Annotated in this window: 102 protein-coding genes and 1 pseudogene (2 of these 103 running past the window's edge); 45 read left to right on the forward strand and 58 right to left on the reverse strand. The window is 74.0% G+C overall.

From position 1 onward, the window contains the following. The 5 genes in view from cobO to cobC are tightly spaced (at most 28 nt apart) and all read left to right on the forward strand, a layout consistent with a single transcriptional unit that may run on beyond the window. Positions 1–579: the 3' portion of a cob(I)yrinic acid a,c-diamide adenosyltransferase gene (gene cobO / locus MUU72_RS02110; RefSeq protein ID WP_248011345.1), read on the forward strand. It extends 21 nt beyond the left edge of the window; the window shows 579 of its 600 coding nt (coding positions 22–600); its start codon lies off the left edge, out of view; it ends in the stop codon at positions 577–579. Between the two features lie 16 nt (positions 580–595). Next, on the forward strand, positions 596–1990 hold the full coding sequence (locus MUU72_RS02115) for a cobyrinic acid a,c-diamide synthase CobB (protein WP_248011346.1): 1395 nt from the start codon (positions 596–598) through the stop codon (positions 1988–1990). A 28-nt stretch (positions 1991–2018) separates the two neighbouring features. Next, a complete protein-coding gene (locus tag MUU72_RS02120) occupies positions 2019–2570 on the forward strand; it encodes a cobalamin biosynthesis protein (RefSeq protein ID WP_372502941.1) in 552 nt (183 codons plus the stop codon). A 24-nt stretch (positions 2571–2594) separates the two neighbouring features. After that, positions 2595–3413 (forward strand): sirohydrochlorin chelatase, encoded by an 819-nt coding sequence (locus MUU72_RS02125; RefSeq protein ID WP_372502942.1) that lies wholly within the window; start codon positions 2595–2597, stop codon positions 3411–3413. Positions 3414–3436: 23 nt separating this feature from the next. After that, positions 3437–4495 (forward strand): Rv2231c family histidinol phosphate aminotransferase CobC, encoded by a 1059-nt coding sequence (gene cobC, locus MUU72_RS02130; protein ID WP_372502944.1) that lies wholly within the window; start codon positions 3437–3439, stop codon positions 4493–4495. 66 nt (positions 4496–4561) lie between these two features. On the opposite strand, the gene MUU72_RS02135 is transcribed toward cobC, so the two are convergent. The 3 genes from MUU72_RS02135 to MUU72_RS02145 form a co-directional block, all read right to left on the reverse strand. Further along, positions 4562–5554: an SCO1860 family LAETG-anchored protein gene (locus MUU72_RS02135; protein ID WP_248011347.1), complete on the reverse strand. Its 993-nt coding sequence runs from the start codon at positions 5552–5554 to the stop codon at positions 4562–4564. 238 nt (positions 5555–5792) lie between these two features. Next, positions 5793–6539 (reverse strand): SDR family NAD(P)-dependent oxidoreductase, encoded by a 747-nt coding sequence (locus MUU72_RS02140; protein WP_248011348.1) that lies wholly within the window; start codon positions 6537–6539, stop codon positions 5793–5795. Positions 6540–6632: 93 nt separating this feature from the next. After that, a complete protein-coding gene (locus MUU72_RS02145; protein WP_248011565.1) occupies positions 6633–7724 on the reverse strand; it encodes an amidohydrolase family protein in 1092 nt (363 codons plus the stop codon). A gap of 506 nt (positions 7725–8230) precedes the next feature. On the opposite strand from MUU72_RS02145, the gene ectA reads away from it, so the two are divergent. The 4 genes from ectA to thpD all read left to right on the forward strand — a co-directional run bounded on the left by ectA (position 8231) and on the right by thpD (position 11592). Beyond that, complete coding sequence (gene ectA / locus MUU72_RS02150) at positions 8231–8797, forward strand: diaminobutyrate acetyltransferase (protein ID WP_248011349.1); 567 nt, start codon at positions 8231–8233, stop codon at positions 8795–8797. 70 nt (positions 8798–8867) lie between these two features. Then, complete coding sequence (gene ectB / locus MUU72_RS02155; protein ID WP_248011350.1) at positions 8868–10136, forward strand: diaminobutyrate--2-oxoglutarate transaminase; 1269 nt, start codon at positions 8868–8870, stop codon at positions 10134–10136. Positions 10137–10189: 53 nt separating this feature from the next. After that, positions 10190–10618, forward strand: coding sequence for an ectoine synthase (locus MUU72_RS02160; protein ID WP_248011351.1), 429 nt, complete (start codon positions 10190–10192; stop codon positions 10616–10618). Between the two features lie 71 nt (positions 10619–10689). After that, entirely contained in the window at positions 10690–11592 is a 903-nt protein-coding gene (gene thpD, locus MUU72_RS02165; RefSeq protein WP_248011352.1) for an ectoine hydroxylase, read from the forward strand. 104 nt (positions 11593–11696) lie between these two features. Here the strand turns inward: thpD and MUU72_RS02170 are convergent, their stop codons facing one another. From MUU72_RS02170 to MUU72_RS02180, 3 genes are all read right to left on the reverse strand, one after another. After that, entirely contained in the window at positions 11697–12764 is a 1068-nt protein-coding gene (locus tag MUU72_RS02170; RefSeq protein ID WP_248011353.1) for an alkene reductase, read from the reverse strand. A gap of 162 nt (positions 12765–12926) precedes the next feature. Continuing rightward, a complete protein-coding gene (locus tag MUU72_RS02175; RefSeq protein ID WP_248011354.1) occupies positions 12927–13991 on the reverse strand; it encodes an aminotransferase class V-fold PLP-dependent enzyme in 1065 nt (354 codons plus the stop codon). Positions 13992–14058: 67 nt separating this feature from the next. Beyond that, positions 14059–14754 carry a DsbA family oxidoreductase gene (locus MUU72_RS02180; protein WP_248011355.1) on the reverse strand — a complete coding sequence of 232 codons (696 nt, stop codon included), beginning with the start codon at positions 14752–14754 and terminating at the stop codon, positions 14059–14061. 156 nt (positions 14755–14910) lie between these two features. On the opposite strand from MUU72_RS02180, the gene MUU72_RS02185 reads away from it, so the two are divergent. Continuing rightward, positions 14911–15588: a class I SAM-dependent methyltransferase gene (locus MUU72_RS02185; RefSeq protein ID WP_248011356.1), complete on the forward strand. Its 678-nt coding sequence runs from the start codon at positions 14911–14913 to the stop codon at positions 15586–15588. On the opposite strand, the gene MUU72_RS35550 is transcribed toward MUU72_RS02185, so the two are convergent. Further along, positions 15548–16078, reverse strand: a complete 531-nt coding sequence (locus tag MUU72_RS35550) for a GNAT family N-acetyltransferase (protein ID WP_248011357.1) — start codon at positions 16076–16078, stop codon at positions 15548–15550. The two genes, MUU72_RS02185 and MUU72_RS35550, sit on opposite strands and share 41 nt — an antisense overlap. Positions 16079–16340: 262 nt before the next feature. Between MUU72_RS35550 and MUU72_RS02195 the strand changes: the two genes are divergently transcribed. The 9 genes and pseudogenes from MUU72_RS02195 to MUU72_RS35990 all read left to right on the forward strand — a co-directional run. Next, positions 16341–17111: an IclR family transcriptional regulator gene (locus MUU72_RS02195; protein ID WP_248011358.1), complete on the forward strand. Its 771-nt coding sequence runs from the start codon at positions 16341–16343 to the stop codon at positions 17109–17111. 108 nt (positions 17112–17219) lie between these two features. Next, entirely contained in the window at positions 17220–18290 is a 1071-nt protein-coding gene (locus tag MUU72_RS02200; protein WP_248011359.1) for a hypothetical protein, read from the forward strand. Further along, on the forward strand, positions 18287–19525 hold the full coding sequence (locus tag MUU72_RS02205; protein WP_248011566.1) for a histidine kinase: 1239 nt from the start codon (positions 18287–18289) through the stop codon (positions 19523–19525). Before MUU72_RS02200 ends, MUU72_RS02205 begins: the two co-directional genes overlap by 4 nt. Next, positions 19522–20178 (forward strand): response regulator transcription factor, encoded by a 657-nt coding sequence (locus MUU72_RS02210; protein ID WP_308403768.1) that lies wholly within the window; start codon positions 19522–19524, stop codon positions 20176–20178. Before MUU72_RS02205 ends, MUU72_RS02210 begins: the two co-directional genes overlap by 4 nt. A gap of 165 nt (positions 20179–20343) precedes the next feature. Beyond that, positions 20344–21009 carry a GVDTG sorting domain-containing protein gene (locus tag MUU72_RS02215; RefSeq protein ID WP_248011360.1) on the forward strand — a complete coding sequence of 222 codons (666 nt, stop codon included), beginning with the start codon at positions 20344–20346 and terminating at the stop codon, positions 21007–21009. After that, complete coding sequence (locus MUU72_RS02220) at positions 21006–21803, forward strand: class F sortase (protein ID WP_372502960.1); 798 nt, start codon at positions 21006–21008, stop codon at positions 21801–21803. The genes MUU72_RS02215 and MUU72_RS02220 overlap by 4 nt, the downstream gene beginning before the upstream one ends. 335 nt (positions 21804–22138) lie before the next feature. After that, the gene (locus MUU72_RS02225) at positions 22139–22411 is read left to right on the forward strand and encodes a GlsB/YeaQ/YmgE family stress response membrane protein (protein WP_248011361.1); all 273 of its coding nucleotides are present in this window, start codon (positions 22139–22141) and stop codon (positions 22409–22411) included. A 102-nt stretch (positions 22412–22513) separates the two neighbouring features. Continuing rightward, positions 22514–23740: a TerD family protein gene (locus MUU72_RS02230; RefSeq protein WP_248011362.1), complete on the forward strand. Its 1227-nt coding sequence runs from the start codon at positions 22514–22516 to the stop codon at positions 23738–23740. Positions 23741–23803: 63 nt separating this feature from the next. Further along, positions 23804–23968: pseudogene (locus MUU72_RS35990) on the forward strand (IS982 family transposase); the annotation flags it as partial. A 34-nt stretch (positions 23969–24002) separates the two neighbouring features. Here MUU72_RS35990 and MUU72_RS02240 read toward each other — a convergent pair. Then, positions 24003–25379 carry an amidase gene (locus MUU72_RS02240; protein WP_248011363.1) on the reverse strand — a complete coding sequence of 459 codons (1377 nt, stop codon included), beginning with the start codon at positions 25377–25379 and terminating at the stop codon, positions 24003–24005. A 395-nt stretch (positions 25380–25774) separates the two neighbouring features. Continuing rightward, complete coding sequence (locus MUU72_RS02245) at positions 25775–26608, reverse strand: LLM class flavin-dependent oxidoreductase (RefSeq protein WP_248011364.1); 834 nt, start codon at positions 26606–26608, stop codon at positions 25775–25777. Positions 26609–26834: 226 nt separating this feature from the next. On the opposite strand from MUU72_RS02245, the gene MUU72_RS02250 reads away from it, so the two are divergent. Further along, positions 26835–27731 (forward strand): class I SAM-dependent methyltransferase, encoded by an 897-nt coding sequence (locus tag MUU72_RS02250; RefSeq protein ID WP_248011365.1) that lies wholly within the window; start codon positions 26835–26837, stop codon positions 27729–27731. 46 nt (positions 27732–27777) lie between these two features. On the opposite strand, the gene MUU72_RS02255 is transcribed toward MUU72_RS02250, so the two are convergent. After that, positions 27778–29268, reverse strand: a complete 1491-nt coding sequence (locus MUU72_RS02255) for a hypothetical protein (protein ID WP_248011366.1) — start codon at positions 29266–29268, stop codon at positions 27778–27780. Positions 29269–29502: 234 nt separating this feature from the next. Here MUU72_RS02255 and MUU72_RS02260 point away from each other — a divergent pair, with 234 nt between their 5' ends. After that, positions 29503–31338, forward strand: a complete 1836-nt coding sequence (locus tag MUU72_RS02260) for a DUF8508 domain-containing protein (RefSeq protein WP_248011367.1) — start codon at positions 29503–29505, stop codon at positions 31336–31338. Between the two features lie 137 nt (positions 31339–31475). Further along, positions 31476–31616: a hypothetical protein gene (locus MUU72_RS02265; protein ID WP_248011368.1), complete on the forward strand. Its 141-nt coding sequence runs from the start codon at positions 31476–31478 to the stop codon at positions 31614–31616. A 96-nt stretch (positions 31617–31712) separates the two neighbouring features. On the opposite strand, the gene MUU72_RS02270 is transcribed toward MUU72_RS02265, so the two are convergent. The 11 genes from MUU72_RS02270 to MUU72_RS02320 all read right to left on the reverse strand — a co-directional run bounded on the left by MUU72_RS02270 (position 31713) and on the right by MUU72_RS02320 (position 41119). Continuing rightward, on the reverse strand, positions 31713–32531 hold the full coding sequence (locus MUU72_RS02270; protein WP_248011369.1) for an EI24 domain-containing protein: 819 nt from the start codon (positions 32529–32531) through the stop codon (positions 31713–31715). Between the two features lie 75 nt (positions 32532–32606). Next, the gene (gene dapD / locus MUU72_RS02275) at positions 32607–33596 is read right to left on the reverse strand and encodes a 2,3,4,5-tetrahydropyridine-2,6-dicarboxylate N-succinyltransferase (protein WP_248011370.1); all 990 of its coding nucleotides are present in this window, start codon (positions 33594–33596) and stop codon (positions 32607–32609) included. A 152-nt stretch (positions 33597–33748) separates the two neighbouring features. Next, positions 33749–34297 carry a TetR/AcrR family transcriptional regulator gene (locus tag MUU72_RS02280; RefSeq protein ID WP_248011569.1) on the reverse strand — a complete coding sequence of 183 codons (549 nt, stop codon included), beginning with the start codon at positions 34295–34297 and terminating at the stop codon, positions 33749–33751. Positions 34298–34448: 151 nt separating this feature from the next. Then, positions 34449–34784 (reverse strand): metal-sulfur cluster assembly factor, encoded by a 336-nt coding sequence (locus MUU72_RS02285; protein ID WP_248011371.1) that lies wholly within the window; start codon positions 34782–34784, stop codon positions 34449–34451. After that, a complete protein-coding gene (sufU, locus tag MUU72_RS02290; protein WP_248011372.1) occupies positions 34781–35239 on the reverse strand; it encodes a Fe-S cluster assembly sulfur transfer protein SufU in 459 nt (152 codons plus the stop codon). Before sufU ends, MUU72_RS02285 begins: the two co-directional genes overlap by 4 nt. 37 nt (positions 35240–35276) lie before the next feature. After that, positions 35277–36533, reverse strand: coding sequence for a cysteine desulfurase (locus tag MUU72_RS02295; protein WP_248011373.1), 1257 nt, complete (start codon positions 36531–36533; stop codon positions 35277–35279). Next, positions 36530–37294 carry a Fe-S cluster assembly ATPase SufC gene (sufC, locus tag MUU72_RS02300; RefSeq protein WP_248011374.1) on the reverse strand — a complete coding sequence of 255 codons (765 nt, stop codon included), beginning with the start codon at positions 37292–37294 and terminating at the stop codon, positions 36530–36532. The genes MUU72_RS02295 and sufC overlap by 4 nt, the downstream gene beginning before the upstream one ends. Positions 37295–37301: 7 nt before the next feature. Beyond that, positions 37302–37631 carry a non-heme iron oxygenase ferredoxin subunit gene (locus MUU72_RS02305; protein ID WP_248011375.1) on the reverse strand — a complete coding sequence of 110 codons (330 nt, stop codon included), beginning with the start codon at positions 37629–37631 and terminating at the stop codon, positions 37302–37304. Next, on the reverse strand, positions 37628–38824 hold the full coding sequence (gene sufD / locus MUU72_RS02310; RefSeq protein WP_248011376.1) for a Fe-S cluster assembly protein SufD: 1197 nt from the start codon (positions 38822–38824) through the stop codon (positions 37628–37630). The genes MUU72_RS02305 and sufD overlap by 4 nt, the downstream gene beginning before the upstream one ends. Positions 38825–38882: 58 nt before the next feature. After that, on the reverse strand, positions 38883–40304 hold the full coding sequence (gene sufB, locus MUU72_RS02315) for a Fe-S cluster assembly protein SufB (protein WP_248011377.1): 1422 nt from the start codon (positions 40302–40304) through the stop codon (positions 38883–38885). Further along, entirely contained in the window at positions 40301–41119 is an 819-nt protein-coding gene (locus MUU72_RS02320; RefSeq protein WP_248011378.1) for a helix-turn-helix transcriptional regulator, read from the reverse strand. The genes sufB and MUU72_RS02320 overlap by 4 nt, the downstream gene beginning before the upstream one ends. 203 nt (positions 41120–41322) lie before the next feature. Here MUU72_RS02320 and MUU72_RS02325 point away from each other — a divergent pair, with 203 nt between their 5' ends. The 3 genes from MUU72_RS02325 (at position 41323) to MUU72_RS02335 (ending at position 44136) form a co-directional block, all read left to right on the forward strand. Beyond that, positions 41323–42285, forward strand: a complete 963-nt coding sequence (locus MUU72_RS02325) for an ABC transporter ATP-binding protein (RefSeq protein WP_248011379.1) — start codon at positions 41323–41325, stop codon at positions 42283–42285. Beyond that, on the forward strand, positions 42282–43061 hold the full coding sequence (locus MUU72_RS02330; RefSeq protein WP_248011380.1) for an ABC transporter permease: 780 nt from the start codon (positions 42282–42284) through the stop codon (positions 43059–43061). Before MUU72_RS02325 ends, MUU72_RS02330 begins: the two co-directional genes overlap by 4 nt. A 79-nt stretch (positions 43062–43140) precedes the next feature. Further along, the gene (locus tag MUU72_RS02335) at positions 43141–44136 is read left to right on the forward strand and encodes a COX15/CtaA family protein (protein WP_248011381.1); all 996 of its coding nucleotides are present in this window, start codon (positions 43141–43143) and stop codon (positions 44134–44136) included. On the opposite strand, the gene MUU72_RS02340 is transcribed toward MUU72_RS02335, so the two are convergent. The 3 genes from MUU72_RS02340 to MUU72_RS02350 form a co-directional block, all read right to left on the reverse strand. Further along, positions 44109–45155 (reverse strand): amidohydrolase, encoded by a 1047-nt coding sequence (locus MUU72_RS02340; protein WP_248011382.1) that lies wholly within the window; start codon positions 45153–45155, stop codon positions 44109–44111. The genes MUU72_RS02335 and MUU72_RS02340 overlap by 28 nt on opposite strands. A 132-nt stretch (positions 45156–45287) precedes the next feature. Continuing rightward, on the reverse strand, positions 45288–45677 hold the full coding sequence (locus MUU72_RS02345; protein WP_248011383.1) for a type 1 periplasmic-binding domain-containing protein: 390 nt from the start codon (positions 45675–45677) through the stop codon (positions 45288–45290). 115 nt (positions 45678–45792) lie between these two features. Next, complete coding sequence (locus MUU72_RS02350) at positions 45793–46743, reverse strand: heme o synthase (protein WP_248011384.1); 951 nt, start codon at positions 46741–46743, stop codon at positions 45793–45795. Between the two features lie 473 nt (positions 46744–47216). On the opposite strand from MUU72_RS02350, the gene tkt reads away from it, so the two are divergent. The 5 genes from tkt to pgl are packed head-to-tail and all read left to right on the forward strand — an operon-like array spanning position 47217 to position 53898. Next, complete coding sequence (gene tkt, locus MUU72_RS02355) at positions 47217–49319, forward strand: transketolase (RefSeq protein WP_248011385.1); 2103 nt, start codon at positions 47217–47219, stop codon at positions 49317–49319. Positions 49320–49354: 35 nt separating this feature from the next. Then, on the forward strand, positions 49355–50473 hold the full coding sequence (gene tal, locus MUU72_RS02360; protein WP_248011386.1) for a transaldolase: 1119 nt from the start codon (positions 49355–49357) through the stop codon (positions 50471–50473). A gap of 4 nt (positions 50474–50477) precedes the next feature. Next, entirely contained in the window at positions 50478–52010 is a 1533-nt protein-coding gene (gene zwf, locus MUU72_RS02365) for a glucose-6-phosphate dehydrogenase (RefSeq protein WP_248011387.1), read from the forward strand. Further along, positions 52007–53095, forward strand: a complete 1089-nt coding sequence (opcA, locus tag MUU72_RS02370; RefSeq protein WP_248011388.1) for a glucose-6-phosphate dehydrogenase assembly protein OpcA — start codon at positions 52007–52009, stop codon at positions 53093–53095. Before zwf ends, opcA begins: the two co-directional genes overlap by 4 nt. Then, positions 53092–53898 (forward strand): 6-phosphogluconolactonase, encoded by an 807-nt coding sequence (gene pgl, locus MUU72_RS02375; protein ID WP_248011389.1) that lies wholly within the window; start codon positions 53092–53094, stop codon positions 53896–53898. The genes opcA and pgl overlap by 4 nt, the downstream gene beginning before the upstream one ends. Before the next feature lie 76 nt (positions 53899–53974). Here the strand turns inward: pgl and pgi are convergent, their stop codons facing one another. The 13 genes from pgi to MUU72_RS02440 form a co-directional block, all read right to left on the reverse strand. Beyond that, positions 53975–55627 carry a glucose-6-phosphate isomerase gene (pgi, locus tag MUU72_RS02380; protein WP_248011390.1) on the reverse strand — a complete coding sequence of 551 codons (1653 nt, stop codon included), beginning with the start codon at positions 55625–55627 and terminating at the stop codon, positions 53975–53977. A gap of 56 nt (positions 55628–55683) precedes the next feature. Then, positions 55684–56997 (reverse strand): MFS transporter, encoded by a 1314-nt coding sequence (locus tag MUU72_RS02385; RefSeq protein ID WP_248011391.1) that lies wholly within the window; start codon positions 56995–56997, stop codon positions 55684–55686. A 220-nt stretch (positions 56998–57217) separates the two neighbouring features. Further along, positions 57218–57553 (reverse strand): RNA polymerase-binding protein RbpA, encoded by a 336-nt coding sequence (locus MUU72_RS02390; protein ID WP_016578660.1) that lies wholly within the window; start codon positions 57551–57553, stop codon positions 57218–57220. A 154-nt stretch (positions 57554–57707) separates the two neighbouring features. Continuing rightward, positions 57708–57944: a preprotein translocase subunit SecG gene (secG, locus tag MUU72_RS02395; protein ID WP_066973461.1), complete on the reverse strand. Its 237-nt coding sequence runs from the start codon at positions 57942–57944 to the stop codon at positions 57708–57710. A 141-nt stretch (positions 57945–58085) separates the two neighbouring features. Further along, a complete protein-coding gene (gene tpiA / locus MUU72_RS02400; protein ID WP_248011392.1) occupies positions 58086–58862 on the reverse strand; it encodes a triose-phosphate isomerase in 777 nt (258 codons plus the stop codon). 6 nt (positions 58863–58868) lie between these two features. Then, positions 58869–60080 (reverse strand): phosphoglycerate kinase, encoded by a 1212-nt coding sequence (locus MUU72_RS02405; RefSeq protein WP_248011393.1) that lies wholly within the window; start codon positions 60078–60080, stop codon positions 58869–58871. 128 nt (positions 60081–60208) lie between these two features. Further along, on the reverse strand, positions 60209–61213 hold the full coding sequence (gap, locus tag MUU72_RS02410) for a type I glyceraldehyde-3-phosphate dehydrogenase (protein ID WP_248011394.1): 1005 nt from the start codon (positions 61211–61213) through the stop codon (positions 60209–60211). Between the two features lie 265 nt (positions 61214–61478). Then, positions 61479–62468, reverse strand: a complete 990-nt coding sequence (gene whiA / locus MUU72_RS02415; protein WP_248011395.1) for a DNA-binding protein WhiA — start codon at positions 62466–62468, stop codon at positions 61479–61481. Next, positions 62459–63520 carry a gluconeogenesis factor YvcK family protein gene (locus tag MUU72_RS02420; protein WP_248011396.1) on the reverse strand — a complete coding sequence of 354 codons (1062 nt, stop codon included), beginning with the start codon at positions 63518–63520 and terminating at the stop codon, positions 62459–62461. The genes whiA and MUU72_RS02420 overlap by 10 nt, the downstream gene beginning before the upstream one ends. Then, the gene (gene rapZ / locus MUU72_RS02425; protein ID WP_248011397.1) at positions 63517–64470 is read right to left on the reverse strand and encodes an RNase adapter RapZ; all 954 of its coding nucleotides are present in this window, start codon (positions 64468–64470) and stop codon (positions 63517–63519) included. The genes MUU72_RS02420 and rapZ overlap by 4 nt, the downstream gene beginning before the upstream one ends. Next, entirely contained in the window at positions 64467–66569 is a 2103-nt protein-coding gene (gene uvrC / locus MUU72_RS02430; protein ID WP_248011398.1) for an excinuclease ABC subunit UvrC, read from the reverse strand. The genes rapZ and uvrC overlap by 4 nt, the downstream gene beginning before the upstream one ends. A 110-nt stretch (positions 66570–66679) precedes the next feature. Then, the gene (locus MUU72_RS02435) at positions 66680–67549 is read right to left on the reverse strand and encodes a hypothetical protein (protein WP_248011399.1); all 870 of its coding nucleotides are present in this window, start codon (positions 67547–67549) and stop codon (positions 66680–66682) included. A gap of 4 nt (positions 67550–67553) precedes the next feature. Further along, positions 67554–68144, reverse strand: a complete 591-nt coding sequence (locus MUU72_RS02440; protein WP_248011400.1) for a papain-like cysteine protease family protein — start codon at positions 68142–68144, stop codon at positions 67554–67556. 239 nt (positions 68145–68383) lie between these two features. Here MUU72_RS02440 and MUU72_RS02445 point away from each other — a divergent pair, with 239 nt between their 5' ends. Further along, positions 68384–69343, forward strand: a complete 960-nt coding sequence (locus MUU72_RS02445; RefSeq protein WP_248011401.1) for a hypothetical protein — start codon at positions 68384–68386, stop codon at positions 69341–69343. Positions 69344–69418: 75 nt separating this feature from the next. Here the strand turns inward: MUU72_RS02445 and MUU72_RS02450 are convergent, their stop codons facing one another. The 3 genes from MUU72_RS02450 to MUU72_RS02460 are packed head-to-tail and all read right to left on the reverse strand — an operon-like array spanning position 69419 to position 72274. Next, positions 69419–69832 carry a Rieske (2Fe-2S) protein gene (locus tag MUU72_RS02450; RefSeq protein WP_248011402.1) on the reverse strand — a complete coding sequence of 138 codons (414 nt, stop codon included), beginning with the start codon at positions 69830–69832 and terminating at the stop codon, positions 69419–69421. Between the two features lie 13 nt (positions 69833–69845). Further along, complete coding sequence (locus MUU72_RS02455) at positions 69846–71261, reverse strand: sugar porter family MFS transporter (protein WP_248011403.1); 1416 nt, start codon at positions 71259–71261, stop codon at positions 69846–69848. A 5-nt stretch (positions 71262–71266) separates the two neighbouring features. After that, positions 71267–72274 (reverse strand): zinc-dependent alcohol dehydrogenase family protein, encoded by a 1008-nt coding sequence (locus MUU72_RS02460; RefSeq protein ID WP_248011404.1) that lies wholly within the window; start codon positions 72272–72274, stop codon positions 71267–71269. 198 nt (positions 72275–72472) lie between these two features. Between MUU72_RS02460 and MUU72_RS02465 the strand changes: the two genes are divergently transcribed. Next, positions 72473–73552, forward strand: a complete 1080-nt coding sequence (locus tag MUU72_RS02465) for a LacI family DNA-binding transcriptional regulator (protein WP_248011405.1) — start codon at positions 72473–72475, stop codon at positions 73550–73552. Continuing rightward, positions 73549–74505, forward strand: coding sequence for a carbohydrate kinase family protein (locus MUU72_RS02470; RefSeq protein WP_248011406.1), 957 nt, complete (start codon positions 73549–73551; stop codon positions 74503–74505). Before MUU72_RS02465 ends, MUU72_RS02470 begins: the two co-directional genes overlap by 4 nt. A gap of 174 nt (positions 74506–74679) precedes the next feature. Here the strand turns inward: MUU72_RS02470 and uvrA are convergent, their stop codons facing one another. After that, positions 74680–77778: an excinuclease ABC subunit UvrA gene (uvrA, locus tag MUU72_RS02475; protein WP_248011407.1), complete on the reverse strand. Its 3099-nt coding sequence runs from the start codon at positions 77776–77778 to the stop codon at positions 74680–74682. 242 nt (positions 77779–78020) lie between these two features. Beyond that, on the reverse strand, positions 78021–78767 hold the full coding sequence (locus MUU72_RS02480; protein ID WP_372502948.1) for a TetR/AcrR family transcriptional regulator: 747 nt from the start codon (positions 78765–78767) through the stop codon (positions 78021–78023). A gap of 80 nt (positions 78768–78847) precedes the next feature. Between MUU72_RS02480 and MUU72_RS02485 the strand changes: the two genes are divergently transcribed. From MUU72_RS02485 to MUU72_RS02495, 3 genes are all read left to right on the forward strand, one after another. Beyond that, entirely contained in the window at positions 78848–80419 is a 1572-nt protein-coding gene (locus MUU72_RS02485; protein ID WP_248011408.1) for an FAD-dependent oxidoreductase, read from the forward strand. Positions 80420–80637: 218 nt separating this feature from the next. Beyond that, positions 80638–81378, forward strand: a complete 741-nt coding sequence (locus MUU72_RS02490; protein ID WP_248011409.1) for a maleylpyruvate isomerase family mycothiol-dependent enzyme — start codon at positions 80638–80640, stop codon at positions 81376–81378. A 10-nt stretch (positions 81379–81388) separates the two neighbouring features. Further along, complete coding sequence (locus tag MUU72_RS02495; protein ID WP_248011410.1) at positions 81389–82045, forward strand: MBL fold metallo-hydrolase; 657 nt, start codon at positions 81389–81391, stop codon at positions 82043–82045. An 89-nt stretch (positions 82046–82134) separates the two neighbouring features. On the opposite strand, the gene MUU72_RS02500 is transcribed toward MUU72_RS02495, so the two are convergent. Together MUU72_RS02500 and uvrB are read right to left on the reverse strand one after the other, a co-directional pair. Next, complete coding sequence (locus tag MUU72_RS02500; RefSeq protein WP_248011411.1) at positions 82135–83166, reverse strand: TerC family protein; 1032 nt, start codon at positions 83164–83166, stop codon at positions 82135–82137. 163 nt (positions 83167–83329) lie between these two features. Beyond that, complete coding sequence (gene uvrB, locus MUU72_RS02505; protein ID WP_248011412.1) at positions 83330–85477, reverse strand: excinuclease ABC subunit UvrB; 2148 nt, start codon at positions 85475–85477, stop codon at positions 83330–83332. Between the two features lie 499 nt (positions 85478–85976). Between uvrB and MUU72_RS02510 the strand changes: the two genes are divergently transcribed. The 3 genes from MUU72_RS02510 (at position 85977) to MUU72_RS02520 (ending at position 88203) form a co-directional block, all read left to right on the forward strand. Continuing rightward, positions 85977–86858 carry a glycerophosphodiester phosphodiesterase gene (locus MUU72_RS02510; protein ID WP_248011413.1) on the forward strand — a complete coding sequence of 294 codons (882 nt, stop codon included), beginning with the start codon at positions 85977–85979 and terminating at the stop codon, positions 86856–86858. Between the two features lie 90 nt (positions 86859–86948). Further along, positions 86949–87560, forward strand: a complete 612-nt coding sequence (locus tag MUU72_RS02515; RefSeq protein WP_248011414.1) for a methylated-DNA--[protein]-cysteine S-methyltransferase — start codon at positions 86949–86951, stop codon at positions 87558–87560. A 100-nt stretch (positions 87561–87660) separates the two neighbouring features. Further along, positions 87661–88203, forward strand: coding sequence for a DUF1697 domain-containing protein (locus tag MUU72_RS02520; protein ID WP_248011415.1), 543 nt, complete (start codon positions 87661–87663; stop codon positions 88201–88203). Between the two features lie 52 nt (positions 88204–88255). Here MUU72_RS02520 and MUU72_RS02525 read toward each other — a convergent pair whose 3' ends face one another. From MUU72_RS02525 to MUU72_RS02545, 5 genes are all read right to left on the reverse strand, one after another. Then, on the reverse strand, positions 88256–88717 hold the full coding sequence (locus MUU72_RS02525; RefSeq protein WP_248011416.1) for a type II toxin-antitoxin system PemK/MazF family toxin: 462 nt from the start codon (positions 88715–88717) through the stop codon (positions 88256–88258). A 107-nt stretch (positions 88718–88824) separates the two neighbouring features. Continuing rightward, positions 88825–89466, reverse strand: coding sequence for a nucleoside/nucleotide kinase family protein (locus tag MUU72_RS02530; RefSeq protein WP_248011417.1), 642 nt, complete (start codon positions 89464–89466; stop codon positions 88825–88827). A gap of 41 nt (positions 89467–89507) precedes the next feature. Beyond that, positions 89508–89951, reverse strand: coding sequence for a hypothetical protein (locus tag MUU72_RS02535; protein WP_248011418.1), 444 nt, complete (start codon positions 89949–89951; stop codon positions 89508–89510). A 103-nt stretch (positions 89952–90054) separates the two neighbouring features. Beyond that, complete coding sequence (locus tag MUU72_RS02540) at positions 90055–90939, reverse strand: IclR family transcriptional regulator domain-containing protein (protein WP_248011419.1); 885 nt, start codon at positions 90937–90939, stop codon at positions 90055–90057. Between the two features lie 87 nt (positions 90940–91026). Further along, complete coding sequence (locus MUU72_RS02545; protein ID WP_248011420.1) at positions 91027–91971, reverse strand: quinone oxidoreductase family protein; 945 nt, start codon at positions 91969–91971, stop codon at positions 91027–91029. 722 nt (positions 91972–92693) lie between these two features. Between MUU72_RS02545 and MUU72_RS02550 the strand changes: the two genes are divergently transcribed. After that, the gene (locus MUU72_RS02550) at positions 92694–94325 is read left to right on the forward strand and encodes an FAD-dependent oxidoreductase (RefSeq protein WP_248011421.1); all 1632 of its coding nucleotides are present in this window, start codon (positions 92694–92696) and stop codon (positions 94323–94325) included. A gap of 295 nt (positions 94326–94620) precedes the next feature. Beyond that, positions 94621–96339, forward strand: coding sequence for a CDP-glycerol glycerophosphotransferase family protein (locus MUU72_RS02555; protein WP_248011422.1), 1719 nt, complete (start codon positions 94621–94623; stop codon positions 96337–96339). A gap of 113 nt (positions 96340–96452) precedes the next feature. On the opposite strand, the gene MUU72_RS02560 is transcribed toward MUU72_RS02555, so the two are convergent. The 4 genes from MUU72_RS02560 to MUU72_RS02575 all read right to left on the reverse strand — a co-directional run bounded on the left by MUU72_RS02560 (position 96453) and on the right by MUU72_RS02575 (position 105816). Beyond that, entirely contained in the window at positions 96453–98612 is a 2160-nt protein-coding gene (locus tag MUU72_RS02560) for an NB-ARC domain-containing protein (protein WP_248011423.1), read from the reverse strand. A 513-nt stretch (positions 98613–99125) separates the two neighbouring features. Further along, positions 99126–101063 (reverse strand): helicase-associated domain-containing protein, encoded by a 1938-nt coding sequence (locus MUU72_RS02565; RefSeq protein WP_248011424.1) that lies wholly within the window; start codon positions 101061–101063, stop codon positions 99126–99128. 14 nt (positions 101064–101077) lie between these two features. Then, positions 101078–102808, reverse strand: a complete 1731-nt coding sequence (locus MUU72_RS02570) for an SWIM zinc finger family protein (protein WP_248011425.1) — start codon at positions 102806–102808, stop codon at positions 101078–101080. Next, complete coding sequence (locus MUU72_RS02575; RefSeq protein WP_248011426.1) at positions 102805–105816, reverse strand: SCO1167/SCO6262 family helicase; 3012 nt, start codon at positions 105814–105816, stop codon at positions 102805–102807. The genes MUU72_RS02570 and MUU72_RS02575 overlap by 4 nt, the downstream gene beginning before the upstream one ends. A gap of 420 nt (positions 105817–106236) precedes the next feature. On the opposite strand from MUU72_RS02575, the gene MUU72_RS02580 reads away from it, so the two are divergent. Both MUU72_RS02580 and MUU72_RS02585 read left to right on the forward strand, forming a co-directional pair. Next, on the forward strand, positions 106237–107778 hold the full coding sequence (locus tag MUU72_RS02580) for a UvrD-helicase domain-containing protein (protein ID WP_248011427.1): 1542 nt from the start codon (positions 106237–106239) through the stop codon (positions 107776–107778). A gap of 66 nt (positions 107779–107844) precedes the next feature. Beyond that, complete coding sequence (locus tag MUU72_RS02585) at positions 107845–108150, forward strand: DUF6343 family protein (RefSeq protein ID WP_248011428.1); 306 nt, start codon at positions 107845–107847, stop codon at positions 108148–108150. Positions 108151–108217: 67 nt separating this feature from the next. Here MUU72_RS02585 and MUU72_RS02590 read toward each other — a convergent pair whose 3' ends face one another. The 5 genes from MUU72_RS02590 to rpsA form a co-directional block, all read right to left on the reverse strand. Then, positions 108218–108628 (reverse strand): tetratricopeptide repeat protein, encoded by a 411-nt coding sequence (locus MUU72_RS02590; RefSeq protein ID WP_248011429.1) that lies wholly within the window; start codon positions 108626–108628, stop codon positions 108218–108220. A 233-nt stretch (positions 108629–108861) separates the two neighbouring features. Next, positions 108862–109311, reverse strand: a complete 450-nt coding sequence (locus MUU72_RS02595; protein WP_248011430.1) for a cupin domain-containing protein — start codon at positions 109309–109311, stop codon at positions 108862–108864. Between the two features lie 23 nt (positions 109312–109334). After that, positions 109335–109925, reverse strand: a complete 591-nt coding sequence (gene coaE / locus MUU72_RS02600; RefSeq protein ID WP_248011431.1) for a dephospho-CoA kinase — start codon at positions 109923–109925, stop codon at positions 109335–109337. Between the two features lie 113 nt (positions 109926–110038). Then, positions 110039–110992: a PAC2 family protein gene (locus MUU72_RS02605; RefSeq protein ID WP_248011432.1), complete on the reverse strand. Its 954-nt coding sequence runs from the start codon at positions 110990–110992 to the stop codon at positions 110039–110041. A gap of 381 nt (positions 110993–111373) precedes the next feature. Then, the gene (gene rpsA / locus MUU72_RS02610) at positions 111374–112879 is read right to left on the reverse strand and encodes a 30S ribosomal protein S1 (protein ID WP_066973384.1); all 1506 of its coding nucleotides are present in this window, start codon (positions 112877–112879) and stop codon (positions 111374–111376) included. A 370-nt stretch (positions 112880–113249) separates the two neighbouring features. Here rpsA and MUU72_RS02615 point away from each other — a divergent pair, with 370 nt between their 5' ends. Then, positions 113250–114083 carry a class I SAM-dependent methyltransferase gene (locus MUU72_RS02615; RefSeq protein WP_248011433.1) on the forward strand — a complete coding sequence of 278 codons (834 nt, stop codon included), beginning with the start codon at positions 113250–113252 and terminating at the stop codon, positions 114081–114083. A gap of 67 nt (positions 114084–114150) precedes the next feature. Next, positions 114151–114370 carry the start of an ATP-dependent helicase HrpB gene (gene hrpB, locus MUU72_RS02620; RefSeq protein ID WP_248011434.1) on the forward strand. The gene runs 2420 nt beyond the window's last position, so the window shows 220 of its 2640 coding nt (coding positions 1–220); it begins with the start codon at positions 114151–114153; its stop codon lies beyond the right edge, outside the window.

Below are 114370 nucleotides of genomic sequence, written 5' to 3' on the forward strand. Positions count from 1 at the left end.
GCCGTACCGGACGACGGACTCACCACCCGCCAGCGCCGCAACCGCCCGCTGGTGCTGGTGCACACCGGCGAGGGCAAGGGCAAGTCGACCGCCGCCTTCGGACTGGCGCTGCGCGCCTGGAACCAGGGCTGGCCGGTCGGGGTGTTCCAGTTCGTCAAGTCGGCGAAGTGGAAGGTCGGCGAGGAGCGGGCGCTGAAGGTGCTGGGCGCCTCCGGGGAGGGCGGCACGGTCGCCTGGCACAAGATGGGCGAGGGCTGGTCCTGGGTGCAGCGCGACTCCCAGTTCAGCAACGAGGAGGCGGCCCGGGAGGGCTGGGAGCAGGTCAAGCGGGACCTGGCCGCCGAGACCTACAAGCTGCTGGTGCTGGACGAGTTCGCGTACCCGCTGAAGTGGGGCTGGGTGGACGCCGAGGAGGTCGTCGCGGTGCTGCGGGACCGCCCCGGGGCGCAGCACGTGGTCATCACCGGGCGGGGCGCGCCGCAGCCGCTGCTGGACTTCGCGGACCTGGTGACCGACATGACGAAGGTCAAGCACCCCATGGACGCGGGCCAGAAGGGCCAGCGGGGCATCGAGTGGTGAACGGGAAGAACGCACGATGAGCACGGGTGGGGTGCCCCGGCTGGTGATCGCCGCGCCGTCGTCCGGCGCGGGGAAGACCACGGTGGCGACCGGCCTGATGGCGGCGTTCGCCGAGGCCGGTCTGACGGTGTCGCCGCACAAGGTGGGGCCGGACTACATCGACCCCGGGTACCACGCGCTGGCCACCGGCCGGCCGGGCCGCAATCTGGACGCCTTCCTGTGCGGTCCGGAGCGGATCGCGCCGCTGTTCCTGCACGGGGCGGCGGGCGCGGACCTGGCGCTGGTCGAGGGCGTGATGGGGCTGTTCGACGGGGCCTTCGGGCGCGGAGAGCTGGCGTCCACCGCGCAGGTGGCGAAGCTGCTGCGGGCGCCGGTGGTGCTGGTGGTGGACGCCTCCTCGCAGTCCCGGTCGGTGGCGGCGCTGGTGCACGGCTTCGCGTCGTGGGACCCGGAGGTGCGGCTGGCCGGGGTGATCCTCAACAAGGTCGGCTCGGACCGGCACGAGGAGCTGCTGCGGGACGCCATGGAGTCCTCCGGGGTGCCGGTGCTCGGGGCGCTGCGCCGTGCCGAGGCGGCCCGTACGCCGTCCCGGCACCTGGGCCTGGTGCCGGTCGCCGAACGCCGCGCCGAGGCGGTGGAGTCCGTACGGGCGCTGGCCGCGCGGGTGCGCGAGGGCTGCGATCTGACCGCGCTGCTGGCGCTGGCGCGCGGGGTGCCGGAGCTGCCGGACCGGCCGTGGGACCCGGCGGCCGCGGTGGCCCCGGCGGCCGCGGACGGCGGGCGGCCGGTGGTGGCAGTGGCCGGCGGGCCGGCGTTCACCTTCACGTACGCCGAGCACGCCGAGCTGCTGGCCGCGGCGGGCGCCGAGGTGGTGCCGTTCGATCCGCTGCGGGACGAGCGGCTGCCGGCCGGGACGCGGGGGCTGGTGATCGGCGGCGGCTTCCCGGAGGTGTACGCGCCGGAGCTGTCGGCGAACGCGCCGCTGCGGGCCGAGGTGGCCCGGCTGGCGGCCTCCGGGGCGCCGGTGGCCGCCGAGTGCGCCGGGCTGCTGTACCTCTCCCGTTCGCTGGACGGGCGGCCGATGTGCGGGGTGCTGCCCGCCGACGGCCGGATGACGGAGCGGCTGACGCTGGGCTACCGGGAGGCAGTGGCGCTGGCCGACAACGCGCTGGCGGCGGCCGGGACCCGGGTGCGCGGCCACGAATTCCACCGCACCGTGCTGGAGCCGGGCGCCGGCCCGTCCCTGGCGTGGGGGGTGACGCACCCCCGGCGGGCGGTGGAGGGCTTCGTCTCCGGCGGGGTGCACGCCTCGTACCTGCATCTGCACTGGGCGGCGGTCCCGTCCGCGGCGGCCCGGCTGGTGGCCGGCGCGGCCCGGCGGGCGGTGCCGGCGGCGGACGGTGCGCGGTGAGCCGGCCGGCCCGGTGAGGCCGGCGGCGGTGCTGGTCGCGGGGGTGGGGGCGCGCCGCGGGGTGCCGGCGGCCGAGGTGGTGGAACTGGTCGCGGCCGCGCTGGCGGCGGCGGGCCGGGCCCCGGAGGCGCTGGCCGGGCTGGCCACGGTCGCCGCGAAGGCCGGCGAGCCCGGACTGCGGGGCGCCGCGCGGCGGTTGGGGGTGCCGCTGTGGGCGTACCCGGCCGGTGCGCTGGCGGCCGTGCGGGTCCCGGCGCCGTCCGCCGCCGCCCGGGCCGCGGTGGGCACCCCGAGCGTCGCCGAGGCGGCCGCGCTGCTGGCGGCCGGGCCCGGCGCCCGCCTGGTGGCCGGGAAGCGGGTCTCCGCACCGGCCGGGCGGCCGGGCGCGGCGACATGTGCCCTGGCGGCCCCCGCGGACCGGGACAGGTGGGGCGCCACGGCCCTTACCTCCGGTACGGCGGGCGCGCCCGGACTCCCCGCGGCGGGTGCCGCTATCGTCGTGCCCTCCCCCGGGCCCGCCGCGCTCCGGCGCGGCCCCGCGGCGGGCGGCGGAGGCCGGCGGCCCGGCCGCCGGCCGTGACACCACCGTTCCTCAGGAGACATCGTGACCTCCCCTCCCGCACTGCTCATCGCCGGTCACGGCACCCGCCACGAAGGGGCCGCGGACGCGGTGCGCGCGCTGGTGCGCCGGCTCGCCGACCGGCACCCCGACGTGCCCGTCGCCGGCGGCTTCTTCGGCACCGCGCAGTCGCCGCTGCCGCTGGCCGGCGCGGTCGCCGAACTGGCCGCGCGGGGCGCGGACCGGCTGGTCGCGGTGGGGCTGCTGCTCGCGCCGACCGGGCCGATACCGCAGCCCCTGCCGGACGCGCTGGCCGCGGCGGCCGCGGCGCACCCGGGACTGACCGCGGTCTGCGCGCCCGAACCGGGCCCGGACCCGCGGCTGCTGGCGGTGCTGGAGCGGCGGCTGGACGAGGCGCTGGGCGGGGGTGCCCGGCGGCCCGGGGACCGGGCGCGGACCACCGTGCTGCTGACCGGCCGGGGTGCGGCCGACCCGTACGCGAACGCCGAAGTGGCCCGGGCGGCGCGGCTGTTGTGGGAGGGGCGTGGCTTCGCCGGGGTGGAGACCGCGTTCGTGACGCTGGCGGCGCCGGACGTGCCGGCCGGGCTGGACCGGTGCCGGGTGCTGGCCGCCGCGGCACCCGGTGCGGCGGGGCCGGTCCGGACGGTGGTGCTGCCGTACTTCTTCTTCGCCGGCGATCTGCTGGACCGGCTGCGGATGCAGGCCGAGGGCTGGGCGGCGGCGCACCCGGATGCCGAGGTGCTGGTCGCGGAGCCGGTCGGGGCGGCGCCGGAGCTGGCCGAGGTGGTCTGGGAGCGCTACCGGTCGGTGGCGGAGCCCGTGGCGGCCGGGGGGCGGGCGTGAGCGGGGCGGGCACGGTGTCGCGGGTGCCGGAGCCGGACCTGCGGCACCACGGGGACGCCGAGGTGCGCGACGCGGATCCGGCGGAGCTGACGGACCTGGCGGTCAACGTCCGGGCGGGGACGCCCCCGGCCTGGCTCAAGGCCGAGATCGCCGCGTCGCTGGACGGGCTCGCCGCGTATCCGGACGGCCGGGCGGCGCGCCGGGCGGTGGCCGTCCGGCACGGGCTGCCGGCCGGGCGGGTGCTGCTGACGGCGGGCGCGGCCGAGGCGTTCGTGCTGCTGGCGCGGGCGGTCCGGGCCCGGCGGCCGGTGGTGGTGCACCCGCAGTTCACCGAGCCGGAGGCGGCGCTGCGGGACGCCGGGTACGCGGTCGGGCGGGTGCTGCTGGACGCGCGGGACGGCTTCCGGCTGGATCCGGCGGCGGTGCCGGACGACGCGGATCTGGTGGTCGTCGGCAACCCCACCAACCCCACCTCGGTGCTGCATCCGTCGGGTGCGGTGGCGGCGCTGGCGCGGCCGGGCCGCACGCTGGTGGTGGACGAGGCGTTCATGGACGCGGTGCCCGGGGAACGGGAGTCGCTGGCCGGGCGGGCCGGTGAGCTGCCGGGGCTGGTGGTGCTGCGCAGCCTGACCAAGACGTGGGGGCTGGCCGGGCTGCGGATCGGCTATGTGCTGGCCGGGGAGGAGACGATCGCGGCGCTGGAGCGGGCGCAGCCGCTGTGGCCGGTCTCCAGTCCGGCGCTGGCCGCCGCACAGGCGTGCTGCACGCCGGCGGCGCTGGCCGAGGCGGCCGCCGCGGCGGAGGAGATCGCCGCCGACCGGGCCCACCTGCTGGCCCGGCTGGAGGCCCTCCCGCAGGTGGCGGTGGCCGGTCCGGCGGCGGGCCCGTTCGTGCTGGTGCGGCTGCCCGGGGCCGCGGCGGTGCGGTCCGGGCTGCGGGCCCGGGGCTTCGCGGTGCGCCGCGGCGACACCTTCCCCGGTCTGGGCCCGGACTGGCTCCGGCTGGCGGTGCGGGACCGGGCGACCACCGACCGGTTCGCGGCCGCCCTGGCGGAGGTGCTGGCCGGGGCGGGCACCCCCTAGCCCGCGTGGGCCCGGGGTGTGCCGTGCGGTCCGCGCGGCACACCCCGGGCCGGAGCGGTGGGACCGTCAGCCGCGTCCGCCGCCCGCGGCGTTGCGGCGGTGGCGGGCGTAGCCCAGGGCGCCGGCGCCGCCGGCGACCAGCAGGGCGGCGCCGCCCGCGAGGTACGGCGTGGCGGAGCTGCCGCCGGTCTCGGCGAGGTGCTGCTCGGTGGCCGGGCGGGGGCCGCCGCCGTGGTCGTTCACCTGGGTGCCGCCGGTCTGCCCGCCGGTGCCGGGCCGGTGCGACGGGGCGGGCGTGCCCGGCGCCGGGGTGCCGCCGTGCGGTGCGGTGCAGGTGGCCTGGACGAGCGTGACCTCGCCGTGCACCTCCGCGACGTTGAGCTTGAGCGGGTTGACCGAGACCCGGAGGCGGAGGGCGGTGGCGGCGGCGCTCGCGGCGCTGGTGCTGTGCTGCGAGAGGTCGAGCCGGACGTCGCCCACACCGGGGACCTTGACCTCGGTGGTGCCGCCCGCGCGCAGCGCGACGCGCCGGCCCAGCACCACCACGTCGCCGAGCACCTGGGCCTCGGCGTGCGGCCGCTGTCCTGGGGTGCACACGGCCCGGGCGGTGGCCTGCTGGACGTGCGCCAGGGGCGTGCCCGGGAGGCCGGGCAGCCCGACCGTGGCCCGGACGAGGTTGGCGTAGCCCTCGGTGGTGTGCGCGTCGGCGGTGGCGCGGGCGGTGGCGGCGTCGGCGCGCAGCAGGCTGACCGGGCGACCGCCGTCGATGCCGTCCAGCCGGACGGTGAGCGCGGTCCGCTGCGCGGAGGCCGGGGCGTGGACCTCGTTGAGGACGGCCCGGACGGGGACGTCCAGGGTCTTGTCGAGCAGGCCGACGTCCAGGGCGGTGCGCAGCACCACCGCTCCCGAAGTGCCGTGCGGCCGGCCGTCGTTGCCGGTGGCGTACGCGGCGGGTGCGGCGGCGAGGGCGACGGCGGGACCGGCCGTCAGGACGGCGGCGGCCAGGGCGGCGCCGATCCGTCCGGTCATGCCGGTGGTGCCGGCGGAACTGGTGGACACGTGTGTGGAACCCCCACGGATGAGATGGCGCCGCCGACCCGCGCCGATGGGGGACATCACGCGGGCCGACGGCATCGACCCGCACATCGTGTCCGCACAACGGGTGAACGGGCAGCCACGCGAGGTGAGTTCACCCCAAAGGGTGGTTTCCGGGCCTTTATTCGATTGATTCCGACTCGCGCGTCACAGGGTTCCTTTTCCGCCACACCTGCCGCCGGGCCCGGCCCCCGCCGGCCCCTCAGCGCATCAGCGCGCCGCCGTTGACGTCGTAGGTGGCGCCGGTGACGAACGACTCGGCGGAGGCCAGGAAGAGGGCGACCCGGACGACCTCCTCCGGGGTGGCGATCCGGCCCATCGGCACCTGGGCGGTGAGCGCGGCCAGCGCCTCCGGGCCGACGGAGCGGACCATCGGCGTGTCGGTCATCGCGGGCGCGACCGCGTTCACCGTCACGCCGTACGCGGCGAGTTCGGCGGCGAAGACCCGGGTGAGCGCGATCAGCCCGGCCTTGCTGCTGCCGTAGGCGGCGCCGGTGGGGCGGGGCGTCTGGCCGGCCACCGACGCCATGTTGACGATCCGTCCGAAGCCGCGCTCGCGCATCCCGGCGGCGACCGCGCGGGTCAGCAGGAAGACCGCCCGCAGGTTGATTGCGAAGACCTCGTCCCACTCCTCGGCGGTGATCTCCCACAGGGAACGGGCCAGGGGCCGGGCGGCGTTGTTGAACAGCACGTCGACCGGCCGCCAGGCGCTGACCTCGTCGTGCGCGGCGGCGATCGCGGCGGGGTCGGAGAGGTCGGCGCGCACCGGCCGGATCCGTGCGCCGCCGGGGTCGGCCCGCTCGGCCAGGGCGCGGTTGGCGGCCTCGTCGATGTCCAGCGCGGCGACGAAGGCGCCCTCGGCGAGGCAGGCGCGGACCAGGGCGGCGCCGATGCCGTGGGCGCTGCCGGTGACCAGGACGGTGCGGCCCGCGAGTCCGGTGTCGAGCACGGTGGTTTCCCTTCGGGAGGCGGCCGGGACCGGGAGCCGCCGGGGTGCGGGGCCCGCGCCCCGGCGGCCCCCGCCCCCCGGCGGTGCGGAGGGTCAGCCGACGACCCGCCCGCGCAGCACCACCAGGCGCGGCGCCGCCAGCACCCGGACGTCCGCGCGCGGATCCGCCTCGTAGACGACCAGGTCGGCCGGGGCGCCCTCGGTGAGGCCGGGGCGGCCGAGCCACTCGCGGGCGCCCCAGGTCGTCGCGGACAGCGCCGCCTCGGCGGGCAGCCCGGCCTTCATCAGCTCGGCGACCTCGTCGGCGACCAGCCCGTGCGGCAGCGAACCGCCGGCGTCGGTGCCCGCGTAGATCGGGACACCGGCGTCGTAGGCGGCCCGGACGGTGTCGTAGCGGCGGGCGTGCAGCCGGCGCATGTGGTCCGCCCAGCGCGGGAACTTCTCCTCGCCGCCGGCCGCGAGGTCCGGGAACGTCGCGATGTTGACGAGCGTGGGGACGATGGCCACCTGCCGCTCGGCGAAGAGCGGGATGGTGTCCTCGGTCAGCCCGGTGGCGTGCTCGATGCAGTCGATCCCGGCCTCGACCAGCGGGGCGAGGGTCTCCTCGGCGAAGCAGTGGGCGGTGACCCGGGCGCCGAGCCGGTGCGCCTCGGCGATCGCGGCGGCCACCTCGCCGGGCGGCCAGCAGGCGGCCAGGTCCCCGGCGGAGCGGTCGATCCAGTCGCCGACGAGCTTGACCCAGCCGTCGCCGCGGCGGGCCTCCTGCGCGACGTAGGCGACCAGGTCCGCCGGCTCGATCTCGTGCGCGTAGTTGCGGATGTAGCGCCTGGTGCGGGCGATGTGGCGGCCGGCCCGGATGATCTTCGGCAGGTCGGGGCGGTCGTCGATCCAGCGGGTGTCCGAGGGGGAGCCGGCGTCCCGGATCAGCAGGGTGCCGGCGTCGCGGTCGGTGAGCGCCTGCTTCTCGCTGGTCACGGCGTCCACGGGGCCGTGCGCGTCCAGGCCGACGTGGCAGTGGGCGTCGACCAGGCCCGGCAGGACCCAGCCGGCGACCGTCCTGGCATCGCGTGCCAGGGCGGGGCGCTCGAAGGTGACCCGGCCGCCGATGACCCACAGCTCGTCGCGGACGTCGTCCGGTCCGACGAGGACCCTCCCCTTGAGGTGCAGCACCGCACCTTCGCTCATGGACGTCATGCACGCACTGTATGCGGGCGGCGCGGGCGGCGGCCACGGGTACCCGGGGCGCGCGTGCGGTGCTTCCGGGCGGTTGGGCACAGCGTCCGCGGCGCATGCCCTTGCGGGACTTCCGATATCTCTCACGGGGCGTTCGGCGGCGCTTGTCCGGAAGTTTGCGCGAGGTTTTAGCGGGACCGCTCCGGCCGCCTTCCACCGGCGAATTCCCTATTCCTCAGAAGCGCAGCTTCCCGTATTCTTATGCCCGCTTTCCCGCAGCTCAAACGCCAAGATTTCGCTAGCGCCAAGTCTCATTATTCAGGCGCTTCACAAGAGCGTTATCCATCTGTGACCGACTACACAACGTGTCCGTTTCATCCCGAACTTCCCGGTCAAATCGGGATCTTTTGCCGTCGATTCGCGCGCCCGCGCACCCCCGCGTGATAACACAAAACTTCTTCTCACGTAACCCCTGCCCGCGATGCAATTTGCTTTTCGCCTCGGTAAATTTAATTTCCATGACCGCCGCACAAGCAGCCCATGCAGGTGCCCGAAGCGATATCAGACAATTGCCGGAGGGCTTCAAGCTCGATACCCCCCGAGTGGAGGACGGGTCCGCGATCTGGCGCATCGCCCGCGACTCCAAGGCCCTGGACCTGAACTCCTCCTACAGCTACCTCCTGTGGTGCCGCGACTTCGCCGCCACCTCCGCCGTGGCCCGCGACGGCTCCGGTGAGCCGGCCGCCTTCGTCACCGGCTACGTCCGCCCCGACCGCCCGGACACCCTCGTCGTCTGGCAGATCGCCGTCGACGAGCGGCACCGCGGACGGGGCCTGGCCGCCGCCCTGCTGGACGGACTGACCGCCCGCGTCCGGGACGAACTGGGCATATGTCGCGTGGAGACCACCATCACGCCCGGCAACGCCGCCTCCAACCGGCTGTTCGCGTCCTTCGCCGAGCGGCACTCCGTGCCGGTCACGCACGAGGTCCTCTTCGACGCGGGGCTCTTCCCCGAGCAGGGCCACGAGCCGGAGGTCCTGCACCTGATAGGCCCGTTCGCCCCGCCGCCCACCGCCGGGCGCTGACCGGGACCACGCCGACGGTCCCCGGCCCCCAGACTTCTCCCTCCTCGCACTCATCTCCCAGGAGCATGCTGTGACCATCACCCAGCCCGATCTGAGCGTCTTCGAAACCGTCGAGTCGGAGGTGCGCAGCTACTGCCGTGGCTGGCCCACCGTCTTCGACCGCGCGCAGGGCAGCCGTCTGACCGACGAGGACGGCCACACCTACCTGGACTTCTTCGCCGGCGCCGGGTCGCTCAACTACGGCCACAACAACCCGGTCCTCAAACGCGCCCTGCTCGACTACATCGAGCGGGACGGCATCACCCACGGCCTGGACATGTCCACCACGGCCAAGCGGGCCTTCCTGGAGTCGTTCCAGAACATCATCCTGCGGCCCCGCGACCTGCCCTACAAGGTCATGTTCCCGGGCCCGACCGGCGCCAACTCGGTCGAGGCCGCGCTGAAGCTGGCCCGGAAGGTCAAGGGCCGGGAGTCGATCGTCTCCTTCACCAACGCCTTCCACGGCATGTCGCTGGGCGCGCTGGCGGTCACCGGCAACTCCATGAAGCGGGCCGGCGCCGGCATCCCGCTGGTGCACGGCACCCCGATGCCGTTCGACAACTACCTCGACGGCCAGGTCCCGGACTTCCTGTGGTTCGAGCGGCTGCTGGAGGACCAGGGCTCGGGTCTGAACAAGCCCGCCGCGGTGATCGTGGAGACCGTCCAGGGCGAGGGCGGCATCAACGTCGCGCGCACCGAGTGGCTGCGCGCCCTGGCCGCCCTGTGCGAGCGCCAGGACATGCTGCTGATCGTCGACGACATCCAGATGGGCTGCGGCCGCACCGGCGCGTTCTTCTCCTTCGAGGAGGCCGGCATCGTGCCGGACATCGTGACGGTCTCCAAGTCCATCAGCGGCTACGGGCTGCCGATGGCGCTCACCCTGTTCAAGCCGGAGCTGGACATCTGGGAGCCGGGCGAGCACAACGGCACCTTCCGCGGCAACAACCCGGCCTTCGTCACCGCGGCCGCCGCCCTGGACACGTACTGGGCCGACGGCCAGATGGAGAAGCAGACGCTGGCCCGCGGCGAGATCGTCGAATCGCATCTGAAGGCCATCGTCGAGGAGCACCCGGGCGCCTTCGCCGAGTACCGCGGCCGCGGTCTGGTGTGGGGCCTGGAGTGCAACGACAAACCGCTCGCCGGCAAGATCGCCAAGCGCGCCTTCGAGCTGGGTCTGCTCATCGAGACCTCCGGCCCGGAGAGCGAGGTCGTCAAACTGCTGCCGGCGCTGACGACCACCCCCGAGGAGCTGGACGAGGGCCTGCGGGTCCTGGCCCGCGCGGTCCGCGACTGCGCCTGACCGCTCCCGTCGTCCGGCGTCCTCACCGTTCCACAGAAAGGCAACCCCCGCACATGATCGTCCGCTCGTTCAAGGACATCGAAGGCACCGACCGCCACGTCAAGGCCAAGACCGGCACGTGGGAGAGCAAGCGCATCGTGCTCGCCAAGGAGCGGGTCGGCTTCTCGCTCCACGAGACCATCCTCTACGCCGGCACCGAGACCTCCATGTGGTACGCCAACCACATCGAGGCCGTGGTGTGCGTCGAGGGCGTGGCGGAGCTGACCAACGACGAGACCGGCGAGAAGCACCTCATCACGCCCGGCGTGATGTACCTGCTCGACGGGCACGAGAAGCACACCATGCGGATCAAGGAGGACTTCCGCTGCCTGTGCGTCTTCAACCCGCCGGTCACCGGCCGCGAGGACCACGACGAGAACGGTGTCTACCCGCTGCTCACCGAGCCCGAGCCCGAAGCCGGGGCCGGGGCCGGGGTGAGCTGAGCGGGGGCCCGGCCCGCCGCGTCACCGCGCTGCCGTAGCAGATCCGTACGAGAGGAGAGGAAGGCACCACCATGACCACCGCACCCGAGCGCACCGCCGACCTGTACCCGACCCGTGGCACCGCCGAGGTGATCACCCCGCGGAGGGACCCGGTGGTGTGGTCGCAGCCCGGCGCGGAGGGCCCGTTCTCCGCGTCCGAGCTGAACGACTTCGACCGCGACGGCTTCTTCGCCATCCCGGAGCTGCTCACCGCGGAGGAGGTGGCGGTGTACCGCGCCGAGCTGGACCGGCTGGTGCACGACCCGGAGATGCGCGCCGACCCGCGCTCCATCGTCGAGCCGAAGTCGCAGGACGTCCGCTCGGTCTTCGAGGTGCACCGGATCAGCGACGTGTTCGCGAAGCTGGTCTCCGACCCCCGGGTGGTCGGCCGGGCCCGGCAGATCCTCGGCTCGGACGTCTACGTCCACCAGTCGCGGATCAACGTCAAGCCCGGTTTCGGTGCCTCCGGCTTCTACTGGCACTCGGACTTCGAGACCTGGCACGCGGAGGACGGCCTGCCCCGCATGCGCACGGTGTCCGTCTCGATCGCGCTGACCGAGAACTACGACACCAACGGCGGCCTGATGATCATGCCGGGGTCGCACCGCTACTTCGTCGGGTGCGAGGGCGCCACCCCGAAGGACAACTACAAGAAGTCCCTCCAGATGCAGGACGCCGGCACCCCGTCGGACGAGGCGCTGACGAAGATGGCGGACGAGCACGGCATCCGGCTGTTCACCGGCAAGGCCGGCTCGGCGACGTGGTTCGACTGCAACGCCATGCACGGCTCCGGCGACAACATCACGCCGTACCCGCGCAGCAATGTCTTCATCGTCTTCAACAGCATGGAGAACACCGCGGTGGAGCCGTTCGCGGCGCCGGTCCCGCGGCCGGAGTACATCGGCGCGCGGGCCCCGTTCGTCCCGGTCGGCTGAGGCGCGCCCCGGGGTGCGCCGACCCGCCGGCGGACCGTTCCGTACGGTGCGCGGCCGCCGCGCGTGCACCGGGCTCCCGCCGGCCTTTCCTGACGGCTCGTCAGTTATGCGTCGAGTGCCGGGTAGTCCACGTAGCCCCGGTCGTCGCCGCCGTAGAAGCTGGCCCGGTCCGGGGTGTTGAACGGGCCGCCGGCCGCCAGCCGGCGGGGCAGGTCGGGGTTGGCGATGAACAGCGCGCCGTAGGCGAGCAGATCGGCCTCGCCCTGCTCCACCAGCGCCAGCTCCTCGGGGCCGGTGGGCCGCCCGTCGGTGACCGGGTTGAGCAGGAACGTCCCGCCGAACCGCTTCCGCAGCCGGGCCAGCAGCTCCCCGTCGCGGACGTCGCAGGTGTGCAGGTAGGCCAGGCCCAGCGGGGCGACCGCGTCGACCAGCGCGCCGTAGGTGGCCTCCGGCTCGGGCTCGGCGATGTCGTTGAACGGGTTGCCGGGCGAGAGCCGCAGGCCGGTGCGGTACGCGCCGACCGCGTCCGCGACCGCGCCGACCACCTCGATCGCGAACCGGGCCCGGGCCTCGTCGGAGCCGCCCCACTCGTCGGTGCGCAGATTGGCGTTGGGCGCCAGGAACTGGTGGATCAGATAGCCGTTGGCGCCGTGGATCTCCACACCGTCGAAGCCGGCCTCGACGGCGTTGCGGGCCGCGGCCGCGAAGCCGTCGATGATCGCGCGGATCTCCTCGCCGGTCAGCTCGCGCGGGGTGACGAAGTCCGTCGGGCCGTGCTGGGTGAAGCCCTGGCCGGCCGCCCGGACCGCGGACGGGCCGACCGGCACCAGCCCGTCGGGCAGCAGCACCGGGTGGCCGATCCGCCCGCCGTGCCACAGCTGGGCGAAGATCCGGCCGCCGGCCGCGTGCACCGAGTCGGTCACCCGGCGCCAGCCGGCGATCTGGTCGGCGGTGTGCAGGCCGGGGGTGAGCGGGTAGCCGCGGCCGGCCACCTCGGTCTGGGTGGCCTCGGTGATGATCAGGCCGGCCGAGGCCCGCTGGGTGTAGTAGCGGACCATGGACGGAGTGGGGACACCGTCCTCGGTGGCGCGGTTGCGGGTCATCGGCGCCATCACCAGGCGGTTGGCGAGCGGTATGCCGGCGAGTTCTACGGGGTCGAACGCGGTGGTCACTGACGGCCTCTCGGTCGGGGTCACGGGGCGTCAACTCGGCGGCCGAGCTGCACCATTGGCCATTACATCAGCCGCCGCCGGCCCGCCCGCACCCGCCTGGCCTGCGGAAACCCCACCGCAATCGGCCCGTCACGCACGGAACGCCCGGCCCGCACCGGCCCGTCACGGGACCAGCAGCTCCAGGGCCCGCGCGACGTCCGCCCCGGAGTTGTAGAGGTGGAACGCGGCCCGGAGCAGTCCGCCCCGGACCGCGACCCGCACCCCGGCCCGGGCCAGCCGCGGTTCGGCGTCCGCCAGGCCCGGCGTGGCGACGATCGCCGACCCCGGCGCCGGCCGCGGCGCGAACCCCGCGGCCACCAGCCCGGCCCGGAACTCCTCGGCCAGCGCCACGTCATGGGCGTGCACGGCGTCCACCCCGATCTCGGCCAGCAGCTCCAGGGACCGCTCGGCGGCGACGTAGGAGTAGTGGGCGTGCGGCTCGTCGTACCGGCGGGCGGTGGCCGCCGGCCGGCCGATCACCCCGTAGTTCGACTCCCCCGGGTCCTCCCCCGCGACCCATCCCGCGTGCACCGGCTCCGGCCATCCCGGGCCCGGCCGCTCGCCGCCGAAGACCATGAACGTCGTCCCGCGCGGGCACAGCAGCCACTTGAACGCCCCGCACACCACGTAGTCGAAGCCGTCCAGGCGCACCGGCAGCCACCCCGCGGCCTGGGTGATGTCGAGGTACGTCAGCGCCCCGTGCGCCCGGGCCGCCTCCCGCACCGCGTCCAGGTCGGCGATCCGGCCGTCCAGCGCGTGCACCGCGCTCACCGCGACCAGGGCCGTGCCGGGCCGCACCGCGTCGGCCAGCGCCTCCCGGGGCACCGCCCGCACCGGGCGGCCCGGCCGGGCCGCCAGCGGGTTCACCAGCGAGCTGAAGTCGCCCTCGGCGACCAGCACTTCGCCGTCCCCGGGCAGCGAGGCGGCGACGAACGCCGACTGGACGGCGACCGAACTGCCCACCGCCACCCGCTCCTCGGGCACGCCCATCAGCCGTGCGAACGCCCGCCGCGCGCGGGCCGCGGGGCCGAAGTAGTCGCGGCCCATCGTCCCGTACGACGCCGACTCCGCCAGGGCCTCGCGCACCGCGGCGGCACTCCGGGCGGGCAAGAGCCCGCAGGACGCGGAGTTCAGGTAGACCGTCTCGGGCGCGAACTCGCCGCCGCCCAGTGCCGTGGGTCGCTGCATGCCCCCACTGTGCTCGCTCACCCGCCCGCCGTCCACGGCGCGGTCCGGCGCGGTCCGGCCCGGTCCGTCAGATCGCGCAGCCGCCGTCCCCGCAGGTGTCCGCGTCCCCGGCGGCCGGGACCGCGCCGGCGGACTCGGCGCGGGCGTGCTCCAGCGCCTGCCGGAAGACCTCGGCGGGCTGTGCGCCGGAGACCCCGTACCGGCGGTCGATCACGAAGAAGGGGACGCCGGTGGCGCCCAGCTCCGCGGCGGCCCGCTCGTCGGCCCGGACCTCGGCGGCGTACGCCTCCGGGTCGGCCAGCACCCGCGCGGCCTCCTGCGCGGGCACCCCCGCGCCGGCCGCCAGCGCGCACAGCGCGTCCGGGTCGGCGAGCGGGGCGGCCTCGGCGAAGTTGGCGCGGTAGAGGGCGGTGAGCAGGGCGTCCTGCACCCCGTGGGCGCGGGCCAGGTGCAGCAGCCGGTGCAGGTGGAAGGTGTTGCCGTGGATCCGGTCGGAGCGGTAGGCCAGGCCCTCGCCGGCGGCCGCCTCGGCCACCTTGGCCTCCATCGCCTCCGCCTGCGCGCGGCTGACCCCGTACTTGGCCGCGAGCATCTCCAGGACCGGCACCTCGGCCGCCGGCGGCGCGTCCCGGTCCAGCTCGAAGGACCGGTGGACGACCTCGACCTCCGCCCGGTGGGCGAAGGCCGCCAGCCCGGCCTCGAACCGGGCCTTGCCGATGTAACACCAGGGGCAGGCGATATCCGCCCAGATTTCGACGCGCATGGGGGGGCTGTGCTTTCCTCGGGGGCGGCCGGCCGGGTGCCGGCCGCGGTGACGGGGTGGTGCAACCGCGCGGGGCGCGCGGGTATTCCCGCCGCCGCCCCGGACGTCGTCGCGGAACGCCGCGGGCGGGGCCGCCCGCGGGGGTACCGTCCGGCTATGGGCATGCCACCACCGCAGGGGACCGACGGCTTCTGGGAGACCACCGGGGCCGCCAAGACGTTCACCCATCCGCTGGACGCGGAGCTGCTGGCGGAGTTCGTCCCGCGCAGCGCGCGGGTGCTGGACTACGGCTGCGGGTACGGGCGGCTCACCGCCGAGCTGGCCGGGCTGGGATACCGCGCGGTGCGCGGGGTGGACCGGTCGGCGGCGCTGATCGCGCGGGGGCGGCGGGAGCACCCGGAGGCGGCGCTGATGCGCTGGGCGGGGCTGCCGCTGCCGTTCGCGGACCGCAGCTTCGACGCGGCGCTGCTCTTCGCGGTGCTGACCTGCGTCCCGGAGAACGCCGGCCAGGAGGCGATCACCGGGGAGCTGGGGCGGGTGGTGCGGCCGGGCGGGGTGCTGTACCTCAGCGACGTGCCGCTCCAGGACGACGCGTTCAACCGCGCGCGGTACGGGCGGTTCGCCGAGCGGTACGGGACGTACGGGGTGTTCGAGACGGAGGACGGCGGGGTGTTCCGGCACCATCCGCCGGAGCGGCTGCGCGCGCTGGTGCGGGCGGCGGGGTTCACGGTGCTGCGGGAGCGCCGGGGGGCGGTGCGCACGCTGGACGGGCGCACCGCCGAGCGGCTCCAGCTCATGGCGCGGCGGGAGCCGGCGGATCCAGGGGCAGGGTGAGCGCCAGGTGGGTGGCGTCGGGGGCGGGGCGGCGCTCCGGGTCGGGGTGCCAGCCGAGCCGGGCGTAGAAGGCGCGGGCGCGGTGGTTGTGCCAGAGCACGTCGAGGACCGCGCGGGAGCAGCCGGCGGTGCGCCAGGCGTGCAGGCAGGCGGCGTGCAGCGCCCGGCCCGCGCCGGTGCCCCAGTGGGCCGGGTCGACGTGCAGCTGGTGGAGCTGGACGGCGGCGCGGACGCGGTGGCGGTAGGCGGCGGCGCCGATGACGGTGCCGCCGCGGACCGCGCACAGCGCGAGGGTGTCGGCGCGGTGCAGCACCCCCGTCCAGGTGTCCCGGCAGCGGGCGTGTTCGGCGGCGGTGTCGAAGGGCGCGTCCGGCACCCGGCCGCGGAGGTAGGCGGCGCGGGCGGCGGTGTGCAGGGCGGCGATCGGCTCCAGGTCGGCGGGGGTGGCGGGGCGCACCTCCGGGGCCGGGTGGCGGGCGGCGGCGGTCACCGGCCGGCCCCCGCCGGGTGCGCCGCGCCGGCTGCGTCCCGGGCCGCAACCCGCGCCCGTCGCTTCCCCGTTCGGGGTCCGGCGCTCCAGACCGGTACTGCCGCCGGTGCCGCTTCCGCCGCTGTCACCCTGCGCTCCTCCCGGGCGAGTCGGGGCCGCGCGAACCGTGCCGCCCCCGGGACGACGTTCTCTATGCTGAACGCTGTACCGGATGATGAATTCCTGGGACTCTATGGCGGTCCGAACGGAGGGGTCAAGGGCGATGTCGGCTGACGGGACGGGTGGCGCGCAGGTCAAGTCCGCGGTGCGGACGGTGGAGTTGCTGGAGTACTTCGCGGGCAGCCCCGGGATGCACAGCCTCGCCTCCGTCCAGGAAGCCGTCGGCTACCCCAAGTCCAGCCTCTACATGCTGCTGCGCACCCTGGTCGAGCTCGGCTGGGTGGAGACCGACGCCACCGGCACCCGCTACGGCATCGGCGTCCGCGCCCTGCTGGTGGGCACCGCGTACCTCGACGGAGACGAGGCGGTGGCCGCCGCCCGGCCGGCCCTGGACCGGCTCTCCGACGACACCACCGAGACCATCCACCTCGCCCGGCTCGACGGCACCGACGTCGTCTACCTCGCCACCCGCCAGTCGCAGCACTACCTGCGCCCGTTCACCCGGGTCGGGCGCCGGCTGCCCGCGCACTCCACCGCGCTGGGCAAGGCGCTGCTGGCCACGTACTCCGACGACCAGGTGCGGGCGATGCTGCCGCCCGCGCTGACCGCGCTGACCGTGCACACGCACACCGACCGCGAGCGGCTGATCGAGGAGCTGCACACGGTCCGCGAGCGGGGCTTCGCGGTGGACCGCGAGGAGAACACCCTCGGCCTGCGCTGCTTCGGCGTCGCGATCCCCTACCGCACCCCGGCGCGGGACGCGGTCAGCTGCTCGGTGCCGGCCGCCCGGCTCACCCCGGCCCACGAACAGACCATCAAGGACGCGCTGTTCGACGCCCGGGACCGGCTGGCGCTGGCCACCCGGCGGCTCTGAGCGCAGCGCGCCCCGTCCGCAAAGCGGTCCGCCCTCCGCCGCGCGGCGGAGGCGGATCGCCGGGCGGGCGGAGGCGGGCCGGGCGGCTTGCGCGCCAGGCTGGCGGACATGACGACGACGCCCCGCACCGGCCGGGCCCCCCTGTCCGCGGCGGTCCTGCGGGCCGTGACCCTCGCGGCCTGCCTGCCCTACCTCGCCCTGAAGGCCGTCTGGCTCGGCGGCGGCCACCTCGGCATCCCGGCCCGCAGTCCGCTGCGCGGGGACGGCGGCACCCTGATGGCGTTCAACGCGCTCACCGTGGTGATGGACGCCGCGGTGATCGTGCTGGCGTTCCTGCTGACCCGGGCGTGGGGGCGGCGGGTACCGGGGTGGCTGCTGGCGGTGCCGGTGTGGGCCGCGACCGGGCTGCTGGCGCCGATCGCGGTGGTCTTCCCCGTCCAGGAGCTGGCCGGGGCGTTCACCGGCGGGTCCGGGGCGGCGCGCGGCGGCGGGGACGCGGCCCTGGTCGCGCCGTGGGTGTGGACCGTCGTCTACACCGGTTTCCTCGTGCAGGCGCTGGCGCTGGGCGCGCTGTTCGTGCGGTACGCCCGGGAGCGCTGGGGGCGGCTGTGGCGCGGGCCGCTGGCCGCGCTGCCGGAGGGCCCCGCCCGGTCCGCGGGCCGGCTGGTCGCGGGCGCGGTGGCCGTGCCGGCGGTGCTGCCCGCGGTGATGCACCTGCTGTGGGCGGCCGGCGGTACGGCCGGGCTGCCCGCGGTGCGGGCGGCCGCGCGGACCCTCGACGACCGGCTGACGGCGGCCGGGTTCGCACTGTTCGCCCTGGTCACGGTGGTCGCGGTGGCGCTGCTGGGGTACGGCGGCGGGGCCCGGCGCCGGGGCGGGCGGCTGCCGCTGCTGGTGCCGCTGGCCGGGGCCTGGGTGGGCTCGGGGGCGCTGGCGGGCTGGGGCGGCTGGCTGCTGCTGACCGCGCTGGCGGCCCCGGCCGGCGACCCCTCGCTGCCCACCCCGCTGATGAACCTCACCTACGCTGTGCAGATGATCACGGGGATGCTGGTGGCCGCCGCCGGCGCGTACTTCTTCACCGCACGCGCCGCCGACACCGCCGGCCAGGAGGGCGGCGCGGTCCGCGGGGGCGCCGCGGACGGGACGTCCGGCGCGCCGGGAGCCGTGCGGTGCGGCTGACCGCGGGCCGGGTGGCCCGGCGCTGGGCCCATCTGGTGCTGGGCGGCGCGCTGTTGATGCCGTTCTACCTGCTGGTGTCGGCGGCCCTGCCGCTCCTGGTGGACGGTGCGGACCCGCTGCGCGAGGCCGGCTGGCAGTTCGCCGCGTTCGGCTGCGCGCTGCCGCTGGCCGCGCTGGCCGGGCTGGTGTTCCCGCTGCTGCGGCCGCTGGAGGCGGCGGCGGTCCGGGCGCTGTGCGCGGTGCCCGCCGACCGGCTGGCGGACGGGCCGGCCGTGTCCTGGGCCGCCCGGCGGCGCAGCGCCCTGTGGTTCACCGCGCATCTGCTGGCCGGCGGGATCGTCAGCGGGATGACGCTGAGCGCGCCGCCGGCCGCGGCCATGCTGCTGGCGGTGCCGTTCGGCGCGGAGCTGCCCGGGCTGCGGTGGCCGACCTCGCTCGCCGGGGTGCTCGCACCGCTCATCGGCGTGGCACTGCTGGCGCTGCTGCTGGGCACCGCGTGGGGCTCCGGGGCGCTGCTGGCCCGCTGGGCGCCGGCGCTGCTGGGCCCCACGCCCGCCGACCGGCTGGCCGCCGCCGAGCGCCGGGCGGCCGAACTCGCCGCCCGCAACCGGCTGGCCCGCGAACTGCACGACGCGGTGGGCCACGCGCTGAGCGCGGTCACCCTCCAGGCCGGGGCGGCCCGCCGCGTCCTGGACCGCGATCCGGAGTTCGCCCGGCAGGCGCTGGCCGCCATCGAGGACACCACCCGCGAGGCGGTCGCCGAACTCGACGCCGTACTGGGCCTGTTGCGCGAGGAGCACGAGACCGGCCCGGCCGCGCCCGCCCCCACCCTGGACGGGCTGGCGGCGCTGCTGGACCGGACCCGCGCGGCGGGCGTCGAGGTCACCGCGGAGCTGTCCGGGGACCTCGCGGCGGTGCCGCCGGTGGTCTCCCGGGAGGCGTACCGCATCGTCCAGGAAGGGCTGAGCAACGCCCTGCGGCACGCCGGGCCGGTCCCGGTGACCGTGCGCGCGGGGCTGGCGGAGGGGGAGTTGGAATTGCTGATCGTCAATGCGGTGGCCGGGGCGGGGGCCGCCCGGGCGCAACGGGCCGGCGGCGGGCGCGGGCTGCCCGGGATCGCCGAACGGGCCCGGCTGCTGGGCGGCGCGGCGTCGGCCGGCGCCGCGGACGGCCGCTGGCGGCTGACCGCCCGGCTGCCGGTGGCCGGCGCCGGGGCGGACGGGGGCGCGCGGTGATCCGGATCGTGCTCGCCGACGACGAGCGGATGGTGCGCGGCGCGCTCGGCGTCATCCTGGGCGCGGAGCCCGACATGGAGGTGGTCGGCGAGGCGTCGGACGGCGCCGAGGCGGTCCCGATGGTCCGCGCGCTGCGCCCGGACGTGGTGCTGATGGATGTCCGGATGCCCGGTATCGACGGGATCCGGGCCACCGAGCGGATCCTCGCCGGCACCCCGGACCCGCCGCGCGTCCTGGTCGTCACCACCTTCGAGAACGACTCCTACGTCTACGACGCGCTGCGCGCCGGTGCCAGCGGCTTCCTGCTCAAGCGGGCCCGGGCGGAGGAGCTGGTGCAGGCGGTGCGGCTGGTGGCGGGCACCGATTCGCTGCTGTTCCCGGCCGCGGTGCGGGCGCTGGCCGCCCGGTACGCCGGGGAGCGGGCGGCCGGCGAGGCGGCGCGGAAGCTGCGGGAGCGGCTCTCGGAGCGGGAGGGCGCGGTGCTGCGGCTGATGACGGCCGGGCTGACCAACGCCGAGATCGCCGAGCGGCTGGGCGTCGGCCCGGCCACCGTCAAGACGCATGTCGCGGGGGTGCTGGCCAAGCTCGGGGTGCGGGACCGGACCCAGGCGGTGATCGCCGCGTACGAGTGCGGGTTCGTCCGGCCGGGGTGAGGCCGGGCCCGGGCGGCGCACCGGGGCGGCGCCGCTCACCCGATCACCGTAGGCCAGCAGGACCGCCCGGCCCCCGGGCGCTTATCTCGTGGGAGGAGGCGCGGAACTCCACCGACTTCCTGTGGCGCACGTGCGCCACGTCCGCGCTTCGCGGAGGTTGTTCCCATGCGTTCCACGCGACTGCTCACCGGTGCCGTGCTGTCCACCGCCGCGCTCGGCCTGTCCGCCACCGCGGCGTACGCCGGGGACTTCGGTTCGATCGAGGTCTCGCCCGGCACGGCCGCGCCCGGCTCCACGGTGTCCCTGTCCACCACCGGCTGCGGCTTCGGGCGCACGGCGAGCGTCGACACCGGCACCCTGGGCGGGGGGAAGATCACCTTCACCCCGGACACCGCCAAGCGCTCGCTGACCGCCCGGCTGACCGTCAAACCCGGTACCAAACCCGGCAATTACGGGATCGGCGGGAAGTGCGCCGACGGCAAGGACATCACCGGCACGGTCCGGGTCGTCGCCGACAGCGCCTCCGCGTCCCCGGGGATGATGAGCCCGGGCACGAGCATGAGCCCGAGCGGCCGGAGCGGGATGGGACCGGGCATGTCGCCCTCCGCCACGCCCGGTCCGGCCATGCCGGGCAAGGAGCACCCGGGAATGTCCCACGGCTCCACCGGCCCCACCATGCCGCCCAAGGGCAGGATGAAGACCGGTGAGGGCTCCACCAGCGAGGACGGCCCGAACACCCAGCAGATCGCCGCGGGCGCCGGGGTGCTGGCCGTCGCGGTGGCGGGCGGGGTCTGGCTGGTCCGCCGGCGCCGGGCCGGCGGCCGGTACTGACCCGGGAGCGCGCCCGGCCGGCCGGTGCGCCCCGGCGGCCCCGGGAGCGCCGGGCGCGGCTGGCCGGGGCGCTGGTGGCGGCCCTGAGCGCCGCCGCGTGCGGCGCCGGGGCGTGGCTGGTCGCCCAGGGCAGCCGGGACGGCACCGCGCCACCCCAGCCGTCCGCCGCCCAGGGCTTCACCGGCCGGCCGCCGGGCGCGGGTCCGCGGGCCGCCCCGGCGGTCCCGCCGCTCCCCGGGGCGGAACCCCTGCGGGTGGTGGTGCCGTCGCTGCACATCGACGCCCCGCTGACCCGGCTGGGGCTGGCCGCGGACGGCAGCCTCGCCCCGCCCCCGGCCGGGAACCGCAATCTGGCCGGCTGGTACGCGGCGGGCACCCCGCCGGGCGCCGCCGGCACCGCGCTGGTCGCCGGGCACGTGGACACCCGCGCCGGGCCCGCGGTCTTCTACCGCCTGGGCGCCCTGAAGAGGGGCAGCACCGTGCGGATCCCGCGTGCGGACGGCCGCACCGCGGTGTTCACCGTGGACGCGGTGGAGGTCTACGAGGCGTGGGACTTCCCCGACGAGAAGGTCTACGGCGAGGCCCGCCGCCCCGAACTCCGGCTGATCACCTGCGGGGGCGGCTTCAGCCGGAGCCGCCGGGAATACCTGGGCAACGTGGTGGTCTTCGCGCACCTGACCGGCAGCCGGGAGACGGCCGCGGGACGCTCCGCGCCGGTGCCCTGGGCACGCCCGCCGGCCGACCGCTTCAGCGCCCGCAGCGCACCCCGCGCGGCACCCGGGCCAACGGGGTGAACCGCGGCCGGGGACCGGGCGGCACCCGGCGGCCCGCCCGCGGGCAGGGAGCCGGACGAACCGGACCGCGCCTCGGCCACCCCGCCCGCGGAACGGCCTTCGGGCCGTACGCCACCGCGCTGCCCGCCCCCGCGCTGCCCGCCGCCGCACAGGGCGCAGCACCCGGTCCGGCGGCCCCCGGCCGCGCCCGCCCCGGCGGAGCGTTCCGCCCCGGACGGAACCCCGCCCCCGGTCCGCGGCGTCCTTGAGGGCACACCGCCCGCCCGGCACCGGACCGCACCGGCGCACCACACCGGGGCGGGCGCGGCACACCACGCGGGAACGAGGTAACGCACATGGGTATCGTCAGCTGGCTCGTCCTGGGCCTGATCGCGGGCGTCATCGCGAAGGTCCTGCTGCCGGGCCGGGACCCGGGCGGCCTCGTCGGCACCACCCTGATCGGGATCGCCGGCTCCTTCATCGGCGGCTGGCTCTCCACCCGCTTCCTGCACCGGCCGATCCCGAAGGACTTCTACGACCCGGCGATGTGGATCGCCGCGGTGGCCGGCGCGCTGGTGCTGCTGATCGCCTACCGGCTGCTCTTCGGCAACTCCCGGGCCCGCCGCTGAGCCGCCCCTGACCGTCCGTGAGGCCCGCCCCGGCCGGGAACCGGGGCGGGCGCCGCGGGGAACCGCCTCCCCCCGTCGGCCGTTAGGCGTGTCATGACCGCAATGACTCCTGGCTCGAACCTCCCGCTCCCCGCCGCGCGGGTCGCGGTGACCGTCACCGCGCCCGTCCGGCTGGACGTGTCGGGCCTGCTGCTGACCGCCGGCGGCACGGTGCGCTCCGACGACGACTTCGTGTTCTACAACCAGCCCGCGGGCCCGGGGGTGCGCCACAGCGCGGCGGACGGCGGGGACACCATCACGGTCGACACCGCCGCGGTGCCCGCGGACATCGACAAGGTCGTGGTCACCGCGAGCCTGGACGCGCCAGGCACGACCTTCGCCGGCACCGAGCCGACCGGCACGGTCCGCGACGCGGACACCGGCGGGGTGCTGGCCACCTTCACCCCGCCGCGGCTGGGCCCGGAGACCGCGCTGGTGGTCGTGGAGCTCTACCGCCGGGGCGGCGGCTGGAAGGTCCGCGCGGTCGGCCAGGGGTACGCCAACGGCCTCGCCGGGATCGCCACCGACTTCGGCGTGACGGTGGAGGACCCGGCCCCGGCACCCGCCGCGCCCCAGGCCGCCCCGCAGCCGCCCGCGGCGCAGACACCTCCGCCGCCCCCGGCCCCGCCCGCTCCCCCGGCCCCCGTTCCGCCCGGTCAGTGGGGGCCGCCGACCGGTGCCCCGGCGCCGGTGGCCCCGCCGCCCGCCACCGGGAAGGTCAACCTCGACAAGGGCCGGGTCAGCCTCCGGAAGAACGAGACCGTCTCGCTGGTCAAGGGCGGCCGCCCGCTGCTCGGCACGGTCCGGATGGGCCTGGGCTGGGAGCCCGCCCGCCGCGGCCGCGGCATCGATCTGGACGCCTCCGTGATCGCCTACGGCCCCGACCGCAACAAGGTCGACAGCTGCTACTTCGGCAAGCTGCTGATCCTCGGCGGCGCGATCCAGCACTCCGGCGACAACCTCACCGGCGCCGGCGACGGCGACGACGAGGTGATCACCGTCCACCTCGGCGGCATCCCGCCGGAGGTCACCGGCCTGGTCTTCACGGTCAACTCCTTCTCCGGCCAGAAGTTCTCCGACGTCGCCCACGCCTACTGCCGGCTCACCGACGCGCAGACCGGCGAGGAGCTGGTCCGCTTCGACCTCACCGGCGCCGAGCCGCGCACCGGCGTGCTGATGGCCAAGCTGATCCGGCAGTACTCCGGCGAGTGGGAGATGACCGCGATGGGCGATTTCGTCGACGCCCGCACGGTCCGCGGCCTGGTCAAGCCCGCGGCCGCCGCCCTCTAGCTGATCGGTGCCAAGGGCTTGCTGGCACGCATGAGATGAAGCGAGGGAGCCCGAAGACCGGTGGTGGCGCCGGATCTGGACTCCCTCGCGACCGCACTCCGGGTGACATCCGACGACTTGCTGGAGGAGTCGCCGCATCTGGCGCCCTGGCGGCCCGAGGCCGGCATCGAGCCGCGGCTCAGCGATGCCGAACGGGTCACCCTCTCGGTGAGGCAAGCCCTGCTCGGTCCGGGACGGAACAACAGGAGAAACGATCTCTCCGTCAGAAGGCGGGTCGGCGGCCGCGGACGGGGCTGACCTCCTCCAGGCGCTCCGCGAGGTCGAGGAGGAGGGCCTCGGCCCACCATCGGCTGACCAGTTGGACGCCGAGCGGCAGGCCGTCGTCCGTGGCACCGAAGGGGAGCGCGACGGCGGGCAGACCAGTCAGGTTGAACGGTACGGTCGCGCGCATCACCGCGCGTGCCGGCAGGGAGACACCGTCCACTTCGAGGCGGCTGCGGCCATGAGGCGGCGCGGGAAAGGGCGTTACGGGGCACAGCAGGACGTCGTGCTCAGCGAACCAGGCGGCGAATCGCGTGCGCAGTTGCTCCACCTCGTGTTCGGCAGCGACGTAGTCGGCCAGCGGAACCTCGGCGGACTCCAGCGTGGCCGCGATGACCGGGTGCACTTCCGTCTCGCGGCCAGAGGTGACGGCGCGCAGGGCGGGCCGTATCTCTGCGGGAAACAACGTCGCCGACAGCAGGGTGCAGTCCCGCTCGGCGAGCCATGGAAGCTCGCTCTCCCGGACGTCGTGCCCGAACTCGGCCAGCGCCGTGGCCGCCGCGGCGACCGTAGCGGCGACCTGTTGATCGACCGCGCCGAACGCCGCGGCGGTCCAGCCGATGCGCAGCCGGCCCCTGCCGTGGGTGCGGTCTGCGGCGGGCAGCGCCACGGCGTAGGGGTCGCTGCCATCGGGCCCTTCCATGAGGGAGAGCGCCAAGCGCAGATCGCGCACGCTGCGGGCCATGGGGCCGGCGTGCCACCAGCGGCGCGGCACGGCGGGAAAGTGGCCGGTCATCGGCAACCTGCCGTGGGTGGGTTTGATCGAGGCGATCCCCGTGTCGGCGGCGGGCCCGCGCACGGAGATGGCGACGTCGCTCCCGATGCCGAGCGGCGAGAGCCCGCTCGCGATGGCCGCCGACTCACCGCCGCTGGAGCCCCCGGGAGTGCGCCGGGGGTCGTAGGGGTTCAGGGACCTGCCGGTCAGGCGGTTGTCCGTCTCGGTCCAGTAGGACATCTCCGGCAGGTTTGTCTTGGCCAGCAGGATGCCGCCGGCCCGCCGAAGGCGAGCCACCGCAGTGGCATCGGTGTCGGGCACCCGGTCGGCGAAGAGCCTCGACCCCCAGGTGGTGGGGACCCCTGCGGTGTCGAAGGAGTCCTTGACCGTGAAGGGGACTCCGCTGAGCGGGCCGCCGGCCGGTCGCGCCGCGGCGTGCAGAGCCTGCTCACCGAGCACGGTCACGAAGGCGTTCACCCGGTCCGCGACCGCCTCGATCCGGTCGAGATGAGCGGCCACCACCTCGACGGCGCTCACCGTGCCCGCTGAGACAAGACTCGCGAGGCCGACCGCGTCATACCATACGAGATCGCTCGGCTCCATCGGCTCCTGGGTTCCTTCCTCGGCAACGAACGTTCCGGGCCCGCCTGTTCGGCTCACCCTACGGGAGGCGGCCGCACACCGTTTCAGGCCACGGACGCGGGTGGACCCCGGTGGGGGCAGGGCGGGTCGGGAAGCGCCCTGTCCGGTGAGCGGTGCGTGAAGGCCGGTAGGCCACCGCATGGTGCCCCCCGGTCGAGAGGTCCGGCGGCGTCGTCATGCGGATGCTCCGCGCACACCACGAGCAGGCCGCCACCCCGGCGGGCACGTGATCGTCCCGCTACCTTGCGCCGCGGGCCAGCGGGAGAACCCCGGGGACGGCCACACCCACCTGACCCGCGTGTGAGACGCCCCGGACACCGGGTACGCCCTGGCCGCCCGTCCCCCAGGCGGGACACTCACGGTTCCCGGACTGCGGCCCACCCTCCAGGCACCGGTTCCCGCTGCCCGTCCGGCGTCAGCTCCCTGGATGGTCTGGCCCCCGCCCCGGCACCCGTACGGCCCCGGCCCCGGCCGGTCACCCGCCGGGGCAGTCCGGCCACCCGGGCCGGCCGCTCGAAGGACTCCCGCAGCGTCGCCCGGTCGTAGCTGCTGGTGGTCACCAGCACCTCGTCCGCGGCGCTCGCCCCGATCAGCTCCGCCAGCGCCGCGGCGACCTGCTCCTCCGTACCGTGGACGTGCCCGCGCAGCGCCTCCTCGCAGCACCCCCGCTCGCGCGCGGACATCCCGTCCCCGGCGGCCGCACCGTCCGCCGCCGGCCGCAGCGGCGGGAAGACCCCGTGCGTCCGCGCGTACGCCAGCGCCCGCGCCTCCGGGACGAGCAGGTGCCGCGCCGCCTCCTGCGAACCGGCCACCGCCACCGTCCCGGAGATCACCACGTACGGCCGCGGCCAGAGCGCGGACGGACGGAACGCGGCGCGGTAGCCGTCGACCGCCGCCAGCAGCTTCGCCGGGTCCCGGAAGTCGCCGATGACCAGCGCCAGCCCGACCCGCGCCGCCACCTCGGCGCCCGCCCCGGTCGCCGGCACGAACGCGGGCACCGCCAGCCCCTCGGCGGGCCGGGCGTGCACCTGCGGATGGGCCGTCCGGGTCCCCGTGAAATAGCCCAGCAGCTCCGCCGGCTGCGCCCCGAAGCCCTCGGCGGCGGCCAGCACGGTCGGCGCGGAGCCGGCGACCCCGGGCACCCCGTGGTGCTCGGAGACCCAGAAGCGGTGGTAGCCCGGCCTCCCCATGCCTTAAGGGCATGGGAGGTGCCCCCACGCGTGCCGGGCCGGCTCGACGGTGTCCCGCAGCGCCGCCGCGGGCGGGTGCCCCTCCCTGGTGCGGGAGCGGTCCAGGATCGAGAATTGAGGTGTCCGTATCTGCGAGCTCACCTCCCCTCAACGCCCGCCCGCGCCCAGGATCCCGATTCCGCCCCCTCGGCCCCCTCCCCCACGGCTCGACGACGAGGAGCGTCCGATGCCCCAGCAGCCGCCCCCGGCCGGCGGTCCCGGCCGGCCCGACCGCCCCGGCCACCCGGACGGCGCAGCCCGCCCGGACCTTCCGGAGCGGGTCGCCGCCACCTACGGCGCGGAGGACCTCGGCACCGTCCCCGCGTTCGCCGGCGGCTTCATCAACTTCGGCTACTGGGCGTGGCTGCCCGAGCCCGCGGACCGCCCGCTGACCGAGGACGACCGGATCCGCAGCGAGCAGGACCTCTACCGGCTGGTCCTGGACACCTGCGACCGCCCGCGCGGCCGCACCGCCCTGGAGGTCGGCTGCGGGCGCGGACTGGGCTGCGCGCTGGCACTGAAGGAGTTCGACTTCCGGTCGGTGATCGGGCTGGACGCGCACCCGGACCAGATCGCCCGCGCCCTGGAGGCCAACGCCGCGCTGCTGAGCGAGGGCGCCGGACCGCGCCGGCTGGAGTTCGTCCTCGGTCCGGCCCAGCGGATGCCGCTGCCGGACGGCTGCGCCGACTTCGTCTACTCGGTCGAGGCCGCCCAGCACTTCCGCGACCTGCCCGGCTTCGCCCGGGAGGCGGTCCGGGTGCTGCGCCCGGGCGGGCTGTTCGCGCTGACCACGTTCTTCGCCCGGGTCCCGGACGCGGTCCGGGTGCTGCCCGAGCTGCTGCCCCCGTACGCCGACGGGCTGGACGTCCCGCACCTGGTGGACGACGTGGCCGCCGCCTTCGGCGCGGCCGGGCTGCGGGACGTCGCGGTGACCCCGATCGGCGACGGCGTCTGGGAGTGCTACGACCGCTACATGGAACAGCGCCCCGAACTCCGCGACAAGTGGCCCCGGCAATACCTGACGGCCTATCAGACCGGGCTGCTCGACTACTACTTGATCACCGCGTCGGCCCCGGCGGACTGATCCGTCGGCCCGCCGGGCCGCCGGTGCGCCGCCGGGGCCCCCGGCCTCAGGCGGACTGCCGGGAGCGGGCCTTGAAGGCGGCCTTGCGGGCCTCCTTGGCGGCCTTCCGGTCCGGGTGCAGCCGCCCCATCGCCTCCAGCACGTCCGCGGCCGCCGGGTGGTCCACCCGCCACACCGCGTCGAAGAACCCGCTGTGCTGCGCGGTCAGGCCCTCGATCAGCTCGCGGAGTTCGGCGGCGGCCTCCTCGTCGGCGCCGCCGAGCTGGGCGGCGATGGTGTCCACGGTCAGCCAGAAGACCATCTCCTGGGACGGCTCGGGGATGCCGGGCAGCCCGCGCTCGGCGAGCCAGACCCGGGCCAGCCCGCCCAGGTGCCGGTCGTCGAGCACCTCGCGCAGGGCCGGCTCGGCCTCCGCGGCGACCAGCGACAGGGCCTGCTGGGCCGCCAGCCGGCGCAGCGGGCCGCGCGGGTCGTCGCCGCGGGCCGCCGCCAGCAGGTCCCGGGCGGCGTCGAGCGGCGCACGGGCGGCGAGCCACTGCTCGGACTCGGCCTGGGCCATCGCCTCGGGGTAGTCGGGCACCGCCTCCAGGAGGACGTCGGCGCCCTTGTCCGCGAGGTCGCCGACGGCCGGCGCGTCCACCCCGGCGTCCAGCATCCGGGTGCGGACCGCCCAGACCCCGAGCGGGGTGAGCCGGACCATGCCGTAGCGGGCCACGTCCTCGTCCGCCAGCGGCTCCGCCGGGCTGACCGTCTCCCCGTCCTCGTCCAGCTCCTCGATGAGCGCCTCGTCGACCGGCCGGTAGGCGACCAGCCCGATCGGCTCCAGCACCCGGAACTGGTCGTCGAGCCGCATCATCGCCTCGGAGACCTCTTCGAGCACGGCGTCGGTGGGCTCGTCCATGTCCTCCGGGATGATCATGGAGGCGGCCAGCGCGGGCAGCGGGACGTCCTGGCCGGGGACCTCGTTGAGGGCGCTGAGGAGGTAGAGGTTGCCGAGGATGCCGTCGAGCAGCTCGGCCTCCTCCTCGGGGTTCCAGTCCAGCGCGTCCAGATCCAGTTCGCCGCCGTCGGCGAGCTGCTCGGCGATCTCGGAGAGGTCCGGGGCGACCGCGTCGGCGAGCACCGTCTCCATCCCGCCCAGCCAGATCTCCAGGACGTCCTGCGGGCTGCCGGAGGTGAGCAGGGACAGCTCCTCGCCGGGGGTGGCGGTGCCGACCACGGCGTCGTCCGGGAGGTCCGCGCCGCCGTCGGCCGCGCCGTCCTCGGCGATCTCCACCAGTCCGGTGTCCACGGCCAGCTGCCACGCCTCGGCGGTGTAGGCGGGGCCGTCCTCGTCCGCGGCCAGGCCCAGGTGCTCGGTGGCGGCGGCCAGGGACTTCTCCACCAGCTCACCGCCGGCCCCGACCGGTACGCCGCCCTCGGCCCAGCGGGCCAGCCGGGCGGCGCGGGCCAGCAGCGGGGCGCTCAGCGCGGCGCGGGCCAGCTCCGCTTCGGGATGCAGCCGCACCGGCGGCATGGTGGGGCGGTCTGCGGACATCTGGCTCAGCTCCTCGGACGGACGGCGGCTGGGGGGCCTCCCAGCGATGGCTGGGGAGTGCGCCGCCCAAGCGTAGACGGAATTCTCCCCATCTCGGGCGGTTCACCCTCCCGTACGCTCCCGTCCACCCGGAGAACCTTGACAACTCCCTTGCGCGCACAAGAGATTGACGCGCGTAGCGAGCGCCGGTCCCGCTCCGCCACACTCCTACCCCCCTCTCCCCCGGAGGCATCGATGCCATCCCGTCGTACGCTCCGCAGGCCGGCCGTCCTCGGCACGGTGGTCTGCGCGGCACTCGCCGGCGGACTGCTCAGCGTGCAGTCCGCCTCGGCGGCCGGCACCCGGATACATGACATACAGGGCAGAACCCGGATATCCCCGCTGGCCGGAAAGCAGGTCGGCGACGTCCCCGGCACCGTCACCGCGGTCCGGGCGTTCGGCTCGTCGCGCGGCTTCTGGGTGCAGGACCCGCAGCCGGACAACGACCCGGCGACCAGCGAGGCGATCTTCGTCTTCACCGGCAAGGAGACCCCGAAGGTCGCGGTCGGCGACGCGGTCACCGTCAGCGGCACGGTCACCGAGTACTACCCGGGCGGCAAGGACGCCGGCGGCCAGTCGGTCACCGAGCTCACCGGCGCCACCTGGCGGACCACCGCGTCCGGCCGGCCGCTGCCGGCCCCGGTCAAGCTCAACCCCGCCTCGATACCGGCGCGTTACGCCCCCGACGCGGGCGGCGGCAGCATCGAGTCGCGCACCCTGGAGCCGGCCGCGTACGCCCTCGACCGCTTCGAGTCGCTGGAGGGCATGCGGGTCTCGGTCGCCGACACCCCGGTGACCGGCCCCACCAACACCCACCACGAGCTGTGGGTGACCGCCACCCCCGGCCACCACCGCACCGCCCGCGGCGGCACGTACTATGGCTCCTACGCCGACCCCAACGGCGGCCGGGTCAAGGTCCAGTCGCTGATCCCCTTCTCCCAGCGGCCGTTCCCGGTGGCCAACGTCGGCGACCGGCTCTCCGGCACCACCGCCGGCCCGCTGGACTACGACAACTTCGGCGGCTACACCCTCCAGGCCACCGAACTGGGTGCGCTCGCCGCCCACACCCCGGCCCCGGAGGTCACCCGCAAGCAGACCGCCGGCGAACTGGCGGTGGCCACCTACAACGTCGAGAACCTCGCCCCGGACAACCCGCAGGCCAAGTTCGACCGGCTGGCGAAGGGCCTGGTGCACCACCTCGCCGCCCCCGACGTGGTGGCCCTGGAGGAGGTCCAGGACGACAGCGGCGCCAAGGACGACGGCACCGTCACCGCCGGCGTCACGCTCAAGAAGCTCACCGACGCCATCGCGGCGGCCGGCGGCCCGGGGTACGCGTGGCGGTCGATCGACCCGCAGAACGACCAGGACGGCGGCCAGCCGGGCGGCAACATCCGGACGGCGTTCCTCTACAACCCGCAGCGGGTGGCGTTCACCGACGTCAAGGGCGGCGACGCGACCACGCCGGTGAAGGTCGTCGACGACCACGGCCGGGCCGGGCTGTCCGCCTCGCCGGGCCGGATCGCGCCCGCCGACCCGGCGTGGAAGTCCAGCCGCAAGCCGCTGGTCGGTGAGTTCGCGCTGAGGAGCAAGCCCGGCAGCCGGGTGTTCGTGATCGCCAACCACTTCAACTCCAAGGGCGGCGACCAGGGCCTGGACAGCCGCTTCCAGCCGCCGGCCCGGACCTCGGAGACCCAGCGCACCGCCCAGGCGAAGCTGGTCAACACCTTCGTCAAGGAGCTGCTGGCCAAGGAGCCCAAGGCCCGGGTCGTGGTGGCCGGGGACCTCAACGACTACCAGTTCTCACCCGCGCTGAAGACCCTGACCGGCGGCGGCGTGCTCACCGACCAGGTCACCAGGCTGCCCGCGGGCGAGCGCTACAGCTACGTCTACCAGGGCAACTCGCAGGTGCTGGACCACCTGCTCACCAGCAAGGCGCTGGCCGGCGCGGACTACGACATCGTGCACATCAACGCCGAGTACGCGGACCAGACCAGCGACCACGACCCGCAGGTGCTGCGGCTCAAGCCCTGACACCGCGGCTTCTCCCCTTCGCCTCACCCGAGGTGACCGCGGGGTCACTCCACCGGCCCACCCCCGGGCGCCGTTCGCGTCCGGGGGTGCGGTACTGGGCTGGTAAGCACCCATTCGGCGAGACAAAGGGAGTCATGATGCCGAAGTCGCAGAACCGTAAGTCGGGCAAGCAGGACCGGGCCGCCGAGCGGCGCTCCGACCAGCACCGGCCGCAGTCGGAGGAGTCCGCCGCGGAGCGGACCCAGGACCTGAAGCCGCGGGCGCGCAAGGCTGACTGACGCGGGCAGGGCAGTCGTTCCGCTGCCCGGGCGGCCGCCGCACCCCTGGGGTGCGGCGGCCGCCGCCGTCCGTCCGGGCGCCGCCGCCCGGCCCGGTCACCAGGCGGTGGGCACCGCCCGGCCGTCGGACCCGTCGCCGGGGCCGGCGGCGGCCGACGCGTCCGGGGCTGCGTCCGGCCCGGCCGGTACCAGGTCGCGCACCAGCAGCGTGGCGCCGGCGACCGCCCCCGGCATCAGCACCACCGACGCCAGCGGGATCAGGAACAGCAGCACCAGCGGCGTCCCGAAGCCGATCGCCAGCCCCGGCCGGCCGCGCAGCATCCGCAGCCGCTCCCGCACCGGGACCTCCCGGCGCTGCATCGCCACCGTGGTCAGCTCCACGGTGAGGAAGAAACCGGAGACGCAGAAGCCGATCGCCGGGACCACGGTCTGCCCGACGAACGGCAGGAAGCCCAGCAGGAACAGCAGCACCCCGAAACCGGCGGCGCGCAGCAGTACATGGACCATGTCCCGCAGCCCGACGGCGATCTCCCGCCACAGCGGCCGGTCCGGGCCGGCCGGGCCGCCGCCCTCGCTCTCCTCGACCTGCTCCGCCAGCGACTCGTAGAACGGGTCGCCGATCAGCAGGGTGACCGCGGTGAAGGTCAGCACCGACAGGGTCAGCCCGCCGGCCAGCAGCAGCGCCACGAACACCCCGCGCAGCAGCCCCTGCCAGGGGGAGCCCCAGCCGTCGGCGAACGGCGTCGCCCAGGCCGCGAGGTCACCGGCCCCCAGGACCAGCGCGACCAGCGCGCCCGCGTACAGCACCAGCGCGATCAGCGCGGGGATCAGTCCGAACCCCCACCACCGCCCGTGCCGTCCCGCCCACCGCACACCCCTGCCCAGATACCCCAGCCCCACCACAAGATCACGCATGCCGGCCACCCTATCGGCGAACGCCGGCGGCCCGGCGGGATTCCCACCGGGCCGCGGACGGGCGCTCCGCACGGCTCAGTTGTGGCTGTGCAGGATCTCGTTCAGGCCGCCCCAGACCGCCTTGTTCGGGCGGGCCTCGACGGTGCCGGTGGTGGAGTTGCGGCGGAAGAGGATGTTGTCGGCGCCGGACAGTTCCAGCGCCTTGACGATCTGGCCGTCCGGCAGGGTGACCCGGGTGCCCGCGGTCACGTACAGGCCGGCCTCGACCACGCACTCGTCGCCCAGCGCGATGCCGATACCGGACTCGGCGCCCAGCAGGCAGCGCTCGCCGATGGAGATGATCTGCTTGCCGCCGCCGGAGAGGGTGCCCATGGTGGAGGCGCCGCCGCCGATGTCGGAGCCGTCGCCGATCACCACACCGGCGCTGATCCGGCCCTCGATCATCGAGGTGCCCAGCGTGCCGGCGTTGAAGTTGACGAAGCCCTCGTGCATGACCGTGGTGCCGGCCGCGAGGTGCGCGCCCAGCCGTACCCGGTCGGCGTCGGCGATCCGCACGCCGGCGGGCGCCACGTAGTCGGTCATCCGCGGGAACTTGTCGACGCTGGTGACCTGGAGGTGCAGGCCCTCGGCGCGGGCGTTGAGCCGGGCGGTCTCCAGCTGGTCGACGGGGACCGGGCCCAGCGAGGTCCAGGCGACGTTGGCCAGCAGGCCGAAGATGCCGTCGAGGTTCTGGCCGTGCGGCTTGACCAGCCGGTGGCTGAGCAGGTGGAGGCGCAGGTAGGCGTCGTGCGCGTCCAACGGCTTGTCGTCCAGGGAGGCGATGACCGTGCGCACGGCCACGACCTCCACACCGCGGACCGGGTCGGGGCCGATGGCCTTGAGGGCGGCGGCACCCAGCAGCCCGGCGGCACGGTCGTCGTCCAGCCGCTCGGTGCCGGCCGGGCCGGGCTCGGCGGTCAGCTCGGGCGCGGGGAACCAGGTGTCGAGAACGGTGCCGTCGGAGGCGACGGTGGCGAGCCCGGCGGCGACGGCGCCGGTCGTACGGGGAGTTGCAGCATCGGTCATGCTGGAAACCTAACCGGAGCCGGCCCGCGGAGGCGAACCGGTCTCAGCGATCGGTCCCGGCCCGTACGGTCGCACGATCCGGGCCGCCCGCCGGGCCCGCCGGCTCGTACGTCCGCACCGGGCGCACCGGGCGCACCGGCCGCCGCGGCCGGTCAGCGGGGGGCGCCCAGCACCCCGGCCAGCCCGTCGCGCAGCGCGGCCGGCCGGAACGGGCGGCCGGTCAGCAGGTACTGGAGCAGCAGCCCGTCGAGGAAGGCCACCACGGCCCGCGCGGTGGCCAGGTCGCCGATCCGCCGGCCGAGCCGGTCGGCCATCTCGTCCAGGCACGCGGCGGCGATCGGCCGTACCGCCTCGTGCCGCAGCGCGGCGAGGTACAGCTCGTACTCCAGCGTCACCCGGGAGCGGTCCCCGGCGAGCGTCGCCGCGACCAGGCGGGCCACCTCGTCGGCGAGCGGCGCGGCCGGGTCGAGGCCGTCCACCCAGCGCGCGAAGTCCGCCAGCCAGCCCGCGTTGACCTGCCGCAGCGCGGCGACCAGCAGGTCGTCGAGGCCGGCGAAGTGGTACGTGGTGGAGCCCAGGGGTACGTCCGCGGCGGCCGCCACCGCGCGGTGGCTGAGCCCGGCGATGCCCCGCTCGCCGACCACGGTGATCGCCGCGTCGATGATCCGCTGGCGCCGCCCGGGGTCGTAGCGGCGCGGCATCAGATGCGTACGAGCGTACACAAACGATGCGTACGGGCGTACACAACGAAGGGCGAGCACGCGGCGGAGGCATGCGGACGAGAAAAGGCCGTGCCCGCCAGGAGTCGGTCCTGGCGGGCACGGCCGGTGAGCGCCCGGGGCGCCGGGTCGCTCAGACGTTGAAGCCCAGCGCGCGCAGCTGCTCGCGCCCGTCGTCGGTGATCTTGTCCGGGCCCCACGGCGGCATCCAGACCCAGTTGATCTTGAGTTCGTTGACGATGCCGTCCGTGGCGGACTTCGCCTGGTCCTCGATGACGTCGGTCAGCGGACAGGCCGCCGAGGTCAGCGTCATGTCGATGGTGGCGATGTTGGCGTCGTCGACGTGAATGCCGTAGACCAGCCCGAGGTTGACGACGTCGATGCCCAGCTCGGGGTCGACGACGTCGTACAGCGCCTCGCGGACCTCCTCCTCGGAGGCCGGCTTGGTGGTGGTCGGGGTGTCGGTCATGCGGTCTTCGCCTCCTGGGAAAGGGCCTTGGCCGTGGCGTCCTTCCAGGCCATCCAGCTGAGCAGGGCGCACTTCACACGCGCCGGGTACTTGGAGACGCCGGCGAACGCCACCGCGTCCTCCAGCACCTCCTCCATGGCGTCATCCGGCTCCACCTGGCCCTTGGACTGCATCAGCTCCAGGAACGTCTCCTGGATCTTCTGCGCCTCGCCGAGCTCCTTGCCGACCAGGAGGTCGTTGAGGACCGACGCGCTGGCCTGGCTGATGGAGCAGCCCTGGCCCTCGTACGACACGTCCTCGATCGTCGCGCCGTTCAGGCGCACGCGCAGGGTGATCTCGTCGCCACAGGTGGGGTTCACGTGGTGCACCTCGGCGTCGCCGTCCCGAAGACCGCGCCCGTGCGGGTGCTTGTAGTGGTCCAGGATGACGTCCTGGTACATGGAATCCAGCTTCACGGCTCAGTCAGTCCTCGTCCTCATCCGCGGTGCCCAATTAACCGAAAAAGTTGCGGACGTGCTCCAGGCCCTCGACGAGGGTGTCGACCTCCGCCGGGGTGGAGTACAGATAGAACGACGCTCGCGTGGTCGCGGGAATTCCGTAGCGCAGGCAGACCGGGCGCGCGCAGTGGTGACCCACCCGGACCGCGATGCCCTGCTCGTCCAGCACCTGGCCCACGTCGTGCGGGTGGATGTCGCCGAGCGTGAAGGAGATCGTCGCCCCGCGGTCCTCGGCCGTGCTCGGGCCGATGATCTTCAGGTCGGGGACCTCCAGCAGCCGCTTGACGGCGTACTCGGTGATCGCGTGCTCGTGGGCGGCGATGTTCGCCATCCCGATCGAGGAGAGGTAGTCCACCGCCGCGCCGAGGCCGACGGCCTGGGCGATCGGGGGCGTACCGGCCTCGAACTTGTGCGGCGCCGGGGCGTAGGTGGAGGAGTGCATCGAGACGGTCTCGATCATCTCGCCGCCGCCGAGGAACGGCGGGAGGTCCTCCAGCAGCTCCTGGCGGCCCCACAGCACACCGATACCGGTCGGACCGCACATCTTGTGGCCGGTGAAGGCCACGAAGTCGGCCTGGAGCGCCTGGACGTCCAGGACCATGTGCGGGGCGGCCTGGGAGGCGTCGATGCACACCAGCGCACCGACTTCCTGGGCCCGCCGGATGATCGTCTCGACCGGGTTGACGGTGCCCAGGAGGTTGGACACCAGGGTGAAGGACACCACCTTGGTGCGCTCGGTGATGACCTCCTCGATGGTCGAGAGGTCCAGCCGGCCGTCCTCGGTGAGACCGAACCACTTCAGCTTCGCGCCGGTGCGCTGCGAGAGCAGCTGCCACGGGACGATGTTGGAGTGGTGCTCCATCTCCGTGATGACGATCTCGGTGTCGCGGTCCACGCGGTAGGGCTCATCGGCCCAGCCGAGCATGTTGGCGACGAGGTTGAGCGACTCGGAGGCGTTCTTGGTGAAGATCACCTCGTCGCGGCTCGGCGCGTTGATGAAGGCGGCGACCTTGTCGCGGGCGCCTTCGTACAGCGCCGTGGCCTCCTCGGCGAGCACATGCACGCCCCGGTGGACGTTGGCGTTGTGGCGTTCGTAGTAGGCGCTCAGGGCGTCGAGGACCTGGCGCGGCTTCTGGGAGGTCGCCGCGTTGTCCAGGTACACGATCTTCTTGCCGTCGTGGACCAGGCGGTCCAGGACGGGGAAGTCCTTGCGGATCGCCTCGGTGTCGAGGAGGCCCGGCAGCTGTGTCACGCGCTCGTGCCCCCCTTCACGTACGCCTCGTAGCCCTCGGCCTCCAGCTTGTCCGCCAGCTCGGGGCCGCCGGACTCGGCGATCTTGCCGTTGGCGAAGACGTGGACGTGGTCGGGCTTGATGTAGCGGAGGATGCGCGTGTAGTGGGTGATCAGCAGGGTGCCGACCTGGCCGGTCTCGCGGACGCGGTTGACGCCCTCGGAGACGATGCGCAGCGCGTCGACGTCGAGGCCGGAGTCGGTCTCGTCCAGGATCGCGATCTTCGGCTTGAGCAGCTCCAGCTGGAGGATCTCGTGGCGCTTCTTCTCACCGCCGGAGAAGCCCTCGTTGACGTTGCGCTCGGCGAACGCCGGGTCCATCTGGAGGCGCTCCATGGCCTCCTTGACCTCCTTGACCCAGGTCCGCAGCTTGGGGGCCTCACCGCGGATGGCGGTGGCGGAGGTGCGCAGGAAGTTGGAGACCGAGACGCCGGGGACCTCGACCGGGTACTGCATGGCGAGGAAGACGCCGGCCCGGGCGCGCTCGTCGACGGACATCTCCAGGACGTCCTCGCCGTCGAGGGTGACGGTGCCGCCGGTGATCGTGTACTTGGGGTGACCCGCGAGGGAGTAGGCGAGGGTCGACTTGCCGGAGCCGTTGGGGCCCATGATGGCGTGCGTCTCGCCCTGCTTCACGGTCAGGTCGACGCCCTTCAGGATCTCGCGCGGACCGTTCTCGGCCTCGACGGAGACGTGCAGGTCGTGGATCTCAAGCGTTGCCATGGGTGACTCAGGACTCCTGGGTGACGGAGACGAGCACAGACGCATCTGGGCCGTCTCCTTCGATCTTGACGGGGTAAACGGGGACGGGGCGCGTCGCGGGGAGGCCGGACGGCTTGCCGGTGCGCAGGTCGAAACTGGAACCGTGCAGCCAGCACTCGATCGAGCAGTCCTCGACCTCGCCCTCGGACAGCGAGACGTTCGCGTGCGAGCAGATGTCGTTGATCGCGAACACCTCGCCCTCGGTACGCACCAGCGAGACCGGCGTGCCGTCGATCTCCACCCGCTTGGGGGTGTCCTCCGCCAGCTCGCTCAGCGCGGCCACGCGTACGTAGCTCATGCCGCGGCCGCTTCCAGCTCGGCCTCGACCTTGCTCATCAGGCGCTCCTCGACGTCCGGCAGCCCGATCTGCTGGACCAGCTCGGCGAAGAAGCCGCGGACCACCAGGCGGCGCGCCTCGTCGGCCGGGATGCCGCGCGCCATCAGGTAGAAGAGCTGCTCGTCGTCGAACCGGCCGGTCGCCGAGGCGTGGCCGGCGCCGACGATCTCGCCGGTCTCGATCTCCAGGTTGGGCACCGAGTCGACCCGCGCGCCGTCGGTGAGGACGAGGTTGCGGTTGAGCTCGTAGGTGTCGGTGCCGGTGGCCGCCGCCTGGATGAGCACGTCGCCGATCCAGACCGCGTGCGCGTCCTGGCCCTGTAGCGCGCCCTTGTAGGTCACGTGCGAACGGCAGTTGGGGGTGTCGTGGTCGACGAAGAGGCGGTGCTCCTGGTGCTGGCCGGCCTCGGTGAAGTACAGGCCGTACAGCTCGGCCTCACCGCCGGGGCCCGCGTAGTCGATCCGCGGGTGGAGGCGGACCAGGTCGCCGCCGAAGGTGACGACCACGGACTTGAAGGAGGCGTCCCGGCCGATCAGGGCGTTGTGCTGGCCGCAGTGGACGGCGTCGTCGTCCCAGTCCTGGACGGAGACCACGGTCAGCTTGGCGCCGTCGCCGAGGAGGTAGTCGACGTTGGCGGCGAGCACCCCGGAGCCGGTGTGGTCGATGACCACGACGGCCTCGGCGAACGCGCCCAGCTCGATCACCTGGTGGCCGAAGGCGGTGCCGCCCTCGCCGTGCACCCGGATCCGGATCGGCTCGGCCAGCACCGTCTCCTTGGGGACGGAGACCACCGACGCCTTCTCGAAGGCGCTGTACGCCTGGGCGGCGATCCGGTCCACCGGCTTGCCGGCCTTGCCGACCCGCGGGTCGGTGCGGTCGACCAGCTCGTGGGTGACGCCCTCGGGTGCGGAGATGTCGACCTTCAGGTCGGGACCGCCGGCCGCGGCGCTGCCGTCGTGCAGGCCCTTGAGCCGGGCGAGCGGCGTGAACCGCCACTCCTCCTCGCGGCCGTGCGGCACCGGGAAGTCCGCCACGTCGTAGGACGGCGGGGCGCTCATCCGGGTGGCGACGGTGGACTCCGCGGCCACCGCGACGGAACCGGCGGTCGTGGACCCCAGGGGGATGGTCGCCGGGTTGTTCTGAGCCTCAGCCATGGCTGTCGTCTAGCTCGCTTTCTGGTTCTTCAGGGAGTCGGTCGCTGCGTGGGGCCGGTCAGCCGACCGCGCCTTCCATCTGCAGCTCGATCAGCCGGTTGAGCTCCAGCGCGTACTCCATCGGCAGCTCGCGGGCGATCGGCTCGACGAAGCCGCGCACGATCATCGCCATCGCCTCGTCCTCGGACAGGCCGCGCGCCATCAGGTAGAAGAGCTGGTCCTCGCTGACCTTGGAGACCGTCGCCTCGTGGCCCATGGACACGTCGTCCTCACGGACGTCCACGTAGGGGTAGGTGTCCGAGCGGGAGATGGTGTCCACCAGCAGCGCGTCGCAGAGCACGTTGGACTTCGAGCCCGCGGCGCCCTCGCCGATCTCGACCAGACCGCGGTAGGAGGTCCGGCCGCCGCCCCGCGCCACCGACTTGGAGACGATGTTGGAGGAGGTGTTCGGCGCCATGTGGACCATCTTGGAGCCGGCGTCCTGGTGCTGGCCCTCGCCCGCGAAGGCGATGGACAGGGTCTCGCCCTTGGCGTGCTCGCCCATGAGGTACACCGCCGGGTACTTCATGGTGACCTTGGAGCCGAGGTTGCCGTCGACCCACTCCATGGTCGCGCCCTCGTAGGCGACGGCGCGCTTGGTGACCAGGTTGTAGACGTTGTTCGACCAGTTCTGGATCGTCGTGTAGCGGCAGCGGCCGCCCTTCTTGACGATGATCTCGACGACCGCGGAGTGCAGCGAGTCGGACTTGTAGATCGGCGCGGTGCAGCCCTCGACGTAGTGGACGTAGGCGTCCTCGTCGACGATGATCAGCGTCCGCTCGAACTGGCCCATGTTCTCGGTGTTGATCCGGAAGTACGCCTGGAGCGGGATGTCCACGTGGACGCCCTTGGGCACGTAGATGAACGAGCCGCCGGACCAGACCGCGGTGTTCAGCGACGCGAACTTGTTGTCACCGACGGGGATGACCGTGCCGAAGTACTCCTGGAAGAGCTCCGGGTGCTCCTTGAGCGCGGTGTCGGTGTCCAGGAAGATGACGCCCTGCTTCTCCAGGTCCTCGCGGATCTGGTGGTACACGACCTCGGACTCGTACTGCGCGGCGACACCGGCGACCAGGCGCTGCTTCTCCGCCTCGGGGATGCCCAGCTTGTCGTAGGTGTTCTTGATGTCCTCGGGCAGCTCCTCCCAGGAGGCGGCCTGCTGCTCGGTGGAGCGGACGAAGTACTTGATGTTGTCGAAGTCGATGCCCGACAGGTCCGAGCCCCAGGTGGGCATGGGCTTCTTGTCGAACAGCTTCAGCCCCTTGAGGCGCAGCTTGAGCATCCACTCCGGCTCGTTCTTCTTCGCCGAGATGTCGCGGACGACGTCCTCGGAGAGACCGCGCTTCGCCGAAGCGCCGGCCACGTCGGAGTCGGCCCAGCCGTATTCGTACTTGCCCAGGCCCTCGAGCTCAGGGTGAGCAGTCTCCGTGGGGAGCGTCATGCGGGGTTCCTCCCGGCCGTGCTTGCAGATGCTGTGGTGGTCTGTGGGGTGCGCCCACCGGTGCGGTGGGCGGCCTTGCCGGCGCCGGCCTTCGGGACGAAGGTCGTGCACACCCCGTCGCCGTGGGCGATGGTGGCAAGGCGCTGTACGTGGGTCCCGAGCAAGCGGGAGAAGACCTCGGTCTCCGCCTCGCAGAACTGCGGGTACTGCTCGGCGACGTGGACGACCGGGCAGTGGTGCTGGCAGAGCTGTTCACCGAGCTGGGGGTTGGGGGCGCTGCGCGCCGTAGCAGCGTACCCGTCCGCGGTCAACGCCTTCGCCAGGGCCTCGGTGCGGGCCTCCGGGTCGGCGCTCTCGACCGCCTCGCGGTACCCCTCGGCCTGGGCGGCGAGCCGGGCCCGGGCGAACGCGGCGACCGCCGCCTCGCCCTCGGCGCCGCCGCCCGCGCTCCGCGCGATCCAGCGCAGGGCGTCGGCGGCGAGGTCGTCGTACGCCTGGTCGAAGGCGTCGCGGCCGCAGTCGGTGAGGGCGAACGCCTTGGCCGGCCGGCCGCGCCCGCGGGCGCCGTAGACGCGCTTCTCGCGGGGCTCCACGACGCCCTCGGCGACCAGCGCGTCCAAGTGGCGGCGGACCGCGGCCTGCGTCAGCTCCAGCCGGAGCGCCAGCTCGGCCGCGGTGGACGGACCGTGGTCGAGAATGGAGCGGGCGACGCGGTTGCGGGTGCCGCGCTGCTCGTCGTGCGCAGGCGCGGAGGCGGCGGGGCCGGCGGGCTGCCGGGCCGCTGGCCTGTTCCGTTCCTCGCTCACGTTTTTCACAACGCCATTGTTGCGTAATTCGCCGGAGCGATTCAACCCTCGTCCGGATCACGGACAGGTGGCCTCGATCACTAAGGGTTACCTAATTCCGCGGTGAGTGGTGACGCTCCGGAATCGCCGCGGCCCCCGCCGCCGGCACCGTCCCGCGGACCGTCCGGTCCCCCGCTCCCGCCGCCCCCGGCCCGCTCCGTAGACTGCCCGGCATGCCCAGCACCTCCCCGGGGGACGCCCCCCGATCGCCCGGCCGTGAGCCCGCCGTCGAGGTCACCGGCCTGGTCAAGCGCTACGGGGCCAAGACCGCCGTGGACGGGCTCGACCTCACCGTCGCCCGCGGCAGCGTGACCGCCGTCCTCGGCCCCAACGGCGCCGGCAAGACCACCACCGTCGAGATCTGCGAGGGCTACCGCCGCCCGGACGCCGGACGGGTCCGCGTCCTCGGCCTGGACCCGGTCGCCGACGCCGCCGCCCTGCGGCCCCGGATCGGCGTGATGCTCCAATCGGGTGGCATCTACGCGGGCGCCCGCGCGGAGGAGATGCTGCGGCACACCGCCACCCTGCACGCCCACCCCCTGGACGTGGAGCCGCTGATCGAGCGGCTCGGCCTGGGCAGCTGCGGGCGGACGCCCTACCGGCGGCTGTCCGGCGGCCAGCAGCAGCGGCTCGCCCTGGCGATGGCCGTGGTCGGCCGTCCCGAGCTGGTCTTCCTGGACGAGCCGACCGCCGGCCTGGACCCGCAGGCCCGGCGCGCCACCTGGGACCTCGTCCGGGAGCTGCGCACCGACGGCGTCAGCGTGGTGCTGACCACCCACTTCATGGACGAGGCCGAGCAGCTCGCCGACGACGTCGCGATCATCGACGGCGGCCGGGTCGTCACCCAGGGCAGCCCCGAGGAGCTGTGCAAGGGGGGCGCCGAGAACAGCCTGCGCTTCTCCGGCCGCCCGGGCCTGGACGTCGCCTCGCTGCTGAAGGCGCTGCCCGCCGACAGCGCGGCCGCCGAGCTCACCGCCGGCACCTACCGCGTCCAGGGCCGGATCGATCCCCAGCTGCTGGCCACCGTCACCTCCTGGTGCGCCCAGAACGGCGTCATGCCCGACGCGATAGCCGTCGAACGGCACACCCTGGAGGACGTCTTCCTGGAACTGACCGGCAAGGAGCTGCGCGCATGACCACCGCGACCGGTACCGGTACGTTCACCCCGCGTCCCGGGGCGGCCCCGCTGCCCCGGATGATCCGCGCGCAGGCCGCCCTGGAGACCAGGATGCTGCTGCGCAACGGCGAGCAGCTGCTGCTCACCGTCGTCATCCCGACCCTGCTGCTGGTGCTGTTCTCCACCGTCCGGATCATCGACACCGGCGCCGGGGAACCGGTGGACTTCCTCGCGCCCGGCGTGCTGGGGCTGGCCGTGATGTCCACGGCGTTCACCGGGCAGGCCATCGCCACCGGCTTCGAGCGGCGCTACGGCGTGCTGAAGCGGCTGGCCGTCTCGCCGCTGCCGCGCTGGGGCCTGATGACCGCCAAGACGTGCGCGGTGCTGGTCACCGAGGTCCTCCAGATCGCGCTGCTCACCGTGGTCGCGCTCGCGCTGGGCTGGTCGCCGCACGGCAACCCCCTCACGGTGGCCCTGCTGCTGGTCCTGGGCACCGCCGCGTTCTCCGGGCTGGGGCTGCTGATGGCCGGCACCCTCAAGGCCGAGGCCACCCTCGCCGCCGCCAACCTGGTCTTCCTGCTGCTGCTGGTCGGCGGCGGGGTGATCGTGCCGCTGGCGAAGTTCCCGGCCGCGGCCCAGCAGGTGCTCCAGTTCCTGCCGATCTCCGCGCTGTCCGACGGGCTGCGCACGGTCCTGGCGCACGGTGCCGGGCTGCCCTGGGCGGACCTCGGCATCCTGGCCGTCTGGGCCGTCCTGGGCCTGGGCGCCGCCGCGAAGTTCTTCCGCTGGGAGTAACCCCGGGCCACCCGCGGCGCGCGGCACATCGGGCCCCCCTCGTGAAAACACGCACAAGCCGCGGCCTACGATGTCTCACGTGCCGAACACGCTGAACCCCCTTGAGCTGATCGCCCGCCGCTGGCAGCCGTCCGCGCGCTTCATCGAGCGGGCGGCGTTCGCCACCGTGGTGATGGCCGTGATCATCGTCGTGACCGGCGGCGCGGTCCGGCTGACCGAATCCGGCCTGGGCTGCTCGTCGTGGCCCCGCTGCACACCGGGCAGCCTCACCCCGACCGCCGAGATGGGCGTCCACGGCCTCATCGAGTTCGGCAACCGCCTGCTGACGTACGTCCTGTGCGCGTTCATCGGGCTGTTCATCATCGCCGCCCGGGCCCGCGCCCCCCGCCGCCGCTCGCTCACCCGGCTCGGCTGGGCGCAGTTCTGGATCGTCATGGGGAACGCGGTCTGGGGCGGCATCGTCGTGCTGACCGGCCTGAACCCCTACCTCGTCGCCGCCCACTTCCTGCTGACCACGGCCCTGCTCACGGTCTCCGTACTGGGCTGGCAGCGGGCCAAGGAGGGCGACGAGGAGCCGCGCGACGTGGTCGCCCGGCCCATCCGCCAGCTGGCCTGGCTGCTGGTCGTGGCGACCGGCGCGCTGACCGTCATCGGCACGGTCGTCACCGGCACCGGCCCGCACGCCGGCGACGCGCACGAGGTGCACCGCATCCCGCTGAACTGGCAGGAGGTCACCCAGCTCCACGTCGACTTCGTCTACATCGTGGTCGGCCTGAGCGTGGCCCTGTGGTTCGTGCTGCGCGCGGTCAAGGCCCCGGCCCTGCCGCGCCGGGCGGCGCTGGAGCTCCTCGGGTGCCTCGCCTTCCAGGGCGTCATCGGCTACATCCAGTACTTCACCGGCCTGCCGGAGGTCGTCGTCGGGCTCCACATGCTGGGCTCGACCCTGGTGTGGATCGTCGTGCTGCGGGTCAGCCTGTCGCTGCGCGACCGCGGTCCGCTCCCGGTGGACGACCCGGCCCCGGCGGACGCCGGCGAGGTGGCGGACGGTCAGCTCGCCCCGGCCGCCAGCCGGTAGACCCGGCGCGCGGTCCCCGAGCCGACCAGCTCGGTGATCCGCCGCCCGTCCGCGGCGCCGCACAGCCCCTCGGCGGTCCACTCCCCCACCACGCGCGCCAGGCCCCGGGCGAACAGCCGCGCGGCGGCCACGTACAGCTCCGGCAGGCCGCGCGCGCCCGAGGAGAACAGCAGCTTGCCGAACGGCGCCCGGGCCAGCGTCTCCTCCGGGAACGGGCCGGCGTCCGCGTAGACGTGGGCGTGCACGGCGGCGAACCGGGCGGCCCGCCGGTGGTACGGGGCCGCCGGCAGCAGTACCAGATCGCAGCCGAGCCCGGCGGTGGCCCGCAGGAAGGGCGCCAGCGGCTGCGGATCGGCGCAGTGCAGCTGCACCGGCAGGCCGGTCGCCACCGCGCTCCACAGCAGGTGCCGGACGAGCGCGGGCTCCGCGAGCCGGTCCCCGGGGCGGCGGCCGCGCAGCCAGCGGTCGGCGGCCCGCCGGACCTCGCCCGCCTCCGGGGCCCGCCCGTCGCAGAAGGCCGCGCCGGACGCGAAGGCGGTGGCGTGCTGGGCGGCGGAGTAGAGGGCCTCGGCGGTGTAGCCGAGGAAGGCCGCGACGCTGCCGGAGGTGTCGGCGACCTGCTCGGCGAGCGGTTCGAGCCGGACGATCTCGTAGGCGCGGGCCCCGGCGGCCGCGGCGAGTTCACCGGCCGAGGTCAGGGAGGCCGGGGCGCCGGCCTCCACCAGGAACGTGCCGATACCGGCGCCGCCCAGCAGCCTCCGCTGGGCGTGGAAGGCGCCCAGCTCGCGCCGCCGGGCCAGATAGCGCACCGGCGGGCAGGAGGGCTCCAGGCCGAGCAGCGGCGGGCACCAGCGGCGTATCGCCAGGCCGGTGCGGGTGTCGAAGTGGCTGGTGCCGGCCGGGGCCGGGCCGTGGGCGCCGGTCGCGGCGGCCAGCTGCGCCTCGAAGGAGCCCAGGCCCAGTTCGCCGTGGCCGGCGCCGTGGCTGTGCTGGTCGATGAGCGGGGGGAGTGTGTCCATCCGCCTCTCCTCGCCGTCGGCGCGCGGGGCGTGGCCGGGCCACCGCGCCCGGTGAGCCTAACGGGCGAGCGGGTGGTGAGGTAGCGGGCGGTGCGCCCCGGCGCACGGCACCGGGGCGGCGTCCCGGGGGGCTTACGAAGCGGCGGGGTTGGCCGGGCCGCCCACCTGGATCCCGGCCATCCGGGACCACTCGTAGGGGCCGGTGCGGACCTTGGCGGCCAGCTCGCCGTCGAAGTCGTCGCGGAGCTCGATACCGGCCCGCTCGGCGGCCTGCCGCGCGGCCGGGAGGCTGTCGGCGACGAGGGTGCCCCACTCGCCGTTGGCACCGACCAGGGCGATCCGGGTGCGGCCGCGGCCGATGTGGGCGAGCTGGCCCTCGGCGCTGCCGCCGTGCGTGCGCGCGAAGGCGCGGATCTGCCGGGCGAGCCGGTCGGCCTGCTTGCCGGCCCGCTTCTCCGCCGTCGTCGCGGTGGCCGTACCGCCGGCCGCCGCCTGCCCGTCCGCCTGCTGGGTGTCTGCCATACCAGCATGCTACCCACCGGTAGCGCCTTTGTGGGGGTGATCCCCCACACCTCCCGGCCCGGCGCCACGGCCCGGCGCCCCGGCCCGGTTCCCCGGCCGGGAGGTGGGTAGGCGGCTAGCGCAGGAAGGGGTCCACCGCGATGGCGACGAAGAGCAGCGAGACGTAGGTGATGGACCAGTGGAAGAGGCGCATCTCCTTGAGCTTGGGCCCGGTGATCCCGGCCTTGGCGCGGGACTGGAGGGCGTGCGCCTCGCGGAGCCAGAAGGCGCCGCAGGCGAGCGCGACCCCGGTGTAGAACCAGCCGGTGTAGCCCAGCGGCTGGAGCAGCAGCGAGACCGCGACCATCGCCCAGCTGTAGAGGACGATCTGCCGGGCCACGACCTTGTTGCCCGCGACGGCCGGCAGCATCGGCACGCCGACCCGCTTGTAGTCGTCGGTGACCTTCATCGACAGCGGCCAGTAATGCGGCGGCGTCCAGAAGAAGATGACGAGGAAGAGGATGAACGAGGCCCACGAGACGCGGTTGGTGACCGCGGACCAGCCGATGAAGACGGGCATGCAGCCCGCGATGCCGCCCCAGACGATGTTCTGGCTCGTCCGCCGCTTGAGGATCATCGTGTAGACGACGACGTAGAAGAGCAGCGCGCCGAGCGACAGCATCGCCGACAGCGGGTTGACGAGGTACCAGAACAGCGCGGTGGAGCCGACCGTGAGCGCGGAGGCGAAGACCAGGCACTCGCGCGGCGAGACCATGCCCGTCACCAGCGGACGCTGGGAGGTGCGGTCCATCATCGCGTCGATGTCGCGGTCGAGGTACATGTTGAAGGCGGCGGCCCCGCCGGCGGAGAGGTATCCGCCGACGCAGGTGGCCAGCACCAGCCACAGATCCGGGACCCCGCCGGCCGCCAGGAACATCACCGGCACCGTCGTCATCAGCAGAAGTTCGATGACCCGCGGCTTGGTCAGCGCCACGAACGCCTTGAGCCGGGCACCGAACGGCCGGTTACCGGGACTCCCGGGGACCTGAGAGAGCCCCCCCGCAGGACGGGTTTCGACGGCCGTCACGCACACCCCTGGAAGTAACGTCAGCGGCCGCAGCCGCGGAGATAAGGCCAGCAAGCTCCGCCGGCGGAGAACACCCGGTAAAGGCTTGCGCTTACCACGCCACTTTAGACGTTGGCCATACGGCGGCTCTCGCGGGGGTGGGGTCGTGTTGGGGGCCCGGTCCCCGGAGCACCCCGCCGCGTCCGCTCCGGCGTTCGGGAGGCGAGGGTGCCCCGGGCCCGGCAGTCTGGTCGTAGGCGCAGCCCGCCGGTGCCGGGAATGCCCGAGGTGCCGGGTTGGTTGCACTAAGCGACAAAAGCGTTTCCGCGATACCCCGCCGAGTGAGCGCGGAACCCCCCGACTGAGCACCGACTGAGCGCCGAAATCGCCGACTGAGCGTCGAAAAGGAGCGCCCTGGTACGGGGGTAGGCTCGACACCGCCTGGGCGGACATTCCGTCCGCGTTCGACATGTGGAGAGGAGCCCTGACTCAGGGTGAGCACCAAGCCGACCACCACAGATTTCGAGTGGACCGAACTGGACCAGCGGGCTGTGGATACCGTCCGCGTCCTGGCCATGGATGCCGTGCAGAAGGTCGGTAACGGCCATCCGGGTACGGCCATGAGCCTGGCACCCGCCGCCTACGTGCTGTTCCAGAAGCTGATGCGGCACGACCCGGCGGACGCGGACTGGACCGGCCGGGACCGGTTCGTCCTCTCCGCCGGACACTCCAGCCTGACGCTCTACATCCAGCTCTACCTGGCCGGCTACGGCCTGGAGCTGGACGACCTCAAGAGCTTCCGCACCTGGGGCTCGAAGACCCCGGGCCACCCGGAGTACGGCCACACCACCGGCGTGGAGACCACCACCGGCCCGCTGGGCCAGGGTGTCGCCAACGCCGTGGGCATGGCGATGGCCGCCCGCTACGAGCGCGGTCTGTTCGACCCGGACGCGGCACCGGGCACCTCTCCGTTCGACCACACCATCTGGGCCGTCGCCGGTGACGGCTGCCTCCAGGAGGGCATCGCCGCCGAGGCGTCCTCCATGGCCGGCCACCAGAAGCTGGGCAACCTCGTCCTGCTGTGGGACGACAACCACATCTCCATCGAGGGCGACACCCAGACCGCGGTCTCCGAGGACACCCTCAAGCGCTACGAGTCCTACGGCTGGCACGTCCAGCGGGTGGACCAGCTGCCCAGCGGCGACCTGGACCCGGCCGGTCTGGCCAAGGCCCTGAAGGCGGCCCAGGAGGAGACCGAGCGCCCGTCGTTCATCGCGGTCCGCTCGATCATCGCCTGGCCGGCCCCGAACGCCCAGAACACCGAGGCCGCGCACGGCTCCGCGCTGGGCGAGGAGGAGGTCGCCGCCACCAAGCGCGTGCTGGGCTTCGACCCGGAGCGCAGCTTCGAGGTCGCCGACGAGGTCCTGGCGCACACCCGTGCGGCCCTGGACCGCGGCCGTGAGGCCCGCGCCGAGTGGGACAAGGCGTTCGCCGCCTGGCGGACCGCCAACCCCGAGCGCGCCGCGCAGTTCGACCGGATCGCCGCGGGCGACCTGCCCGAGGGCTGGGAGGACCACCTGCCGGCGTTCGAGACCGGCAAGGCGGTGGCCACCCGTGCCGCCTCCGGCAAGGTGCTCCAGGCGCTGGGCGCGGTCATCCCCGAGCTGTGGGGCGGCTCCGCCGACCTGGCGGGGTCGAACAACACCACCATCGACAAGACCTCGTCGTTCCTGCCGAAGGGCAACCCGCTGCCGGGCGCCGACCCGTACGGCCGCACCGTCCACTTCGGTATCCGCGAGCACTCCATGGCCGCGGAGATGAACGGCATCGCGCTGCACGGCAACACCCGCATCTACGGCGGCACCTTCCTGGTGTTCTCCGACTACATGCGCAATGCCGTCCGGCTGTCCGCGCTGATGCACCTGCCGGTGACGTACGTGTGGACGCACGACTCCATCGGCCTGGGCGAGGACGGCCCGACCCACCAGCCGGTCGAGCACCTGGCCTCGCTGCGCGCCATCCCGGGCCTGAACGTGGTCCGCCCGGCCGACGCCAACGAGACCGCGCTCGCCTGGCGCGAGATCATGCGCCGCTGGACCAAGGAGTTCCGCGTCGGGGCCCCGCACGGTCTCGCGCTGACCCGCCAGGGCGTGCCGACCTACGACGCCGACGAGAACACCGCCAAGGGCGGCTACGTCCGCTTCGAGGCCGCCACGGCCGACGGTGCGCCCGCCGAGCCGCAGGTGGTGCTGATCGGCACCGGTTCCGAGGTGCAGCTGGCGGTGGCCGCCCGCGAGCAGCTCCAGGCCGAGGGCATCCCGACCCGCGTGGTCTCGATGCCGTGCGTGGAGTGGTTCGAGGAGCAGGACCAGGAGTACAAGGACAGCGTCCTGCCGCCGTCGGTCAAGGCCCGGGTCGCGGTCGAGGCCGGCATCGGGCTGACCTGGTACCGCTACGTCGGGGACGCCGGCCGGATCGTGTCGCTGGAGCACTTCGGCGCCTCCGCCGACGGCAAGCTGCTCTTCCGCGAGTTCGGCTTCACCCCGGAAGCGGTCGCCACCGCCGCCCGCGCCTCGCTCGCCGCCGCCGCGCGCTGACGCCCGTACACGACTAGTAGGAGATGCTTAAACCCATGACAGACGCACTCAAGCGCCTTTCCGACGAGGGCGTGGCGATCTGGCTGGACGACCTGTCGCGCAAGCGCATCACGTCCGGCAATCTGGCCGAACTGATCGACCAGCAGCACGTCGTCGGCGTCACCACCAACCCCTCGATCTTCCAGAAGGCGATCTCCTCGGGCGACGGCTACGAGCCGCAGGTGCGCGACCTCGCGGTCCGCCGGGTCACCGTCGAGGAAGCCATCCGCATGATCACCACGGCGGACGTCCGGGACGCGGCCGACGTGCTGCGCCCGGTCTTCGACGCCACCGGCGGCCAGGACGGCCGGGTCTCCATCGAGGTCGACCCGCGGCTGGCGCACAACACCGAGGCGACCGTCGCCGAGGCCAAGCAGCTGGCGTGGCTGGTGGACCGCCCGAACACGCTGATCAAGATCCCGGCCACCGAGGCGGGCCTGCCGGCCATCACCGAGGTGATCGGCCTGGGCATCAGCGTCAACGTCACGCTGATCTTCTCGCTGGAGCGCTACCGCGCGGTGATGGACGCCTACCTCGCGGGTCTGGAGAAGGCCAAGGCCGCGGGCCTGGACCTGTCCAAGATCCGTTCGGTGGCCTCGTTCTTCGTGTCCCGGGTGGACACCGAGATCGACAAGCGCCTGGAGCGGCTCGGCACCGACGAGGCCAAGGCCCTCAAGGGCAAGGCCGCACTGGCCAACGCCCGGCTCGCGTACCAGGCGTACGAGGAGGTCTTCTCCTCGGAGCGCTGGGCGGCCCTGGACAAGGCCGGCGCCCACAAGCAGCGCCCGCTGTGGGCCTCGACCGGTGTGAAGGACCCGGCGTACAAGGACACCCTGTACGTGGACGAGCTGGTCGCCCCGGGCACCGTCAACACCATGCCGGAGGCCACCCTGGAGGCCACCGCCGCCCGCGGTGAGATCACCGGTGACACGGTGCGCGGCACCTACGCCGCCGCCCAGGCCGACCTCGACGCCCTCGCCGCGCTCGGCATCTCGTACGACGAGGTCGTGCAGCTCCTGGAGGAGGAGGGCGTGGAGAAGTTCGAGGCGTCCTGGAACGACCTGCTCAAGTCGACGGAGGCGGAGCTGTCGCGCCTCGCTCCCTCGGAGGGCTGATCCCTTGACCGCTGTTCATGGAGCGAATCCGCTCCGTGACGCCGCGGACCGACGGCTCCCGCGCATCGCGGGGCCGTCGGGCCTGGTCATCTTCGGCGTCACGGGTGATTTGTCACGTAAAAAGCTGATGCCTGCCGTTTACGACCTGGCGAACCGCGGTCTGCTGCCGCCAGGTTTCTCGCTGATCGGCTTCGCCCGCCGCGAGTGGGAGAACGAGGACTTCGCGCAGGAGGTGTACGAAGCCGTCAAGCAGCACTCCCGTACGCCGTTCCGCGAGGAGGTCTGGCAGCAGCTGGTGCAGGGCTGCCGCTTCGTCCAGGGCAACTTCGACGACGACGAGGCGTTCGAGACCCTCAAGACCACCATCCACGAGCTGGACAAGGCCCAGGGCACCGGCGGCAACTTCGCCTTCTACCTGTCCGTCCCGCCGAAGTTCTTCCCCAAGGTCGTCCAGCAGCTGAAGAAGCACGGGCTGGCCGACCAGAAGGAGGGCTCCTGGCGCCGGGCGGTCATCGAGAAGCCGTTCGGCCACGACCTGGCCAGCGCCCAGGAGCTGAACCGGATCGTCCACGAGGTCTTCCCGCCCAACGAGGTCTTCCGGATCGACCACTACCTGGGCAAGGAGACCGTCCAGAACATCCTGGCGCTGCGGTTCGCCAACACCATGTTCGAGCCGCTGTGGAACCGCTCGTTCGTCGACCACGTGCAGATCACGATGGCCGAGGACATCGGCATCGGCGGCCGGGCCGGCTACTACGACGGCATCGGCGCGGCCCGCGACGTCATCCAGAACCACCTCCTCCAGCTGCTCGCGCTGACCGCCATGGAGGAGCCCGCCTCCTTCGAGGCGGACGCCCTGGTCGCGGAGAAGACCAAGGTGCTCGGTGCCGTCCGGCTGCCCAAGGACCTGGCCCGGGAGACCGTCCGGGCGCAGTACACCGAGGGCTGGCAGGGCGGCGAGAAGGCCGTCGGCTACCTTCAGGAAGAGGGCATCGACCCGGCGTCGAAGACCGACACCTACGCCGCGATCAAGCTGGGGATCGACAACCGCCGCTGGGCGGGCGTCCCCTTCTACCTGCGGACCGGCAAGCGCCTGGGCCGCCGGGTCACCGAGATCGCGGTGGTCTTCCAGCGCGCCCCGCACTCGCCGTTCGACCACACCGCCACCGAGGAGCTGGGGCAGAACGCCCTGGTCATCCGGGTGCAGCCGGACGAGGGCGTGACCGTGCGGTTCGGCTCCAAGGTCCCGGGCACCTCGATGGAGGTGCGCGACGTGTCGATGGACTTCGCGTACGGCGAGTCCTTCACGGAGTCCAGCCCCGAGGCGTACGAGCGGCTGATCCTCGACGTGCTGCTCGGCGACGCCAACCTCTTCCCGCGGCTGGAGGAGGTCGAGCTGTCCTGGAAGATCCTCGACCCGATCGAGGAGTTCTGGGACAAGCACGGCAAGCCCGCGCAGTACCCGGCGGGCACCTGGGGCCCCGACGAGGCGGACGAAATGCTCGCACGAGACGGACGGAGCTGGCGTCGGCCATGAAGATCGATCTGACGGAAACCACGGCCAGCAAGATCAACAAGGCGCTGGTGCAGGGGCGCCGCGCCGTCGGCACCCCGGCCATCGGCATGGTGCTCACCCTCGTCATCGTCACCGACGAGGAGAACGCCTACGACGCGCTGCGGGCGGCCAACGACGCCTCCCGCGAGCACCCCTCGCGCACCCTCGTCGTCATCAAGCGGGTCAGCCGGTCGCCGCGCGACCGCGCCAAGGCCCGCCTGGACGCCGAGGTGCGGGTGGGCACGGACGCCGGCACCGGCGAGACGGTGGTGCTGCGGCTGTACGGCGAGGCGATCGACCACGCCCAGTCGGTGGTGCTGCCGCTGCTGCTGCCGGACGCCCCGGTCGTCGTCTGGTGGGCCGTCAACGCCCCGCTGAACCCCGCCAAGGACCCGCTCGGTGCGCTGGCCCAGCGCCGGGTCACCGACGCCTACGCCGCCGAGCAGCCCATCGAGGAGCTGACCGGCCGCGCCGACACCTACACCCCCGGCGACACCGACCTGTCGTGGACCCGCATCACGCCCTGGCGCTCGATGCTGGCGGCGGCGCTCGACCAGGCGCCGTGCACGGTCTCCTCGGCCGTGGTCGAGGGTGAGGAGTTCAACCCCAGCTGCGAGCTGCTCGCCATGTGGCTCGCCGACCGGCTGGGCGTCCCGGTCACCCGCGCCGTCTCGGCCGGTCCCGGGCTCACCGCGGTCCGGCTGGAGTCCACTGCCGGAACGATTGTCCTGGACCGTCCGGACGGCTCGCTGGCCACGCTGTGCATGCCCGGCCAGCCGGACCGCGCGGTGGCGCTCAAGCGGCGGGAGACCTCCGAGCTCCTCGCCGAGGAGCTGCGCCGGCTCGACCCGGACGACATCTACGCCGCCGCGCTGAAGTACGGCGTGGACCGGCTCCAGCTGCCGGGTTCCGGCCCGGTCGCCGGGAGCCCCGACGGCCCGGCGGACGCCCCGTCCGCCCCGGCGGAGACCGGTGAGACGGCGCAGGCGGGTGACGGGGCCGAGGCCGGTGGCGCGGCCGCCAAGCCGGCGGCGAAGAAGGCCGGCAAGAAGGCGGCCGCCAAGTGAGCGCACCGCAGGTCGTCGTCCACCGCGACAAGGAGCTGATGGCCCGGGCCGCCGCGGCCCGGCTGATCACCCGGATCGTCGACGCCCAGTCGGCCCGCGGCTCCGCCTCCGTCGTGCTGACCGGCGGGCGCAACGGCAACGGGCTGCTCGCGGCCCTGGCCGAGGCGCCCGCCCGGGACGCGGTCGACTGGTCCCGGCTGGACCTGTGGTGGGGCGACGAGCGGTTCCTGCCGGACGGCGACCCGGAGCGCAACCACACCCAGGCCCGCGAGGTGCTGCTGGACAGCGTCCCGCTGGACCCCGCCCGGGTGCACCCGATGCCGTCCTCGGACGGCGCGTACGGCCATGACGCGGACGCCGCCGCCGAGGCGTACGCAGCCGAACTCGCCGCCGCCGCGGGGCCCGAGCACTACCGCTCGGCGGCGGCCGACGCGGGCGGCCCGGTGCCGTCCTTCGACGTGCTGCTGCTCGGCGTCGGCCCGGACACCCATGTCGCCTCGCTCTTCCCCGAACTCCCCGGAGTCCGGGAGCGGGAGCGGACGGTGGTCGGGGTGCACGGCGCGCCCAAGCCGCCGCCCACCCGGATCTCGCTGACCCTGCCGGCGATCCGCGCGGCCCGCGAGGTCTGGCTGCTGGCGGCCGGTGCCGACAAGGCCAACGCGGTGGCCATGGCGCTCTCCGGAGCCGGGGAGATCCAGGCCCCGGCGGCCGGTGCGCGCGGCCGCGGCCGCACCCTGTGGCTGCTGGACGAGGCGGCCGCGGACCAGCTGCCGCGCGGCCTCTACCCGCCGGCCTCCTCCTGACCCGGAGCCCGGCTCCCGGCCCCTACGGCGACGGCCCCGCACCTGCACCGGTGCGGGGCCGTCGCCGTAGTGCCCGTCAACGCCCGCGCAGCTCGCGGTACTTGGCGACCAGGCCGGCCGTGGAGGCGTCCAGGCCCGGCACCTCCGCGCCCTCGGTGAGGGCCGGCTCGACGCGCTTGGCCAGGACCTTGCCCAGCTCGACGCCCCACTGGTCGAAGGAGTCGATGTTCCACACCGCGCCCTGGACGAACACCTTGTGCTCGTAGAGCGCGATCAACTGGCCCAGTACGGACGGGCTCAGCTCCGCGGCCAGGATCGTGGTGGTGGGGTGGTTGCCGCGGAACGTGCGGTGCGGCACCAGCTCCTCGGCGACGCCCTCGGCGCGCACCTCGTCCGGCGTCTTGCCGAACGCCAGCGCCTGGCCCTGCGCGAAGAGGTTGGCCATCAGCAGGTCGTGCTGGGCGACCAGATGCGGCTGGAGGTCCGCCACCGGCCGGGCGAAGCCGATCAGATCCGCCGGGATCATCTTGGTGCCCTGGTGGAGCAGCTGGTAGTAGGCGTGCTGGCCGTTGGTGCCGGGAGTGCCCCAGACCACCGGGCCGGTCTGCCAGGCGACGGCGTTGCCCTGGCGGTCCACGGACTTGCCGTTGGACTCCATGTCGAGCTGCTGGAGGTAGGCGGTGAACTTGGTGAGGTAGTGGCTGTAGGGCAGGACGGCGTGCGACTGGGCGTCCCAGAAGTTGCCGTACCAGATGCCCAGCAGGCCCAGCAGGAGCGGGGCGTTCTCCTCCGGCGGGGCGGTCCGGAAGTGCTCGTCGACGAGGTGGAAGCCGGCCAGCATCTCGCGGAACCGCTCCGGGCCGATCGCGATCATCAGCGACAGGCCGATCGCCGAGTCGTACGAGTAGCGGCCGCCGACCCAGTCCCAGAACTCGAACATGTTGGCGGTGTCGATGCCGAACGCGGCGACCTTCTCGGCGTTCGTCGACAGCGCCACGAAGTGCTTGGCGATCGCCTCCGCCCCGGCGCCGAGACCGGCCAGCAGCCAGTCCCGGGCGGACGCGGCGTTGGTGAGGGTCTCGATGGTGGTGAAGGTCTTCGAGGCGATGATGAACAGCGTCTCGGCCGGGTCCAGGTCGCGGACCGCCTCGTGCAGATCGGCGCCGTCCACGTTGGAGACGAAGCGGAACTGCATGTCCCGGTGGGTGTAGGCGCGCAGCGCCTCGTACGCCATCGCGGGGCCCAGATCCGAGCCGCCGATACCGATGTTGACGACCGTTTTGATGCGCCGGCCGGTGTGGCCCTTCCACGCGCCGCCGCGGACCCGGTCGGCGAAGGCGGCCATCTTGGTGAGCACCGCGTGCACCTCGGGGACGACGTTCTCCCCGTCGGAGGTGATGACCGCCGAGGAGGGCGCGCGCAACGCGGTGTGCAGCACGGAGCGGTTCTCGGTGAGGTTGATCTTCTCACCGCGGAACATCGCGTCCCGCAGCCCGGCCACGTCGGTCGCCGCGGCCAGTTCCCGCAGCAGCCGCAGCGTCTCGTCGGTGACCAGGTGCTTGGAGTAGTCCAGATGCAGATCGCCGACCCGGAGGGTGAACCGCCCCGCGCGGCCGGGATCCTTGGCGAACAGTTCCCGCAGGTGCACCTCCCGCAGCTGCTCGCGGTGCTTGCTCAACGCGGTCCACTCGGGCATCTGGTCGAGCCTGCTGTGGCCTTCTGCGTTCATTCGGACATCAGCCTTCTTCATCTCGTAGCGGCCCCGCCGTCCTCCAACCTAATTGATCAGAACGCGGTGGGGGCACCACCCGCTCCCGCAGGGGAGTCGGGAGCGGGGGAAGGCAGCCGGCCGCTCGCGGACGGCGCGCGCTCGCCGCGGCGCAGGGCCGGTATCAGCACCAGGGTGCCGAGCCCCAGCAGGGCGGCGGCCAGCAGCGCCGGGGAGCCGGGGCCCAGGGCCACCGCGGCCGCACCGCCCAGCAGCGCGCCCAGCGGCGTCCCGGCGAGGGAGACGGTGCGGAAGGCGGCGCTCGTCCGCCCCAGCATCCCCTCGGGAGCGCGCTGCTGCACCACCGTGGTCTCCAGGACGTTCCACACCGTGCCGGCGAGGCCGAACAGGCCCAGCGCCAGGGCCGCCGGCCACAGCGCGCGCACCGTCCCGAACACCACCAGCACCACCGTCTGCGCCGCGCCGGCCAGGAGGACGGTGCGCAGCTGCCCGCCGGCCCGGGCCGCGATCCGGGCGGCCAGCAGCCCGCCGAGCACCGTGCCGGCGCCGTAGGCCGTGGTCACCGCGGCATAGCCGTGGTCCCCGGCGCCCAGCCGGTCCTTGACGATGACGACCAGTTCGGCGATCAGCGCGCCGATGCCGGTGTTGCCCAGCGCCACCGAGCAGCAGAACCAGCGCAGCACGCCGTCGCGCCACAACGCCCGCAGCCCGGCGGCCACTTCCCGCCGCAGGGTGCGCCCCGGAGCGGCCGGCGGACGGGGCGGTGCGCCGGTGCGCAGCGAGGCGACCAGCGCGGCGGCGAGCAGATACGTCGCCGCGTCCGCCGCGAAGGGCAGTGCGAGGCCCACCCCGATCAGGGCCGGCGCCAACGGCCCGCCGACGAACCGCCCGGCGACCTGCTGAGCGGTCATCAGACGGGCGTTGGCTGAGGTCAGCGCCTCCTTGGGCACCACCGCCGGCAGCAGGGCCGTGGCGGCGTTGTCGAAGAGCGTCTGGAGGGTGGTGAGCGCGAAGGCCAGCGCCAGCAGCAGCCCGATCCGGGCCGCACCGGCGGCCACCGCCAGCGCGAAACCGCCCATCAGCAGTCCGCGCAGCACATCGACCGCCCACATCGCGCGCCGCTGGTCCACGCGGTCCGCGACCGCCCCGCCCACCAGGCCGAACAGCAGCCACGGCGCGAACCCGCAGGCGGTGACCAGCGCGATCAGCAGCGGATCGGCCGTCAGGGCATGGGCGAGCAGCGGGAGGGCGGTGCCCGTCAGGGCGTCACCGAAGCGGGAGACCGCGGCCGCGCTCCACAGCCGCCCGAAGCCACCGCGCCAGGCGGCCGCGCCACCTCCCCCCGCCCCGCCCGCTTCCGCAACCGCCATGCCCGCCCCCGCCGCCGCACGTCCCACCGGACCCCCGCGCGGGATCCGCACCTGTCCGCAACGGTACGGCCGGCCACTGACAACGGGCCTGCGGCACTTTCCCCGGCCGGGTCCTCAGATGCGCCGGCCCGGTCCGGGAACGCCGCGGCCCGGCCGGAGGGGCGGTCCCCTCCGGCCGGGCCGGTGGTGCGAGGCGGCAGGAACGTCCGGTGCCGTGCCGTCAGATCTCGCCGCGGAGCTTGGCGAGCGCCTCCGCGAGGATCGCCTCGCCATCGGCGTCGCTGCGGCGCTCCCGGACGTAGGCGAGGTGCGTCTTGTACGGTTCGGTGCGCGGCGGGTCCGGCGGGCTGTCCCGGTCCTTGCCGGCCGGGAAACCACAGCGGGGGCAGTCCCAGGTGTCCGGCACCTGGGCATCACCGGCGAAGCTGGGCTGCGTCTCGTGCCCGTTGGAGCACCAGAAGGAGATGCGGATGCGCGGCGCGGACTCGCCGCGCTCGGCCTCCCCCATCGGCCCCGCCCCGACCCGACTTCCTCGGATCGCGTTGCCACTTGCCACGGTCGTAACTCCCTGCGTCATGGTGCCGCGTGCCTCTCGCAGCGACTCCTCGCTGCGGGCGCCCCAGTCTACGTAAGGCCCAACGCGCGTCCAATGACACGAGTTACCGTCCCAGGACGCCGCCCTCATGATAGGCCGCGCCCCCGACGGTATGTCAGCTGCCGAGCTTGACCAGGATGCCGAGCACGACGATGCAGGCGAACCAGAGCAGGCCCACCACGATGGTGATGCGGTCGAGGTTCCGCTCGGCGACCGAGGAGCCACCGACCGTGGACTGCATACCGCCACCGAACATGTCGGACAGGCCGCCGCCCTTCCCCTTGTGCATGAGCACCAGCATCATCAGCAGGAGGCTGAAGATGATGAGGGCGATCGAGAACCCGATGACCACGGCTGGACCAACTCTCTGAGGACTGTCGGACGGGACGCGCCGGCCTCCCGGCGGGCCGGACGGTGCGGGGCCGGGGCGGTGCGCTGGACACCGAACCCGGCCCCGACAGGGTACGACGGGCCGGGCCCGTCGTCATAGCTGCTACTGATCGCGGAAGCGGACGATCTTCACGAATTCGTCCACGTCCAGGGACGCGCCGCCGACCAGGGCGCCGTCCACGTCCGGCTGCGCCATGATCGCCGCGACGTTGCCGGACTTGACCGAGCCGCCGTACTGGATGCGGACCTTGTCGGCCACCTCCTGGCCGTAGAGCTCGGCGAGGCGGCCGCGGATGGCCGCGCACACCTCCTGCGCGTCCTCGGGGGTGGCGACCTCGCCGGTGCCGATGGCCCACACCGGCTCGTAGGCGATCACCAGGGTCCCGGCCTGCTCGGCCGGGACGTCCTTCAGGCCGCCGTCGACCTGGGCGAGGGTGTGCGCGACGTGGTTGCCGGCCTTGCGGACGTCCAGGCCCTCGCCGACGCAGAGGATCGGGGTCAGACCGTGCTTGAAGGCGGCCTTGACCTTGGCGTTGCAGATCTCCTCGTCCTCGCCGTGGTACTGGCGGCGCTCGCTGTGGCCGACGGCCACGTAGGCGCACCGGAACTTGGCCAGCATGGCGCCGGAGATCTCGCCGGTGTAGGCGCCGGAGTCGTGCGCCGAGAGGTCCTGGGCGCCGTACTTGATCTTGAGCTTGTCGCCGTCGACCAGGGTCTGCACCGAGCGCAGGTCGGTGAAGGGCGGCAGCACCGCCACCTCCACCTGGTCGTAGTCCTTGTCGCTGAGCGCGAACGCGAGCTTCTGGACGTGCGCGATGGCCTCGAGGTGGTTGAGGTTCATCTTCCAGTTGCCCGCCATGAGCGGGGTGCGGTCACTCACAGGTGTTCAGTCCTCCAGAGCGGCGAGGCCGGGGAGCGTCTTGCCTTCGAGGTATTCGAGGCTGGCGCCGCCGCCGGTCGAAATGTGGCCGAAAGCATTCTCGTCGAAGCCGAGCAGGCGCACGGCGGCGGCCGAGTCACCGCCACCCACGACGGTGAAGGCGTTCGAGTCCAGCAGGCCCTGCGCGACGGCCTTGGTGCCGTTCGCGTAGTCGGGGTGCTCGAAGACGCCCATCGGGCCGTTCCAGAAGACGGTGGCCGCGTCGGCGAGCTTGGCGGCGTACAGCTCCCGGGTCTTCGGGCCGATGTCCAGGCCCTCCTTGTCGGCCGGGATGGCGTCCGAGGCGACGGTGTCCGGGTTGGCCGGGGTCTTGCCCTTGAGGTCCGGGAACTCGGCCGAGACCAGCACGTCGACCGGGAGCACGAACTCCACACCGCGCTTCTCGGCGCGCGCGAGGTACTCCAGGCAGGCCGGGATCTGGTCCTTCTGGAGCAGCGAGATGCCGACCTCGTGGCCCTTGGCCGCCAGGAAGGTGTAGGCCATCCCGCCGCCGACCAGGATGCGGTCGGCCTTGTCGATCAGCTGGTCGATGACGGCGAGCTTGTCGGAGACCTTGGCGCCGCCGAGCACCACCACGTAGGGGCGCCGGACGTCGTGGGTGAGCTTCTTCAGGACGCCGACCTCGGTGGCGATCAGGTCGCCGGCGGCGTGCGGCAGCCGCCCGGGCAGGTCGTAGACCGAGGCGTGCTTGCGGTGCACGGCGCCGAAACCGTCGCCGACGTAGAGGTCGGCGAGGTCGGCGAGCCGGTCGGCGAAGGCGCCGCGCTCGGCGTCGTCCTTGCTGGTCTCGCCGGCGTTGAAGCGGAGGTTCTCCAGGACCGCCACCCGGCCGTCGGCCAGCTCCGCGGTCACCGCGCGGGCGGACTCCCCGACCGTGTCGGCGGCGAACGCCACCTCCTGGCCGAGGAGTTCGCCCAGCCGCCGGGCCGCGGGGGCCAGCGAGAAGGCGGGGTCCGGGGCGCCCTTGGGGCGGCCCAGGTGCGAGGCGACGATCACCTTGGCGCCGAGCCCGGTGAGCTTGGTGATCGTCGGGACGACGGCACGGATCCGGCCGTCGTCGGTGATGGTGGTGCCGTCCAGGGGGACGTTGAGGTCAGCGCGGACGAAGACCCGCTTGCCCGCAACGCCTTCCTTGGCGAGATCGTCGATCGTCTTCATGTGAAGTGACTCCGTTGTAGTCCGTCAAGGGACTGTATCCGCCATGGGACGGGGCCCGTACGGCGCGTTCCCGCGCCCTACGAGCCCCGTCCGCTACCTTCCGGTGCCGTGCCCGCCGGCGGGCAGGGTCAGAGCTGGCCGCCGACGAAGACGGTGAGGTCCACCAGGCGGTTGGAGTAGCCCCACTCGTTGTCGTACCAGCCGACGACCTTGACCTGCTTGCCCTGGACCATCGTGAGCTGCGAGTCGAAGGTGCAGGAGGCCGGCCAGTTGACGATGTCCGAGGAGACGATCGGGTCCTCGGTGTACTCCAGCACGCCCTTGAGCTGGCCCTCGGACGCCTTCTGGAAGGCGGAGTTGATCTCGTCCTTGCTGACCTCGCGGTCGAGCTCGATGACCAGGTCGGTGACCGAGCCGGTGGGGACCGGGACGCGCATCGCGATGCCGTCCAGCTTGCCCTTGAGCTGCGGGAGGACCAGGGCGGTGGCCTTGGCGGCACCCGTCGAGGTCGGGATGATGTTCTCCGCGGCGGCGCGGGCGCGGCGCAGGTCCTTGTGCGGGAAGTCCAGGATGCGCTGGTCGTTGGTGTACGCGTGGACCGTCGTCATCATGCCCTTGACGATGCCGAAGTTCTCGTCGAGGACCTTGGCCATCGGCGCCACGCAGTTGGTGGTGCAGGAGGCGTTGGAGATGACGTGGTGGTTGGCCGCGTCGTACTTGTCGTGGTTGACACCCATCACGATCGTGATGTCCTCGTCCTTGGCGGGCGCGGAGATCAGGACCTTCTTGGCGCCGGCGGCGAGGTGCTTGGCGGCGTCCTCGCGCTTGGTGAAGATGCCGGTCGACTCGATGACGATGTCGGCGCCCAGCTCGCCCCAGGGGAGGTTCGCCGGGTCGCGCTCGGCCATCGTCCTGAAGGTCTGGTTGCCGACCGTGATGGTGTCGTCGGTGTGGCTGACCTCGGCGTTGAGGCGGCCCAGGATGCTGTCGTACTTCAGCAGGTGAACCAGGGTGGCGTTGTCGGTCAGGTCGTTGACACCGACGATCTCGATGTCCGCACCCTGCTCCAGGAGCGCGCGGAAGTAGTTGCGACCAATGCGGCCGAATCCGTTGATGCCTACGCGGATCGTCACGAACCGATCTCCTCGTTGGTACGCCGGTTTTGGTTACCGGCGAGCTGTATGGGCTGTCCCCGACCGCCTCCGACCCTACCCCCTCAACGAGACGTACGTGACATTGACATCGGCGCCGAAAGATGCTCAGGTGAGCGGCTTCGAGCCCCTCTGACGCACGGGCGGTTCCGGCCCGGTCCGGCAGCTCCCGGCGGCCCGCACGCACGCGCCCCCGGCACCCTGTTCGGGCGCCGGGGGCGCGGGGAGAGCGGGGCGGGTCCCGCGGTCAGCCGACCATGCCGTCCGCGAGCTCCTCGGTGAGGTTGGACTCCGTACCGGGAATGCCCAGGTCCTGGGCCCGCTTGTCGGCCATCGCCAGCAGCCGGCGGATCCGCCCGGCGACCGCGTCCTTGGTCAGCGGCGGATCGGCCAGCGCGCCCAGCTCCTCCAGGGACGCCTGCTTGTGCTCCATGCGCAGCCGGCCGGCCGCCGCGAGGTGCTCGGGGACCTCCTCGCCGAGGATCTCCAGGGCGCGCTGCACCCGGGCGCCGGCGGCGACCGCGGCGCGGGCGGAGCGGCGGAGGTTGGCGTCGTCGAAGTTGGCGAGGCGGTTGGCGGTGGCCCGCACCTCGCGGCGCATCCGCCGCTCCTCCCAGGCGAGCACCGAGTCGTGGGCGCCGAGCCGCGTCAGCAGCGCGCCGATCGCGTCACCGTCACGGACGACCACGCGGTCCACGCTGCGCACCTCGCGGGCCTTGGCGCCGATGCCGAGCCGGCGGGCCGCGCCGACCAGGGCCAGGGCCGCCTCCGGGCCGGGGCAGGTGACCTCCAGGGAGGAGGAGCGGCCGGGCTCGGTGAGCGAGCCGTGCGCGAGGAAGGCGCCGCGCCAGGCGGCCTCGGCGTCGCAGGTCGCGCCGGAGACCACCTGCGGGGGCAGGCCGCGGATGGGGCGGCCGCGGCCGTCGACCAGACCGGTCTGCCGGGCCAGCTGGTCGCCGCCGGCCACCACGCGGACGACGTAGCGGCTGCCGCGCCGAAGGCCGCCGGGGGCCATCACGACCAGGTCGGAGGAGTGGCCGAAGATCTCCAGGATGTCCTTGCGGAGCCGGCGGGCGGCGACGCCCGTGTCGAGCTCCGCCTCGATCACGATGCGTCCGCTGACCAGGTGCAGACCACCCGCGAACCGCAGGATCGACGAGACCTCCGACTTCCGGCAGCAGGTCCGGGTGACGGGGAGCCGGGAGATCTCATCCTTCACCGCAGCCGTCATCGCCATGGGCCGATCCTTCCATGCATCCGAAAAATACGGTCGTACGCGGCTGCCAGCAGTTCCGGATCGTGCCGGTCGGGGGCTCCCCCGGCACCGGACCGGGCGTCGTCTCCGCGTCGGGCGACCGCGGCCAGTTCGACCTCGCTGCCCACCAGCTGCTTGGCGGCAACCGTCAGACCGTCGATGTCGGGCACCGCGGCCTCGTCGGCCAGCACCACGTCGAAGGCGAGTTTAGGGGCGTGTCGGGCCAAAACCTCCAAATGACGCTGCGGGGAGAAGCCGTCGGTTTCGCCCGGCTGGGGCGCGAGGTTGAGCGAGAGGACCTTGCGGGCCTGCGTCTCCTCCAGGGCCTCGCGCAGTTCGGGGACGAGCAGGTGCGGGATGACCGAGGAGAACCACGAACCGGGGCCGAGCACCACCCAGTCGGCGTCCCGCACCGCGGCGACCACCTCGGGCACGGCCGGCGGGTCCTGGGGGACGACGTGCACGGACTGCACCTCGCCGCGGGTGAGCGCGACCGTGGCCTGGCCGCGGACCGTGCTGATCCCGTCCGGGTGATCCGGGTCCAGCCCCTTGACCTGGGCCTGGAGCTCCAGCGGCACCGCGGACATGGGCAGCACCCGGCCGTGCGCGCCGAGCAGCTTGCCGACCAGGTCGAGGGCCTGGACGTGGTCGCCGAGCTGCTCCCACAGCGCGACGATCAGCAGATTGCCCACCGCGTGGTCGTGCAGTTCGCCCTCGCTGGTGAAGCGGTGCTGGATGACCCGGGCCCAGGTCTGGCCCCAGTCGTCGTCACCGCACAGCGCGGCCAGCGCCTTGCGGAGGTCGCCGGGCGGCAGCACGCCCAGCTCGTCGCGGAGCCGGCCGCTGGAGCCGCCGTCGTCGGCGACGGTGACCACGGCGGTCAGGTCGCGGGTGATCCGGCGCAGCGCGGCGAGCGAGGCGGACAGGCCCATACCGCCGCCGAGCGCCACCACCTTGGGGGTGGCGCCCTTCGTCGTACGGCCTCGGGGGACGAATCTGCGGACCCGGTGCAGCCGTGGTGCGCGGCCGCTCACTCGCGCCCCATGTCCCGGTGCACGACGACCGTTTCGACGCCGTCGGAGGTCAGCCGGCGGGCCAGCTTCTCCGACATCGCCACGCTGCGGTGCTTGCCGCCCGTGCAGCCGACGGCGATGGTCACGTAGCGCTTGCCCTCGCGGCGGTAGCCGGCCGCGACCAGGCGCAGCAGGTCGGTGTAGCCGTCCAGGAACTCCTGGGTGCCGGGCTGGTCGAAGACGTAGCGGGAGACCTCTTCGTTCAGACCGGTGAAGGGGCGCAGCTCGGGGACCCAGTGCGGGTTGGGGATGAAGCGGCAGTCGATGACCATGTCGGCGTCGACCGGGAGGCCGTACTTGAAGCCGAAGGACATGACCGTGGCGCGCAGCTCGGGCACCTCCTCGCCGGCGAACTGGGCGTCCAGCTTGGCGCGGAGTTCGTGGACGTTCAGGCTGGAGGTGTCGATGACCAGGTCGGCGTCGCCGCGCAGCTCGCGCAGCAGGTCGCGCTCGGCGGCGATGCCGTCGACGATCCGGCCGTCGCCCTGGAGGGGGTGCGGGCGGCGGACCGACTCGAAGCGGCGCACCAGGGCCTCGTCGGAGGACTCCAGGAAGACGATGCGGCGCTTGACGTTCTGCGCGTCGAGGGTGGCCAGGGACTCCTTGAGGTTGGCGAAGAAGCGGCGGCCGCGGACGTCGACGACCACGGCGATCTTGGCGACGTTGCCCTGCGAGCGGGCGCCCAGCTCGACCATCGGCGGGATCAGCTCGGGCGGGATGTTGTCCACGACGAACCAGCCGAGGTCCTCCAGGCACTTCGCGGCCGTGCTGCGGCCGGCGCCGGACATGCCGGAGATGATCACCAGCTCGGGGATCGCGGCGCTCTCGCCCTGGTCGGCTTCGCGCATCGTGCCCGTACTCACCTGTGCACCGTCTCTCTCGGGTTCCTGCGTGTCGTGCGGTGTGCTCATCGGTCCTGCCCCCGTTCTGCTGACAACGCGGCCGGCGGGGCCCCGTCATCCTCAATGATCTCTCCTGTGGCGGTGTTCACCGCGGGGGCGGGCGGGGCCGCGGCGGTCAGCGCCGCGGCGACCGTCTCGGCGGTCTTCCGGCCGACGCCGGGGACCTGGCAGATCTCCTCCACCGTGGCGGCCCGCAGCTTCTTCAGCGAGCCGAAGTGCTTCAGGAGGGCCTGGCGGCGGGTCTCGCCCAGTCCGGGCACGGCGTCCAGCGGGGACGCCGTGAGGCGCTTGCCCCGCTTGCTGCGCTGGTAGGTGATCGCGAAACGGTGCGCCTCGTCGCGGACCCGCTGGAGGAGGTAGAGCCCCTCGCTGCTGCGCGGCAGCACCACCGGGTCGTCCTCGCCGGGCAGCCAGACCTCCTCCAGGCGCTTGGCCAGACCGCAGACCGCGACGTCGTCGATGCCCAGCTCGTCCATGGCCCGGCGGGCGGCCGCCACCTGGGGGGCGCCGCCGTCGACGACCACCAGCTGGGGCGGGTAGGCGAACCGCTTGGGGCGGCCGTCCTCGTCGGTGAACCGGGCGGCGGCGTCCTCGGCGGCGGCCGGGCCGCCGGGGGCCGCGGCGCCGGCCGGGAGCACGGCGGCCGCGGGGTCCTCCGCGGGGCCCTCCGGCTCCGGTGCGGGCTCCTCGCCCCACTCCCCCGACCGCTGCTTCTCCTGGAGGTAGCGCTTGAAGCGGCGGCCGATGACCTCGTGCATGGAACGGACATCGTCCTGCCCGGCGAAACCTTTGATCTGGAAGCGGCGGTATTCGCTCTTCCGGGCGAGGCCGTCCTCGAACACCACCATGGAGGCGACCACGTCCTCGCCCTGGAGGTGCGAGATGTCGAAGCACTCGATGCGCAGCGGGACGGTGTCCAGACCGAGGGCCTGGGCGATCTCCTCCAGGGCGCGGGAGCGGGTGGTCAGGTCGGAGGCGCGCTTGGTCTTGTGCAGCGCGAGCGCCTGCTGGGCGTTGCGCGCGACGGTGGCCATCAGGTCCTTCTTGTCGCCGCGCTGCGGGATGCGCAGCGAGACCTGCGAGCCGCGGCGCTGGGTGAGCCACTGGGCGACCGGCTCGACGGGCTCGGGCAGCGCCGGGACCAGCACCTCCTTGGGGACCGCGTCGCCCTGCTCCTCGCCGTAGAGCTGCTGGAGGGCGTGCTCGACGAGATCGCCGGTGGTGACCGCCTCGACCTTGTCGGTGACCCAGCCGCGCTGGCCGCGGACCCGGCCGCCGCGGACGTGGAAGATCTGGACGGCGGCTTCGAGTTCGTCCTCGGCGAGGGCGATGAGGTCGGCGTCGGTGGCGTCGGCGAGCACCACCGCGCTCTTCTCCATGGCCCGCCGGAGGGCCGCTATGTCGTCCCGGAGGCGGGCGGCGCGCTCGTACTCCATCTCCTCGGCGGCCTCCTGCATACCGCGCTCCAGGCGGCGGAGGTGGGCGCCGGTGCGGCCGGCCATGAAGTCGCAGAATTCCGCGGCCAGTTCGCGGTGGTCCTCGGGGGAGATGCGGCCGACGCAGGGGGCGGCGCACTTGCCGATGTAACCGAGCAGGCAGGGGCGGCCGATCTGGGCGGAGCGCTTGAAGACCCCGGCGGAGCAGGTGCGCACGGGGAAGACGCGCAGCAGCAGGTCGACGGTCTCGCGGATGGCCCAGGCGTGCGCGTACGGGCCGAAGTAGCGCACGCCCTTCTTCTTGGCGCCGCGCATGACCTGGACGCGGGGGAACTCCTCGCCGAGGGTCACCGCGAGATACGGATAGGACTTGTCGTCGCGGTACTTGACGTTGAACCGCGGGTCGAACTCCTTGATCCAGCTGTATTCGAGCTGGAGGGCCTCGACCTCGGTGGAGACCACCGTCCACTCCACGGAGGCGGCGGTGGTGACCATCGTGCGGGTGCGCGGGTGGAGGCCGGCCAGGTCCTGGAAGTAGTTGGCCAGGCGCTGGCGCAGGCTCTTGGCCTTGCCGACGTAGATGACCCGGCCGTGCTCGTCGCGGAATTTATAGACCCCCGGCGAGTCGGGGATCTGTCCCGGCTTGGGTCGGTAGCTGCTGGGGTCTGCCATGCCCACCACCCTACTGACCGCCACTGACAATCACGGCCGAGGCGGGGGCGGGGGCGCGGGGCGGGGGCGGGGGCGGCACGGGTGGCCGCCCCCGCCCGTCGGGCGGCCGCTCAGCGCGTCCGGCGCCGGCGGACCGCCGCGGTGGCGGACAGGCCCAGCGCGAACACCGCGGCGGCAGCCGCCACGGCCGAGGCGGCGGTCACCGGGAAGGCGTCGCCGGCCGCCGCGTCCGCCGCCAGCGGGCGGGGCGCCGGGGCGGGTCCGGCCGGAGCGGCGGCACCGGGCCCGTAGCCGCCGGCCTCGCCGCGCCGGTCGTACGCCGAGCCCGGCAGCTTGTCGCCGTAGGCCGCGGCGACCCGCTTGCGGTACGCGGTGACGGTGGTGCCGCCGGCGCCCACCGCCTTGCGGGCGTCGGCGTCCAGGGGCTCGATGCGGTCGCCGCGCTGGACGTACCAGGCGTCGATCTGCGGCTCGTGGAAAACCGTTCCGGCACCGTGCGCGGCGGCGGCCGCGGGGTAGCGCGTCTCGTCGTCGCCGCTGGCGATGTTGACGACCTTCCAGGCACCGCCCCTGTGCACGGTCCACACGGACGCGGTGCGGCCGTCGGCGGCGACCGCCTTGCTGGCCATGAACTCCAGGCGGGCGACCGGGGCGCCGGCCGTGCCGCGGACGAAGTCGGGCGAGAGCTCGTAGACGGGGACCGCGGCGCCCTCGATGCGCGGCGCGGCAGCGGCGGAGGCAGGGGCGGCCGGGGCGGCCGCGCGGGCCCCGCCGCGGGCGGCGTCGGCGGCGAAGAAGCGGGCCAGGGTCGCCAGGGTCGCGGGGGCGGCGGCCGCGTCGTGGGCGGCGGTCAGGCTCGCGCGCGGCGGGGCGGGCGGCGCGGGCACGGCGGCGGCCAGCGCGGCGTACGGGGCGAGGCCGAGCAGGGCGGCGGCGAGCGTGCCGGTGACGGCGGCGCGGGCGGCGGTGCGCTTCGTCATGGCCTCAGGCTCCTATCCGGTAGAGGGAGTGGGTCCAGGAGAAGGAGCTGCCGTTCACGTAGTAGTCGAAGTCGCCCCAGTTGTAGCGGTTGTTGGAGGCCCAGGGATCGCCCCAGTACACCCAGTTGCGGGAGGTGTCGTAGCCGTAGAGGACGTGCATGTGGCCGCCGCCGGAGGACCACTGGATGCGGGTCTCGACGGGGCGGTTGGCGTTGATCTCGCTCTGCACGGTGCTGTAGCGGAGCCAGCCGGTCACATATGAGCCAGGATTGATCCCCATCCAGTCGAATGCGTTCTGCACATTGCCCAGCGTTGCCTGGTTGTTGGGGCAGGTGGTGCCCTGCTGGCGGTTGAAGGCCGCGTTGCAGAACTGGTTCTGGCTGTACTTCCGGCCGTACCAGGTCGCGATGGTGTTGCCGGACGCGGCCCAGCACCAGTTGGTCTTCTCCTGGGCCTGCATGCCGATGTCGAGGCGGTTGGCGGTCTGCGGGGCGGCTCCGGCGGTGCCGGGGACGGCGGTCAGCGCCACCGCGGCGAGTGCCGCGGCGGCCAGCCGTCTGCCGCGCGCACGGCGGGTGGACAGGACGCGGGTCATGGCGTTCCTCCCGGTCAGGTGAGGGGGGTGAGAGGAGCGCATCCGGATGCTGCTCAGGAGCATCGGGTGTTGTCGCAGGCAGGTCAACACGCTTCAATGCGAGGTGACATGGGGGTGTGGACGGACGGGCCCGGATGTGAACGGCCGGTGCCCGGCGTCCTGCAGGGAAGAGGCAGGGAGCGCGTGCGCCGTGCGATCCGGTTGTGAACGTTCACCGCGCGCGCCGGAGGATAGAGGCAATGGCACAGAACACTCCCGATACCGCGCAGTACCCTCCCGTTTCGGCCGAGTTGGCGCAGTTGCTGCGCACCGGGCCGTTCCATCTCGCCCTGCGCAGCGCCCTCACCGCCCGCGGACTGGCGCTCACCCGGGTCCAGCACAAGCTCGCCCAGCGCGGTATCACCATCGGGGTCACCAGCCTGAGCTACTGGCAGCAGGGCGCCCGGCGGCCGCAGCGCCCCGAGTCGCTGCGGGCGGTCCGCGCCCTGGAGGACGTGCTCGGCCTGCCCGACCGCTCCCTGCACCGGCTGCTGGTCCCCGAGGGCGGCGCCCGCCCGGAGGCGGAGCGGCCCCCGGCCCGTTCGTACCGCTCGCTGGTGGCGCCCGCCGACTGCCTCCAGCAGCTCTTCGCGGAGCTGGAGACCCCGGCCGACGGCGGGCTGCACACCGTCGGCCACCACGAGCGGGTGCGGATCGGGCCCCGGCGGGAGCTGAGCGAACGGGAGTCGCTCCAGGTGGTGCGCGCCCACCGGGACGGCGTGGACCGCTATATCGCCATCCACCGGGGCGACCCGGGCTGCGACCCGTCCCGGGTGCGGGTGCGGACCGCGGAGAACTGCCGGCTGGGGCGGGTGCGCGGGGACGCGGAGAACGGCGTGGTGGTCGCCGAGTTGCTCTTCGACACCCGGCTGCGGGCCGGTGAGACGCACGTCTTCGGCTACGCCTTCGAGGACGGCAGCGGCGGCCCCAGCGCGGAGTACGTGCGCGGTTTCAGCTTCGCGGGCGGCCAGTACGTCCTACAGGTGCGGTTCGACGGGGCGGCGCTGCCGGTGCGCTGCCGCCGCTTCACCCAGGCGTCGGCGGGCGCCCCGCGCGGCGGCCGGCAGGACCTGACGCTGAGCGGGCGGCACCACGCGGTGCACGTGGTGGAGCAGGGGGTGCGGCCGGGGATCCTGGGCATCGCCTGGGACTGGCGGTGAGCGGGGCGGGACGGGGCGTACCGGGCGGGCGGCGCCCGGTACGCCCGCGGCGGGCCCGCCGCGGGGCCCGGCCGGTCAGCCGGCGATCAGCTTGCCGCCCTTGACCGTGACCGGGACCGACTCCAGGGGGCTGCCGGCCGGGCCCTGGGCGACCTTGCCGGTGGCCACCTCGAAGTGGCTGCCGTGCAGCGGGCAGACGGCCTGCCCGTTCTCGATCTTGTTCAGGATCGCGCCCATGTGCGTGCAGACACTGCTGAAGCACTTGAACTCGCCCTTGGCGGGCTGGGAGACCAGCAGCCGGTGGGCCGGGTAGAGCTTGGCGCCGCCGACCGGCACCTCGGTGGCCGGTCCCAGCTCGACCGGCGCGTCCGAGGACGGCCGGGCGCCCGAACCCTGGCCCCCCGCGGCGCAGGCGGCGGCGCCGACGCAGGCGATACCGGCGAGCGCGGCGCCGCGCAGCACGGTCCGGCGGTCCGGGGACGCACTCATGGGGCAACTCCGATCAGTGGACGGCGTCGGCCTCTGACGATACCGGGGCGGTCCGGCCGCCCGGCCGGGGGTCCGGTCCGTCCCGCAGCAGCTCCGCCTCGATCTCCTCCAGGCTGCGGCCCTTGGTCTCGGGGAGCAGCCGCTGGACGAAGACGAACGCCAGCAGCGTGGTGGCGGCGAAGAAGAGGAAGTTGACCCCGGCGCCCCAGGCGTGCAGCAGGGACGGGAAGACCAGCGCCACGATCATGTTGAACAGCCAGTTGAACAGCACACACAGGCCGACCGCGGCGGCCCGGATCCGCATCGGGAACAGCTCCGGCAGCATCACCCACTGCACCGGCCCCCAGGAGATCGCGAACGAGGCGATGTAGAGCCCGATGCCGAGCAGCGTGAGGGTGGACAGCAGCGCACCGTAGCCGAGACCGGAGAGGTTGACGGCGGCCAGCAGCACCATCGCCGCGCACATGCCCAGCGCACCGGTCCGCAGCAGCGGTTTGCGGCCCCGGCGGTCGATCAGCCGCATCGCCGGCAGCGTCATCACCATGTTGAGCAGGCCGATGCCCACGTTGGCCAGGATGGCGCCGGCCGAGCCGAAGCCGATGTCGGTGAGCAGCGTCGGGGCGTAGTAGATGATCGTGTTGATGCCGACGAAGTTCTGGAAGAGGACGAGCAGCATCCCGACGGTGAAGACCGGCCGCAGCCGCGGGGAGAGCAGCCGGCGCAGCGTCAGCGGCTCGCTCGCCTCCCGCTCGGCGCGCTCGGTCCGTTCGATCTCGGCCAGCTCCTCCCCCGCCGCCGCGGCGTCCCCGCGCAGCCGGGTCAGCACCGTCCGGGCCTCCTCGCCGCGGCCCTTGCCGACCAGCCAGCGCGGGCTCTCCGGCTGGGTGATGATGCCCAGCGCCAGCACCGCGGCCGGGACGACGCCCAGGCCGATCATCCAGCGCCAGGCACCGGAGCCGGCGAGCAGGTAGTCGGTGACGTAGGCGACGAAGATGCCGACCGTCACCAGCAGCTGCATCAACGAGGTCAGCCCGCCGCGCAGGTGCTTGGGCGCCAGCTCGGTGAGGTACAGCGGGACGACGACGGAGGCGATCCCGACGCCCACGCCGATCACGAAGCGGAAGGCGATCAGCGCCGCCGCCCCGGTGGCCCAGGCCGCGCCGAGGGTGCCCAGGATGAAGACCCCGGAGGCGGCCAGGATCAGCCGGCGGCGGCCCCAGGAGTCGGAGAGCCGCCCGGAGAGCCCGGCCCCGAGCATCGCCCCCACCAGGAGGCCGGAGACGACCAGCCCTTCCAGGAGCGGGGTGAGCGCGATATCGCGCTTGATGAACAGCATGGCGCCGGAGATGACGCCGGTGTCGTAGCCCCACAGGATGCCCCCGAGGGCGCCGAAGACCCAGATCAGCGCGTTCTTGACGGATGCGGCCACGGCGCTCAGCCCTTCTGCGGGGCGATGTGGATCTTGCGGCCGGTGCCGGCCCGGAAGCGGGCCACCGCCTCGTCGAAACCGTCCAGCCCGTAGACGTCGGAGACCAGCGGGTCCAGATCCAGGCCGGCGGCCAGCAGGTCGATGGCGGGCTGGAAGCTGTTGTGCACCGCCATCGAGCCGATGATGTCGATCTCCTGGCTGTAGACCCGGTACGGCGAGAAGGACGCCGCGCGGGCCGGGTCGGCGACCCCGAACTGGAGGAACGTCCCGCCCCTGCGGACCCGGCCGAGTCCGTCCTCGATGGCCGCCACCGCGCCGGTCGCGTCGATCACCACCTCGAAGCCGGGCGCCCGGCCCAGGGCGGCGGCCGAGGTCACCGCCGCGTCCACGCCGAAGCTCTCGGCGAACGCCAGCCGCTCCGCGTTGAGGTCCACCACCGAGACCGAGGCCGCGCCCGCGGTGCGCACCAGCGCGGCCATCATCAGGCCCATGGTGCCGGCGCCGTAGATGAGGTAGTGCTCGCCGGGGCGGCGCGGCAGGCGGTTGAGGCCGTGCACCGCGCAGGACAGCGGCTCGACGAGCCCGGCCGCGGCCTCCGACAGGCCCTCCGGCAGGACGTAGGCGCAGCGGGCCGGGACGGCGACCAGTTCGGCGAAGCCGCCGTCCCGGGTGACGCCGACCGCGGTGTAGTGCTCGCAGAGGTTGCCGCGCCCGATCCGGCAGTAGTGGCAGGCGCCGCACGGCAGGTTGGGGTCGACCGCGACCCGCTCCCCGACCGCCCGGTCCCGGACCGCGGCGCCCACCGCGACGATCTCCCCGGTCAGTTCGTGCCCGGGCACCAGCGGATAGCGGACCACCGGGAGTTCACCGCCGAGGAGGTGCATGTCGGTGCCGCACAGTCCGCAGGAGGTGACGCGGACGAGCACCTCGTCGGGCTCCGGGCGGGGATCGGGAAGCTCGGTGACCGCGGTGGCGGCCCGGGGGCCGGGAGCGGTGACCACGAGAGCGCGCATCGGCGCCTCCTCACGACGTCGTGGGGGTTCGATGGCCGGGAGACTACAGAACAAACGCCAGCACGTAAACGCTTACGCAAGCGTTTACGCTTGGTCCTCCGCGGACGTACTGTGATGGACTGCGACGGGTGGACGGGCGCGGAGGCCGACCACCGGGACCGGGGCACGGTGCGCCGGGCGTCGGGGAGGAAAGAGCCGATGACGACGATGGTGGATGTGGCACGGCGCGCGGGCGTCTCGGTGGCCACGGTCTCGCACGTGGTGAACGACACCCGGCCGGTGCGCCCGGGCACCCGGGCCGCGGTGCTGGCCGCCATCGAGGAGCTCGGCTACACCCACAACACCCTCGCCCGCTCGCTGGTCACCGCCCGCACCCGCTCCATCGGGCTGGCGGTCTCGGCGATCAGCAACCCGTACTTCACCGAGATCCTCCAGGGCGTCGAGGCCGAGGCGCTGGCGGCCGGGTACAGCCTGCTGATCGCCGATCCGCACGACGATCCGCAGCACGAGCGCACGGTCGTCCAGCTGCTGCACGAGCGGCGGGTGGACGGGATGATCGTCGCGCCGTCCGCCGAACCGTCCGGGGTCATCGAATATGTGACGAAGCGTCAGGTCCCGGTGGTGTTCCTCGACCGGCTGGTCGGCGAGGGCTTCGACCAGGTCTGCGCGGAGAGCACCGGTCCGGTCTGCCGGCTCGTGACGCACCTGGCCGCTCTCGGGCACACCCGCATCGGCCTGGTGGCCGGGCTGCCCGGACTCAGCACCACCACCGAACGGGTCGAGGGCTACCGCGCCGGACTGCGCGCCGCCGGGCTGCCGTACGCGCCCGAGCTGCTGGCCGGCGGCAACTCCGAGGCCGAGGGCGCCCAGACCGCCACCCGGCAGCTGCTCGCCGTACCGGAACCGCCCACCGCGCTGGTCACCGCCAACAACGCGATGACCATCGGCGCCCTCCAGGCGCTGCGCGACCTCGGCCTGGAGGTCCCCCGGGACCTCGCCCTGGCCTGCTTCGACGACTTCTCCTGGGCCGATCTGTTCACCCCGCGGCTGACCGCGATCGCCCAGCCCAGCAAGGAGTTGGGGGCGGCGGCGGTCCGGTTGCTGCTGGACCGGCTCGACGCCCCCGACCGGCCGCCGCGCACCGTCCGGCTGCCCTGCACCTTCGTGCACCGCACCTCGTGCGGCTGCCCCGGGGACCGGCAGCCCCGGCCGGCCGCCGCCCGCCCCTCCCCGCCCGGCCGGGCCCCGGCCGCTCAGGAAAGGACCCCTGCCCCGTGATCGTCGTCGCCGGCGAGGCGCTGATCGACCTCGTCCCCAGCCCGCAGCCGTCCCCGGACGGCCCGTTGCCGGCGCTGCTGCCGCGGCGCGGCGGCGGACCGTACAACACGGCGCTGGCGCTGGGGCGGCTGGGCTCGCCCGCCGCGTTCTGCTCCCGGGTCTCCACCGACACCTTCGGGGAGTCGCTGCTGAGCGGGCTGCGGGACGGCGGGGTGGACACCTCGCTGGTGCAGCGCGGCGCGGAGCCGACCACCCTGGCGGTGGCGGACATCAGCCCGGACGGCTCGGCCGGCTACGGCTTCTACGTGGAGGGCACCGCGGACCGGTACTTCACGCTGCCGCCGGCGCTGCCCGGGGCGGCCCGGGCGCTGTCGCTGGGCACCTGCTCGCTGGTGCTGGAGCCGGGCGCGAGCGCGTACGAGGCGCTGCTGCGGCGGGAGGCGCGGCGCGGGGTGTTCACCGCGCTGGACCCGAACATCCGGCCCGGGCTGATCACCGATCCGGACGCCTACCGCGCGCGGTTCCGGTCCTGGCTGCCGGATCTGGCGCTGCTGAAGCTGTCCGAGGAGGACGCGCTGTGGCTGGCCGGGGCGGGCGCCGGGGCGGACCGGGCGGCGGTCACCGCGGCGGCCCGGGAGTGGCTGGCCGCCGGCCCCGCGGCGATCGTGCTGACCCGCGGCGGCGACGGGCTGACGGTGCTGACGCGGGACGGCGGGGAGGTGGCGGTGCCGGGCGAGCGGGTCACCGTGGTCGACACGATCGGCGCCGGGGACACCGTCAACGCGGCGCTGCTGCACCGTCTGGACGCCCATGGCGCGCTGTCGTACGCGGCGGTCGGGGCGCTGACCGGCGCGGACTGGGCGGACATCCTCCGCTTCGCCGCCCGCGCGGCCGCGGTGACCTGCTCCCGCGCGGGCGCCGAACCGCCGTTCGCGGCGGAGCTGGCTGCGTAGGGGGCCGAGGAGTCCCGCCGTCCGGCGGGCGGGCCCGGCCGGGCGGCGGGAGGCAGGCGGCGGGTGGGACTCGGCGGAGCCCCGGGGGCGCCGGCCGTGCGGAGCCGCGGACGCGCCGCGGGGGCGGAGCCCCGGTCCGGGGTCCCGCCCCCGCGGCGGTGGGGTGGTGCGGCGTCAGGAGGAGCTGCGGGTCCGGCTCGTCGCCTTCTTCGCGGCCGTCTTCGCCGGCGCCTTCTTCGCGGTCTTCTTGACCGCGGCGTCGGCCTTGGCGGTGGCCTTGCCGTCCGCGGCCTTCTTGACGGTCTTGCGCGCCGTGGCCGGGGCGGTCACCGCCGTCCGTGCCGTGGCGGCGGCGGCCACCGCCTTCTTCGCCGCGGTCTTCCGGGCGGCCGACTTCCGGGAGCCGCCGTTGACCGGCGCCGCGTCGCTGACCCGGTCGCCGAGGATGTCCCGCAGGAACTTGCCGGTGTGGCTGGCCGGGAGCGCCGCGACCTGCTCCGGGGTGCCCTCGGCGACGACCGTGCCGCCGCCGCTGCCGCCCTCGGGGCCCATGTCCACGACCCAGTCCGCGGTCTTGATGACGTCGAGGTTGTGCTCGATGACGATGACCGTGTTGCCCTTGTCGACCAGGCCGGAGAGCACCTTGATGAGCTTGCTGATGTCCTCGAAGTGCAGCCCGGTGGTGGGCTCGTCGAGGACGTAGACGGTGCTGCCGGTGGAGCGCTTCTGGAGCTCGCTGGCGAGCTTGACGCGCTGCGCCTCACCGCCGGAGAGGGTCGGCGCGGACTGGCCGAGCCGGACGTAGCCCAGGCCGACCTCGTTGAGCGTCTTCAGGTGGCGGGCGATGGTCGGGACCGCCTCGAAGAAGCTCAGCGCCTCCTCGATCGGCATGTCCAGTACCTCGGCGATGGACTTGCCCTTGTAGTGGACCTCCAGCGTCTCGCGGTTGTAGCGCGCGCCGTGGCAGACCTCGCACGGGACGTACACGTCCGGGAGGAAGTTCATCTCGATCTTGATGGTGCCGTCGCCGGAGCAGTTCTCGCAGCGGCCGCCCTTGACGTTGAAGGAGAAGCGCCCCGGCAGATAGCCGCGGACCTTGGCCTCCATGGTCTCCGCGAAGAGCTTGCGGATGTGGTCGAAGACGCCGGTGTAGGTGGCCGGGTTGGACCGCGGGGTGCGGCCGATCGGCGACTGGTCGACGTGCACCACCTTGTCGACGAGGTCGTCGCCGGCGACCCGGGTGTGCCGGCCGGGGACCGACTTGGCGCCGTTCAGCTCGCGCGCGAGGTGGGTGTAGAGGATGTCGTTGACCAGCGTCGACTTGCCGGAGCCGGAGACTCCGGTGACCGCGGTGAGCACCCCGAGCGGGAAGGAGACGTCGATGTCGCGGAGGTTGTTCTCCTTCGCGCCGTGGACCGTCAGCTGCCGCGACCGGTCGGTGGGGCGGCGGAGCTCCGGCGTGGGGATGGACTTCTTGCCGGCGAGGTACTGGCCGGTGAGGGAGTCCTTGTTGGCCAGCAGCTCCTTCATCGGGCCGCTGTGGACCACCTTGCCGCCGTGCTCACCGGCGCCGGGGCCGATGTCCACGACCCAGTCGGCGACCTTGATGGTGTCCTCGTCGTGCTCGACCACGATCAGGGTGTTGCCCATGTCGCGCAGCCGTACCAGGGTCTCGATCAGCCGGTGGTTGTCCCGCTGGTGCAGGCCGATGGACGGCTCGTCCAGGACGTAGAGCACGCCGACCAGGCCGGAGCCGATCTGGGTGGCCAGGCGGATGCGCTGGGCCTCGCCGCCGGAGAGGGTGCCGGCCGCGCGGTTCAGCGAGAGGTAGTCCAGGCCGACGTCGACCAGGAACTTCAGCCGCTCGTTGACCTCCTTGAGGACCCGCTCGGCGATGGTCTTCTCGCGGGCGTTGAGCGTCATGGAGCGGAGGAAGTCGGCGCAGTCGCTGATCGACATGGCCGCGACCTCGGCGATCGACTTCCCCTGGACGGTGACGGCGAGCACGATCGGCTTGAGCCGGGTGCCCTCGCAGGTCGGGCAGGGGACCTCGCGCATATAGCCCTCGAAGCGCTCCCGGCTGCTGTCGCTCTCCGCCTCGCTGTGCCGGCGCTTGACGAACGGCACCGCGCCCTCGAAGGCGGTGGTGTACGCCCGCTGGCGGCCGTAGCGGTTGCGGTAGCGGACCTCGATCTGGGTCTTGTGGCCGTACAGCAGGGCCTTCTTGGCGCGCTGCGGCAGCCCGGCCCAGGGGATGTCCGTGCGGAAGCCGAGGGCGTCGGCGAGCGCGCCGACCAGCCGGCCGAAGTAGTCCTTGGTGTGGCCGCCGGACCAGGGGTGGATGGCGCCCTCGTCGAGCGAGCGCTCCTCGTCCGGGATGATCAGCTCGGGGTCGACCTCCATCCGGGTGCCGATGCCGGTGCAGTCCGGGCAGGCGCCGAAGGGGGAGTTGAAGGAGAAGGAGCGCGGCTCCAGCTCCTCGAAGGAGAGGTCGTCGTAGGCGCAGTAGAGGTGCTCGGAGTACATCCGCTCGCGCTGCGGGTCGTCCGGCTCCAGATCGACGAAGTCGAGGATGACCATGCCGCCGGAGAGCCCGAGGGCGGTCTCGACGGAGTCGGTCAGCCGCCGCTTGGCGCTCTCCTTGACCGTGAGGCGGTCGATGACCACCTCGATGGTGTGCTTCTCCTGCTTCTTCAGCTTCGGCGGGTCGGTGAGGTGGACGGTCTCGCCGTCGACCCGGGCGCGGCTGTAGCCCTTGGTCTGGAGGTCGGCGAAGAGGTCGACGAACTCGCCCTTGCGCTCGCGCACCAGCGGGGAGAGCACCTGGAAGCGGCTGCCCTCGGGGAGCTCCAGGACCTTGTCGACGATGGCCTGCGGCGACTGCCGGGCGATCGGCCGGCCGCACTCGGGGCAGTGCGGCTTGCCGATCCGGGCGAAGAGCAGGCGGAGGTAGTCGTAGACCTCGGTGATCGTGCCGACCGTCGAGCGCGGGTTGCGCGAGGTCGACTTCTGGTCGATCGAGACCGCGGGGGACAGGCCCTCGATGAAGTCCACATCGGGCTTGTCCATCTGCCCGAGGAACTGCCGGGCGTACGAGGAGAGCGACTCGACATAGCGCCGCTGCCCCTCGGCGAAGATCGTGTCGAAGGCGAGCGAGGACTTGCCCGACCCGGAGAGCCCCGTGAAGACGATGAGGGAGTCGCGGGGGAGGTCGAGCGAGACGTTGCGGAGATTGTGCTCGCGAGCGCCACGGACGATGAGACGGTCGGCCACGCCGGTCGGCACCTTTCTTGGAGAGGGGCGGGAGCCACGGGCTGCGTCCGCCGCGCGGTGAGCGAGCAGAGGCGGCGGAGCGGAGCGGGCCCCCCGACCAAGGGTATGGGGGCCGTCGCGGCACTGTCGTTGGGATGCCACACACGAGCCTATAGCACGTGCATTCGATTTACGGACCTCGCGAGCCCTGTTCACTCGAACGTGTGGCGACCCCGCATCCTTCCCGCCCCCGTGACCTGCCGTTACGCCATCCGGCCGGCCGGGCCCTCCGGTCCGCCGCGCACCAGACCGCCGTCCGGCAGCGCCCGCTCCAGCACGTCGAACGTGTGCCGGATCACTGCTTCGTGGTCAGCGGCCACCTCGGCCGCGGGGTCACCCGCCAGCTGCCGACCCACGGCTTCCATACAGAGGGACCGCAGCCCGGCGGCGATCAGCGCCGCGGCCAGCCGGACCTCCCGACAGGGCCGCGCGGGATCCGCCCCGGACGCCTCGGCCAGCGCCCCCGCGAGCGCCCCCTCGATCTCCTCGGCCGCCTCGCGTACCCGCGCCCGCAGCGACGGCGCGTCCAGCACCGTCCGGTAGAAGTGCTCGTACCCCTCCCCCGGCCCGCCCAGCGGGTGGCGCCGGGCCAGCAGGTCCAGCACGAGCCGGCGCAGCGCGGCCAGCGGCGTCTCGTCCCGGTCCCGCTCGCGCACCGCCCGGACGAGCAGGTCGATCGCCTCCGGGATGCGGTCGAGGAAGAGGTCCTCCTTGCGCGGGAAGTAGTTGAAGACCGTCATGGTGGACACCTCGGCCGCCCGCGCCACCTCGGCGACCGTGACGTTGTCGAAGCCGCGCTCGATGAAGAGTGCGGTAGCGGCCCCGGAGATCCGCTGCCGGGTGTGCAGCTTCTTGCGCTCACGCAGGCTCAGCCCCTCCTGCTCCGCCTCCCGGGAGCCCAGCACCCCGCCGTCCTGCCGCCACTCCCCCGCCGAGCCGTTTTCGGTCACCTTCTCCGCCTTCCTTCCGGACCCCTGCACTCCGGAAAAATTTTAGCCGAGACATTTTTTTAGTGACTACACTCAAGCCCATGAAGCATGACGCAGACGTAGTGGTGGCAGGGGGTGGCCCGGTGGGGCTGATGCTCGCCTGCGAACTGGCACTGGCCCAGGTCCGGGTCGTCGTCCTGGAGCGGCTGACCGAGGTGGACACGACGATCAAGGCGGGGGCCATCAACACCCCCAGCGCCGAGGCGCTGTACCGGCGCGGGCTGCTGCCGCCGCTGGCCGAGGTGCAGCGCGCCGCCCTGGAGACGTTCGGCGCGTTCGCCCGGCAGCGGCAGTCCGCGGGCGCCTCGGTGCCGCGCCCGGTACCGCGGTTCGCCGGGCACTTCGCGGGCATCATGCTCCGCGGCGACCTGCTCGACGAGGCGGACCCGGACTTCGCCGGCAGCGGACCGGCCGGCGAGGTGGGGCTGATCCCCCAGGAGGCCCTGGAGCGGATCCTGGGCGCCCGCGCCGCCGAGCTGGGCGTCACCGTGCGCCGCGGGGTCACGCTGACCGGCTTCGACGCCGGCGACGCGGGCGTCCGCGTGCACACCTCGGACGGCACGCTGGAGGCCGGCTGGCTGGTGGGGTGCGACGGCGGCCGCAGCACGGTCCGCCGGCTCGCCGGCTTCCCGTTCCCCGGCACCGCCCCGTCGATCACCGGCCACCAGGCCCTCGTGGAGATGACCGGCGCCGACGCCCTGGGGGCCGGCTGGAACTGGACCGCCACCGGGACGTATGTGCACGGGCCGCTGCCCGGCCGGATCCTGACCGTGGAGTTCGACGGGCCGCCCGCGGACCGCGAAGCCCCGGTCACCGCCGAGGAGTTGCAGACCTCGCTGCGCCGGGTCACCGGTGTCCCGGACGTGACGGTCACCAAGGTCACCTCCGCGACCCGTTTCACCGACAACGCCCGCCAGGTCCCCGAGTACCGCCGCGGCCGGGTGCTGCTGGCCGGCGACGCGGCCCATGTGCACGCGCCGTTCGGCGGCCAGGGCCTCAACCTCGGGCTCGGCGACGCGATGAACCTCGGCTGGAAGCTGGCCGCCACGGTGCACGGCTGGGCACCGGAGGGCCTGCTCGACACGTACACCGCCGAGCGGCACCCGATCGGTGCCTGGGTGCTGGCGTGGACCCGGGCCCAAGTGGCGCTGATGCGGCCGGAGTCGCACGCCGCGGCGCTGCGCGAGGTGGTCGCCGAACTCTCCGGGACGACCGACGCCACCACCTACTTCGTCAAGAAGATCTCCGGCGTCTGGCAGCGCTACGACCTGCCCGGCAGCCATCCGCTGACCGGCCGCAGCGCCCCCGACCTGGAGCTGTCCGACGGCAGCCGGCTCGCGGACCACCTGCACACCGGCCGCGGGCTGCTGCTGGACCTCGCGGACGACCCCGCGCTGCGCGCGCGGGCCGCCGGCCGCGGCGACCGGGTGCGGGTGGTGACGGCCGGCTGCCCGGAGCGGCCCGGCCTGACCGGTCTGCTGGTCCGCCCGGACGGCTTCGTGGCCTGGGCGGCCGACGCCGGGGACGGGCCCGGAAAGGAGCTGGACGCCGCGCTGGAGCGGTGGTTCGGCGCACCGGCGGCGGTAGCGGCGCAGGCGGTGCCCGCCCCGTAGCCGCGGACGAGCCGTTCACGGCGCGCGGGCACCGCCCCGTGGACCGTGCGGGGCGGCGCCCGGGGGCGCGGGGGCGGCGGAGGTGTGGCGGCAGCGGGCGGACCGTCCGCCCCCTCCACACCCGTGCGCACCACCCGTGCCACCGGCACCACCCCTCATCCCCCCGGAACGGCTCCGTCCGCCTCCCGGAGCGGCCCGCCCGGCGCTAGCGTCGGGCCATGACCATCCCTCCTGATTTCCCGCGCGACGCCGCCGCCGTCCGCGACGCCACCGACCGGCTGCTGGTCTCCCTGGGGAAACTCGACGACGAGGCGGTCGGCGAACCGTCGCTGCTCCCCGGCTGGACCCGCGGTCACGTCCTGGCCCACCTGGCCCGTAACGCGGACGCCCTGGTCAACCTCCTGACCTGGGCGCGCACCGGCGTCCGCACCCCGATGTACACCAGCGCCGAGGCGCGCGACGGCGACATCGAGCGGGACGCCGACCGCCCGCTGGCGGCCCACCTGGACGATCTGCGGGAGAGCGCGGACCGCTTCACGGCGGCCGCGCGGGCGCTGCCGGCGGACCGCCGGGACTACCGCGTCGAGATGCGCAACGGCGTGGTCGAACGGGCCGACCGGCTGGCGCTGCGCCGGCTGGCCGAGGTCGAGCTGCACCATGTCGACCTGGGCGTCGGCTACCTCGTCGAGCAGCTGCCGCCGCCCTTCCTGGACAGCGAGCTGGGGTTCCTGTCCGAGGTGAAGTTCGCCGGGCACCCGGACCTGCCCGACCTGGAGCTGCGGACCGGCGACGGCCGCCGGTGGCGCACCGGACGCGGCGCTTCCGACGGCGCCGGCGCCGGCCCCGACGTGGTGGTCAGCGGCGCCCCGGCCGACCTGGTCGGCTGGCTGACCGGGCGCGGCGACGGCGGGCGGCTGACCGTCCAGGGCGGGCCGCTGCCGGCCGTCCCCCCGCTCTAGAGTTGGTGGCATGACCTACAGCGGAGCAGTGAAGGTCGGCGGACCGGCCGACGTGCACGAGCTGACCGACCTGATGATCTCGAAGGTCGCGGTCGGTCCCATGGACAACAACGCGTATGTGCTGCGGTGCCGTGCGACCGACGAGCAGTTGCTGATCGACGCGGCCGCCGAGCCGCACACGCTCCTCACCCTGATCGGCGACAGCGGCCTGGCGTCCGTGGTCACCACGCACCAGCACGGCGACCACTGGGGCGCGCTGCGCGAGGTCGTCGACGCGACGGGGGCCCGGACGTACGCCGGGCGGTACGACGCGGAAGGCATCCCCGTCCCGACGGACGTCCTGGTGGAGGACGGCGACACGCTCACCGTCGGCCGGGTCCGGCTGACCGCCCGCCACCTGACCGGTCACACCCCGGGCAGCATCGCGCTGGTCTACGACGACCCGCACGGCCATCCGCACGTCTTCACCGGGGACTGCCTCTTCCCCGGCGGGGTCGGCAACACCTGGGGCAGCGCCGAGCGGTTCACCAGCCTGCTCGACGACGTCCAGCACAAGCTCTTCGACCGGCTTCCGGACGAGACCTGGGTGTATCCGGGCCACGGCGCGGACACCACGCTCGGCGCGGAGCGGCCGCATCTTGCCGAGTGGCGGGAGCGCGGCTGGTAGCGGCCGGGCCGCCGCTCTCCGCGACGGGCCCGGCGGGCGCTCCTCGCCCGCCGGGCTCCGTGCTGCCGGGACCGCGCCGCCGCCCGGGGTCAGCCCCGGGCGCCCGCCTCCTCGGCGGCCGCGTCCCGCTCCCCGTCCGCCGCCGCGGCGGAACCCTCCGCGGGCTCCCCGGCCGCCGCCTGGCGCTTCGCGGCGCGCAGGCTGGTCACCGTGGTGACGGCCAGCACGGCGCAGATCACGCCCAGCGAGACGGGGATGCTGATCTCCGGGACGGCCACCCCGGACTCGTGCAGGGCGTGCAGCACCAGCTTCACGCCGATGAACCCGAGGATCACCGACAGGCCGTAGGAGAGGTGCACCAGCTTCTTCAGCAGCCCGCCGATCAGGAAGTACAGCTGCCGCAGCCCCATCAGCGCGAAGGCGTTGGCGGTGAAGACGATGTACGGGTCCTGGGTGAGGCCGAAGATCGCCGGTATGGAGTCCAGCGCGAACAGGACGTCCGTGGTGCCGATCGCCAGCATGACGATCAGCATCGGCGTCATCAACCGCCGCCCGTTCTCGACGATGAACAGCCGGGTGCCGTGGTAGCGGTCGGTGGACGGGAAGCGGCGCTCCACCGCCTTCAGGAAGCGGTTCTCCTCGAACTCCTCGTCCTGCTCGCCGGCCCGCGCCTCCCGGATGAGCTTCCACGCCGTCCAGACGAGGAACGCGCCGAAGAGGTAGAAGACCCAGGAGAAGTTGGCGATGATCGCGGCGCCCGCGCCGATGAACCCGGCCCGCAGCACCAGCGCGATCAGCACCCCGACCATCAGCACGCGCTGCTGGTAGACGGCCGGGACCGCGAACTTGCCCATGATCAGGACGAAGACGAAGAGGTTGTCGACGCTGAGCGACTTCTCGGTGATGAAGCCGGCGAAGAACTCACCGGCCGGCGCGCCGCCGCCGAACGCCAGCAGACCGAGCCCGAACAGCGCGGCGAGCCCCACCCAGACGCCGGTCCAGATACCGGCTTCCTTCAGGGACACCTCGTGGGGCTTGCGTCCGCCGATGAAGAAGTCGACGGCGATCAGGGCGGCCAGACCGAGGATGGTCAGGGCCCACAGGGTCGGGGAAACGTCCATGGCTCCTCCGGCATGGTCGTACGGCACTCACAGCGTCGTCGCTGCCGGGGGACTCCGGTGCCCCTCCATACGAGAAAGGGTAAAGGAGAACCATGAAATGGCAAAGAAAAATACAAAAGCGCTGGTGGGGCGGGGGTGAGGCCCCCCCGCGCCCTCCGGGCCGCTACTTCAGGCCGGCCTCCTTCATCTGCCGCAGCTCCTTCTTCAGCTCGCCGACCTCGTCGCGGAGCCGGGCGGCGACCTCGAACTGGAGCTCCGCCGCGGCGGCCCGCATCCGGTCCGTCATCTCCTCGATCATCTCGGCGAGCTCCGCCGCCGGGCGGTCGGTGAGGACCTCGCCGGCCTTGCCGCCCTTGCCCTTGCCCTTGGCGGCCTTGCCGCCCGCCTTCCCGCCGAGCGCCGGGACCGGTGCCTTGGCCTTGCCGTCCTTGCCCGCGGCCTTGCGGTAGCCGGTGCCGAGCAGCTCCTCGGTATCGATCTCCTCGCGGGCGAGGGTGGCGACGATGTCGCCGATCTTCTTGCGGAGCGGCTGCGGGTCGATGCCGTTGGCCTTGTTGTAGGCCAGCTGCTTGTCCCGGCGGCGGTTGGTCTCCTCGATGGCCCGCTCCATCGCCGGAGTGATCTTGTCGGCGTACATGTGCACCTGGCCGGAGACGTTGCGCGCCGCGCGGCCGATGGTCTGGATCAGCGAGGTGCCGGAGCGCAGGAAGCCCTCCTTGTCGGCGTCCAGGATCGCCACCAGGGAGACCTCGGGCAGGTCCAGGCCCTCCCGGAGGAGGTTGATGCCGACCAGCACGTCGAACTCGCCGGACCGCAGCTCGCGCAGCAGCTCCACGCGCCGCAGGGTGTCCACGTCGCTGTGCAGGTAGCGGACCTGGATGCCGAGCTCCAGGAAGTAGTCGGTGAGGTCCTCGGCCATCTTCTTGGTGAGGGTGGTGACCAGGACCCGCTCGTCCTTCTCGGTGCGCTTGCGGATCTCGTGCACCAGGTCGTCGATCTGCCCCTCGGTGGGCTTGACCACCACCTCCGGGTCGACCAGCCCGGTCGGCCGGATGATCTGCTCCACGAAGCCGTCGCCACGGGACAGCTCGTAGGGGCCTGGGGTGGCGGAGAGATAGACGGTCTGGCCGACCCGCCCCAGGAACTCCTCCCACTTCAGCGGCCGGTTGTCCAGCGCCGAGGGGAGCCGGAAACCGTGGTCGACCAGGGTGCGCTTGCGGGAGGCGTCGCCCTCGTACATGGCGCCGATCTGCGGGACGGTGACATGCGACTCGTCGATGACCAGCAGGAAGTCGTCGGGGAAGTAGTCCAGGAGGGTGTTCGGCGCGGAGCCCGGCTCACGGCCGTCCAGGTGCATCGAGTAGTTCTCGATGCCGGAGCAGGAGCCGACCTGGCGCATCATCTCGATGTCGTAGGTGGTGCGCATGCGCAGCCGCTGGGCCTCCAGCAGCTTGCCCTGCTTCTCCAGGGTGGCCAGCCGGTCCGCCAGCTCGGCCTCGATCCCGGCGATCGCCCGCTCCATCCGCTCCGGACCGGCGATGTAGTGGCTCGCGGGGAAGACGTACAGCTGCTCGTCGTCGCTGATCACCTCGCCGGTGAGCGGGTGCAGCGTGGACAGCGCCTCGATCTCGTCACCGAACATCTCGATCCGGACGGCCAGCTCCTCGTAGACCGGGAAGATCTCGATGGTGTCGCCGCGGACCCGGAAGGTGCCCCGGGTGAACGCCAGGTCGTTGCGGGCGTACTGGATCTCGACGAAGCGGCGCAGCAGCTGGTCGCGGTCGATCTCGTCACCGACCCTGAGGGGCACCATGCGGTCGACGTACTCCTGGGGTGTACCCAGGCCGTAGATGCAGGACACCGACGCGACCACGACCACGTCCCGCCGGGTGAGGAGGGAATTGGTCGCGGAATGGCGCAGCCGTTCGACCTCCTCGTTGATGGAGGAGTCCTTCTCGATGTACGTATCGGACTGCGGGACGTACGCCTCGGGCTGGTAGTAGTCGTAGTAGGAGACGAAGTACTCGACGGCGTTGTGGGGCAGGAGCTCGCGGAATTCGTTGGCGAGCTGGGCCGCGAGGGTCTTGTTGGGCGCCATGACGAGCGTCGGGCGCTGCAACCTCTCGATCATCCACGCGGTGGTCGCCGACTTGCCGGTGCCGGTCGCGCCCAGCAGGACGACGTCCTTCTCACCACCGCGGATGCGCTGCTCCAGCTCGGCGATGGCCGCCGGCTGGTCGCCGCTGGGCTGGTACGGGCTGACGACCTCGAAGGGCGCCACCGTGCGTTCGATCTGGGAAACGGGCCGCATGGGATCCACCGTACGACCCGCCACTGACAATCGATGCCGCACCGGCCCTGACCTGCGGTTTTCCGGAAGGGATCGGGCGGCGGGGCGGCGGGGGCGCCACGGGACCGGCCCACGCGGGCGGCTCGGCCGCTCACGGCGCGGCCCCGGCGCGGGGCGGGGCGCCGGGACCGGCCCGCGCCGGTGCGCCCCGGACCCGGCCGGCAAAAACGGTCAACTGCGCGACGGGTGACTCCTCGTCGGCCGAGATGCGCGGACGCCGCGCCTCCGGCAAGTTGGACGGCGTCGGGACGTACGTCTGCTGCACGGCCATTCCGGGCATCCTGCAACTGCGACGCTCCGCACGGAACACCGGCCCTCTTCCGTTCAGCGCCCGGACACCGCACGTCCGCCTCCCCCTCCCGCCCGGCTGCGACCCTTCCGTCCGTCCGCCCCGTCCACCCCCTCCACCCCGCCCCCCACCGCACCTCAGCTCACGTCCACGACGTCACGAGGAGTCCGTATGCGTATCCGCCCCGTCGCCGCCCTCGCCGGCGCGCTCCTGGGTCTGTCCGCGCTCGCCCTCCCCACCGCCGGCGCCCAGGCCGCGGCCCCCGGGCATCCCCCGGTGGTGGTCGGCCACCGCGGCGCCGCGGCGTACGCGCCCGAGAACACGCTCGCCTCCGTGGACACGGCGCACCGGCGCGGGATCACCTGGGTCGAGAACGACGTCCAGCGCACCAAGGACGGCGAGCTGGTCGTCCTGCACGACACCTCGCTGGCCAGGACGACCGACGCCAAGAAGGTCTTCCCGGACCGCTCCCCGTGGAACGTCGGCGACTTCACGCTCCGGGAGATCGAGAAGCTGGACGCGGGCAGCTGGTTCGGGGCGAAGTTCAAGGGGGAGCGCGTGCCGACCCTGGAGGACTACCTCGACGAGGTGGAGCACAACGGCCAGCGGCTCCTGATGGAGCTGAAGAACCCCGAGCTGTACCCGGGCATCGAGCGGCAGGCCCTCCGGGAGCTGCGCGAGGAGGGCTGGCTGGACAAGGGCCACCTCAAGAAGCGGCTGATCATCCAGAGCTTCAACGCCGACGCGCTCAAGAAGGTCCACCAGCTGAACCGGTCCGTCAAGACGGGCTTCCTCGGCAGCCCCTCGGTCGCCGACCTGCCCAAGTACGCCGCGTACTGCGACCAGATCAACCCGCCCCACACGGCGGTCACCCATCCGTACGTGGACGCCGTGCACGCGCTCCGGGGGCCGCACGGGCGGCGGCTGGAGCTCTACACCTGGACCGTCGACGACGCCAAGACCGCGGTCACCTCGGCCGGCCTGGGCGTCGACGGGGTCATCAGCAACAAGCCCGACGTGGTCCACCAGGCGCTGGACGACGCCGGGTACTGACCGCCCGGGGCGCGGCGGAGAGCGGGTCCGGCGGCGGCCGCCGGTTCCGTTCCCCGCCGCGTTGTCAGTGGCCGGTCCTAGGCTGGGCACGTGACCAACGCAGAGCACGTTCCCGGACCGGCCGCGGCTCCCGCCGCCGCCGAGGACGCCGCCCCTGAGGCGGGCCGCCCGGCCCGCCGCGCGTGGGGCTGGCGGCGCGTCGCGGCGCCGATCGGCCCGCTGCTGCTGGCGGCGACCCCGCAGGGCCTGGTCCAGGTGGTCTTCCACGCGGACGAGCCGGTGGTGCGGCGGGCGCTGACCCGTCTGGAGCACCTCTTCGGCGGGCCGCCGGTGCCGGGCATACCCCACCTGGAGACGGCCGCCGATGAGCTCGGCCGGTACTTCTCCGGTGCGCTGCGCGCCTTCACGGTCCCGCTGGACTGGTCGCTGTCCTCCGGCTTCAACGCCCGGGTGCTGCACGCCCTGGCCGACGGCGTTCCGTACGGCGGCGTGGTCGGCTACCAGGACCTGGCCGACCGGGTCGGGGAGCCGGGCGCGGCCCGCGCGGTGGGCGCGGCGATGGGTTCCAACCCGCTCCCCGTGGTGGTGCCCTGCCACCGGGTCGTGGCCAGCGACGGCGGGATCGGCGGCTTCGGCGGCGGCCTGGAGACCAAGCGGCTACTGCTGGCCCTGGAGGGCGTGCTGCCCGCTCCGCTGTTCTGAGGCGGCCGCCCCGCGCCACGTCCCGTCCCGTTCACCGCCCGTCCCGGCCCGTGCCGAAGGCGCCCCCGCCGGCGGCCGGCCCCGTCCCGAAGGCCCGCGCATGTCCCGTCAGATCGCCCTGCTCCGCGGTATCAACGTCGGAGGCCACAACGCCTTCCCCAAGGCCCGCCAGCTGGAGCTGGCCCGCTCCCTGGGGTTCCGGGACGTGACCGTCCTGCTCCAGACGGGCAACCTCGTCTTCGCCGACCCGGGGACGCCCCCGCAGGAGACCGCCCACCGGATCGAGGAGCGGATCCTGGCCGAGCTGGGGCTGACGGTCCCGGTGGTCGTCCGGACCCGGGACGAGCTGGCCGCCGCGGTCGCTGGCAATCCGTTCCCGCAGGCGGCACCGGAGCCGAAGACCCTGCATGTGACGTTCCTGTCCGGCGTGCCGGCCGACACCGCCCGGCTGGACGCGCTCGACGCGGACGCGTTCGCCCCCGACCGGTTCCGGCTGATCGGGCGCGAGGTGTACCTCTGGTGCCCCCAGGGCATCGGGCGCTCCCGGCTGGCCGACGCGGTCAGCCGCGCCCGCCTGGGGGTGACGGCAACCGCCCGCAACTGGAGCACCGTCACCAAACTGCTGGCCCTGGCCGACGCCTGAACCGCCGGCCCGGTCGCCCGGACCGCCGGTGGCGCGCCCCGGGGGCGGGGCGTCAGCGCCAGCCGTGGAGCTCCCGCAGCCGGTTGGCGACGAGGTTGAAGCGGCCCCGGTCCAGCGCGCACGCCTCCCGCCGCATGCCCTCCGGGTGGACCCTCAGCACCCGGTCCACCGCGACCCAGGAGTCGCGCCCGGCACGGTCCCAGGGGCCGGCGCCGATCGCCACCCAGTCCCGGTCGTCGCTGTGGCGCTTGCTCGACAGCTGCACGGCCAGCAGCGTCCCGGCGGTCTCCCGGGCGACGACGAGCACCGGCCGGTCCTTGCCGCGCCCGTCATTCTCCTCGAACGGCACCCAGGTCCAGACGATTTCGCCGGGGTCGGGGTCGCCGTCCGGGTCGGGGGCGTAGGACATCGCCACGGTGCGGACGGTGCGCGGCGGGATCTCCACCGTCGCGGTGGGCCCGTGGCTGCCGGGCAGCGGCGGGTGCGGGTCAGCTGCGTTGAACGACGTGGTCATCCCCGCACGCTACCGGCCGGGCCGAACGCCGCGGTCGGCGGCCCGGGTTCGGCCGCCGCGGGCCGATTGTCAGTGGTCGGCCGTACGGTTTTCGACAGCGGGGCGGTTCAGTCGGCCGTGCCGCTCCAGGCCGGCCGGCGGGGGTCGTCAGCCCGTACGACGACGTCCGCCGCCTCCTCGGGCCGGGTCTCCGCCTCGTAGCGGGCGAAGGCGGGCAGCGTCCAGCGCTCGTCCCGCGGGGTCCGGCGGGCGAGGGCGGCCGGTGACAGCTTCAGGTGCACGCTGAGATCGAAGGGGAACCAATGGCCGAGCAGCAGCGGACCGTGCAGCAACAGCACACCGCCGGGCGGCAGTTCCACGTAGGCGCTGCGGGTCGCCCGGTCGGTCACCGGGTCCCACAGGTCCGGCAGCACGCGCCCGGTGCCGCCGGGCTCCAGCGGCTGGAAGACCTCGCGCCACAGGGCCCGCCGGTCGAACCACTCGTCGTGGTAGGCGTCCGCGTCCTCCCTGCCGTATTCCAGCCGCAGCGAGGCGGGCCGCAGGAAGCCGTGGACGCCGGCCTTGTGGACCGCCCGCCCCCGCAGCCGGAGTGCCTCGGCGAGCCGCCCGGCCAGGTCGCCGGGGGTCGCCGCGGGAGCCCCGTCGACCGCCACCCGCAGCCAGGGGCTCCCGTCGTGCGCCGTCAGCGCGTCGATGCGCCCGGCGAGCACGTCGGTCAGCCGTTCCCAGGTGATCGCTTCGAGCCGCACCCGGCCATTCTGCCCCGGCGGCGGCCGCCGGGCGCGCGGGGTCAGCCGGGGTGCGGCCCGCCGGACTGCACGGGGCCGGAGACGAAACCGGCCTGGATCACCACACCGTGCATCTCGCTGTGGTTGTTGATGGTGTTGTGGATGTCCCGGACGGTGCCCTGGTCGCGCCGGGGCGCCACCTCGTCCAGGAGGGCGCGCAGCTCGTCCGCCGCGGCCGGGTCCTCGGCGAGCAGCCGCCGCAGCCGGGCGCCCCAGACCGCCGCCACGCCCTGCGGGACCGCCTCGTCGCCGTCCTCCCGGGCGCTCAGCACGTCGTCCCGGGCCGCGTCCAACTCCCGTTCCACCGACGCCTCGTCACCGGCGTCCCGCCGCCGGGCGAGCAGCGCCGCCACCCGGCGGCGGACCACCGCCCAGCCCTCGGTCGCCATCTGCTGGACCAGCGTGGTCGCCCCGGCCGTGGCCAGCGTCACCAGTTCGGTTTCCATCGGACCCCCTCGTGCGTGGTGCGCGCGGTGCCGCGCACGGTGTCACGGTAGAGAAGCGGGCCGCCTCCTGAACAGCCGCCCGGCCGGGTGGCGCGGTCGGCCGTCAGCCCTCCAGCGCCGGCCGGGCCGCCCCGTAGCGGCTGAGTACGGCCGCCGCCTCCTTCGTCGCCTCGATGACGCTCCCGGGCGCCGTCGGCATCACGGATTTCTGCTTGAGCAGCAGCACCGCGCCCATGATGGCCCCGTCCCACATGATCGGCGCGGCACAGGAGTTCCAGCCGGCCATGCACTCCTCGTAGCCGAGCGCGTGGCCGAGGTCGCGGACCTCGGCCAGGGAGGCCAGCAGCGCGTCGTTGTCCCGGTAGACACCGGGCCCGGCCTGTTCGGGGACGGGCTCGGCCAGCACGCGCTGCTGGAGGACCTCGGGAAGGTAGGCGAGGATGGTGCGCCCGGAGGCGCCGGTGCGCAGGGAGCGGGTCACGGAGAGCACATCGCGCGGGGTCATGCCCAGTTCGGCGAGGTCGGAGTCGCCGACGGCCATGTCGACACACTGCCGCTGCGCGCCGGAGAACGGCGCCACCATGTAGAGGAACGCCAGTCCGCTGCCGCTGGCCTCGCGCAGTTCGCGCAGGACGCTCTGGGCCCCGTCGAGGCGGTGGTCCAGGGCGGTGAAGGCGAGTTGGGCGGCCGAGGTCCGCAGGCGGTACAGGCCGCGGTCCACCCGCTCGAAGATCCGCTGGTAGATGCCGGACTGGAGGATGCGGTAGACGACGGAGTCGTCCAGGCCGGTGAAGTCGGCGATCTCACCGGGCCCGTGGGCGGAACCGCCGAGCTCGGCGAAGGCGGTCTGGACGAGGAAGACCCGCTCGGCATGGCCGGATCCGGATGTCCGGATTCCGGCGGCGGCCGTGCTCCGGGCCGCCCGGCCGGCGGGCTGCTCGGGGGCCTTGGGGGCCGTGGACGGCGACGCTGCGGTGCGATTGCCCATCGTGTGCTCTCTCCCCTGGCGGTGTTCCGCGCCCGAAGGCGCGCGGCGTGTGCGGGGCGGGGTGCCCCGCCTGCGGTGCCACCGGCGTCAGCGGGTGACGTCGAGGGCGAGTTTGCCGGTCGGGGTGCGGGCGGCGAGGTCGCGGTGGGCCCGCGCCGCCTCCCCGAGCGGGTAGGTGGTGCCGGTCAGCGGTGTGAGGCTGCCGTCGGCGACGGCGTCGAACAGCGCCCGCATGGACGTCGGCAGCGCCGTGCGGTCCGCGTAGAGCTGGGGCAGCCAGAAGCCCGAGACGGTGAGCGAGCGCTCCATCAGGTCGCGGGTGGGAACGCTCGCCAGTTCACCCCCGGCGAAGCCGTAGACCGCGAGCCGGCCGCGCGGGGCGAGGGCGGCCAGGGTCCGGGCGAAGGTGGCGCCGCCGGTCATCTCCAGGGCCGCGGGGACGGGGCCGCCGGCCGCGTCGAGGATCCGCTCGGTGAGGTCCTCGGCGGTGGAGTCGACGGCCGCGTGGGCGCCGAGGTCGAGGGCGAGCCGGCGCTTGGCCGGGGAGCCGGCCAGGGCGATGACCTTCGCACCGGCCCGCGCGGCGAGCTGGACGGCCAGCGAGCCGACGCCGCCGGCCGCGGCCGGTACGACGACGGTCTCCCCCTCGGTCAGGCGCAGCACGGAGAAGAGCAGGTGCCAGGCGCTGTTGCCCTGGAGCGCCAGCGCGACCGCCTGCGCGTCGGTGAGGGCGTCGGGTACGTCCCAGGTGACGCGGCGGTGCAGCAGCGCCCGCTGGGCGTATCCGCCGCCGCGGGTCAGGCCGACCACCCGCCGCCCGTCACCGGTGGTGCCCACGACCTCGTTGCCGGGTATGTAGGGCAGGTCGACGGGGGCGAGGTAGGTGTCGCCGCGCACGTGCACATCGGCGTAGTTGACACCGGCCAGGGTGACGTCGACCAGCGCGTGTCCGGGGCGGGGCGCCGGCTCCGGGGCGTCCTCCAGCCGGAGCACGTCCGGGCCGCCGAATTCTCGCATCACGATCGCGCGCACGACTCTCCCTCTGATTCTCCGGTGCGGTGCCCGCACAGGGTAGGCACGCCGTCCGCCGGTCCGCCGCTTCCCGATCAATTCGCGCCAATGCTCCGGACGTCCGGGGTCCAGCGGTCTCCTCCGCGCGCCGGTTTCCCGCGGGTTTTCTCGTGTCGCGAGAAAACCCCGTGCCGTTTTCCACCCATTGCGCCGTTTTGCTGTAGATCTACCCGGCGGTATACGGCGGGTGGCTCCCACACATCCCTCACCCGCGCCCGGCTACCGGAAGTGATCGACGCCGCCTACGATCCGGACGTGTGTCCGCCGTTGACGAGAGGCGGCGGCCGCGTTCCCCAGGGCAGGCACGGTGTACGAGGCAGCGGTGCCGGCCCGGTCCGTCCGGTGTTCCGGGCGGGCGGTGACGGAGGACGCGGACCGGGCCGCGGCAGGGCGGGCACGGCCTGAGGGGGAATCATGATGGGGAAATCGGGGGGCGGCAGGCCGGCGTTCGCGCCGGCCTGCCGGGACCCGCAACGTGCGCTGCCTCTGCCACCGGCGCCCTGGCGCCTCCTGCGGACCGCGTCCGCTTCCCTGCCGTCGCTGACGGCGCGGGTCACCGCCGCCACCGACGCCGTCATCGCCGCCGCGCGCCGCCACTCCCGGCCGTCCGCCGCTCCGCCCTTTCTGGACGCGGCCCGGCCCGGTCCGGGATACCCGCGCCACCGCCGAGAAAGGGACCGCCCATGAACGCGTCGAGCAGAGTGAGCAGCGCCGGTCTCCAGTTCACGCACCCGTACCTCGCCGTGGTCCTGGGCGGGGGCTTCACCGGGATGCTGGCGGCCGCGGCGCTGTCGGAGTACGCCGATGTGATCGTGGTCGAGCGGGAGCGGCTGCCGCGCACGCCCGCGCTGCCCGCGGACCTGCCGCAGCCCCGGCACGCCCATCTGCTGGCGGCGGACGGCGCCCGGGTCGTGGAGAGCCTGCTGCCCGGCACGGTCGAACGCTGGCTGGCCGAGGGCGCGCACCGGCTCGCGATGCCGTCGGAACCCACCGGTCCGCTGTTGCCCGGCCGCCCGCTCCGCCGCGCCCGCACCCGCCATGTCTTCGCCTGCTCCCGCGATCTGCTCGACCGGGTGGTCCGCGCCCAGGTGCCGGCGTTCCCCGGGGTGACGGTCCTGGACGGCACCGAGGCGGAACGGCTGACCGGCACCGCCGAACACGTCACCGGGGTGCGGGTGCGGGACACCACCAGCGGCGAAACGTACCGCCTGGACGCCGATCTCGTGGTGGACGCCACCGGCCGCTCCTCCACCACCCCGGACCGGCTGGCGGCGCTGGGGCTGCCCACCGCCCCCGAGGATGTCCGGGACTCCGGCGTCGTGTGCGCCACCCGGATCTTCCGCGCCCCGGCCGGCTACGAGAACTGCCCGGTCATCACCGCCCGTTCGGACCGGCGCCGGAGCGGGGAGGCGGGTGCCCCGGCGCCGGAGCCGCCGCCCGCGGCCGCCCGGACGGCGACACTGGTGCCGATCGAGGGCGGGCGCTGGCTGGTCACCCTGACCGGCGGCGGCACGGCCGGCGAACGGCCCACCGAACGCGCCGGCGACTTCGTGCCGTTCGTCCGCCGGATCCCGCACACGGTCATCGGCGATCTGATCGCCGGCGCCGAACCGCTCAGCGAGGTGCGGCTGTCCCGCGACACCTCCAGCCGCCGCCACCGCTACGAGCACCTGGTGCGCTGGCCCACCGGGTTCCTCGTGCTGGGCGGTGCGGTGGCCTCGGTCCGCCCGGACTGCGGCCAGGGGCTGTCCCTCGCCGCGCACGGCGCCGCGGCCCTGCGCGACGCGCTGCGGCGCCACGGCCTGGAGGATCCGGCACTGGGCCGCCGGGTGCAGCGGACGATCGGCGGGCTCGTGGACGCGCCGTGGGCGCTGGCCACCGGTGAGGAGCTGCCGCAGTCGCTGCGCTCGGGCGTGCCCCGGGCATCGCTGGCGACCCGCTTCGTGCGCGGCGCGGTGGGCGGTGTCCTGGCGCCGGAGGCGGGGCTGCCGCCGGTCTGCCGGGCCTACGTCGATGTGGTCACGCCCACCGTCCCGGCTCCCTGCCGGCCGCAGCCGCTCGACCCGCGGGCGTCCGGGGCGGCCGCACCGGCGCCGCGCCCCGCGGGCGCCGAGCCGCCGGAGGCACCGGCCGCGCTGCCGTCCCTGTTCACCTCCTCGGCCGCCGCCGCGCTCGCGGCCCGGCCCCCGGCCGTACCGGGCCCGCCGGCTCCCGAGCAGGCGCCGCGCAGGCTCCCCCGCCCCCTCGGCTTCGGTCCCACGGCGCTGCGGTTGCGGCGGTTCGGGGGCGGCAAGCGGAAGCCGGGCGGCGCCTGAGGGCGGGCCCTGGCCCTGGTGGGGCAGCGGCCCTGCTCTACGGTGGGCCGGGGGACGCCCGTCCGATCACCGGTGGAACGGCCGCCGGCGGCCGTTCCCCGCCAGGGGGTTGCGGAGAACGGTGGAGCGCGCTAACAGCAGCCTGACCGCGAACCGCGAACCGCGAACCGCGAACCGCGAACCGCGAACCGCGAACCGCGCATCGGGGGCGGTCGCGGGCACGGGAGGCCGCGGGGGCGCCCCCGCGGAAGGGTATGACCCCACCCACGGGCTGCTGCCGCCGCTGCGGGTGCCGGTGGGCGAGGACGCGGAGCGCTGGCGGACGTTCCCCGGCGCGCGCCTGGTGGTGGCGATCGCCCGCACCGTCACCTCCACCGTCCGGCTCCTGGACGTCCTGGGCCCGGTCCTGCGCGACGACCCGCGGATCGACCTGGTCTTCGCCTACGACCCCACCTCGGCCTTCAACGACGGCGTCCACGCCCTGCTCCGCTCGGTCGCTGCCCGGGTGCTGCCCTGGCCGCAGTTCGGCCGCACCCGCCCGGACCTCGTCATCACCGCGACCGAGAACGCCGACCTGGCCACCGCCGACCACGACTGCCCGGTCCTGGTCCTGCCGCACGGCGCCGGTTTCCACAAGACCGTCCCCGACTCCCGCAGCGACCGCGACCGGCTCGCCGGTCTCGTCCCGGACGCGCTGCTCCGCACCGGCCGCGTCTGGTTCACCATCTCGCACCCCGACCAGGCCGCGCAGCTCGCGGCCGCGCACCCCGCCACCGCCGGCCGCACGTTGCTGATCGGCGACCCCTGCTATGACGCCCTGCTGGACGGGCGGAATCTGCGCGACCGCTACCGGCGGGCGCTCGGCGTCAGGGACGACCGGCGGCTGATCATGCTCAGCTCCACCTGGCGCGACCACTCCCTCCTCGGCCGGGACCCCGCCCTGCCGGCCCGGCTGCTCGCCGAACTCCCCCTCGACGACTACGCCGTGGCCCTGGTCACCCACCCCAACATCACCGCCGCCCACAGCGGTTACACCCTCCGTTCGCACCTCGCGTCCGCACACGACGCCGGCCTGCTGGCCATCCCGCCGACCGCCGGCTGGCAGGCCACCCTGCTCGCCGCCGACCTGCTGATCGGCGACCACGGATCGGTCACCTTCTACGGCGCGGCGCTCGGCACGCCGCTGCTGCTCGGCGCATTCGGTGAGGACGAGGCCGTCGCCGGCACCCCCATGGCGGAGTTGGGCCGGATCGCCCCGCGACTGCGCCCGCAGGCTCCGCTGCGGCCGCAGATCGAGCGGGCCCTCGGTGACGGGCCGCCGCCCGGTGACGGCACCGCGGAACGGCTGCGCAAGGTCGGCGAAAGCGCCTTCGCCGCCCCCGGCCGCGCACTGGAACTCCTGCGCACCGCCGTCTACGACCTGCTGTGCCTCCCGGAACCGGCCGCCGCGCCGCCCCCGCGCCCGGCTCCGGAACCGCCCGTCCTCCCGGACCCTCCGGAACCGCTCACCGCCTGCCACTTCCACACCTCCCTCTCCGACGGGCCCGACGGCCCCCGGGTGGCGGTCGAGCGCACCCCGGCCACCGTGGCCGCCTTCTCGTCCGTGGCCCGGAACGACCTTCCCGGCGGGCCGTTCCGCCACCTGTCCTGCGCCGACGACGCGACGGACCGGCAGTGGCCGGAGAGCGCGTCGGTCCTCTTCCGCCGGGCCGCGGCCGACAGCGTCGTGGCCGCCGACCGGTGGATCGACGACACCCTCGCCCGCTACCCCGGCTGCCGTCTCGCCGCCACCACCGTCGCCGGCCGCGGCTGCCGGGCCGGACTCCGCGACGGCCGTACGGTCGAACTCTCCGCCACCGGCCTGCTGGACGACCCCGCCGTCCTGGCCGCCGTCGTCTACACCTGCCTGCGCGCCCGCCGCCCCCTGGAGGGCTTCGTCACCCTCGCCCTGGCCGACCGCACCGAGGACGTCGCACTCCGGCTCACAGGGCAGCGGGGCAAGCAGGCTGGTTGAGTCCGGAGCCGGGCCGGCCCTGCGGCCCGCCGAGGCCCCCGGCTTCCCCGCGTCCGGGGGCCTGGCCTCGCGCGAGCTCCGCCCCTGGCTGTGCCCTGGCGCCCCCGCTGCCGTCAGGCGCCCCCGTCCGCGGCCTCTCCTTCCGCGGGGCCCCCGTCCGCGCCCTCCGCCAGCTTGCGGCGCAGGTCCACCGCGCGCGGGCCGCCGCCCGCCTCGTATATCTCCAGCGCCTGGATCAGATACCGCCGCCACCGGTCGCGGTCACCGCGCTCCTCGGCGAGTGCGGCCAGCGTCTCGTAGACCTCCGCCTCGTAGTGGACGGCACCGCGCTCGCGCAGCATGGCGCCGGCCTCCTCCAGCGCGGCCACCGCCTCCGCGCTCCGCCCCGAGTCGCGCAGCACCCCGCCGATGGCGGCCAGGGCGCGGGCCCCCATCCGGCGGTCGTCGAGGGCCAGGAAGCCGTCGTAGGCGTCCTGCAAGGTGGCCCGGGCCTCGGTGGTGCGGCCCACGGCGTGCTGGGCGCAGCCCATGAAGTAGTGGCCGATGGCGATGCCGCGTGCGTCGCCCGCGGCGCGGTAGAGGGCCATCGCCTCCTCGTAGGCGGCCACGGCGCGGGCCGGGTCGCAGCGGTCCCAGTAGCGGCCGTGGAACTCGCGGACCGAGGCGCGCAGCAGGGTGTGGCCGGACTCGTCGGCGCGGGCGACGGCGGTCTCCAGCTCCCGGCGGGCGCGGCGGAGTTCATCGCGGTCCATCAGGGGGCGGGACAGCAGGGCGCGGAGCCGGGCCTCGGCGGCGGGGTGGCCGTCCGCCGCGGCGTGCCGGGCGCCCAGTTCGCCGCTGCGGACCCAGTCGTTGAGGTAGCGGCGGTTGAGGAAGAGCGCGGTCAGCGCCTCGGCGAGCTCCCAGACCCGGCGGTGCCATCCGTGGTCGGCGGCGGCCTGCTGCGCGGCCAGCAGCTCCCCGCGCCAGGTGTCCAGCCAGTCCAGTGCCTGCGGCCGGTCGGCGAAGGCGGTGGCCCGGTCGGCCTCGTCCAGCCGGTCGGTGTACGCACCGATGCGCATCCGGCCGCCCATGACGGCGAGATCGGCCTGGGCGGCGCGGGTGAGGAGGTGGTCCACGATGCGGGCGACGGCCTCGGTGCACCCCGTCTCACCGTCCTCCTCGGCGGCCCGCTCCCTGGCGTGCAGCCGGACCAGGTCGTGGAACTCGTACCGTCCGTCGGCGGCGACCGCGATCAGGCTCGCGGTCTCCAGTAGGTCGAGCTGCTCGGTGGCGTCGGCGACGCTGCTCCCGGCCGCCGCGGCCGCCGAGGCGGCGTCCCACCGGCGGCCGGGGTGCAGGCCCAGCAGCCGATACAGCCGCGCGGCGGGCCGCGGCAGGCCCCCGTACGCCACCCCGAACACAGCGGACACCGGTCGCTCCCCTCCCCGGCGCAGGGCAGCCAGTCGGCGCCGGTCGTCGGCCAATTCCTCGGCCAGCGCGGCGACCGTCAAACGTGGATGCATCACCAGCCGGGCGGCGGCGACCTGGAGGGCCACCGGGAGCCCGCCGCAGCTCGCCACGATCCGCTCGGCGGCTCCGTCGCCACCGGCGGCGATACGCTGCTCACCGCACAGTCGGCGGAGCAACTCCAGTCCGTGTTCCGGGGAGAGCGGCTCCAGGGGCATCAAGCGGGCGCCCTCGTCGAGGAGTTCGCCGAGCATCGACTGGCTGGTCGCGAGGACGACGCTGCCGGGGGCGCCCGGCACCAGCGCCCGCACCTGCGCCGGCTCGGTCACGTCGTCGAGCACTATCAGGACCCGCCTGTCGGCCGTCAGGGTGCGCAGCAAGGCGGTCAACTCACCCAGCGTGCCGGGCAGGTAGCGGTCCTCGACGCCCAGGGCGCGCAGGCAGCGGCTCACGCCGGCCGAGACGTCGCCGCCCGCCTGCGCCCGCAGCTCGGCGAAGTCGATGTAGAACTCACCCCCGGGGAAGTGGCCGCGCCCCTCCTGCGCCCATCTCCGTACGGTGGCGCTCTTGCCCACCCCGGGCAGGCCGCTGAGGACGGCCATCCCGCCGCCGTCGCCCACCCAGCCGTCGATCTCCGCCAGTACCGGCTCGCGGTCGACGAACTGCGGCGATCCGGGCGGCACCTGCCGTGGCACCGGCAGCTCCGGCCGCGGGGGCTCGATCCGCAGCCCACCCTCGATCACCCCGGCCTGGATCACCGGGCCGTGTGCCGTCCCGCTGAAGACGTTCCGCACCCGCTCGGTGCCCGCCCCGTTGTCTTCCACCGCGTGCTCCCCCGCCCCGGTCGATCACCTCGGTCGATTCCCGTCGCGGAAAACGCTACTTGACGCCACTGACAACGCGCCGCCGCGGTGGACACGGCAGGGCCGCCCTTGCACCCACCCGGACAGGATCGGTCAGTTGCGGTGAAATCCGGTCACGGATCGACGCTGCCCCCTCGCAGGGGGAACGACAGCGCCAATCCGCCACGAGGGCGCTTCGGCGACGGTGCCCAGCCCGCGAGGGGGCCGATTCCGCGACGGGTCGATTCCACATCGGCCAGTTCCGCGAAACGGAAGCGCGGAGAACGGTAGGGCGACGCCACGCGTCACGGCCGAGGGACTGACGGGCCGTATGCGTCGGCGACTTGGCCGTGCCCGCGGAGCCGGTGATCGGGAAGTGGGTGCCGCCGGGTGGTCGGCGGCCGCCGTCCGAGCCTCCAGGGCGGGCGGACCGGCGTACGCGTGGCCGTGAGCCCCGCCCCGGCAGGCGGGCGCGGCCGGGGCGGGGCTCACGGCTCAGCCGCCCGTGCTCGGGGCGGCCGCCCGGGGCTCCGCCGGGTGCCCCAGGAGCCGTCGGGCCAGGACGAGCGGGGCGTGCGGATCGCGGGTGGGGCCGGGGGCGGGCGCCCGATGGCCGGTGGCCCGTTCGACGGTGGCGGCGCCCGCGTCGGCCTCCAGGGCGGGGGCGTAACCGGCGGCGCGCAGCGCGTCCAGGGTGGCGGCCGGCGGGCGGGCACTGACCAGGACCGTCGGCGCGATCACGCGCAGGCCGAGCGGGCGCAGGGCCTGGTGCGCGGCGAGTTCGGCGATCAGGGCCGGGTCGTCGGAGCGGACGCAGCAGGCGGCGGGCACGACCCGCATCCGGCCGTGGGTGCGGGCGGTGTCCTTGAGGAGGTAGCCGAGGGGCTGCGGCAGGGTGCCGGTGGCCGAGACCGCGGTGAGGGCGTCGTGGAGGGTGTCGGCGGTGTGGCCGGCGTCCAGTGCCCGGCGGACCGAGTCGGGGGTGAAGCGCCAGGTCACGGCGTGGCCCTCGGACTCGCGGTCGGCCGCGGAGGCGAGGAGTCCGGCGAGCTGCGGGGCCGGGCGGCCGGCCACCACCGCGGTCAGGTCGGCCTGGAAGTGGGCGCGTTCGACGGGCGGCGGGAGCAGGTCGCGGAGCGCCTCGTCCAGCTGCGGCGGGCCGGCGAGCAGGGCGCGACCGAGGGGGGTGAGGGTGCCGTGGGCGGTGAGGCCGAGGCAGGCCGCCTCGTGGAGCGTGTGGGCCGCGCGCTCCTCGGCCATCGGCTGCGCGGTGACGGCGAGCGGGCGGTGCCAGTCCGCGGTCCGGAGCAGCTGCCGCAGCGGTGCGAGGGCGTCCGCGTGCTCCGGGGAGTCCGGGAGCGGCAGCGGCGGGAGCGGCGCCCCGGCGCCCGGGGGGACGTCGGCGAGGGCAGCCAGGAGGGCGTGCCGGAGAGCGGGGGCGTGCCGGTCGTGTCCGCGCACCAGGGCGGTCGGCGTCTCCCCGAAGGGGGTGTGGGTGGGGATGTCCCAGAGGGTGTACCAGGCGGCCAGGAGGGGAGCGAGGCGCTCGCCGGGCGGGCGGGCGAGCCAGTCGTCGTAGGCGGTGGTGGGCAGCGCGGTGATGCCCGAGGGGCTGCGGGTCAGCGCGATCAGCCCGGCGGCGAGGGCGAGGTCGAGCAGGAGGCGGGTGTGCGCTTCCGTCGCGCCGGCCGCCTTGGTGAGGCGCTTGAGCTCGCGGACGGTCAGCCCGCCCGACTTGCGCAGCGTGGCGGGCTCGGCGGCCAGGGAGTCGAGCAGGCGCTCCGCTGTGGTGGCCAGCCCCGCCGCGGCGGCCTGGGATTCCTCGGTCAGGGAGGTCCGCGGGGCGGGTACCGCGGCTGCGCGGACCGCATCGCGCGGGGCCGCGTCCTCGGGGGCGGGCGCGGGGGCGTGCGGGGTGAACGGGCCGAGGTCGTGGGCGTCCAGGAGCTGGGGCACGCGCGGCGGGACGACCACGGCGCCGTCGTCGGTGATCGCGGCGAGGCCCTCGACGCACAGCGCGTCCAGGGCGACATCGGCGGCGTCCCGGGCGGGGCCGGGCGCGGTGGCGCCGAGCGCGGCCCGGATATCCCCCGGCGGAACCGCTCCGGTCGCCAGCTGGGGGAAGGACAGCCGGTGGGCCATCAGGGACTGGTAGTCGGCACCCGGGGCGGGGGCGGCGGGCGCGGCGGCGTCCCGGGCGGCCCGTCGGCGGCTGATGCGCGCGGCGGCGGCGAGCACCTGGAGCCGGGGGTGGTCGAGGTGCAGCACCAGGTGGTGGAGGGTTTCGTACGACCACAACGCACCTGCCAGGCCGCGGAGTTCGGTGGGCGCGGGGCGCCGGGCGAGCGGCTCGGCGTGGCGGCTGAGCAGTGCGGCGAGCTGTTCGGGGGTGCGCTGCGCGAGGGAGCGGGTGAGTACGTCGAGACCTTCCACGGCCTTGAGGTTAGTCATCGGGCGAGCAGGGGGGTCAGGGCGGTCACGGGGTCGGGGTCCGCGGGGCCGGTGGGCCACCAGTCCTCGGTGCCGGGCTCGGATTCGTACGGGTACCAGTGGTGGTCGCGGCCGAAGCGCAGCTGGATGCCGCGGCCGGGGTCGGTGAGGTGGTTGTGGTGCGGGCGCAGCGCCGGCAGCCCGGCGGCCAGGAGGGCGCTGCGGGCGCGGTCGAAGTCGCCGGCGGGCGGTATCCAGGTGCGCTCCAGGAGGGCGAGTCCTTCGGGGCCGCCCTGACGCCAGGCAGCGACGGAGCGGGCGACGTCCGCGGGGGTGCGGCCGGTCGCCGCCGCCAGCGCGCGGTAGAGGGCGCGCGTGGTGGCCGTCAGCCCGGCGGTGGGGTGGGCGGTCGCGGCCAGGCGGATGGCGTCCTCGTACGGGGGCAGGGACAGCTCCGGGACCGGGCGGCCGGCGGTGAGGCAGGCGTGGGCGCGGGCGGCGGCGTCGGCGGCGAGGAGTTCGAGCGTGGCGGCGTCGAACGGGAGCCGGCCGGCGTCCGGGAGGGCGGGCGGTTCGCCGGGCCGCTCGGGCACGGGCAGGGGCGGCGGCAGCGGCGGACGGCGCCGCTCGGCGAGCGCCTCCCGGGCCGGCACCCCGCGGGGCGCGGGTGCGGCCCTTCCCCCGCCCTCGGCGCCCGTCCCGTCCTGGCCGGAAGAGGCAGAGAGGACATCGGAAGAGGCAGACGGGACAGAAGGGGCGGACTGAGCAGAAGGAACGGGCGAGGCAGAAGGGACGGAAGGCGTAAGGCCGTCCGCACCGAGACCGCCGGACGGTGGCTGGCCGGCCGCGCCGACGCCGCCGTACGGCGAGCGGCCAGGCGCCCCGGAACCGCCGGACGGCGTGCGGTTGCGGGCCCGGAAGGCCCCGGACGGCGAGGGGTCGTGCGCCCCGGACGCGCCGGACGGCGTGCGCCCGTCCTGCACGGGGTCGGCCGCACAGGTACCGGCCGGGGAAGCGCCCCGGGAGGCCGCAGGGTCCGCCGTAACAGGAGGCGCGCCGGCCGCCGCACCCGCCGTGGCGGCAGCCGCGGCCGGGGCTGGCCGGGTCCGGCGGGCGTCGTGGCCGGCGCTGCGGCGGGTGAGGTCGTCGAGGAGTTCCCGCTCGCCCCGGCCGCGCATCAGGAGCAGGACGAAGGGGTCGGCGTCCAGCAGCCGGGCCACCTGGAAGCAGACCGCGGCGGCGTGCTTGCAGGGCCGCCCGCTGTCGGGGCAGGAGCACCGGGGCACCAGGTCGCCGGGACCGGGCAGCAGTCGCACCGGCCCCTCGGCCAGTTCGCCGGGCAGCCTCTTGGCCAGCAGCGCGGCGAGCTGGTCGGGATGGGCGGTGACCCCCTCCAGCAGGGCGTCCCACTCCTCCCCGGAGAGCGTTCTGACGCGGACCTCGGCGCTGTACGGGCGGGGCCGGCTGCCGCGTACGGTGGCGATCACCCGGCCCGGGGTGATGTTGATCGTGTCGACGTGGCCGTCGCGGGCGTAGGCCCGGCCGCGGGCGAGGCGGCCGGCGTCGAGCGCGCCGCGCTCCAGCGCGTCCAGCCAGGCGCCGCCCCACCAGGAGGCCGCGCCCGGCTCACCGGTGCCCCCGGCTGCCGGCAGCGGCGGGAAGGTCCGCGAGCGGTCCGCGCGGACCAGCCGGTCCGCTGCGGCGGCACGCCCCGTGGCGGCGGGCCGGCGGCGGTACCCGGGGCTCATGCGGGCCTCCTGAGGGAGACGAGGTCGGCGAGTTCGGCGTCGCTCAGCTCGGTGAAGGCGCTCTCCCCGCCTGACAGCACCGCGTCGGCGAGCGCCTTCTTGGCGGCCAGGAGCTGGGCGATGTTGTCCTCCACAGTGCCCTCGGTGATCAGCCGGTGGACCTGGACGGGCTGGGTCTGACCGATGCGGTAGGCGCGGTCGGTGGCCTGGTCCTCGACCGCCGGATTCCACCAGCGGTCGTAGTGGATCACGTGTCCGGCGCGGGTGAGGTTCAGCCCCGTGCCGGCGGCCTTCAGGGAGAGCAGGAACACCGGTGCGCGCCCCGACTGGAAGCGGTCGACCATCCTCTCCCGTTCGGCCACCGGCGTCCCGCCGTGCAGGAGCTGGGTCGGGATGCCGCGGCCGGCGAGGTGGCGTTCGAGGAGCCGGGCCATGCCGACGTACTGGGTGAAGACCAGGCAGGCGCCACCCTCCGCGAGGATGGTGTCCAGGAGCTCGTCGAGGAGTTCCAGCTTCCCGGAGCGCGCGGTGAGGCCGGGGGCGGCCTCCTTGAGGTACTGCGCGGGGTGGTTGCAGATCTGCTTGAGGGCGGTCAGCAGCTTCATGACCAGGCCGCGCCGCGCCATGCCCTCGGCGGCCTCGATGCGGGCCAGGGTCTCGCGGACCACGGCTCGGTAGAGCGCGGCCTGTTCGCGCCCCAGGGGGACGGGGTGGTCGGTCTCGGTCTTGGGCGGGAGCTCGGGCGCGATGCCGGGATCGGACTTCTTGCGGCGCAGGACGAACGGCCGCACCAGGGCGGCCAGCCGCTCCGCCGCCCGCGGGTCCTCGCCGCCCTCGACCTCCCGGGCGTGCAGGGCGCGGAACGTCTTGAGCGGGCCGAGCAGCCCGGGGGTGGTCCAGTCCAGCAGCGCCCACAGCTCGGAGAGGTTGTTCTCCACCGGTGTGCCGGTGAGGGCGATCCGCGCCGGTGCGGTGATGCGGCGCAGCGCCCGGGCGGTGGACGAGCGCGGGTTCTTCACGTGCTGGGCCTCGTCGGCGACGATCCACGCCCAGCTGCGGTCGGCCAGTTCGGCGGCGCTGCTGCGCATCGTCCCGTAGGTGGTCAGCACGAAGCCGCCGTCGAGGCCGTCCAGGCTGCGGCCGGCGCCGTGGAAGCGGCGTACGGGCGTACCGGGCGCGAAGCGGGCGATCTCGCGCTGCCAGTTGCCGAGCAGGGAGGCGGGGCAGACGACGAGGACGGGGGCGGTGGGCCGCCGGTGGAGGTGGAGCGCGATGACGGTGATGGTCTTGCCCAGGCCCATGTCATCGGCCAGGCAGCCGCCCAGCCCGGTGTCGACCATGGTGTCGAGCCATGTCATGCCGCGGAGCTGGTAGTCGCGGAGGGTCGCCCGGAGTCCGGGGGGCTCGGGCAGCGGGCGCGCCGGTGCGGTGAGCCGGCCGCGCAGGTCGGCGAGGGCGCCCAGCGGCACCACCTCGACCTCTTCGCCGTCCACCTCCGCGCTGCCGTCGAGCGCGGCGGCCAGGGCCCGGGACGGTTCGAGATAGCCCAGTTCGCGTTTGCGTGCCTTGCGGACCAGCGCCGGATCGACCAGCACCCACTGGTCGCGCAGCCGGACCACCGGGCGGTGCGCCTCCGCCAGGGCGTCCATCTCGGCTTCGCTGAGCGGTGCGCCGTCCATGGCCAGCTGCCAGCGGAACTGGGCCAGTTGACCGACGTCGAAGAACCCGAAGCCGTCCGCGGCGGAGCCCGGGGCGGGCCGCAGCACGGCCGTGGCGGTCAGGCCGCGGGTCAGCTCCCTGGGCCAGTGGACGGCCACCCCGGCGGCGCCCAGGCGCGGCGCGGCCTCCGCCAGCAGGTCGGACACCTCGTCCTCACCGAGCGGGAGCACGTCGGGCACGGGCCGTTCCAGGAGGCGGCCCAGCGGCGGCCAGACGCGGGCGGCCCGGCGCAGGGCGAGCAGCGTGTCGGCGCGGACCCGGGGGCCGAACCCGTCGGGGGCGGCGCCGTCCCACACCTCAAGGGCGTCGGCCACCAGGGTCGGATCGGTGCGGCTGTGGACCTGGAGGACGGCCGCCGCCGCGCCCCGCGTCCCGGTTTCGCCGCCCCGGGGCGCCGCCCCGTCACCCGGCTCGCCCCCCGGGCTCCCGCCCGCGGCCTCCTCCCCCTCGGTGGTCAGGCGGTCTTCCCGGGTGTCGAAGAGCTGTCGCGGGGCGAGGTCCAGACGGAGCGAGAGCCCCACTCCGGCGTCGGAACCGGCCGCGACCTCGGCGGCCCACTCCCGGGCGCCGGGGAGGTACTGGGGCGCCGCCGCGGCGAACGGGGCGCCGGCCACCAGCTCGGCCGCCGGGGTGCGCGGCAGGGTGTCCGCCACCGCGTCGAGGAACTGGCGCACCAGGGCGGACGCTTCGGGGAGCTGGAGCGGCCGGCTGCCGGGAAGCGGCACGGCGTACGCCTCCCCGGGCATGGCGGCGGCGATGGCCCGGAGGTGCGCGATGTCTTCCGGGTCGAGCGGCCCGACCCGCCAGGCATCGGTGTCCTCGCCGGTCAGGCCCGGCAGCAGCCGCCCGCGCGCGGCGAGGTGCAGGGCGTGCAGGGCGGCCGCGCCCCAGCAGGCGGCGGCCGGGTGGGCCCCGGGGTCGTGCCGGGCCCGGATCAGCAGCGGGACGGCCTCCGACAGCGTGAGCAGCAGCGCGGGCACCGTACGGCTCCGCGCGCCGCTGCCGTGGCGCCGGGCGACGGTCAGCGGGGCGACCTCCCGGCCTGCCACTGCCTGCGGTCCGTCCTCCGCTTCGACCGCCCCGGCCGCGGCGGGGCGCAGAGGGCCGCCGTCCGGCCGCCAGAAGGCGACTCTGCCGGCGCGCGGGGTGGGGGCGGGCAGGAAGACCGCGGCACAGCCCGCCACGGCCGCCGCCAGGCCGTCCACGCCCTCCCGGCCCTCGGGCGACGCGGCGGCAGGAGCGACCGGCGACCGGGGCGCACGCACCGGCGCCTCCTGCCTTCTCGCCATACCAACCCCTGTCGCCGGGTCCTGCCACGCCGCTGCCGGCGCCCGCCGGGCCCCCGCCCGGCTGCCTTCCGCTACACCCCCGACCCGCGAGTCTACGGTCGTCGCCATCTCTCTCCCCCGTCGCTCTCCGCAGCGGTTCCGCGTGCTGTCGATGGAAGCAGACGCCACTGACAATTCCCTCGCCCGCGCTCCCCCTCAGCGCGCGCGGCCCGCACCCCACACGCCCGACGACCTTCCACCCCACCGCTCTGACCAGCGCCAACAAGCACCTGCGGCCGCTCTCGACACCGATTCCGAACCACCCTCGGAAAAGTTATCCACAGGCCCCGGCGCACTCTCCCGCCCCCACCGCAATGCGGTTACATTCGGTGACGTCATCACGTTCCGCAGTCACGCGACCGAGCTCGGTAAGGAGCCGTCATGCACACCCCCACCGCCGAACAGACCGCCGCGGCCGAAGCGTTCCCGACCGGCGCCCACCTCGCGATCCAGGCCGGCGCGGGCACGGGGAAGACCACGACCCTGGCGATGCTGGCGCACGCCGCGCGCCGGCAGCGCCGGACCGGCCGCTACCTCGCCTTCAACCGCGCCGTCGCACGCCACGCCGCCCGCGCCTTTCCCTCCGAAGTCCACTGCGGGACGGCCCACGCCCTGGCGTTCACCGCCATCGGCAGGCACTACCGATCCCGGCTGAACGCTCCCCGCCGGGCCGGCTGGCGCACGGGCGCCGCCCTCGGCATCGAGGACGGCATGTGCTTACGCCTCGGCCCCCGCAAAGTGACCAACAAGGCCCTCTCCTACACAGCCCTGCGCACCGTCACCCGGTTCTGCCAGTCCGCCGACAAGGAGATCGCCCACCACCACGTCCCGCCGCTGCGCGGAGCCGAGGCCGCGCCGCTGCACGACCAGCTCGCCGAGGCGGTCCTGCCCTACGCCCGCAAGGCGTGGGCCGACCTCCGGGATCCGGACCACGGTGTGGTGCGTTTCGAGCACGATCACTACCTCAAGATGTGGGCCCTGAGCGCCCCCGTCATCCCCGCGGACTTCCTCCTCCTCGACGAGGCCCAGGACACCAACCCGGTGGTCGAACAGGTCCTCACCGCCCAGCGCGCGCACGCCCAGCTGGTACTGGTCGGGGACTCCGCACAGGCCATCTACGGCTGGCGCGGTGCCCGCGACGTGATGACCGGCTTCGACGGCACCCACCTCAGCCTCTCCCGCTCCTTCCGCTTCGGCCCGGCCCTCGCCGCGGAGGCCAACCGCTGGCTGGCGATCGTCGGCACCCCGCTGCGCCTGACCGGATCGCCCGGCCGGAAGACCGAGCTGCGGCCCGTTCCCGTCCCCGAGGCGATCCTCTGCCGGACGAACGCGGGCGCGATGGTCGAGGTGATACGGCAGCTGGCGGCGGGCCGCCGGGTCGCGCTCGCGGGTGGCGGCGAGGCCCTGAGCGCCCTGGCCCGCGCCGCCCACGACCTCTCGTCGGGCCGCCGCACCGCGCACCCCGAGCTGACGCTGTTCGAGTCCTGGTCCGAGCTGCGCGAGTACGCCGAGTACGACCCGGCGGGCCGGGATCTGCTGCCCCTGGTGGAGCTCGCCGAGGATCCCGGCACGGAGGCCGTGCTACAGGCCCTGAGCCGGCTCTCGCCCGAGGATTCCGCGCAGGTCACGGTCTCCACGGCGCACCGCGCCAAAGGCCGCGAGTGGTCGACCGTCCGCATCGCGGACGACTTCACCGGCCCCGATGATCTCGACGAGTGCGACGAGGACGGCGCACCACTGCCCGGCCCGGTCGATCTCGGTGAGGCCCGTCTGGCCTATGTCGCGGTGACCCGCGCCCGTGAGCGGCTCGACCTCGGCGGACTGTCGTGGATCAACAGCCATCCGGCCGGCGATCCACGCGCCGCCGGGCCCGCGCCGCACGGACCCGAGGATCCGGACGCAGCGCGGGGCAAGGTCCGGTGAGGCCCGTGGGTGACGCGTGACGCCCGTATCGATGAGGAGCATGCTGGAGGTGGGAGATGGTCGCTGATGCGTACCGGAGATGAACCGCTGCACGCGCGCAGCCCACTGAGGATGCGGCTGGGGCTGGCCCTGTGGGGGCTGCTGTGGACGGTCGCCGGCGCGGTGGCGTTCGCCATGGCCGGCCGCCCCCAGTGGGCCGCGGCCTGCGCCGCCCTCGCCCTGGTGACCCTCACGGACCTGGCCCTGGTGATCCGGCACATCCGCCAAGGCCCGCACTACCAGCCCGGCCGGAGCATACCCCCGTACGAGCCCGACCGCGGCCGCAACGTCCTCCGCGACCGGGCCGGGCGGCGCCGCGACTCCAGACCGTAGGCACGCCGGGCCCAGCCGCCCCACGTCGTCGGCGCCCTCCCCCCCTGCGTATCCGGTCCGCCGCCGGCTAGCGGTCGTCGCCGTCCGGGTCCGCGGGGCGGTTCCCGTTCCCCGGGGCCGGGGCGAAGCGGGCGGCTTCGAGGAAATCGGGGCGCGGTTCCAGGGCGGCCGCCAGGCGGAAGTGGCGCAGTGCCTCATCGGGGCGGAGGGCGCGTTCCAGGGTGCGGCCGAGGGCGAAGTGGGCGAAGGCGTTGTCCGGCTCGCGCTCCAGCACGATCTGGAACTCCAGTTCCGCGGCCCGCAGTTGCGCGGAGAGGAAGAAGGCCCGGGCGCGCAGCAGTCGCGCAGCGGTGTTCTCCGGGTGCGCGCTGATGACCGAATCCAGCAGCCGGATGGCACCGCGCGGGTCGCGGGCGGCCAGCAGCTGCTCCGCGGCGCGGTAGTCGATGACGTGCGTCTCGGGACTGAGCTCGGGCACGGCCGTCTCCTCTCCGGGGCCGTCGGGGCGGGCCCGGCCGGGCCAGGCTCCCCACGGCGATGCGTGGTGCGATAACGCGATGCGATAACGCGGTGCAACAACCACGTCGTCAACGCCTGGGTCTTCCACCGCATTCCCGGTCCGGTGGCTCACGCGCGCCGGGTGTCCCGCTGCCGGCGGGATCGCACCCGCACCGACGTCAGCCCCTCACGCTGACGCCGATGCACCCGCCGCTAGAGGCTGATGTGGTACGCCTTGCGCAACGTCTCGTGCACGGTCCACCGCGTGCGGTCGCCCTCCCGCAGGACGCAGGCGTCGCCCGGTCCCACCTCCAGGACCTGGCCGCCCTCGACCTCGATGGTGGCGCGACCGCTGACGACCACGAACAGTTCGTTCGCCTCGGTGTCCGTGACGACACCCGGGGTGATCTGCCAGATGCCCCGGATCTGGCGGCCGTCGGGCGACTCCCAGAGCACCTTGCCGGTGACCACCGGATCGCCGGAGACGATCTGCTCGGGGTCCAGCGGTTCCGGCTCCAGGTCGGCGTCGGCGAGGCCGGGGACGTTCACCACGAACGACGCGGGGGCATCCGAGGCGGAAGCGGGACCGGCGGGGGCTGCGGCGGCACCGGAGTCCTCGGGCGCGGTGGGAAGGGAGTTGGGGTCAAGATCGGTAGTTGTCATGGCGGCGAGGCTATCGCCCGGGCTCAGGTGCTCCGCAAGCGCTCCCACACCCGGCGGACCTGGGGTTCCAGCGCCTCCAGCGGGCCGTCGTTGTCGATCACGAGATCGGCGATGGCCAGCCGCTGCGCGCGGGTGGCCTGCGCCGCCATCCGCTGGGACGCGTCCTGCTCCGACATGCCGCGCAGCCGTACCAGCCGGTCCAGTTGGGTGCTCGGCGCCGCGTCGACCACCACGACCAGGTCGTAGAGCGGCGCCAAGCCGTTCTCGGTCAGCAGGGGTACGTCGTGGACGACGACCGCGTCCGGTCCGGCCGACGCCTCCAGTTCGGCCGACCGTGCGCCGACGAGGGGGTGCACGATTCCGTTGAGCGCCTTCAGCTTCTCCGGGTCGGAGAAGACGAGGGCGCCGAGCTTGGGGCGATCCAGCGTGCCGTCCGGGGCGAGGACCTCCGCCCCGAACTCCGCGACCACCGCGGCGAGTCCGGGCGTCCCCGGCTCGACGACCTCGCGTGCGATCCGGTCCGCGTCCACGATCACCGCGCCGTACGACGCGAGCAGCCGCGACACCTCACTCTTGCCGGCTCCGATACCGCCGGTCAGCCCCACCTTCACCATGGCCCCACGCTATACGCCCGGCGGCACGGCGCAGCGGCCGGGCGGCACGCCCGCGCACCGCCCGAGGCGCCATGATCCGTTAAGCCGTGAGCCGTGAGCCGTCCGAGGCGACGTCAGCCCAGCCCCCCGCCGCCCTCGGCCTCGCGGTCCGCCAGGAAGCGTTCCAGCTCCCGGCCGATCTCGTCGGCGGTGGGGAGCTCCACCGGCTCGGCGACGAGATTGCCGCGGACCTCCGCACCGGCCACCGCGTCGTACTGGTGCTCAAGGCCCGCCACCAGCGCGACCAGCTCCTCATCGCCCTCGGAGATCTGCCGTTCGATCTCCTCCTGGGTGCGCAGCGCCTCCGTGCGCAGCGCGTGCGCGGCGTTCGGCAGCACCAGGCCGGTGGCGGCCGTCACAGCCTCCAGGGCCGTCAACGCGGCGTCCGGGTACGCGGACCGGGCGATGTAGTGCGGCACATGGGCCGCCACGCCCAGGACGTCGTGCCCCGCCTCGGCCAGCCGGAACTCGATCAGGGCCTCGGCGCTGCCCGGCACCTGGGCCTCGTCGAAGAAGCTGCTGTGCCCGGGCATCAGGTCGGTGCGGTTGCCGTGCGGGGTGAGGCCCACGGGACGGGTGTGCGGGACGCCCATCGGGATGCCGTGGAAATTGACCGACAGGCGGACGCCGAGCCGCTCCACCATCTGCCGGACCGCGGCGGCGAACCGCTCCCATTCCACGTCCGGTTCCGGCCCGGACAGCAGCAGGAACGGCGCGCCGGTGGCGTCCTCGACCAGGCGCAGCTCGATGCTCGGGGTCTCGTACGCGGTCCACCGGTGCCGTTCGAAGGTCAGCAGCGGGCGGCGGGCGCGGTAGTCGACCAGCCGGTCGTGGTCGAAGCGGGCCACGACCCGGTGCGGCAGGCCGTCCAGCAGCCTCTCCACGATCTGGTCGCCGGTCTCACCGGCGTCGATGTAGCCGTCGAAGTGGTACAGCAGCACCAGACCGGCGGAGTCCCTGGCGGTGATGGCCTCCACCGCCGCGAGCCCGCTCGGCTCCCATTCGTACAACCCCTGGGGATCCAACACAGTGACCGCTCCTCCTCGTGTCCATGAACAAGAACACCCCGGCCCGCCTCCGGCATTCCCGCCCCCGCATCACCCGCAGCCGTCCTGTCCGGTGACGGAACGTCCGGCCGCACCACCCGCCCCGGGGAGCCCCGACACCCGCGGCCGCTCGCCGCACCGCCGTCCCTGCACCCCGCCTGCCCGCGCAACGTGGCAAGGAAGGCACGCAGTTGCACCCACGCCAGAACTCTCGCCCACCACCATCCACCCGACCCCCGGTCGCCGCCCCCGCCCCGGCTCCCGGCTCCCGCCCCAAGCGAACGACGAAGGCCCGCCCCCCGAAGGGAGCGGGCCTTGCGTCGTCAGCTGCCGCTAGCGGCTAGGGCTGGTGGACGGAGCCGTTCAGCTCTGGCCGCCGGCGAGCTTCTCGCGGAGCGCGGCGAGGGCCTCGTCCGACGCCAGGGCGCCGGAGTTGTCCGCCGACTCCGAGGAGTACGAGCCACCGGAGACGTTGCCCTGGCCACCGGAGGCCGCCGGAGCCGCAGCGCCCTCGGCCGCCGCCTGCTCGTCCGCCTCGCGGGACTTGATGACCTGCGCCTGGTGCTGCTCGAAGCGCGCCTGCGCCTCGGCGTACTGGCGCTCCCACTCCTCGCGCTGCTTCTCGTAGCCCTCGAGCCAGTCGTTGGTCTCGGGGTCGAAGCCCTCGGGGTAGATGTAGTTGCCCTGGTCGTCGTAGGACGCGGCCATGCCGTACAGGGTCGGGTCGAACTCGACCGCCGACGGGTCGGCACCGAAGGACTCGTTGGCCTGCTTCAGCGAGAGGCTGATGCGGCGGCGCTCGAGGTCGATGTCGATGACCTTGACGAAGATCTCGTCGTTGACCTGGACGACCTGCTCCGGGATCTCCACGTGGCGCTCGGCCAGCTCGGAGATGTGGACCAGACCCTCGATGCCCTCGTCCACGCGGACGAACGCACCGAACGGCACCAGCTTCGTGACCTTACCGGGCACGACCTGGCCGATCTGGTGGGTGCGGGCGAACTGCTGCCACGGGTCTTCCTGGGTCGCCTTGAGCGACAGGGAGACGCGCTCGCGGTCCATGTCGACGTCCAGGACCTCGACCGTGACCTCCTGGCCGACCTCGACAACCTCGGACGGGTGGTCGATGTGCTTCCAGGACAGCTCGGAGACGTGGACGAGACCGTCGACGCCACCCAGGTCCACGAAGGCACCGAAGTTGACGATGGAGGAGACGACGCCGGAGCGCACCTGACCCTTCTGGAGGGTGGTGAGGAAGGTCTGGCGGACCTCGCTCTGGGTCTGCTCCAGCCAGGCGCGGCGGGACAGGACCACGTTGTTGCGGTTCTTGTCCAGCTCGATGATCTTGGCCTCGAGCTCCTTGCCCACGTAGGGCTGGAGGTCGCGGACGCGACGCATCTCGACCAGGGAGGCGGGGAGGAAGCCGCGGAGGCCGATGTCGAGGATGAGACCACCCTTGACGACCTCGATGACGGTACCGGTGACGATCCCGTCCTCTTCCTTGATCTTCTCGATGGTGCCCCAGGCACGCTCGTACTGGGCGCGCTTCTTCGAGAGGATCAGGCGGCCTTCCTTGTCCTCCTTCTGGAGGACAAGCGCCTCGATCTCGTCACCGACGGCGACGACCTCGTTGGGGTCGACGTCGTGCTTGATCGAGAGCTCACGGCTCGGGATGACGCCTTCGGTCTTGTAACCGATGTCGAGCAGGACCTCGTCCCGGTCGACCTTCACGATGACGCCGTCGACGATGTCGCCGTCGTTGAAGTACTTGATCGTCTCGTCGATCGCGGCGAGGAAAGCTTCCTCGTTACCGATGTCGTTGACCGCAACCTGCGGGGTGGTGGCGGTGGTCTCGGTGCTGCTCGTCATGTGGGAAAGGGCTCCGGTACGGACATTGAAGTCGTAGGTACTGCTACGCCGAGAGCCCGTATCGCCTCTGCATAAGACCGGACAGCGTCTGAGGCGCATCCTCCGGAGGCCCCGCAAAACCGGAGCAACCCGAAACGCCTCACAACCGAGGGGGCATTCATACAGATGCGAGCGCGGCCTGCTCCGTCCGAGGCGCGCAGGCCCGCAGCGCAACTTGTAGCATACGGGGGCAGCCGGACAGGGTCAATGCGCGAAAGGCGCACACCGGGGGCAGAACGCCCCATACCCGGCAGAAATGATGTTCCGCGAGGTCGTATGGCCCCGCGGTCCCGCTGCGACAAGCACAGCGAAGACTACGACGACGGGCGCGATGAGCCAATACGCCAACGACAGCGAGCCCGAGGCGACCCGCCGTGACGCCTCGGACACCGAGAGCAGCCGGGCCAGCCGCGGCTGGTGGGACCGCAACGCGGACGACTACCAACGGGAGCACGGGGCCTTCCTCGGGGACGACCGTTTCGTCTGGGGTCCCGAGGGGCTCGACGAGGAGGACGCCGCGCTGCTGGGGCCGGCCGCGGAGCTGACGGGGCGGCGCGTCCTGGAGATCGGCGCCGGCGCGGCGCAGTGCTCGCGCTGGCTCGCGGCCCAGGGCGCGCTGCCGGTGGCGCTGGACCTCTCCCACCGGCAGCTCCAGCACGCGCTGCGGATCGCCGGCGGGGACGGCGGCGGGCCCGTCGGGCTGGTGGAGGCGGACGCGGGCGCGCTGCCCTTCCGCGACGGCTCCTTCGACCTGGCGTGCTCCGCCTACGGGGCGCTGCCGTTCGTCGCGGATCCGGTGCGGGTGCTGCGGGAGGTGCGGCGGGTGCTGCGGCCGGGCGGGCGGTTCGTGTTCTCGGTGACCCATCCGATCCGCTGGGCGTTCCCCGACGAGCCGGGGCCCGAGGGGCTGTCGGTGGCGGCCTCGTACTTCGACCGCACGCCGTACGTCGAGCAGGACGACACCGGGCGCGCGGTGTACGTGGAGCACCACCGGACGCTGGGTGACCGCGTCCGGGACGTGGTGGCGGCCGGATTCCGGCTGGTGGACCTCGTCGAACCGGAATGGCCGGACTGGAACACCCAGGAGTGGGGCGGCTGGTCCCCGCTGCGCGGCCATCTGATCCCCGGGACGGCGATCTTCGTGTGCGCGGCGGACGGGGCGTAGCGGCGCCCCGGCGGGCGGTGCCGGGGCGGCCGGCGGGCCCGCGGCGCCCGGGCGGCAGACTGGAGCGGTGAGCTCCCTCCCCTCCTCCCCGCCCGCGGACACGCCCGCCGGCGCCCTGGACCGGCTGCCCGTCCGCACCGTACTGCCCGCGCTGCGCGCCGCCCTCGACACGGCCGGGACCGCGGTGCTGTGCGCGCCGCCGGGCACCGGCAAGACGACCCTGGTGCCGCTGGAGCTGGCCGGGCTGACCGGCTCGGGCCCCCGGCGGCGGGTGCTCGTCGCCGAAC

The organism is Streptomyces rhizoryzae (assembly GCF_023155275.1).
Taxonomy (GTDB): Bacteria; Actinomycetota; Actinomycetes; order Streptomycetales; family Streptomycetaceae; genus Streptomyces; species Streptomyces rhizoryzae.

Coding starts and splice junctions, on each gene's coding strand:
- MUU72_RS02115 (WP_248011346.1), top strand. CDS start 596: ATGAGCACGGGTGGGGTGCCCCGGCTGGTGATCGCCGCGCCGTCGTCC.
- MUU72_RS02145 (WP_248011565.1), bottom strand. CDS start 7,724: ATGAGCGAAGGTGCGGTGCTGCACCTCAAGGGGAGGGTCCTCGTCGGA.
- ectA (WP_248011349.1), top strand. CDS start 8,231: ATGACCGCCGCACAAGCAGCCCATGCAGGTGCCCGAAGCGATATCAGA.
- MUU72_RS02160 (WP_248011351.1), top strand. CDS start 10,190: ATGATCGTCCGCTCGTTCAAGGACATCGAAGGCACCGACCGCCACGTC.
- thpD (WP_248011352.1), top strand. CDS start 10,690: ATGACCACCGCACCCGAGCGCACCGCCGACCTGTACCCGACCCGTGGC.
- MUU72_RS02175 (WP_248011354.1), bottom strand. CDS start 13,991: ATGCAGCGACCCACGGCACTGGGCGGCGGCGAGTTCGCGCCCGAGACG.
- MUU72_RS02180 (WP_248011355.1), bottom strand. CDS start 14,754: ATGCGCGTCGAAATCTGGGCGGATATCGCCTGCCCCTGGTGTTACATC.
- MUU72_RS02185 (WP_248011356.1), top strand. CDS start 14,911: ATGGGCATGCCACCACCGCAGGGGACCGACGGCTTCTGGGAGACCACC.
- MUU72_RS02195 (WP_248011358.1), top strand. CDS start 16,341: ATGTCGGCTGACGGGACGGGTGGCGCGCAGGTCAAGTCCGCGGTGCGG.
- MUU72_RS02200 (WP_248011359.1), top strand. CDS start 17,220: ATGACGACGACGCCCCGCACCGGCCGGGCCCCCCTGTCCGCGGCGGTC.
- MUU72_RS02215 (WP_248011360.1), top strand. CDS start 20,344: ATGCGTTCCACGCGACTGCTCACCGGTGCCGTGCTGTCCACCGCCGCG.
- MUU72_RS02225 (WP_248011361.1), top strand. CDS start 22,139: ATGGGTATCGTCAGCTGGCTCGTCCTGGGCCTGATCGCGGGCGTCATC.
- MUU72_RS02230 (WP_248011362.1), top strand. CDS start 22,514: ATGACTCCTGGCTCGAACCTCCCGCTCCCCGCCGCGCGGGTCGCGGTG.
- MUU72_RS02240 (WP_248011363.1), bottom strand. CDS start 25,379: ATGGAGCCGAGCGATCTCGTATGGTATGACGCGGTCGGCCTCGCGAGT.
- MUU72_RS02245 (WP_248011364.1), bottom strand. CDS start 26,608: ATGGGGAGGCCGGGCTACCACCGCTTCTGGGTCTCCGAGCACCACGGG.
- MUU72_RS02250 (WP_248011365.1), top strand. CDS start 26,835: ATGCCCCAGCAGCCGCCCCCGGCCGGCGGTCCCGGCCGGCCCGACCGC.
- MUU72_RS02255 (WP_248011366.1), bottom strand. CDS start 29,268: ATGTCCGCAGACCGCCCCACCATGCCGCCGGTGCGGCTGCATCCCGAA.
- MUU72_RS02260 (WP_248011367.1), top strand. CDS start 29,503: ATGCCATCCCGTCGTACGCTCCGCAGGCCGGCCGTCCTCGGCACGGTG.
- MUU72_RS02265 (WP_248011368.1), top strand. CDS start 31,476: ATGCCGAAGTCGCAGAACCGTAAGTCGGGCAAGCAGGACCGGGCCGCC.
- MUU72_RS02270 (WP_248011369.1), bottom strand. CDS start 32,531: ATGCGTGATCTTGTGGTGGGGCTGGGGTATCTGGGCAGGGGTGTGCGG.
- dapD (WP_248011370.1), bottom strand. CDS start 33,596: ATGACCGATGCTGCAACTCCCCGTACGACCGGCGCCGTCGCCGCCGGG.
- MUU72_RS02280 (WP_248011569.1), bottom strand. CDS start 34,297: ATGCCGCGCCGCTACGACCCCGGGCGGCGCCAGCGGATCATCGACGCG.
- MUU72_RS02285 (WP_248011371.1), bottom strand. CDS start 34,784: ATGACCGACACCCCGACCACCACCAAGCCGGCCTCCGAGGAGGAGGTC.
- sufC (WP_248011374.1), bottom strand. CDS start 37,294: ATGGCAACGCTTGAGATCCACGACCTGCACGTCTCCGTCGAGGCCGAG.
- MUU72_RS02305 (WP_248011375.1), bottom strand. CDS start 37,631: ATGAGCTACGTACGCGTGGCCGCGCTGAGCGAGCTGGCGGAGGACACC.
- sufD (WP_248011376.1), bottom strand. CDS start 38,824: ATGGCTGAGGCTCAGAACAACCCGGCGACCATCCCCCTGGGGTCCACG.
- sufB (WP_248011377.1), bottom strand. CDS start 40,304: ATGACGCTCCCCACGGAGACTGCTCACCCTGAGCTCGAGGGCCTGGGC.
- MUU72_RS02325 (WP_248011379.1), top strand. CDS start 41,323: ATGCCCAGCACCTCCCCGGGGGACGCCCCCCGATCGCCCGGCCGTGAG.
- MUU72_RS02330 (WP_248011380.1), top strand. CDS start 42,282: ATGACCACCGCGACCGGTACCGGTACGTTCACCCCGCGTCCCGGGGCG.
- MUU72_RS02340 (WP_248011382.1), bottom strand. CDS start 45,155: ATGGACACACTCCCCCCGCTCATCGACCAGCACAGCCACGGCGCCGGC.
- MUU72_RS02345 (WP_248011383.1), bottom strand. CDS start 45,677: ATGGCAGACACCCAGCAGGCGGACGGGCAGGCGGCGGCCGGCGGTACG.
- tal (WP_248011386.1), top strand. CDS start 49,355: ATGACAGACGCACTCAAGCGCCTTTCCGACGAGGGCGTGGCGATCTGG.
- opcA (WP_248011388.1), top strand. CDS start 52,007: ATGAAGATCGATCTGACGGAAACCACGGCCAGCAAGATCAACAAGGCG.
- pgi (WP_248011390.1), bottom strand. CDS start 55,627: ATGAACGCAGAAGGCCACAGCAGGCTCGACCAGATGCCCGAGTGGACC.
- MUU72_RS02385 (WP_248011391.1), bottom strand. CDS start 56,997: ATGGCGGTTGCGGAAGCGGGCGGGGCGGGGGGAGGTGGCGCGGCCGCC.
- MUU72_RS02405 (WP_248011393.1), bottom strand. CDS start 60,080: ATGAAGACGATCGACGATCTCGCCAAGGAAGGCGTTGCGGGCAAGCGG.
- whiA (WP_248011395.1), bottom strand. CDS start 62,468: ATGGCGATGACGGCTGCGGTGAAGGATGAGATCTCCCGGCTCCCCGTC.
- rapZ (WP_248011397.1), bottom strand. CDS start 64,470: ATGAGCACACCGCACGACACGCAGGAACCCGAGAGAGACGGTGCACAG.
- uvrC (WP_248011398.1), bottom strand. CDS start 66,569: ATGGCAGACCCCAGCAGCTACCGACCCAAGCCGGGACAGATCCCCGAC.
- MUU72_RS02435 (WP_248011399.1), bottom strand. CDS start 67,549: ATGACGAAGCGCACCGCCGCCCGCGCCGCCGTCACCGGCACGCTCGCC.
- MUU72_RS02440 (WP_248011400.1), bottom strand. CDS start 68,144: ATGACCCGCGTCCTGTCCACCCGCCGTGCGCGCGGCAGACGGCTGGCC.
- MUU72_RS02445 (WP_248011401.1), top strand. CDS start 68,384: ATGGCACAGAACACTCCCGATACCGCGCAGTACCCTCCCGTTTCGGCC.
- MUU72_RS02450 (WP_248011402.1), bottom strand. CDS start 69,832: ATGAGTGCGTCCCCGGACCGCCGGACCGTGCTGCGCGGCGCCGCGCTC.
- MUU72_RS02460 (WP_248011404.1), bottom strand. CDS start 72,274: ATGCGCGCTCTCGTGGTCACCGCTCCCGGCCCCCGGGCCGCCACCGCG.
- MUU72_RS02465 (WP_248011405.1), top strand. CDS start 72,473: ATGACGACGATGGTGGATGTGGCACGGCGCGCGGGCGTCTCGGTGGCC.
- MUU72_RS02485 (WP_248011408.1), top strand. CDS start 78,848: ATGAAGCATGACGCAGACGTAGTGGTGGCAGGGGGTGGCCCGGTGGGG.
- MUU72_RS02490 (WP_248011409.1), top strand. CDS start 80,638: ATGACCATCCCTCCTGATTTCCCGCGCGACGCCGCCGCCGTCCGCGAC.
- MUU72_RS02495 (WP_248011410.1), top strand. CDS start 81,389: ATGACCTACAGCGGAGCAGTGAAGGTCGGCGGACCGGCCGACGTGCAC.
- MUU72_RS02500 (WP_248011411.1), bottom strand. CDS start 83,166: ATGGACGTTTCCCCGACCCTGTGGGCCCTGACCATCCTCGGTCTGGCC.
- uvrB (WP_248011412.1), bottom strand. CDS start 85,477: ATGCGGCCCGTTTCCCAGATCGAACGCACGGTGGCGCCCTTCGAGGTC.
- MUU72_RS02510 (WP_248011413.1), top strand. CDS start 85,977: ATGCGTATCCGCCCCGTCGCCGCCCTCGCCGGCGCGCTCCTGGGTCTG.
- MUU72_RS02520 (WP_248011415.1), top strand. CDS start 87,661: ATGTCCCGTCAGATCGCCCTGCTCCGCGGTATCAACGTCGGAGGCCAC.
- MUU72_RS02525 (WP_248011416.1), bottom strand. CDS start 88,717: ATGACCACGTCGTTCAACGCAGCTGACCCGCACCCGCCGCTGCCCGGC.
- MUU72_RS02535 (WP_248011418.1), bottom strand. CDS start 89,951: ATGGAAACCGAACTGGTGACGCTGGCCACGGCCGGGGCGACCACGCTG.
- MUU72_RS02540 (WP_248011419.1), bottom strand. CDS start 90,939: ATGGGCAATCGCACCGCAGCGTCGCCGTCCACGGCCCCCAAGGCCCCC.
- MUU72_RS02550 (WP_248011421.1), top strand. CDS start 92,694: ATGAACGCGTCGAGCAGAGTGAGCAGCGCCGGTCTCCAGTTCACGCAC.
- MUU72_RS02570 (WP_248011425.1), bottom strand. CDS start 102,808: ATGAGCCCCGGGTACCGCCGCCGGCCCGCCGCCACGGGGCGTGCCGCC.
- MUU72_RS02575 (WP_248011426.1), bottom strand. CDS start 105,816: ATGGCGAGAAGGCAGGAGGCGCCGGTGCGTGCGCCCCGGTCGCCGGTC.
- MUU72_RS02580 (WP_248011427.1), top strand. CDS start 106,237: ATGCACACCCCCACCGCCGAACAGACCGCCGCGGCCGAAGCGTTCCCG.
- MUU72_RS02585 (WP_248011428.1), top strand. CDS start 107,845: ATGCGTACCGGAGATGAACCGCTGCACGCGCGCAGCCCACTGAGGATG.
- MUU72_RS02595 (WP_248011430.1), bottom strand. CDS start 109,311: ATGACAACTACCGATCTTGACCCCAACTCCCTTCCCACCGCGCCCGAG.
- coaE (WP_248011431.1), bottom strand. CDS start 109,925: ATGGTGAAGGTGGGGCTGACCGGCGGTATCGGAGCCGGCAAGAGTGAG.
- rpsA (WP_066973384.1), bottom strand. CDS start 112,879: ATGACGAGCAGCACCGAGACCACCGCCACCACCCCGCAGGTTGCGGTC.
- MUU72_RS02615 (WP_248011433.1), top strand. CDS start 113,250: ATGAGCCAATACGCCAACGACAGCGAGCCCGAGGCGACCCGCCGTGAC.